The organism is Planomicrobium sp. CPCC 101110 (assembly GCF_007859395.1).
GTDB lineage: Bacteria > Bacillota > Bacilli > Bacillales_A > Planococcaceae > Planococcus.
On the sequence record NZ_VOHD01000003.1, the window covers coordinates 707788 to 823130 of the forward strand.

At 47.2% G+C, this 115343-nt stretch carries 99 protein-coding genes and 1 riboswitch (2 of these 100 only partly in view); of the genes, 93 read left to right on the forward strand and 6 right to left on the reverse strand.

The window, feature by feature from the left end:
* The 23 genes from argS to FQV30_RS03725 form a co-directional block, all read left to right on the forward strand.
* Nucleotides 1-893, forward strand: the 3' portion of a protein-coding gene (argS, locus tag FQV30_RS03615; RefSeq protein WP_146498768.1) for an arginine--tRNA ligase. 769 nt of this gene lie to the left of the window's left edge; the window shows 893 of its 1662 coding nt (coding positions 770-1662); its start codon lies beyond the left edge, outside the window; the stop codon is at nt 891-893.
* A gap of 44 nt (nt 894-937) precedes the next feature.
* Nucleotides 938-1123: riboswitch (cobalamin riboswitch) on the forward strand.
* 197 nt (nt 1124-1320) lie between these two features.
* Complete coding sequence (locus tag FQV30_RS03620; protein WP_146498769.1) at nt 1321-2289, forward strand: ABC transporter substrate-binding protein; 969 nt, start codon at nt 1321-1323, stop codon at nt 2287-2289.
* A complete protein-coding gene (locus FQV30_RS03625; protein ID WP_146498770.1) occupies nt 2282-3274 on the forward strand; it encodes a FecCD family ABC transporter permease in 993 nt (330 codons plus the stop codon). Before FQV30_RS03620 ends, FQV30_RS03625 begins: the two co-directional genes overlap by 8 nt.
* Nucleotide 3275: 1 nt before the next feature.
* Complete coding sequence (locus FQV30_RS03630; protein ID WP_146498771.1) at nt 3276-4736, forward strand: adenosylcobinamide amidohydrolase; 1461 nt, start codon at nt 3276-3278, stop codon at nt 4734-4736.
* A complete protein-coding gene (cbiB, locus tag FQV30_RS03635; protein WP_146498772.1) occupies nt 4733-5686 on the forward strand; it encodes an adenosylcobinamide-phosphate synthase CbiB in 954 nt (317 codons plus the stop codon). Before FQV30_RS03630 ends, cbiB begins: the two co-directional genes overlap by 4 nt.
* Nucleotides 5673-6752 (forward strand): pyridoxal phosphate-dependent aminotransferase, encoded by a 1080-nt coding sequence (locus FQV30_RS03640; protein WP_146498773.1) that lies wholly within the window; start codon nt 5673-5675, stop codon nt 6750-6752. The genes cbiB and FQV30_RS03640 overlap by 14 nt, the downstream gene beginning before the upstream one ends.
* Nucleotides 6734-7282 (forward strand): bifunctional adenosylcobinamide kinase/adenosylcobinamide-phosphate guanylyltransferase, encoded by a 549-nt coding sequence (locus FQV30_RS03645; protein ID WP_146498774.1) that lies wholly within the window; start codon nt 6734-6736, stop codon nt 7280-7282. Before FQV30_RS03640 ends, FQV30_RS03645 begins: the two co-directional genes overlap by 19 nt.
* Before the next feature lie 4 nt (nt 7283-7286).
* A complete protein-coding gene (locus FQV30_RS03650; protein ID WP_146499558.1) occupies nt 7287-8741 on the forward strand; it encodes a cobyric acid synthase in 1455 nt (484 codons plus the stop codon).
* The gene (gene cobS, locus FQV30_RS03655) at nt 8738-9505 is read left to right on the forward strand and encodes an adenosylcobinamide-GDP ribazoletransferase (protein WP_146498775.1); all 768 of its coding nucleotides are present in this window, start codon (nt 8738-8740) and stop codon (nt 9503-9505) included. The genes FQV30_RS03650 and cobS overlap by 4 nt, the downstream gene beginning before the upstream one ends.
* Complete coding sequence (locus FQV30_RS03660; protein ID WP_146498776.1) at nt 9478-10062, forward strand: histidine phosphatase family protein; 585 nt, start codon at nt 9478-9480, stop codon at nt 10060-10062. The genes cobS and FQV30_RS03660 overlap by 28 nt, the downstream gene beginning before the upstream one ends.
* Nucleotides 10014-10442, forward strand: a complete 429-nt coding sequence (locus FQV30_RS03665) for a bifunctional adenosylcobinamide kinase/adenosylcobinamide-phosphate guanylyltransferase (protein ID WP_146498777.1) — start codon at nt 10014-10016, stop codon at nt 10440-10442. The genes FQV30_RS03660 and FQV30_RS03665 overlap by 49 nt, the downstream gene beginning before the upstream one ends.
* Nucleotides 10414-11001, forward strand: a complete 588-nt coding sequence (locus FQV30_RS03670; RefSeq protein WP_146498778.1) for a cob(I)yrinic acid a,c-diamide adenosyltransferase — start codon at nt 10414-10416, stop codon at nt 10999-11001. Before FQV30_RS03665 ends, FQV30_RS03670 begins: the two co-directional genes overlap by 29 nt.
* On the forward strand, nt 11001-11477 hold the full coding sequence (locus FQV30_RS03675) for an ECF transporter S component (protein ID WP_146498779.1): 477 nt from the start codon (nt 11001-11003) through the stop codon (nt 11475-11477). The genes FQV30_RS03670 and FQV30_RS03675 overlap by 1 nt, the downstream gene beginning before the upstream one ends.
* Nucleotides 11477-12148: an alpha-ribazole-5-phosphate synthase gene (locus tag FQV30_RS17860; RefSeq protein WP_186725509.1), complete on the forward strand. Its 672-nt coding sequence runs from the start codon at nt 11477-11479 to the stop codon at nt 12146-12148. The genes FQV30_RS03675 and FQV30_RS17860 overlap by 1 nt, the downstream gene beginning before the upstream one ends.
* A 209-nt stretch (nt 12149-12357) precedes the next feature.
* Nucleotides 12358-14496, forward strand: a complete 2139-nt coding sequence (locus FQV30_RS03685) for a (Fe-S)-binding protein (protein WP_146498780.1) — start codon at nt 12358-12360, stop codon at nt 14494-14496.
* 484 nt (nt 14497-14980) lie between these two features.
* Nucleotides 14981-16177, forward strand: a complete 1197-nt coding sequence (locus tag FQV30_RS03690) for an acetyl-CoA C-acetyltransferase (RefSeq protein WP_146498781.1) — start codon at nt 14981-14983, stop codon at nt 16175-16177.
* A gap of 2 nt (nt 16178-16179) precedes the next feature.
* On the forward strand, nt 16180-17031 hold the full coding sequence (locus FQV30_RS03695; protein ID WP_146498782.1) for a 3-hydroxybutyryl-CoA dehydrogenase: 852 nt from the start codon (nt 16180-16182) through the stop codon (nt 17029-17031).
* An 18-nt stretch (nt 17032-17049) separates the two neighbouring features.
* A complete protein-coding gene (locus tag FQV30_RS03700) occupies nt 17050-18186 on the forward strand; it encodes an acyl-CoA dehydrogenase (protein WP_146498783.1) in 1137 nt (378 codons plus the stop codon).
* Nucleotides 18187-18612: 426 nt separating this feature from the next.
* Nucleotides 18613-19752: an acyl-CoA dehydrogenase gene (locus FQV30_RS03705; RefSeq protein WP_146498784.1), complete on the forward strand. Its 1140-nt coding sequence runs from the start codon at nt 18613-18615 to the stop codon at nt 19750-19752.
* Nucleotides 19753-19767: 15 nt separating this feature from the next.
* On the forward strand, nt 19768-20412 hold the full coding sequence (locus FQV30_RS03710; protein WP_146498785.1) for a TetR/AcrR family transcriptional regulator: 645 nt from the start codon (nt 19768-19770) through the stop codon (nt 20410-20412).
* A 3-nt stretch (nt 20413-20415) separates the two neighbouring features.
* The gene (gene icmF / locus FQV30_RS03715) at nt 20416-23667 is read left to right on the forward strand and encodes a fused isobutyryl-CoA mutase/GTPase IcmF (protein ID WP_146498786.1); all 3252 of its coding nucleotides are present in this window, start codon (nt 20416-20418) and stop codon (nt 23665-23667) included.
* Between the two features lie 626 nt (nt 23668-24293).
* Nucleotides 24294-24920, forward strand: coding sequence for a DNA-directed RNA polymerase subunit delta (gene rpoE / locus FQV30_RS03720; protein WP_146498787.1), 627 nt, complete (start codon nt 24294-24296; stop codon nt 24918-24920).
* A gap of 155 nt (nt 24921-25075) precedes the next feature.
* On the forward strand, nt 25076-26674 hold the full coding sequence (locus FQV30_RS03725) for a CTP synthase (protein WP_146498788.1): 1599 nt from the start codon (nt 25076-25078) through the stop codon (nt 26672-26674).
* Between the two features lie 55 nt (nt 26675-26729).
* On the opposite strand, the gene FQV30_RS03730 is transcribed toward FQV30_RS03725, so the two are convergent.
* Complete coding sequence (locus FQV30_RS03730; RefSeq protein ID WP_146498789.1) at nt 26730-27215, reverse strand: DUF2529 family protein; 486 nt, start codon at nt 27213-27215, stop codon at nt 26730-26732.
* A gap of 117 nt (nt 27216-27332) precedes the next feature.
* On the opposite strand from FQV30_RS03730, the gene FQV30_RS03735 reads away from it, so the two are divergent.
* The 32 genes from FQV30_RS03735 (at nt 27333) to fabZ (ending at nt 55400) form a co-directional block, all read left to right on the forward strand.
* Nucleotides 27333-27692 carry a response regulator gene (locus FQV30_RS03735; protein ID WP_146498790.1) on the forward strand — a complete coding sequence of 120 codons (360 nt, stop codon included), beginning with the start codon at nt 27333-27335 and terminating at the stop codon, nt 27690-27692.
* Nucleotides 27693-27777: 85 nt separating this feature from the next.
* Nucleotides 27778-28635 carry a class II fructose-bisphosphate aldolase gene (locus FQV30_RS03740; protein WP_146498791.1) on the forward strand — a complete coding sequence of 286 codons (858 nt, stop codon included), beginning with the start codon at nt 27778-27780 and terminating at the stop codon, nt 28633-28635.
* Between the two features lie 84 nt (nt 28636-28719).
* Nucleotides 28720-29370: a fructose-6-phosphate aldolase gene (fsa, locus tag FQV30_RS03745; RefSeq protein ID WP_146498792.1), complete on the forward strand. Its 651-nt coding sequence runs from the start codon at nt 28720-28722 to the stop codon at nt 29368-29370.
* Nucleotides 29371-29487: 117 nt separating this feature from the next.
* On the forward strand, nt 29488-30786 hold the full coding sequence (locus FQV30_RS03750) for a UDP-N-acetylglucosamine 1-carboxyvinyltransferase (protein ID WP_146498793.1): 1299 nt from the start codon (nt 29488-29490) through the stop codon (nt 30784-30786).
* A gap of 253 nt (nt 30787-31039) precedes the next feature.
* The gene (gene rho / locus FQV30_RS03755; protein ID WP_146498794.1) at nt 31040-32323 is read left to right on the forward strand and encodes a transcription termination factor Rho; all 1284 of its coding nucleotides are present in this window, start codon (nt 31040-31042) and stop codon (nt 32321-32323) included.
* 154 nt (nt 32324-32477) lie between these two features.
* Entirely contained in the window at nt 32478-32693 is a 216-nt protein-coding gene (gene rpmE, locus FQV30_RS03760) for a 50S ribosomal protein L31 (protein ID WP_106532840.1), read from the forward strand.
* Between the two features lie 268 nt (nt 32694-32961).
* Nucleotides 32962-33555 (forward strand): thymidine kinase, encoded by a 594-nt coding sequence (locus tag FQV30_RS03765; protein WP_146498795.1) that lies wholly within the window; start codon nt 32962-32964, stop codon nt 33553-33555.
* Between the two features lie 45 nt (nt 33556-33600).
* Entirely contained in the window at nt 33601-34674 is a 1074-nt protein-coding gene (prfA, locus tag FQV30_RS03770; RefSeq protein ID WP_146498796.1) for a peptide chain release factor 1, read from the forward strand.
* A complete protein-coding gene (gene prmC, locus FQV30_RS03775; protein WP_146498797.1) occupies nt 34667-35524 on the forward strand; it encodes a peptide chain release factor N(5)-glutamine methyltransferase in 858 nt (285 codons plus the stop codon). The genes prfA and prmC overlap by 8 nt, the downstream gene beginning before the upstream one ends.
* Nucleotides 35525-35610: 86 nt before the next feature.
* Complete coding sequence (locus tag FQV30_RS03780) at nt 35611-36603, forward strand: L-threonylcarbamoyladenylate synthase (RefSeq protein WP_146498798.1); 993 nt, start codon at nt 35611-35613, stop codon at nt 36601-36603.
* 21 nt (nt 36604-36624) lie between these two features.
* Nucleotides 36625-37059: a low molecular weight protein arginine phosphatase gene (locus FQV30_RS03785; protein WP_146498799.1), complete on the forward strand. Its 435-nt coding sequence runs from the start codon at nt 36625-36627 to the stop codon at nt 37057-37059.
* A 180-nt stretch (nt 37060-37239) separates the two neighbouring features.
* On the forward strand, nt 37240-37677 hold the full coding sequence (gene rpiB, locus FQV30_RS03790) for a ribose 5-phosphate isomerase B (RefSeq protein WP_146498800.1): 438 nt from the start codon (nt 37240-37242) through the stop codon (nt 37675-37677).
* Between the two features lie 14 nt (nt 37678-37691).
* Nucleotides 37692-38276, forward strand: a complete 585-nt coding sequence (locus tag FQV30_RS03795; protein ID WP_146498801.1) for a TIGR01440 family protein — start codon at nt 37692-37694, stop codon at nt 38274-38276.
* Nucleotides 38263-39498: a serine hydroxymethyltransferase gene (gene glyA / locus FQV30_RS03800; RefSeq protein WP_146498802.1), complete on the forward strand. Its 1236-nt coding sequence runs from the start codon at nt 38263-38265 to the stop codon at nt 39496-39498. Before FQV30_RS03795 ends, glyA begins: the two co-directional genes overlap by 14 nt.
* Nucleotides 39499-39583: 85 nt before the next feature.
* Nucleotides 39584-41758, forward strand: coding sequence for a bifunctional diguanylate cyclase/phosphodiesterase (locus tag FQV30_RS03805; RefSeq protein WP_146498803.1), 2175 nt, complete (start codon nt 39584-39586; stop codon nt 41756-41758).
* A 153-nt stretch (nt 41759-41911) separates the two neighbouring features.
* Nucleotides 41912-42541 carry a uracil phosphoribosyltransferase gene (gene upp / locus FQV30_RS03810; RefSeq protein WP_146498804.1) on the forward strand — a complete coding sequence of 210 codons (630 nt, stop codon included), beginning with the start codon at nt 41912-41914 and terminating at the stop codon, nt 42539-42541.
* Nucleotides 42542-42671: 130 nt separating this feature from the next.
* Nucleotides 42672-43802 carry a non-hydrolyzing UDP-N-acetylglucosamine 2-epimerase gene (gene wecB / locus FQV30_RS03815; RefSeq protein WP_146498805.1) on the forward strand — a complete coding sequence of 377 codons (1131 nt, stop codon included), beginning with the start codon at nt 42672-42674 and terminating at the stop codon, nt 43800-43802.
* Nucleotides 43803-44031: 229 nt separating this feature from the next.
* Nucleotides 44032-44253 carry an AtpZ/AtpI family protein gene (locus FQV30_RS03820; RefSeq protein ID WP_146498806.1) on the forward strand — a complete coding sequence of 74 codons (222 nt, stop codon included), beginning with the start codon at nt 44032-44034 and terminating at the stop codon, nt 44251-44253.
* A 2-nt stretch (nt 44254-44255) separates the two neighbouring features.
* Nucleotides 44256-44627, forward strand: coding sequence for an ATP synthase subunit I (locus tag FQV30_RS03825; RefSeq protein WP_146498807.1), 372 nt, complete (start codon nt 44256-44258; stop codon nt 44625-44627).
* 27 nt (nt 44628-44654) lie between these two features.
* Nucleotides 44655-45365, forward strand: coding sequence for a F0F1 ATP synthase subunit A (atpB, locus tag FQV30_RS03830; RefSeq protein WP_146498808.1), 711 nt, complete (start codon nt 44655-44657; stop codon nt 45363-45365).
* 56 nt (nt 45366-45421) lie between these two features.
* The gene (gene atpE / locus FQV30_RS03835; RefSeq protein WP_006829234.1) at nt 45422-45646 is read left to right on the forward strand and encodes a F0F1 ATP synthase subunit C; all 225 of its coding nucleotides are present in this window, start codon (nt 45422-45424) and stop codon (nt 45644-45646) included.
* A 159-nt stretch (nt 45647-45805) separates the two neighbouring features.
* Nucleotides 45806-46339 carry a F0F1 ATP synthase subunit B gene (gene atpF / locus FQV30_RS03840; protein ID WP_146498809.1) on the forward strand — a complete coding sequence of 178 codons (534 nt, stop codon included), beginning with the start codon at nt 45806-45808 and terminating at the stop codon, nt 46337-46339.
* Nucleotides 46336-46866: a F0F1 ATP synthase subunit delta gene (locus tag FQV30_RS03845; RefSeq protein WP_146498810.1), complete on the forward strand. Its 531-nt coding sequence runs from the start codon at nt 46336-46338 to the stop codon at nt 46864-46866. Before atpF ends, FQV30_RS03845 begins: the two co-directional genes overlap by 4 nt.
* Nucleotides 46867-46894: 28 nt before the next feature.
* Nucleotides 46895-48394, forward strand: coding sequence for a F0F1 ATP synthase subunit alpha (gene atpA, locus FQV30_RS03850; protein ID WP_146498811.1), 1500 nt, complete (start codon nt 46895-46897; stop codon nt 48392-48394).
* A gap of 57 nt (nt 48395-48451) precedes the next feature.
* Nucleotides 48452-49309: an ATP synthase F1 subunit gamma gene (gene atpG, locus FQV30_RS03855; RefSeq protein ID WP_146498812.1), complete on the forward strand. Its 858-nt coding sequence runs from the start codon at nt 48452-48454 to the stop codon at nt 49307-49309.
* A 106-nt stretch (nt 49310-49415) separates the two neighbouring features.
* The gene (gene atpD, locus FQV30_RS03860; RefSeq protein ID WP_146498813.1) at nt 49416-50831 is read left to right on the forward strand and encodes a F0F1 ATP synthase subunit beta; all 1416 of its coding nucleotides are present in this window, start codon (nt 49416-49418) and stop codon (nt 50829-50831) included.
* Between the two features lie 24 nt (nt 50832-50855).
* Nucleotides 50856-51260 (forward strand): F0F1 ATP synthase subunit epsilon, encoded by a 405-nt coding sequence (locus FQV30_RS03865; protein WP_146498814.1) that lies wholly within the window; start codon nt 50856-50858, stop codon nt 51258-51260.
* Between the two features lie 100 nt (nt 51261-51360).
* Nucleotides 51361-51594 carry a DUF1146 family protein gene (locus tag FQV30_RS03870; protein WP_146498815.1) on the forward strand — a complete coding sequence of 78 codons (234 nt, stop codon included), beginning with the start codon at nt 51361-51363 and terminating at the stop codon, nt 51592-51594.
* Between the two features lie 367 nt (nt 51595-51961).
* Nucleotides 51962-53254, forward strand: coding sequence for a UDP-N-acetylglucosamine 1-carboxyvinyltransferase (gene murA, locus FQV30_RS03875; RefSeq protein ID WP_146498816.1), 1293 nt, complete (start codon nt 51962-51964; stop codon nt 53252-53254).
* 225 nt (nt 53255-53479) lie between these two features.
* Entirely contained in the window at nt 53480-54484 is a 1005-nt protein-coding gene (gene mreB, locus FQV30_RS03880) for a rod shape-determining protein (RefSeq protein ID WP_146498817.1), read from the forward strand.
* A 207-nt stretch (nt 54485-54691) separates the two neighbouring features.
* Nucleotides 54692-54919, forward strand: a complete 228-nt coding sequence (locus FQV30_RS03885; RefSeq protein ID WP_255473297.1) for a DNA-directed RNA polymerase subunit beta — start codon at nt 54692-54694, stop codon at nt 54917-54919.
* Between the two features lie 43 nt (nt 54920-54962).
* Complete coding sequence (fabZ, locus tag FQV30_RS03890; RefSeq protein WP_146498819.1) at nt 54963-55400, forward strand: 3-hydroxyacyl-ACP dehydratase FabZ; 438 nt, start codon at nt 54963-54965, stop codon at nt 55398-55400.
* A gap of 70 nt (nt 55401-55470) precedes the next feature.
* On the opposite strand, the gene FQV30_RS03895 is transcribed toward fabZ, so the two are convergent.
* Nucleotides 55471-55914 carry a YwpF family protein gene (locus FQV30_RS03895; RefSeq protein WP_146498820.1) on the reverse strand — a complete coding sequence of 148 codons (444 nt, stop codon included), beginning with the start codon at nt 55912-55914 and terminating at the stop codon, nt 55471-55473.
* Between the two features lie 286 nt (nt 55915-56200).
* Between FQV30_RS03895 and FQV30_RS03900 the strand changes: the two genes are divergently transcribed.
* On the forward strand, nt 56201-56614 hold the full coding sequence (locus tag FQV30_RS03900; protein ID WP_146498821.1) for a single-stranded DNA-binding protein: 414 nt from the start codon (nt 56201-56203) through the stop codon (nt 56612-56614).
* Nucleotides 56615-56638: 24 nt separating this feature from the next.
* A complete protein-coding gene (locus tag FQV30_RS17865; RefSeq protein WP_186725510.1) occupies nt 56639-56785 on the forward strand; it encodes a hypothetical protein in 147 nt (48 codons plus the stop codon).
* 54 nt (nt 56786-56839) lie between these two features.
* On the opposite strand, the gene FQV30_RS03905 is transcribed toward FQV30_RS17865, so the two are convergent.
* A complete protein-coding gene (locus FQV30_RS03905; RefSeq protein ID WP_146498822.1) occupies nt 56840-59563 on the reverse strand; it encodes a DEAD/DEAH box helicase in 2724 nt (907 codons plus the stop codon).
* On the reverse strand, nt 59560-61092 hold the full coding sequence (locus tag FQV30_RS03910) for a hypothetical protein (RefSeq protein ID WP_146498823.1): 1533 nt from the start codon (nt 61090-61092) through the stop codon (nt 59560-59562). The genes FQV30_RS03905 and FQV30_RS03910 overlap by 4 nt, the downstream gene beginning before the upstream one ends.
* Before the next feature lie 494 nt (nt 61093-61586).
* Between FQV30_RS03910 and FQV30_RS03915 the strand changes: the two genes are divergently transcribed.
* The 34 genes from FQV30_RS03915 (at nt 61587) to FQV30_RS04085 (ending at nt 106997) form a co-directional block, all read left to right on the forward strand.
* Complete coding sequence (locus FQV30_RS03915) at nt 61587-61958, forward strand: hypothetical protein (RefSeq protein ID WP_146498824.1); 372 nt, start codon at nt 61587-61589, stop codon at nt 61956-61958.
* Nucleotides 61959-62049: 91 nt separating this feature from the next.
* Nucleotides 62050-62505: a transcriptional regulator gene (locus FQV30_RS03920; protein ID WP_146498825.1), complete on the forward strand. Its 456-nt coding sequence runs from the start codon at nt 62050-62052 to the stop codon at nt 62503-62505.
* Nucleotides 62506-63045: 540 nt separating this feature from the next.
* Nucleotides 63046-63870, forward strand: a complete 825-nt coding sequence (locus tag FQV30_RS03925; RefSeq protein WP_146498826.1) for a M55 family metallopeptidase — start codon at nt 63046-63048, stop codon at nt 63868-63870.
* A gap of 15 nt (nt 63871-63885) precedes the next feature.
* Nucleotides 63886-64821 carry an ABC transporter permease gene (locus tag FQV30_RS03930; protein WP_146498827.1) on the forward strand — a complete coding sequence of 312 codons (936 nt, stop codon included), beginning with the start codon at nt 63886-63888 and terminating at the stop codon, nt 64819-64821.
* Entirely contained in the window at nt 64821-65741 is a 921-nt protein-coding gene (locus FQV30_RS03935; RefSeq protein WP_146498828.1) for an ABC transporter permease, read from the forward strand. Before FQV30_RS03930 ends, FQV30_RS03935 begins: the two co-directional genes overlap by 1 nt.
* A gap of 4 nt (nt 65742-65745) precedes the next feature.
* Nucleotides 65746-66879 carry an ABC transporter ATP-binding protein gene (locus tag FQV30_RS03940; protein WP_146498829.1) on the forward strand — a complete coding sequence of 378 codons (1134 nt, stop codon included), beginning with the start codon at nt 65746-65748 and terminating at the stop codon, nt 66877-66879.
* A gap of 62 nt (nt 66880-66941) precedes the next feature.
* Complete coding sequence (locus FQV30_RS03945; protein ID WP_146498830.1) at nt 66942-68576, forward strand: peptide ABC transporter substrate-binding protein; 1635 nt, start codon at nt 66942-66944, stop codon at nt 68574-68576.
* A 174-nt stretch (nt 68577-68750) separates the two neighbouring features.
* On the forward strand, nt 68751-69674 hold the full coding sequence (locus FQV30_RS03950) for a S66 peptidase family protein (RefSeq protein WP_146499560.1): 924 nt from the start codon (nt 68751-68753) through the stop codon (nt 69672-69674).
* Between the two features lies 1 nt (nt 69675).
* Nucleotides 69676-70782: a dipeptide epimerase gene (locus FQV30_RS03955; protein WP_146498831.1), complete on the forward strand. Its 1107-nt coding sequence runs from the start codon at nt 69676-69678 to the stop codon at nt 70780-70782.
* Entirely contained in the window at nt 70783-71712 is a 930-nt protein-coding gene (locus FQV30_RS03960) for a C40 family peptidase (protein WP_146498832.1), read from the forward strand. It abuts the gene before it with no gap.
* Nucleotides 71713-71714: 2 nt separating this feature from the next.
* Nucleotides 71715-72677, forward strand: coding sequence for an ABC transporter ATP-binding protein (locus tag FQV30_RS03965; RefSeq protein ID WP_146498833.1), 963 nt, complete (start codon nt 71715-71717; stop codon nt 72675-72677).
* A 104-nt stretch (nt 72678-72781) separates the two neighbouring features.
* Nucleotides 72782-73009, forward strand: coding sequence for a DUF2187 family protein (locus FQV30_RS03970; RefSeq protein WP_106532869.1), 228 nt, complete (start codon nt 72782-72784; stop codon nt 73007-73009).
* Between the two features lie 364 nt (nt 73010-73373).
* Nucleotides 73374-74081, forward strand: coding sequence for a hypothetical protein (locus FQV30_RS03975; protein WP_255473298.1), 708 nt, complete (start codon nt 73374-73376; stop codon nt 74079-74081).
* Nucleotides 74078-75358, forward strand: coding sequence for an efflux RND transporter periplasmic adaptor subunit (locus tag FQV30_RS03980; protein ID WP_146498834.1), 1281 nt, complete (start codon nt 74078-74080; stop codon nt 75356-75358). The genes FQV30_RS03975 and FQV30_RS03980 overlap by 4 nt, the downstream gene beginning before the upstream one ends.
* 357 nt (nt 75359-75715) lie before the next feature.
* Nucleotides 75716-76630: a DMT family transporter gene (locus tag FQV30_RS03985; RefSeq protein ID WP_146498835.1), complete on the forward strand. Its 915-nt coding sequence runs from the start codon at nt 75716-75718 to the stop codon at nt 76628-76630.
* A 92-nt stretch (nt 76631-76722) separates the two neighbouring features.
* Nucleotides 76723-77883 (forward strand): aminotransferase class I/II-fold pyridoxal phosphate-dependent enzyme, encoded by a 1161-nt coding sequence (locus FQV30_RS03990; protein WP_146498836.1) that lies wholly within the window; start codon nt 76723-76725, stop codon nt 77881-77883.
* A gap of 14 nt (nt 77884-77897) precedes the next feature.
* Nucleotides 77898-79511, forward strand: a complete 1614-nt coding sequence (locus tag FQV30_RS03995; protein ID WP_146498837.1) for a M20/M25/M40 family metallo-hydrolase — start codon at nt 77898-77900, stop codon at nt 79509-79511.
* 140 nt (nt 79512-79651) lie between these two features.
* On the forward strand, nt 79652-79948 hold the full coding sequence (locus FQV30_RS04000; protein ID WP_146498838.1) for a hypothetical protein: 297 nt from the start codon (nt 79652-79654) through the stop codon (nt 79946-79948).
* Entirely contained in the window at nt 79945-80892 is a 948-nt protein-coding gene (locus FQV30_RS04005; protein WP_146498839.1) for a nuclease-related domain-containing protein, read from the forward strand. The genes FQV30_RS04000 and FQV30_RS04005 overlap by 4 nt, the downstream gene beginning before the upstream one ends.
* 524 nt (nt 80893-81416) lie before the next feature.
* Nucleotides 81417-82553: a mandelate racemase/muconate lactonizing enzyme family protein gene (locus FQV30_RS04015; protein WP_146498841.1), complete on the forward strand. Its 1137-nt coding sequence runs from the start codon at nt 81417-81419 to the stop codon at nt 82551-82553.
* Complete coding sequence (locus tag FQV30_RS04020) at nt 82543-83634, forward strand: amidohydrolase (RefSeq protein WP_146498842.1); 1092 nt, start codon at nt 82543-82545, stop codon at nt 83632-83634. Before FQV30_RS04015 ends, FQV30_RS04020 begins: the two co-directional genes overlap by 11 nt.
* 117 nt (nt 83635-83751) lie before the next feature.
* Nucleotides 83752-85164: an alanine/glycine:cation symporter family protein gene (locus FQV30_RS04025; protein ID WP_146498843.1), complete on the forward strand. Its 1413-nt coding sequence runs from the start codon at nt 83752-83754 to the stop codon at nt 85162-85164.
* Nucleotides 85165-85254: 90 nt separating this feature from the next.
* Nucleotides 85255-85740, forward strand: coding sequence for a VanZ family protein (locus FQV30_RS04030; protein WP_146498844.1), 486 nt, complete (start codon nt 85255-85257; stop codon nt 85738-85740).
* A gap of 488 nt (nt 85741-86228) precedes the next feature.
* Entirely contained in the window at nt 86229-89909 is a 3681-nt protein-coding gene (locus FQV30_RS18280; protein WP_304608824.1) for a S8 family serine peptidase, read from the forward strand.
* A gap of 211 nt (nt 89910-90120) precedes the next feature.
* Nucleotides 90121-90834, forward strand: a complete 714-nt coding sequence (locus tag FQV30_RS04040; RefSeq protein ID WP_146499563.1) for an IspD/TarI family cytidylyltransferase — start codon at nt 90121-90123, stop codon at nt 90832-90834.
* Nucleotides 90831-91856, forward strand: a complete 1026-nt coding sequence (locus FQV30_RS04045; RefSeq protein WP_146498845.1) for a ribitol-5-phosphate dehydrogenase — start codon at nt 90831-90833, stop codon at nt 91854-91856. The genes FQV30_RS04040 and FQV30_RS04045 overlap by 4 nt, the downstream gene beginning before the upstream one ends.
* A 1-nt stretch (nt 91857) precedes the next feature.
* Complete coding sequence (locus FQV30_RS04050; RefSeq protein ID WP_146498846.1) at nt 91858-93006, forward strand: CDP-glycerol glycerophosphotransferase family protein; 1149 nt, start codon at nt 91858-91860, stop codon at nt 93004-93006.
* Between the two features lie 18 nt (nt 93007-93024).
* Nucleotides 93025-94929, forward strand: a complete 1905-nt coding sequence (locus tag FQV30_RS04055) for a CDP-glycerol glycerophosphotransferase family protein (protein ID WP_146498847.1) — start codon at nt 93025-93027, stop codon at nt 94927-94929.
* Between the two features lie 255 nt (nt 94930-95184).
* On the forward strand, nt 95185-95991 hold the full coding sequence (locus tag FQV30_RS04060) for an ABC transporter permease (protein ID WP_146498848.1): 807 nt from the start codon (nt 95185-95187) through the stop codon (nt 95989-95991).
* Between the two features lie 48 nt (nt 95992-96039).
* Nucleotides 96040-96828: a teichoic acids export ABC transporter ATP-binding subunit TagH gene (gene tagH, locus FQV30_RS04065; protein WP_146498849.1), complete on the forward strand. Its 789-nt coding sequence runs from the start codon at nt 96040-96042 to the stop codon at nt 96826-96828.
* A gap of 368 nt (nt 96829-97196) precedes the next feature.
* Nucleotides 97197-101078 carry an N-acetylglucosaminidase gene (locus tag FQV30_RS04070; RefSeq protein WP_146498850.1) on the forward strand — a complete coding sequence of 1294 codons (3882 nt, stop codon included), beginning with the start codon at nt 97197-97199 and terminating at the stop codon, nt 101076-101078.
* A 195-nt stretch (nt 101079-101273) separates the two neighbouring features.
* The gene (locus tag FQV30_RS04075; RefSeq protein WP_146498851.1) at nt 101274-104576 is read left to right on the forward strand and encodes a peptidoglycan recognition protein family protein; all 3303 of its coding nucleotides are present in this window, start codon (nt 101274-101276) and stop codon (nt 104574-104576) included.
* A 212-nt stretch (nt 104577-104788) separates the two neighbouring features.
* On the forward strand, nt 104789-105430 hold the full coding sequence (locus tag FQV30_RS04080) for a hypothetical protein (protein WP_146498852.1): 642 nt from the start codon (nt 104789-104791) through the stop codon (nt 105428-105430).
* A gap of 235 nt (nt 105431-105665) precedes the next feature.
* Nucleotides 105666-106997 carry a S1C family serine protease gene (locus tag FQV30_RS04085; protein ID WP_186725512.1) on the forward strand — a complete coding sequence of 444 codons (1332 nt, stop codon included), beginning with the start codon at nt 105666-105668 and terminating at the stop codon, nt 106995-106997.
* Between the two features lie 699 nt (nt 106998-107696).
* Here the strand turns inward: FQV30_RS04085 and FQV30_RS04090 are convergent.
* Together FQV30_RS04090 and FQV30_RS04095 are read right to left on the reverse strand one after the other, a co-directional pair.
* Nucleotides 107697-108725, reverse strand: coding sequence for a C40 family peptidase (locus FQV30_RS04090; RefSeq protein WP_255473299.1), 1029 nt, complete (start codon nt 108723-108725; stop codon nt 107697-107699).
* Between the two features lie 825 nt (nt 108726-109550).
* A complete protein-coding gene (locus FQV30_RS04095; protein ID WP_146498854.1) occupies nt 109551-110309 on the reverse strand; it encodes a C40 family peptidase in 759 nt (252 codons plus the stop codon).
* Between the two features lie 1095 nt (nt 110310-111404).
* On the opposite strand from FQV30_RS04095, the gene FQV30_RS04100 reads away from it, so the two are divergent.
* Both FQV30_RS04100 and FQV30_RS04105 read left to right on the forward strand, forming a co-directional pair.
* The gene (locus FQV30_RS04100; protein WP_146498855.1) at nt 111405-112424 is read left to right on the forward strand and encodes an acyltransferase; all 1020 of its coding nucleotides are present in this window, start codon (nt 111405-111407) and stop codon (nt 112422-112424) included.
* A 136-nt stretch (nt 112425-112560) separates the two neighbouring features.
* Nucleotides 112561-115343, forward strand: the 5' portion of a protein-coding gene (locus tag FQV30_RS04105; protein ID WP_146498856.1) for a S8 family serine peptidase. The gene runs 256 nt beyond the window's last position; the window shows 2783 of its 3039 coding nt (coding positions 1-2783); the start codon lies at nt 112561-112563; the stop codon falls past the right edge of the window.

Genomic DNA, 115343 nt, shown 5'->3' on the forward strand with positions numbered 1-115343 from the left:
TCTGGTTCTCGGAAACATCGTTGTATGAGAAAGGCGAAATTGACATTGCTTTGAACAAACTGCGTGAGAACGGCCATATTTTCGAAGAAGAAGGAGCAACTTGGTTCCGTTCGACAACATTCGGGGATGACAAAGACCGCGTATTGATCAAAAATGACGGCTCTTTCACGTATCTATTGCCCGATATCGCTTACCACGAAGACAAATTGTCGCGTGGATTTGATAAGCTGATCAATATTTGGGGAGCGGATCACCACGGCTATATCCCACGCATGAAAGCGGCGATCGAAGCGCTTGGCTATGACCGCGATACCCTTGAAGTAAGCATTATTCAGATGGTGCAGCTGTACAAAGACGGCGAAAAGATGAAGATGAGCAAACGTACCGGCAAGGCCGTGACAATGCGCGAACTTGTTGAACTTGTCGGACTTGATGCAGTCCGTTATTTCTTCGCAATGCGTTCAGGTGATTCGCACATGGACTTCGATCTGGATTTGGCAGTTTCGCAATCCAATGAAAACCCGGTTTACTATTCGCAATATGCGCATGCGCGGATCTGCTCCATTTTGCGCCAAGCGGAAAGCCAAGGCTTCACCGCTTCAACCGGCAGCCTGGACTTGCTGACATCTGAAAAAGAAATCGATGTCCTGAAGAAAATCGGCGATTTCCCGCTGGTGATTGCAGATGCGGCAAAACTGCGGGCGCCGCACCGTGTGACAACATATATCCAGGAATTAGCGTCCAACTTCCATAGCTTCTATAACGCCAATAAAGTATTGGACACATCAAACGAAGAATTGACCCGTGCCCGCCTCGCTCTGATCACGGCTGTTAAAATAACGATTGCCAATGCATTGAAAACCGTAGGTGTCGCTGCACCGGAAAAAATGTAAGAGACAACGGAAAAATTTGGTGTATAATAAATCCGAATGATAATTTGATAACGCATCATAAAGGTGCTTATGTCTAAGAACATGAGTTAAAAGGGAAGCCGGTTCGACTCCGGCGCGGTCCCGCCACTGTATGTGGGAGCAAGCTGCGGAATGCCACTGAAGGAAGCTTCGGGAAGGCGCAGCAAGCGATGATTACAAGCCAGGAGACCTGCCTTTATGGAAATACCCATATGCTTGCGAGGACAAGAGGGGATGTACATGCCTTTTTATGTCGTCCTTTCGATCCCTCGCAAACACTGCGGGGGATTTTTTATATAAGAAAAGCGCCGGTGGTCGAGCGGGAACTGAGTGTCCGCTCACTGGAGTCCAGGCACCCGGAAAAATGGTGCATCTGCAGTTTTCCAATTAGAAACGGAGGATTTTATTGATGAAAAAGGTTTGGAAGTTTGGGGTAAGCGCAGGATTGGCAGCGGCTTTGCTTGCGGGATGCGGACAGGAAGCGGCGCCAGCAGAACAGGAAACCGCGACAGAAACGCCGGCGGCACCAGCGGAAACGGAATTTCCGGTAACGCTGACGGATGCCGTAGGGGATGAAATCACTATCGAAGAAGAGCCGGAAGCGATTGTTTCGATGATTCCATCAAACACTGAGATCGCCTATGAGCTTGGATTGGATGATAAGATTGTCGGAGTTTCCGATTTTGACAACTACCCGGAAGAAGCGGCTGAAGTCGAGAAAATCGGCGGCCAGGAATTTAATGTGGAAAAAATCATCTCTTTGCAGCCGGATGTCGTGCTTGCGCATGAATCAGGTTTAGGCGTCGGCGATGCAGGGCTCCAACAATTGCGGGATGCAGGAATTAAAGTTTTCGTTGTGAACAATGCCGAGAATTTCGAGCAGGTCTACGAAACGATTGATACAATCGGCAAAGCAACTGGAACGCAAGAAGAAGCGGAAGCGGAAATTGCCGAAATGAAAGAAGAAGTGGCGGAAATTGAAGAAAAAGCAGCATCGATTGAAGATCCGAAAAAAGTATTCATCGAAGTAAGCAGTGTTCCTGAAATTTACACAACAGGAAGCGGCACATTCATGGACGAAATGCTTTCCCTTATCAATGCTGAAAATGCAGCTGGGGATCTCAAGGGCTGGGCAACTATCGATCCGGAAGCGATCGTAGACAGAAATCCTGATGTAATCGTGACTACAGAAGGGACATACAATCCGGAAGCCGTCAACCAGATCATGGAGCGCGGAGGTTTTGCCGATGTAACGGCAGTAAAAGAAAAAGCGGTTCATGAAGTGGATTCCGATATGGTCAGCCGTTCAGGCCCGCGCTTGACTGATGGCTTGGAGGAATTGGCAAAAGCTGTATATCCAGAGGTTTTCAGTGAATAAAAGCACGGCAGCCTATATTGTTTCTCTTGTTTTTTTGGGAGGAGCTGTATTGCTGGGTGTATTGGTCGGAACGGTTTCAATTTCTCCGGAAGTGCTGTGGAACCGGGGCTCTGACCAGTCGGCAGCCAATATTTTATGGAATATCCGGATGCCGCGCGTTGTGCTGGCGGGCCTTGTTGGAGCGTCTCTTGCCATTGCAGGGGCAGCGTTCCAAGGGCTGCTCAAAAATCCGCTAGCCGACCCTTACACTTTAGGAGTGTCGTCCGGTGCCTCAGTTGGCGCCGTGATGACGCTCTTTTTCAGTATTTCAGCGCCTTTTTTAGGGATATTCACCTTGCCGGTCATGAGCATGGTCGGCGCGCTTGCCACAATGCTTGCGGTCATGGGATTTGCGAAGCTGGTGGACCGGTCCATGAAGATGGAAACAGTGATTTTGACCGGAATCATTTTCAGTTCGTTTCTTGGTTCGGTTATTTCGCTGATGATTGCGTTGACCGGAGAAGAATTGCGCCAAATCATCGGGTGGCTGCTGGGCAGCGTTTCAATGCGGGGATGGCCATATGTTCAAATGGCCTTGCCATTTTTTCTTGTCGGTTCGTTTGTTCTGTGGCTGAACCGCAGGGAATTGAATGCTATGCTTTTCGGGGAAGAGCGTGCGCGCCATCTCGGTGTTGACGTCAAAAAGCGGAAAATGATGATTTTGATCGGCGGTTCCGTTTTAACAGGGGCAGCAGTTTCCGTTTCCGGTACAATCGGTTTTGTAGGACTGGTTGTTCCGCATATGGTCCGGCTTCTCTGGGGAGCGGACCACCGGCATGTTTTGCCGCTGTCCTTCATCAATGGAGCGGCTTTGCTGATTCTTTGCGATTTGGTTGCACGGACAATCATTTCACCGACCGAGTTGCCGATTGGGGTTATCACTTCATTTATCGGCGCCCCGGTTTTTGCGTTTATCTTTTTCCGGCAGCGGAAAGGAGGAGTTTAATATGCTTCGGATCACCGGATTGACTGGCGGCTATGGCGAAAAAAAAATTGTCAGCGATATCTCATTCCATGTGGAAAAAGGCAGCATGCTCGGAATATTAGGACCGAATGGCAGCGGAAAGTCGACCTTGATGAAGTTGATCAGCGGCGTCTTGCCCGCTAAAAGCGGAAAGGTGGAAATTGATGGGCAGCCCATTTCAGGGTTTTCCGCTAAAGAGCTCGCGCGGAAAATGGCTGTACTCCCGCAGCTTCATGCGCATGCTTTTGAACATACAGTAAGGGAAACGGTTTCACTCGGCCGATATCCGCATCAAAGCGGATGGTTTGCTTCTTGGTCGGAAGCGGACGAGGCGGCTGTCGTGGAAGCGATGGGCTTGATGAACATTCAGCAATATGAAAATACGCTGATTGACCGGATGTCCGGCGGAGAACAGCAGCGGGTGTTTGTTGCCCAAGCGCTCGCGCAGGATGCTTCGATTCTCCTGCTGGATGAACCGACAAACCATTTGGATATCAACCACCAAAAAGAACTGCTAGATACCATCAAAAAACAGGCAATTGAAAAAGAATTGACGGTGGTTTCGATTTTTCATGATATCAACTTGGCGTCGATGTATTGCGATGGGCTGCTGCTGCTTGACGGCGGACAGATCAAGCGGATGGGCGAACCGCATGAAGTGGTCCGCGAACAGGACATTGAAGCCGTTTATAAAACGCGCGTCAGCAACCATCCGCATCCCGAGCTGCCGAAACCGCAAATCACTTTGCTTCCGGGAATCACCCGGCCTGCCGCACAAGCCCTTATAACAGCAGCGGATTTTGCTGTTTCAGCCGATCATGTTCTTTACCAGAGCCCGATTCCGTTGAAGACGGTATCATCGGCTGTCATCAATGCAGGGGCCGGCTGGTACAGGACATTCATGAACCGCCATGTCGACAATACCTATGAATGTGATGACAGCACGCAGGAAATGGCAAAATTCATTGAACAGGAAGGATTCAAGCCGACTGATACGGTAGGGATGATGACAGCTGTCCGGACGGAAGATGCAATTGTCAAAGAATACCAGGGGCCGTTCGGTTCGGTGGTCATTGCAGTGACCGCAGGGGTCGGCAATGCGGTTGACGTATCAAAAGCGCTTGACCGGGAAGTGAAAGTCGGCACCATCAACACATGGATCTTCATCAACGGCGATTTATCGGATGAAGCGTTCATACAGGCCATGATTACGGCGACCGAAGCGAAATCGAAAGCGCTCCATCATGAAGCGGTCATGGATCCTCTGACGAATACGATAGCGACTGGGACTTCGACTGACAGCTGCCTGGTGGCCGCAACCCAGCAAGGCGAGCATTTGCCATACGCCGGCCCGGTGACGGAACTTGGCAAATTGATAGGTGCCGGCGTTTTTGAATGTACGGTTGAAGCGATCCGACTGTACCGTGAGGCGAAAAAACTATGATGGTCCACCTGTTGGCAATAGCTGCCGGTTTGCTGCTCGACCGCCTCATAGGCGATCCCCCTTCATGGCCGCATCCAGTCCGGTGGATCGGAGCCTTGATTTCCAAGTTGACTGCAAAATGGAATCATGGGCCTAATGCCTTCCTAAACGGTTTTTGGATGGCCGGTATTGTGGCGGCAAGCGCTTTTTCCGGTGCCTACTTCCTGGTTTTTATCGGCTATTCGATTCACTGGCTGGCGGGCGCGGCAATCGAGGCGCTGCTGATAGCTGCCGGGCTGGCGCAGAAAAGCTTGCGTGATGCCGCGGAAGAAGTGTACCGGCCGCTTATCGAAAAAGACCTGCCTGCGGCCCGTGAAAAACTCGGTTGGATTGTCGGCCGTGATACCGATAAGCTGGATGAAAGCGAAATTACCCGGGGCGTAGTGGAAACGGTATCTGAAAACACCAGTGATGGAGTCACTGCACCGTTGTTTTGGGCATTTTTATTCGGGGCTCCAGGATTGTGGCTGTATAAGGCGGTTAATACGTGCGATTCGATGGTTGGCTATAAAAATGACGAATTTCACCAGTTCGGCTATGCATCCGCCCGCCTCGATGATGTGATGAACTGGATTCCAAGCCGCATTACCGGGCTCTTGATCTTACTGGCAACAAAAAATGAACGGTCAATGACCATACGTCAGCGTTTTGTGGAATGGAAACGCGACGCGAAAAAACACCCAAGCCCGAACAGCGGCTGGTTGGAGGCTGCAACGGCCGTTCAGCTGGGAATCGAGCTGGGCGGTGTCAATACGTATAAAGGGATCGTATCGAACAGGGCGCGCATGGGCACTCCGATTTTCCCATTGGAAGCCCACCACATCCATGCGGCAGTATGGCATATGAATGTCGCGACTTTCTGGTTTTTCATCTTGTTTTCATTAGGGAGGGTATGGCTTGAACTTGCCTGATCATGGAGCAAATCCGCTTCTTTTATACAAACAAATGGGGATGGAGCCGCCAGCACGCATTATCGATTTCAGTGAAAACGTCCATCCGTTTGGGCCACCTGTGTTTCTGAAAGAGATATGGCCTGATTTGCAGGAGCTTGTCAGCCGCTATCCGGATCCCGAAGCCGAACCGTTTCGCAGCGCAGCTGCCAAATACCACGGAGTTTCCCTGCATCAGATTGGAGTGGGGAACGGGGCGGCGGAAATTTTCACTTGGCTTGCCCGGCGTTACCGGAAAAAGCGGGTGGCGCTGATTGAGCCGGCATTTTCGGAATACCGAAAAACTTTGGAAGCTGAAAATGTTGAAATCGCCGCGGTTGAACTGAAGGAAGAAACGGCTTGGAAATTGGATATAGCCAAAACGAAGCGGGTTATCAAAGGCTGTGCAGCGCTTTATGTCTGCAATCCGCATAACCCGACAGGACGGCTGGTGCCCAAAAGCGACTTGCTTGATTTGGCGGAAGCCTGCCGGCAAGCTGGATGTGAACTGGTCGCCGATGAAGCGTTCGTTGATTTTACCGGTGAGCAAAATTCGCTAGTGCCGGAGTTGAATGCGCACCCGAACCTGATAATCGTCCGATCGATGACCAAAATGTATGCGATTCCCGGGCTTCGGCTTGGGTATGCGATGGGCGCCCCATCGATTATAGAAGCTTTGAAAAGCGGTGCTGCCCATTGGAATGTCAATGCGCTTTCCGCTTTGATCGGAGCCCGCTGTTTTGAGGAAACGGGATACCGTGAAAAAATCATCCAGGCAGCCAGGGAAGAACGGCAGCTGATGAAGGGGTTTTTCCATGAAAAAGGCTGTATGGCCACCGATTCCGAAGTGAACTTCTTGTCGTTCCAGTTGCCCGATCCGCAGCGGTCCGGACAATTTTTTTCGGATATGCTGAAAGCCGGAATCGTGCTCCGCCACACAAATTCATTCCACGGGATGGATGGGCGGTGGTTCCGCATCGGCATGAAATCCACCGGTCATATGAAGGAACTCCGGGAGGCGATAGCGAAATGGCTAGAGGACAATTGATTTTTATCAGCGGCGGTGTCAGGAGCGGGAAAAGCGCATATGCCGAACAGCTGGTACTGGCTTCCGGAGCTTTGAGGCATGTCTATCTGGCAAGCGGGCTAGCCTATGACGAGGAGATGGAAGTGCGAATCGGGCAGCACCAAGATGACCGCGCCGGCCAAGGCTGGACAACGATTGAGCAGCCTGGCGATATGGCAAAGGTGCTCGCCCATATTCGGGGAGGCGACGCTGTTCTTTGGGATTGTGTGACAACCTGGCTGGCAAATGAACTTTATGAAGGCTGGGAGCAAGGCTCTCCTTGCGCAGAGCAGTCCGGATGCATGGAACGGAAATGGCGGGAATTGCAGGGGACATTAACTGGAATGCAAAGCCAAGTCCGGCTTTTGGTTGTCGTTTCAAACGAAGTGTTGGACGATTTTATACGCGACGAAACTTACCAAATGTGGCTTGGGAAAATCCATCGGTGGCTTGCAGCGGAAGCGGACCAAGCTTTTGAAATGGAAAATGGAGCCGCTTACAGAAGGAAGTGATGGAATGCGCGGCGTGATGATTCAAGGAACGGCGTCTGATGTCGGAAAAAGCATGATCTGTACAGCGTTTTGCCGGATTTTGTCCGATCAAGGAATCCGGGTGGCACCGTTCAAATCCCAAAATATGTCGAACAATTCCTATGTTACCGTGCTGGGGGAAGAAATCGGCAGGGCTCAGGGCGTTCAGGCGGAAGCTGCGAGAACGGTCGCAACGGTGGATATGAATCCGATCCTGCTGAAACCGGAAAGCGATATGAAGTCCCAAATTGTTTTGTTTGGCAAAAAAATCGAAACAATGGACGGCATGGATTATCGTGCGAACTTTTATGAAAAGGGCTTGGCAGCGATTGGCCAGGCCTTGGAAAATCTATCGAAAACCTATACGCACCTGGTCATCGAAGGGGCAGGAAGCCCTGCAGAAGTGAATTTGAACGACCGGGAAATTGTCAACATGACGGTAGCAGAACGTGCGGACGTTCCGGTGATTTTGGTTGCTGATATCGAACGGGGAGGCGTCTTCGCTTCAATAGTGGGAACGCTGGCGCTTATGCCTCATCCGGAACGGGTAAAAGGGCTTTTGATCAATAAATTCCGCGGGGATATCAGGCTGTTTGAAGATGGCATCGCTTTTTTGGAATCATACACCAAATTGCCGGTTCTGGGGGTGATTCCGTATATGGGCAGCCATGGAATTGAACAGGAAGATTCCTTGGGCGTCCGCGAATTAGCTAGGGATGCCCAAAATCGGCCAATCGACATGGCTGTATTGAAGCATCCTTACTTGTCGAATTTCACGGATCTGGAACCGTTTTTGGATGAGCCGGACGTGGCGGTCCGCTGGGTGGAATCTGTGAAAGACATTGGCCAACCGGATATTTTAGTTTTTCCAGGCACGAAAAGCACTATCGCGGATTTGCGGTATTGGAAACAACAAAAACTGGAAGAGGCGCTCCGATCCCTGCAGAATGGGACGCGGATTATCGGACTATGCGGCGGCTTTCAAATGCTCGGCGACAGTTTAGCCGATCCGGCCGGCTTTGACGGCATGAAAATTGCCTTCGAAAAAGGGCTGGGCCTGGTTTCCGGGATGGCTACACACTTTACTGCGGAAAAGTTTGTCGAAAGGCGGAGCGGAACCGTCAAGATGAATGGCCAAGACTTCAAGATTGATGGCTATGAAATTCATACCGGCAGGTCAGAGTATGGCGGTAAAGCGCTGATTTCATATGAAGACGGAACCGAAGGGGTTCAAACAGGGCGGCTGATTGGCACACACCTGCATGGTTTTTTTGGATCGGCCGTTTGCCGCCAGGCATTTTTAGCGCCCATCCGGCAGGAAAAAAATATATCAGAACCTATAGTGAAAGAGCGGCCGGACCGTTACAGCCGTTTTGCTGAACATGTAAAAGCCCATATCGATTGGAAACAGGTTGAACGGATCATGGAGGAAAAGGGATGAAGCGTTTAGGGATCGGATTGTTGCTCGCTTTGCAGTTTTTCTCCATCATACCAGTGAAAAAAGAGTTGCCATTGGAAAAGGGGTACATAACATCAATGTACAGGGCGTTGCCGTTTCTTGGTCTGATTTTCGGCGCAATCACCGCAGCAGCTGCATGGACGCTGTTGAACTTTACGGAACTTAGTTCGCTATTCGCCGCTTTTATTGTTGTTGTCATTGGCATTTTCCTGACGGGCGGTTTGCATATGGATGGCGTGGCTGATGTAGGGGATGCTTATTTTTCTTATCAGGAACGGGAAAAGCGGCTGGAGATCATGGGAGATCCGCGTATCGGTGCGTTTGGCGCGATGGCGCTGACGCTGCTCATTTTCGGGAAAATCATAGTTGTGTCGGAAGTGCTTGAAGGAATTCCGATAATAGCGGTAGCATTCGTCCCTGTTTTTTCACGGATCGGCTTGATGCTGTTGTTCAGCAAAACCGCCAGCGCAAAAGAGGGCGGGCTTGCGGCTTTTTTTCAGCGGCGGGCGGACGGCGGACAGGTTGCTTTAGGGGCGGCCGTCTGGTTGGCGGCAGCTTGGGGTGTTTTGGGGTATATGGAAAGCTTGCGGCTGGCTTTTGGACTGGCTGCAGTTCTTCTGGTGTCGATTTACCTTTACAGAAAGTGGTGCCTGAAGAATTTTGGCGGAGTGACTGGTGATTTGTTCGGAGCTTATATAGAAGGGACGGAGCTGTTGCTATGGGCGGTCTTTTTGTTCTTCATCTGATCCGGCACGCCCCGGCTGCCGGGAACCAGGCAAAACAGTATATCGGCTGGACTGATGAACCGGTATTGCCGTTCAAAGCGCCGGCGTATCCGGAAGTGCAGCGTGTCTGGGGAAGCGATTTGCAGCGCTGCCGGCAAACAGCGGAAGTTTTGTTTCCGAACGCTATCTACCATTCCGATTCAGATTGGCGCGAATGCCATTTCGGCGATTGGGAGCAAAAAACGTATCCTGAACTTGAAGGCCTGGAAGCATACCGCAATTGGATCGATGATCCTTTTCACTGTCAACCGCCGGGAGGTGAAAGTTTGGACCAAGTAGCCGTCCGTGTGGAACGGGCCGTCCGCTCATTGCCCAGCGGGGAGGAGTTTTGGGTTGTGGCACACGGGGGTCCCATCCGCCATTTACTGGCGCGTGCAAAAAAGGAAGCATTTTGGAATCAGACCGTGCTTCATGGCCACTGCTATACGCTCATATGGCAAAACCGGCAAGCATTTGAGGAGGAGGCACAATGCACATCGTTTTCGGCGGCGCCTTTAATGGCAAACGCGAGTATGTGAGAGAACAGCTGGGAAATCAGGAAGTCTCTTGGTTCGAAGGGGTTATGCCTGAAAGGAGCCCGCTTTTCACGGTGATAGCGGGAGTGGAGAAATGGGTAAAGCTTCAGCTGGAAACTGGAAAGAGCGAAAAAGAAATCCTGGAGAGCGCCAGTGATGCGCTTTTGTTGAACGAAAGCAGCCGGCAAATCTGGATTTTAACAGACATCAACCGGGGAATTGTGCCGCTTGATCCCATTGAAAGGCAGCAGCGGGATGTTGTGGGCCGGCTCTATCAGTTTTTGTTCAAAGAAGCGGCAAGTGTGACACGGATTTGGTACGGCATACCAGAAACTTTAAAAGGGGCGGATGACGATGAGAATTTATACAAGAACGGGCGATAAAGGACAGACAAGCTTGATCGGCGCGCGCGCTGACAAAGATGCGCCGCGTATCGAAGCATACGGCACAATCGACGAAGTGAATTCATTTATCGGCAAAGCGATGACAGAATTGGATTCAGAGAAGTATTCGGATTTGCTTGCGGATTTAGAAGCAATTCAAAATGAATTGTTTGATTGCGGCGGAGATTTGGCCGACGTCCGAAAAGAGCCGCAATTCAAAATGACGGAAGGGCCGGTCACCGTGCTGGAAAAGCGGATCGATGAACTGATGGAGGAGCCGCCGCTGTTGGAGCGCTTTATCCTTCCGGGGGGATCTCCTGCTGCAGCTACGCTTCATATCGCCCGCACCATCACGCGCCGTGCAGAACGCCAAACAGTCACTTTGATGAAATCTGGAGAAGAATTCCCGCTTGTGGTTCAGCGTTATTTGAACCGCCTGTCCGATTATTTGTTTGCCGCTGCACGCGTCGTCAACTCGCGTGCGGGTGTGCCTGACAACGAGTATGTCCGGAGCGCGAAAGTTTTCAGAAATGGCGGCCGCGCCAAGAAAAAAGAGTGATGAAACCGAGAAATATGGCTTTGGCCGCACTCTTTATCAGCTTATCGGCGATCGGCGGCATGCTGAAAATCCCGCTCGGTGTCGCGTCCATTGCGCTCGATGCGATGCCGGCGCTTGTTGCGGCCCTTTTTTTATCGGCGCCGCTTGCGGGAGTGGTAGCCGCGCTCGGCCATTTGGCCTCCGCCTTATACGGCGGCTTTCCGCTTGGCCCATTCCACGCAATGATCGCCTTTGAAATGGGATTGGCTGTCTGGCTGTTTACAAAAATGCACAAGGATGGCCGCCGCAATGTGAAATGGATCGCTTTCGTTTTAGGCAACGGAGTTGTTGCAGCTATTCCTTTCTATTTTCTGTTATCTCCCGCATTTTTCTATGCAGCTGTACCAGGATTGCTCGCGGCTTCAGGGATTAATGCCCTCGGGGCGGGAGCCATTATGCCATTTATGGAAAAACGGCTGCGGGAGGGGGTGAAGTGATGCGCCATGAATTGATGCTGGGTGAGTGGGTCATCACCTCGGACAACTCCGGAGGGATCGGCGAGAAGCCGATGGACTTTGTGCAAGCGCCGGATCGGCTGACAGCAAAGTTCGCGGCTCGAGTCGCACTTCTTGAACAATGGGCAGCCGGCAGCGAGCCGGAAGCTGTCCTGCTTCATAATTTTAGCGGGGAAGAGCAGTGGTTACGCTATATTGCCGGTGTCGAAGATGTGTTTGCCGAAGCCCGCATTGAAAACGTCCAGATCAGCGGCAGTTCAGAAACGAATATCGCAACGCTGCAATCTGCGATCGCCGTAACGATGTTAGGGAGGCGAAAACAAGAAGGGCGAACAGGACCGCTGGAGTGGTACGTTTATGGTGTTCCGCTTGTCGGTGAAGCTGTCCTGCTCAAAGCGGAACAGCTGGCAGACCTGAAAAAACTGAGCGAAGCCCGGGCGAGCGGATTGATTGAAAGCTTGTGGCCGATCGGATCAAAGGGAATCGGCCATGAAGCACGGCGGTTGTTCGGAGAAGACATAAATTCTGTTCCCGGCCTCGACATCAAAAAATCGGCTGGTCCGTCAACATGTGTGCTGATTGGCTTCCGGAAGGAAATGGCCGGCCAGTTGTCTGGGCATTTTGGAAAACACCTCTACCCAATCCATAGATAAAACGAGAAACACTGTACGGAGCGGTGTTTCTCGTTTTTGACTTGATGAACGAAAGAACTTGCTTTTGAATGCAAACCCTTTCAATTTCCCTATTGACTGAATGCTCATTCATATTTATTATTAAAGGTATCATCTGCCAATGGGTGGAGTTTAAAAGGATGCATGGCTTGAATTTTTTGAATATACACACATAGGAAGGGGATCTCTTCATGGAGCCATTGCTCATAGCAAACTGGGTCTTGTTTCTGGGCGTAACCGCATACGCCGTGTACTTGTTTCTGTACCTGCTGAAGACCAGATACGATTTTATCAAACTCGGCAAAAAAGTGGAATTTGAAGAAAATTTCAAAGAGCGTTTCCGCAAAGTGATGGTCAACGTGTTTGGCCAGAAGAAATTGCTGAAGGACAAGAAGAGCGGAACGATTCATGTTATGTTCTTTTACGGTTTCCTATTGGTGCAAGCGAGCGCCATAGACTTCATTATCAAGGGATTGGTTCCTGGAGCGCATTTGCCGCTGGGTCCGCTGTATCCGGCTTTTACATTTTTCCAAGAACTTGTAACGTTAATGATTTTGGCAGCAGTCGTCTGGGCGTTCTACAGACGGTATATTGAAAAGCTTGTCCGCTTGAAGCGCGGCTGGAAATCGGGGCTTGTCTTGATTTTCATCGGCGGGTTGATGGTTTCTGTTCTTGTCGGGAACGGAATGGCGATGATCTGGCACAATCATGCAGCAGCATGGACAGAACCGGTGGCTTCATCTATCGCTGCTGGCTTTTCGTGGATGCCGGCAGCCGCCGCGGCTGCAGTCTTCTACATCATGTGGTGGGTGCATCTGTTGTTCTTATTGACGTTCCTGGTTTACGTGCCGCAATCAAAACACGCGCATTTGATTTTTGGGCCAGTCAACACGTGGTTCCACCGCGTCGACCATGTTGGCCGCTTGAAACCGATCAACTTTGAAGAAATGGAAGACGAGGAAGATGAGGATGCCATGCCATCATTTGGCGTCGGAAAAATCACCGACTTCAATCAGGCGCAGATGATCGACTTCTACGCTTGCGTAGAATGCGGACGCTGCACAAATATGTGTCCGGCAACCAACACCGGCAAGATGCTTTCGCCGATGGACTTGATCACCAAACTGCGGGACAACTTAACAAATACCGGAGCGGTGATGACAAAGCAAAAACCATGGGTGCCGGCACTGGCATTCAATAATACAAAAGGCAATCAGCTGGCGATGGCTGCTGGAGCTGAAGGCGTTTCAATCGACGAACTTTACAGCCCTAGCCTGATCGGCGACGTCATTACAGAAGAAGAAATCTGGGCGTGTACGACTTGCCGCAACTGTGAAGACCAATGCCCGGTAATGAACGAGCACGTCGACAAAATCATCGACCTTCGCCGTTATCTCGTTATGACCGAAGGGAAAATGGATAAAGATGCGCAGCGTGCGATGACAAACATTGAAAAGCAGGGTAACCCGTGGGGCCTTAACCGGAAAGAGAAGGAAAACTGGCGGGAGGCACGTGAAGACGTCCACATTCCGACAGTAAAAGAAATGAACAAAGCGGGAGAGGAATTTGAATTCTTGTTCTGGGTGGGGTCTATGGGGTCATTCGACAGCCGCTCCCAAAAAATCGCATTGTCCTTCGCCCGTTTGATGAATGAGGCCGGTGTGAAGTTCGCGATTCTCGGAAACAAAGAAAAGAACTCCGGCGACACGCCGCGCCGTTTAGGGAACGAGTTCCTGTTCCAGGAACTGGCGGCAGCGAATATCCAAGAGTTCGAAAAAGCGGGCATCAAGAAAATCGTCACAATCGATCCGCATGCTTATAACATTTTCAAAAACGAGTATCCTGACTTCGGATTCCATGCGGAAGTCTACCACCACACGGAAATGCTGTTTGAGCTGGTGCAGGAAGGCAGATTGAAGCCGCAATTCCCGGTCAATGAAAAAATCACTTTCCACGATTCGTGCTACCTTGGACGTTATAACGACGTCTATGACGCGCCGCGGGAAATCTTGAAAGCGATCGAAGGGGTTGAACTCGTTGAAATGGTCCGCAGCCGCCAGGACGCCATGTGCTGTGGAGCCGGAGGCGGATTGATGTGGATGGAGGAAGACACAGGCAACCGCATCAACGTGGCGAGAACCGAACAAGCGCTGGTCGTCAATCCGACCATCATTTCGTCCGGATGTCCATACTGCCTGACAATGCTGTCGGACGGAACAAAAGCGAAAGAAGTCGAAGAAACAGTAGGAACCTACGACGTAGCAGAACTTTTGGAAATGGCAGTTATCGGAAAATCATCGCCGGCACTTGAAGCCCCGATCGTCCACTAAAACGCAAAATAAAAATTGCAAAAAGACAGAATATTGGTTAAGATTCACTTATAAGCTAAATGAAAAGAAAGGGAGTTTAACGCTCCCTTTTCCTTTGCACCAAAACCGAGCGAGCGTTCAGTCAATAAATTGGCCGAACATCATTCGGCCGATTTATTTGCGACGAAGTGCGAAGCACTGCAGGAGCAAAAGGTTAAAATGAAGCTAGCAAAGCGATGCAGAGGCAATTATTTGCGGCGAAGCGCGAAGCACTGCAACGCCCTTTCATGCTTCGAAGCTAGCTGAGCGATGCAGGAGCAAAGGGATAGAATAAAGATAGCGGAGCGATATAAAAGTAAAAGTATTAAGTGAAGCTAGCTGGAGAAAGAGTGAAAGGCGGCGACTCCAGCGGGAAAGCGTCCGCCTGAAGCGGTTTCTCTGCCGCTTCTTCATATTTTTTTCATTATAAATGTAACCGTTTACAAAAAGGGGAGGAAGAAATATCATGGCAAAAACAGTGATTTTAGGTGGGGCACGTACAGCATTCGGGAAATTCGGCGGAAACTTAAGCACGTTATCGGCAAGCGAATTAGGGGCAGTGGCGATCAAAGAAGCAATGAGCCGCGCAGGCATCGAACCGGAAGATGTACAGGAAGTTATTATGGGGAATGTCCTGCAGGCCGGACAAGGGCAGATTCCTTCCCGGCAAGCTGCAAAAAAAGCGGGAATTCCGTATAACGTCAAATCGGAAACAATCAATAAAGTCTGCGCTTCGGGGATGCGAAGCATTACGCTTGCACATCAGATCATTCGTTTAGGCGATGAGGAAGTAATCGTAGCAGGCGGCATGGAATCGATGTCTAATGCGCCTTATTATTTGCCGAAAGCGCGTTGGGGCATGCGGATGGGCGACGCCCAAGTCATTGATGGCATGGTACATGACGGCTTGTCCTGCTCATTCCACCCGGACAAAGTCCATATGGGGACTTACGGAAACTCCACAGCCAAAACATTCGGTTTAACGCGTGAGGCGCAAGATGAATGGTCTGCCCGCTCACATGAACGCGCAGTCAAAGCGAAAGATTTGTTTGCGGAAGAAATTGCTCCAATTGAAATCCCGCAGCGAAAAGGCGATCCGATTGTGGTGGATTTTGATGAAGCGCCGCGCGCCAACTCGACAATTGAAGCATTGGCGAAATTGAAACCGGCATTTGGGGCAGATGGCACCATAACTGCCGGAAACGCTCCTGGCATCAATGACGGGGCGGTGGCGCTCGTCTTGATGAACGAAGAGCGTGCGGAAAAAGAAGGGAAACAGCCGCTGGCCCATATCCTGACTCATACCGAAATTGCTATTGAACCGCACCGTTTCCCTGAAACACCGGGAATCGTCATCAACGAACTGTTGAAAAAAACAGGCAAAACGCTTGATGAAATCGATCTTTTTGAGATCAATGAAGCGTTCGCTGCAGTGGCGCTTGCCAGTTCGAAAATCGCGGAGCTGGATGCCGAAAAAGTCAATGTCAACGGCGGATCGGTAGCACTTGGCCACCCGATCGGCGCAAGCGGAGCGCGCATCATTTTGACGCTTGCTTATGAACTGAAGCGCCGCGGAGGGGGAGTCGGCATTGCGGCAATCTGTTCAGGCGGCGGCCAAGGCGATGCCATCATGATTGAAGTTCCCAAACAGGAGGCAAACTGACAATGGCAATCCAAAATGTAATGGTCATCGGAGCCGGCCAAATGGGTTCCGGAATTGCGCAAGTATGCGCACAAGCAGGATTCAACGTGAAATTGAACGATATGAAACAAGAAGCGTATGACCGCGGAATCGGCATAATCACAAAAAACTTATCACGCAATGTTGAAAAAGGACGCATGACAGAAGAAGAAAAAACTGCGGTTTTAAACCGTATTTCTTCTTCTCTCGATTTGAAAGACGCCTTCGATGCAGATATTGTCATCGAGGCGGCTGTTGAAAATATGGAAGTAAAACACAGTATTTTCAAAACGCTCGATGAAGTGGCGCCAAAACATGCCATTCTGGCATCAAATACCTCTTCTCTTCCAATAACGGAGATTGCGGCCGCAACAAACCGTCCGGAACAAGTGATCGGCATGCATTTCATGAATCCGGTACCGGTCATGAAACTGGTGGAAATTATCCGTGGCCTTGCTACGACGGATGAAGTTTATAAATCTGTCGAAGAAATGACCGTTCAACTATCAAAAACACCGGTAGAGTGCAATGACTTCCCAGGATTTGTTTCCAATCGCATTCTAATGCCGATGATCAACGAAGCGATTTTCACGCTTCAAGAAGGCGTCGCGACCAAAGAAGCGATTGATGACATTATGCGCCTTGGCATGAACCACCCGATGGGGCCATTGCAGCTTGCTGATTTTATCGGCTTGGATACATGCCTCTACATTATGGAAGTGCTGCATGATGGTTTTGGGGACAGCAAATACCGCCCAAGCCCTCTTTTGCGCCAATATGTAAAAGCGGGATGGCTCGGCAAGAAAACCGGACGCGGATTCTACGAATACACATAATCTTAGGAGGAACCCGCAATGGATTTGCGATTCACAGAAGAACAGACCATGATGCGCAATATGGTGCGCGATTTTGCAAGAGAAGAAATCACGCCGTTTATCGGCCGGATGGAAGAAGGGGAGTTCCCTCATGAAATCCTGAAGAAAATGGGCAGCCTGGGATTGATGGGCATCACGGCTCCGGAAAAGTACGGCGGATCGGAAATGGATTTCACTTCTTATATCAGCGCCATCCATGAACTGTCAAAAGCGAGTGCGGTGATCGGGGTCATTTTATCGGTCCATACATCGGTCGGAACCAACCCGATATTGAATTTCGGAACCGAACAGCAGATTGAAAAATACATTCCGAAACTGGCTTCTGGGGAATACCTTGGCGCATTTGCGCTTACAGAACCGGCGGCAGGATCGGATGCTGCGAGCTTGAAAACAAAAGCTGTTAGAAATGGCGACCGTTATATCGTCAACGGTTCTAAAGTCTTTATCACGAACGGCGGCGAAGCCGATACATATATCGTTTTCGCATCCACTAAACCGGAAGCGGGTTCACGGGGCATTTCAGCATTTATTGTCGAGAAAGATTTCCCGGGCTTGATCGTCGGGAAAGACGAAAAGAAAATGGGGCTCCATGGTTCGAGGACTGTTCAGCTGACATTTGACAATATGGAGATTCCGGCTGAGAATCTGCTCGGCGAAGAAAACAGGGGTTTCAGTATTGCCATGGCTAACTTGAACGTCGGGCGCATCGGTATTGCAGCGCAAGCGCTCGGCATTGCGGAGGCGGCGTATGAATATGCGGTGGCTTACGCGAAAGAGCGGGAACAATTCGGCAAGCCGATAGCCGCTCAGCAAGGCATCGGCTTCAAGATCGCTGATATGGCGACGCAGGTGGAAGCGGCAAAACTCCTCGTCTACAATGCGGCGGATTTATATGCGAAAGGCAAAAATTGCAATAAAGAAGCATCTATCGCGAAATTGTTCGCTTCAAAAGCGGCAATGGACGTTGCGATAGAAGCGGTGCAAGTGTTTGGCGGATATGGCTATACGCAGGACTATCCGGTGGAGCGCCTGTTCCGGGATGCAAAAATCACCGAAATCTACGAAGGCACGAGCGAGATACAGCGCATTGTGATTAGTAAACAGTTGTTGAAATAGTCATACTGTCATAGTTCGATGACAATTTAATTCTACTTGAACAATATGAGTATAGCCTGAAATTTGTTCGGCTTATAGTGGAGGGCTAGAAGAAATCGCTTCAGGCGGACGCCTTCCGCTCTTTCTGTTATGGAGCTTCTAGTCTTATGAAAATGAATTTTTACAGCTAGCTTAATTATTCAGCTTTTAATCAAATATGTTTGGGAGCTGCCTTTATTATCCTATATAAATGGAGCAAATCAGCGGAGAAAAACGTACTGCTCCTGTAGCGCTATGCGCTCGCCCGCTGGGCTTAAAACATATGCTCCTGCGCAAGCTCGCCGCAAAGTTATTGGCCTTGCAGGCTACGGCCAATAGCTTCGCAGCTGTTTTGTGGAATATTAGTAATTACATTTAGCAAAATCAAACAATTGGGGGAATTGGACAATGAACTTTCAACTAAGCGAAGAACATGAAATGATCCGCAAGATGGTCCGCGATTTTGCGGAAAACGAAGTAGGTCCTACCGCTGAAGAACGGGACGAGGAAGAGCGGTTTGACCGTGAAATTTTTGATCAGATGGCAGAACTCGGGCTTACCGGGATTCCATGGCCCGAAGAATACGGCGGCATCGGATCGGATTATCTGGCTTACTGCATCGCGGTGGAAGAATTGTCGCGCGTCTGCGCATCGACAGGCGTAACCCTTTCAGCGCATACGTCGCTTGCCGGCTGGCCGGTATACACATTTGGGACGGAAGAACAGAAACAAAAATACTTGCGCCCGATGGCTGAAGGAACAAAAATCGGCGCATACGGCTTGACTGAACCGCAATCGGGTTCTGACGCGGGCGGGATGCGAACAAATGCAAAAGAAGATGGCGACCACTATATCCTGAACGGTTCGAAAATCTTCATCACAAACGGCGGCATCGCCGATATCTATATTGTTTTTGCCGTAACCGATCCTGAATCAAAACATAAAGGCACGACCGCTTTTATCGTTGAAAAAGATTTTGAAGGCTTCTCGGTGGGCAAAAAAGAGAAAAAGCTTGGCATCCGTTCAAGCCCGACAACTGAAATCATTTTTGACAACTGCCGGGTGCCAAAGGAAAACGTTCTTGGGGAACTTGGGCAAGGCTTTAAAATTGCCATGCAGACGCTTGACGGCGGACGCAACGGAATTGCTGCCCAAGCTGTCGGGATTGCACAAGGCGCATTGGATGCGTCCGTCAACTATGCGAAAGAACGCGAGCAATTCGGCAAGCCGATAGCGGCGAACCAGGGCGTTTCGTTCAAACTGGCGGACATGGCAACTTCGATCGAAGCTTCCCGTTTGTTGACCTATCAGGCAGCTTGGCTCGAATCAAACAAATTGCCATACAGCAAAGAATCGGCGATGGCGAAACTGATGGCCGGCGACACGGCAATGAAAGTGACAGTCGAAGCGGTCCAAGTTTTCGGCGGCTATGGCTATACGAAAGATTACCCGGTGGAGCGTTTCATGCGGGATGCGAAAATCACCCAAATTTACGAAGGCACACAGGAAATCCAGCGTCTTGTTATTTCCCGTATGGTCACAAAATAACCGGAGGTAATGTCTATGAGCGAAAAGCGTGAAATACAGTCCTCGGTAAAAGACGAAAGCCTGATCGAAAAGCGCCGTGCGCAAATGATCCGCGGTGCTGTCACGCTTTTTAAACAAAAAGGCTTTCACCGGACGACGACCAGGGAAATTGCGAAAGCAGCGGGGTTTAGCATTGGCACGCTCTACGAATATATCCGTACGAAAGAAGACGTGCTCTATCTCGTTTGTGATTCGATCTACGATGAGGTGCATGCACGCCTCGATACATTGGATGTCAAAAAAGGTTCGGTGGAAGTGCTCGTTAAAGCGCTGGAACATTATTACGGCTTGATCGATGACATGCAGGATGAATTCGTTGTCATGTATCAGGAGTCGAAAGCGCTTCCGAAAGACGCCTTGCAGTATGTATTGAAGAAAGAATTGGAAATGGTCGCGTTGTTTGAGCGTTTGCTGATGGAATGCAAGGAGAGCGGCGAACTGAACATGACGCAGAAAGAAATCAAGCTTGCGTCCCATCATTTGTTTGTCCAAGGGCAAATGTGGGCGTTCCGGCGCTGGGCGCTTCGGGAATTCACCATTCAGGAATTTATCCAGACACAGACGCAGTTTCTTCTGCAGGGGATGGCAGGGGAGAAAATCTCGATACAGGGGGCTCAATAATTCATGGCTATAATACAGGAACCAAAAACTTATAAACCGAAAAACCATATTCGGTTTTTGACGGCATCCAGCCTTTTTGATGGCCACGACGCCTCCATTAATATCATGAGGCGCATCTTGCAAAGCACGGGCGTGGAAGTGATCCACTTGGGCCATAACCGCTCGGTGGAAGAAGTGGTAAATGCGGCGATTCAGGAAGATGTCCAAGGCATCGCCATTTCATCTTATCAAGGCGGCCATATGGAATACTTCAAATACATGCACGATTTGCTGCAGGAAAAAGGGGCGAACCACATCCGCATATATGGCGGAGGGGGAGGCGTTATTTTGCCGCGTGAAATAGAAGAACTGGAAGGTTACGGCATTGCAGGCATCTTCTCTCCGGAAGACGGCCGCAAAAAAGGGCTGCAGGGAATGATCCAGGAAATCGTGGAAGAGTGTGATTTCTCGACGGTAAAACCTGATCTGGTCCCGGAAAACTTGTCGACTGAAAATCCGGTGGCCCTTGCGAACGCCATTACAGCGGTTGAAGAATCGCATACGCGGGATACGGATGTTGAAGGTTTGCTTGAGGCCGTACGTGCCCAAAGCAAAAACACGCCGATCCTTGGGATCACCGGAACAGGCGGTGCAGGAAAAAGTTCGCTGACAGACGAATTGATCCGCCGCTTCTTATCTGAATTGCCGGATAAGAAAATAGCGGTTCTATCAATTGACCCGACAAAACAAAAAACAGGCGGTGCGCTTCTTGGCGACCGTATCCGCATGAATGCCATTTTCAACAAACGCGTATTCATGAGAAGCTTGGCGACACGCGGTTCCCGCACTGAAATTTCAGGGGCGCTTGGCGATGTGCTGGATGTTGTCAAAGCGGCTGACTTTGATCTGATTGTTGTTGAAACGAGCGGCATCGGGCAAGGAGATGCGGAAATCGCCAACTTCTCAGACATTTCGATGTACGTTATGACAAGCGAATTCGGCGCCCCTTCCCAGCTTGAAAAAATCGATATGATCGATTATGCGGATCTTATTGTCATCAACAAATTCGAGCGCAAAGGCTCTGAAGATGCGCTTCGCCAAGTGCAGAAGCAATATCAGCGCAGCCGGGAGCTATGGGACAAAAATTTGGATGATATGCCGGTATTCGGCACGATTGCCAGCCAATTCAACGATAAAGGGACAAATGCATTGTTTGCGGCCCTGGTCGCCGTTGTTAATGCTAAATGCGGCACAGATTGGCAGACCGATTATGAGATGTTCGCAAAAACTCAAAAAGAAAACATGATCATTCCGAATGAGCGCCGCTACTATCTCCGGGAAATTACGGATGCAGTTCGCGGATACCATGCAAAAACACAAGGACAGGCCCGATTCGCACGCCGTTTGTTCCAATTGGAAGGCGCTATCGAAGCGGTGAGGGAAAAAGCGCCGGACGATGCGCTGATTCAGTCGCTGCAATCGCTCGCGGATGGAATACGAGACGAATTGACCGCCGAATCGAAACGCATTCTTGCCAACTGGCAAGCTTTGAAAGAAGCATATACGGGTGATGAGTTTGTGACGAAGATCCGCGATAAAGAAATCCGCACAATTCTGCGTACTGAAAGCTTATCCGGCATCAAAGTGCCGAAAGTGGTCTTGCCGAAATTCGAAGATTACGGAGAAATTTTAAAATGGGTCTATTTAGAGAATGTGCCAGGTTCATTTCCTTACACTGCAGGAGTATTCCCGTTCAAACGTGAAGGCGAAGATCCGAAGCGCCAGTTCGCGGGGGAAGGGACGCCGGAACGGACGAACAGGCGCTTCCATTACTTGTCGAAAGATGATGATGCCAAGCGCTTATCGACGGCATTCGATTCGGTGACGCTTTACGGCGAAGACCCGGACCACCGCCCCGATATTTATGGGAAAGTCGGCGAGTCCGGCGTTTCTATCTGCACACTGGATGATATGAAGAAACTGTATGCGGGATTTGATCTTTGTGCACCGTCCACGTCGGTATCCATGACCATCAATGGACCAGCGCCGATCATCCTCGCGATGTTCATGAACACAGCGATCGACCAGCAAGTCAAAAAGCGGGAAGAAGAGCTTGGCCGCACATTGTCTGTCGAAGAGTTCACGGAAGTCAGGGAAGGCACTCTGCAAGTCGTGCGCGGAACAGTCCAAGCCGATATCTTGAAAGAAGATCAAGGCCAGAACACCTGCATTTTTTCAACAGAATTCGCGCTGCGTCTGATGGGCGATATCCAACAATATTTCATCGACCATAAAGTGCGCAATTACTATTCAGTATCCATCTCGGGCTATCATATTGCCGAAGCGGGAGCTAACCCGATTTCCCAGCTTGCATTCACGCTGTCGAACGGGTTTACGTATGTGGAGTATTACTTGAGCCGGGGCATGCACATCGATGACTCTGCGCCAAATCTCTCGTTCTTCTTCTCAAACGGCCTGGATCCGGAATACACTGTGATCGGACGAGTGGCCCGCCGCATTTGGGCAATCGTCATGCGCGACAAATACGGCGCGAACGAACGCAGCCAAAAACTGAAATACCATGTCCAAACTTCGGGGCGCAGCTTGCATGCGCAGGAAATCGACTTCAACGATATCCGGACGACGCTGCAGGCTTTGATGGCGCTGCAGGACAACTGCAACTCGCTTCACACGAATGCCTATGATGAAGCGATCACAACACCGACGGAAGAATCTGTCCGCCGCGCTATGGCAATCCAGATGATCATTACAAAAGAACATGGCTTGTCAAAAAACGAAAACCCGCTGCAAGGCGCGTTCATCGTGGAGGAAATGACCCAGCTGGTCGAAGAAGCCGTGCTTGCCGAATTCGACCGCATCAACGACCGCGGCGGGGTTCTTGGCGCGATGGAGACGCAATATCAGCGCGGAAAGATCCAGGAAGAATCGATGTTCTATGAAATGAAAAAACATACCGGAGAACTGCCGATCATCGGCGTCAACACGTATTTGAATCCGAACCCGCAAAGCGATGATGACATCAACTCGATGGAAATCGCCCGTGCGACCACGGAGGAGAAAGAAACCCAAATCAGCAACTTGCGGGCGTTCCAGGCACGCAACGATTCTACACAAGCACTCGAACGCTTGAAGCAAGTAGCGAAGACTGGCGGCAACATCTTCGAAGAACTGATGGAAACCGTAAAAGTCGCCAGCCTCGGACAAATCACACAAGCACTGTATGAAGTCGGCGGCCAATACCGGCGGAATATGTAACTAGAAAAGTAGAGGCGATCGCGAAAGACCCGACAGGCATAAGACTGACTGCGAGGAGGCTGTTGCCGCCGCTGGACAAAGGAAAAGCGCAAATGCCGGTCACAGTGCCGGGACGGAAAGAAACACGCAACTTTCGTTGGAAGACGAATTTGCGTGTTTTTGTATGGAAAAACTGCATATATGTCTGAATTTTGTTTATGGAGGAATTCTGCAAAACGATCAGGAATCATGCACCTTCAGTATGAAAAATGAAAGGAAGTGGATTTTGAAGGGAGAGTGTCTGGTTAATTTTCAAGTTATAAACAAAAATTCAATTCTCCAAACCGGGCTGGTCGTCATAGCCGGCTGTTTTCTGTATAATATAAAGAAAGCAAATTGTAGAAAATGCGGAGGATGATACTCCATGCCTAATATGAAGCATTACATAATTTTTGTCCTCTGTACTATTCTTATTTTTTTTCTATATGGCAAAGCGCTTGGATCGATCCCTTTTTTGATCCTCTCTTTCTACTTGTTTTATTTTGCATGGGCTCAGCTGTATAGCAGAAAAAAGAAACCACGGTAGCCGAAGGACACCACTTTGTATATAATGGATTAAGTTAAGACAGAAGAAGGGACGTGCACGAATGAAAATCCGTGAATTAACAAGAGAAGAACTGGTTGAAGAGTCATTTGTTGACTTAACATATGCAATCTTAGCAGAAACACATGAAACGAAAACTTACCCGGAAATTGTTGAAGAAATCGAAAACTTGCTGGGCTTGTCAAAAGAGGACATGAAAGCCCGCCTGGTGCAGTTCTATACAGACATGAACATCGATGGCCGCTTTTTGATTCTCGGGGAAAACCGCTGGGGGCTTCGCGAGTGGTACCCGGTTGAACAAATCGAAGAAGAATCGGCTCCAACTGTAAAAGCGCGCAAGAAGAAAGCGAAAGTTGCCGATGATGAAGATTTCGATGATTTGGATCTTGAGCTGGAAGATGAATTGGAATTCGACGATTTCGATGAAGATGACGATGAAGACGATGATGACGACAACAGCATTGATTTAGGCCTGGGAATCGTTGAAGATGAAGACGAGGATGAGGACGACGAAATCAAATTGCCGGTTGAAGTCGATGAAGTTTTGGATTTTGACGAGGAAGAGGAAGAAGAAGTCGACTTGGATCCTGAAATTCTCGGTGAAGATGATGAAGATCTGGATGACGACCTTGATATCGAAGAAGATGAAGACGACGAGGACCTAAAATAAACTGACTATTTTTTTACCTTGACTTCTTAAGCGAGACTAGATAAGATTTTACTGGGCTCCTTAAAAAGGAGATTGGAATCGTACAGTTTACGCGCTCCCTCTGCATGCTGCAGGCGGGGCGCTTTTTATTTTTTTATTTTGAGGAGGAAACAAGCATGACAAAGTATATTTTTGTGACGGGTGGCGTAGTATCGTCGCTTGGCAAAGGAATTACAGCTGCGTCTTTAGGGCGTTTATTGAAAAATAGAGGATTAAGCGTAACTATCCAGAAGTTTGACCCATATATCAACATTGACCCAGGAACGATGAGCCCTTATCAGCACGGCGAAGTGTTTGTAACGGAAGACGGCGCGGAAACAGATTTGGACCTTGGGCACTATGAACGTTTTATTGATATCAACTTGAACAAATATTCGAATGTGACGACAGGGAAAGTCTATTCGACAGTTATCCAAAAAGAACGCCGCGGCGATTATTTGGGCGGAACTGTCCAAGTGATTCCGCACATCACAAACGAAATCAAAGACCGCTTGGTGCGTGCTGCGAAAACCGCTAAAGCGGATGTAGTCATCACGGAAATCGGCGGTACGGTCGGCGATATCGAATCGTTGCCATTCCTGGAAGCAATCCGCCAGATGAAATCGGACCTTGGGCGCGAGCAAGTGATGTACATTCACTGTACGCTGATTCCATATTTGGGCGCTGCAAAAGAAATGAAAACAAAACCGACCCAGCACAGCGTAAAAGAATTGCGCAGCTTGGGAATTCAGCCGAACTTGATCGTTGTGCGCACTGAGCACGAAGTGCCGCAGGACATGAAAGATAAAATCGCGTTATTCTGCGATATCAAGCCGGAAGAAGTAATCGAATCACGCGACGTTGACGTGATCTACGAAATGCCGCTTCGCCTGAAAGCTCAGCATATGGACCAAATCGTCCTTGACCATTTTGGCATCGAAGCTCCTGAAGCTGACGTAACCGAGCTGGCCGCGTTAGTCGATAAAGTGAAATCATTGTCAAAAACAGTGAAAATCGGACTTGTCGGAAAGTATGTCGAATTGCAGGACGCTTATATTTCAGTTGTTGAAGCGTTGAAACACGCTGGATTTGCCCATGACGCTGAAATTGAAGTGAACTGGATCAACGCGGAACACATCAATGCAGAAAACGTTGCAGAAACATTGCAGGGCGTCGACGGCATCTTAGTTCCAGGCGGATTTGGGGACCGTGGTGTTGAAGGGAAGATTGCGGCATCGCAATTTGCTCGTGAAAACAACGTGCCGTTCTTCGGGATTTGCCTTGGCATGCAATTGGCTTCAGTTGAATTCGCCCGCAACATCATGGGAATGGAAGGTGCGCATTCATCTGAATTGAACGCGAAAACGCCTTATGCAATCATCGATTTATTGCCGGAGCAAAAAGATATTGAAGACCTGGGCGGCACACTGCGTCTTGGCCTCTATCCTGCGAAATTGGAAAAAGGTTCAAAAGCTTATGAAGCATATGGGGAAGAAATTGTTTACGAACGCCACCGCCACCGCTATGAATTCAACAACGAATTCCGCGAGCAATTCGAGGCGGCTGGATTCAAATTCTCAGGCACGAGCCCGGATGGCCGTTTAGTGGAAATCATCGAGCTGGCTGACCATCCATGGTATGTCGCTTGCCAATTCCACCCGGAATTCATTTCACGCCCGAACCGCCCACAACCGCTTTTCCGTGAATTTGTGCGCGCGTCTTTGGAAAACAAATAATAAAAAAGCCTTTCCGAAAAAATTCGGGAAGGCTTTTTCTTTTTATAGAAGGTTTTCAGTCGGCAAGCATTTCGTCAATCGTCAATTTCACTGCATGGTATACGTAAAGGGCGCCCATCGCGTGCGGGATGAGCGTCCGTCCGCCGTCATCTGCCGGCAGCAGCCCTTTATCCATTTTCAACGAGATGAAAGCATCAGCCAAGTCAGTCTCTTTTGTTTCGGCAGCCAGCATTGCTACGGGCATATGGGCATCGGCCAGCCTGCCGGCAAGTTCGTCGCCTTCATCTTTCTTCGCTAGGATCCATATCCGGTCAGCGCTTGTAATGATGCTGTCCGGACGCCATTCCTCAATGCGCGGCAGCGGTTCCGGTCCGTCGATGGCAGCGGCCGCAACAGCCCTCATTTCGCCGAAAGCCGCCAGAAAAATTGTCCCTTCCCCGACAGCGGCTTGTGCCAGTAGGCGGGCGGTATCCTCAATGGCCTCTTCTTGTTGGGCAATGCGCTGAAACAACCCTGTAAGTTGCGTCGTCAACATTTTCATCTTTCTTCACCTCATTACAAAAGTATATCAGAAGAAAGGAAAGAGTGATAAAGTTGGGAAAAATTTGATAGAATGGAAGAAAAGAAGTTCCAGAAGGAAATGAAAGGGTGACTCTTCGTGAAAACAATCTTGATAGTAGACGATCAGCCGGGCATCCGGCTCTTATTGGATGAAGTTTTTTCGCTGGAAGGGTTTCATACCATTACGGCGGGGAACGGAAGAGAGGCGCTCCAAAAAGCGGAGGAATCCCGTCCTGATATGGTTCTTCTGGATATGAAGATGCCTGGAATGGATGGCATAGAAATCTTGAAAAGGCTGAAAAAAGAGCAGCAGGATTTAAGGGTCATGATGATGACGGCTTACGGAGAGCTGGATTTGATCGAAGAATCGATCACGTGTGGCGCTGTCCGGTATTTCACAAAACCGTTCGATGTTTTCGAAGTTCGGGACGCCGTAAAGAGTTTATTGGAAGACTGATAGCTTCGGCAGTGGCGCAGGCAGAGGGATTTTGTTATGATAGTATGGATATTTACAATATATCTAGCCTTAGGAGGAATTTAGCGTGGCATTAGTTTCAATGAAAGACATGATGATCAAAGGAAAACAGGAAGGCTATGCAATTGGCCAATTCAACTTAAATAACCTTGAGTTTACTCAAGCGATTCTCCAAGCGGCACAAGAAGAAAATTCTCCAGTCATTCTAGGAGTATCTGAAGGCGCTGCCCGTTATATGGGCGGATTCACCACTGTAGTACATATGGTGAAGGGCTTGATGCATGATTACAAGATTACTGTGCCAGTGGCAATCCACTTGGACCACGGATCCAGCTTTGAAAAATGTAAGGAAGCGATTGACGCTGGATTTACCTCTGTCATGATTGATGCATCCCATCACCCATTCGAAGAAAATGTGGAAATCACTAAGCAAGTAGTGGAATATGCACACCAAAACGGTGTGTCTGTAGAAGCGGAACTAGGAACAGTCGGCGGCCAGGAAGACGATATCATCGCTGACGGCGTTATCTACGCTGACCCGCAGGAATGCAAACAGCTGGTTGAACAAACAGGCATCGACTGCTTAGCGCCAGCGCTTGGTTCAGTCCACGGGCCTTACAAAGGCGAGCCAAACTTAGGATTCAAAGAAATGGAAGAAATTTCTCAGCTATGCGACGTGCCGCTTGTATTGCACGGAGGCACTGGAATCCCTACAAAAGATATTCAGCGCTCAGTTGCACTTGGTACAGCAAAAATCAACGTTAACACCGAAAACCAAATCGCTTCTGCAAAAGCAGTCCGCGAAGCTTTGGCTAAAGATGCCGAGATGTACGATCCACGCAAATACTTGACGCCTGCCCGCGACGCGATCAAAGCGACAGTCATCGGCAAAATGCGCGAATTCGGCAGTTCAAACAAAGCATAAACTACATTACCATGATGAATGGATGGAGAAGAGAAGCGTCCGATAGGTCTCTTCTCTTTTTCAACATAACTAGGAGGAAAATCGATGAAATTTTTTATTGATACGGCCAATTTCGATGAAATCAAAGAAGCCCACTCTTGGGGCATTCTTTCCGGAGTTACGACTAACCCTTCTCTAGTTGCAAAAGAAAAGAACGTATCATTCCACGACCGCTTGAAAGAAATCGCTGCACTTGTTGACGGCTCAATCAGCGGGGAAGTAATTTCCCTGGACGCTGAAGGCATGATTCAGGAAGGCCGGGAATTGGCGGCTTTAGCTCCAAATATCACGGTTAAACTGCCAATGACGCCGGACGGCTTGAAAGCGTGTGCGGTTCTTGCAGGTGAAGGCAAAAAGGTCAATGTTACGCTGATTTTCAGTGCCAACCAAGCCCTTTTGGCGGCGCGTGCAGGCGCAGCTTACGTCTCTCCTTTCCTTGGCCGCTTGGATGATATCGGCCATAATGGCATGGATCTGATTTCCACCATTTCGACGATTTTCGCTATCCATGACATCAAAGCAGAAATTATCGCTGCTTCGATCCGCCATCCTCAACACGTTACTGAAGCGGCGTTGAATGGGGCGCATATCGGCACAATGCCATATAAAGTGATCAAGCAATTATTCCACCACCCGTTGACTGACAAAGGAATTGAAGCATTCTTGGCTGACTGGGAAAAACGCTCTGCCGAGTAATGGATTCAGTAAAACTTCGTCAAGCATGCTTTCTTGCTTGGTGTTCGTTTAACTAATCGAACTTTTACAGGCATAGGTTTGCCCGAAAAAGTGGGACCAAAGGAGAAATTCAATCTGATGGATGTATATAAAATAAAAGGCGGCAATCGCCTATCAGGCACTATAAAAGTGAATGGAGCCAAGAACAGCGCAGTGGCATTGATTCCTGCGTCTATCCTGGCCAATTCGCCGGTGGACATTGAAGGCTTGCCGGAAATTTCCGACGTCTGGACACTGAAAAATATTTTGGAAGAAATAGGCGGAGAAGTGACGTTCGAAGACGGAAACATGAGCATCGACCCGACAAACATGGTCGACATGCCGTTGCCGAATGGGAATGTTAAAAAACTCCGTGCTTCTTATTACATGATGGGAGCCATGCTCGGCCGCTTTAAACATGCGGCTATCGGGCTGCCTGGCGGCTGTTTTCTTGGTCCGCGCCCAATCGACCAGCATATCAAAGGTTTTGAGGCGCTTGGCGCCAAAGTCACCAATGAACATGGAGCCATCTATTTGCGCGCCGATGAATTGCGCGGCGCAAAAATCTACCTTGATGTTGTCAGCGTTGGCGCAACCATCAACATCATGCTTGCCGCTGTTCTGGCAAAAGGGCAGACTGTTATCGAAAACGCAGCAAAAGAACCTGAAATCATTGATGTCGCTACACTTCTTACGAACATGGGCGCTAAAATCAAAGGGGCCGGAACGAATATCATCCGGATTGACGGTGTCGAAGAACTTCATGGCACGAAACATACGATTATTCCTGACCGTATTGAAGCCGGCACTTTTATGATTTTGGCAGCAGCAGCAGGCGACGGGATTACCATTGATAACGTCATTCCTTTCCATATGGAAGCATTAACCGCAAAATTGCGTGAAATGGGCGTCGATGTTCAAGAAGGGGAAGAATCCATTTTCATTCCGAAGTCAAAAGGCTTGAAGGCGATTGATGTGAAAACTCTGGTTTATCCTGGATTTGCTACAGATTTACAGCAGCCGTTTTCTGTATTGATGACGCAGGCGGAAGGATCTTCAATGATTACGGACACCATCTACTCAGCGCGCTTCAAGCATATCGATGAACTGCGCCGCATGAACGCAAGCGGCCGGGTTGAAGGAAGAGCGGCTATCATCACAGGTCCGACTCCCCTTACGGCTGCTACTGTAGTAGCTTCAGATTTGCGGGCCGGCGCTGCGCTAATCATTGCAGGATTGCTTGCAGAAGGCGAAACGGAGATTCGTGAAATCTATCACATTGAACGGGGCTACTCCTCGATCATCGAAAAACTTCGCGGACTTGGTGCAGACATCCGGAGAGAGACGATCGATCCGGTGGCAAGCCTGAATTCAAAATCAGCGCAAGACGCTAACTAATCTCTTTTCAAGCTGAAATGGAAGAACGACGCTCAATCTTTGCAAAATAAATGATGCCACGAGCATGATATCGGTATTGTACGGTTTGCGAATTGACGCCACAGATTAAAGAAAAATCGAGTTTTGTTATAAAAGGTTCATAATAATACTTCTTGGGTCCGGCGTTTTGCCGGACTCCTTCTTTAAAGAACTTCCCAAAATATCGATCCTCATCTATACAAATCCTATAAAAAATAAGAGTGGTGTCTGACTTATGGCAACAATAACAATTTCCTCTTTGGAAAATATGACGCTGAAAGAACTTTACACTTTGGCGAAAGAATACAAGTTGACCAACTACAGTAAATTGACGAAAAAAGAATTGATTTTTGCAATCCTGAAAACACGCGCAGAACAGGAAGGCTTTTTCTTTATGGAAGGCGTCCTTGAAATCATCCCTTCTGAAGGTTTCGGTTTTTTGCGTCCCATCAATTACTCTCCAAGTTCGCAGGACATTTACATTTCCGCTTCACAGATCCGCCGTTTCGATTTGCGGAACGGGGACAAAGTGTCAGGGAAAGTGCGTCCTCCCAAAGAGAACGAACGGTATTTCGGATTGCTGCAAGTTGAAGCGGTAAACGGGGAAGATCCGGAAGTTGCGAAAGAACGCGTCCATTTTCCTGGACTTACTCCGCTTTATCCTGACCGCCACATCCGCTTGGAAACAACAACCAAACATTTATCGACCCGTATCATGGATTTGGTGGCGCCGGTTGGTTTTGGCCAGCGCGGTTTGATTGTAGCCCCGCCAAAAGCAGGGAAGACCATGTTATTGAAAGAGATTGCCAATTCAATCACCACCAATCATCCTGAAGCTGAACTGATCGTGCTGCTGATCGACGAGCGTCCGGAAGAAGTGACCGACATTGAGCGCTCTGTCAATGCGGATGTAGTTTCGTCTACATTCGATGAGGTCCCTGAAAATCACGTGAAGGTGGCTGAACTTGTCCTGGAGCGCGCCATGCGCCTTGTTGAACATAAGCGCGATGTCATTATTTTGATGGATTCCATCACCCGTCTTGCCCGGGCATATAATTTGGTTATTCCTCCGAGTGGGCGTACACTATCAGGAGGGATAGACCCAGCGGCATTCCACCGTCCCAAACGCTTTTTTGGAGCGGCCAGGAATATTGAAGAAGGCGGAAGCTTGACAATACTTGCAACTGCTTTGGTAGACACCGGTTCACGTATGGATGAAGTCATTTACGAAGAATTCAAAGGAACAGGCAATATGGAGCTGCATCTGGACCGCAGCCTTGCGGAACGCCGCATATTCCCGGCCCTTGATATTCGCCGCTCAGGCACACGAAAAGAAGAGCTGCTCATTGAACGCCAGCAGCTTGATAAATTATGGTCGATCCGCAATACGTTTTCCGATTCACCAGATTTCGGCGAGCGCTTCCTAAAAAAGCTTGGCCAGACCAAAACAAACGAAGAATTTTTTGAGCAATTGAACACCGAGATGAAAGCTCACCGAAACACCAAAAAGATGATTTAAATAGTTGCAAACGGCTTCTGTTTTTGTTAAGATAATATAAGTGAATTAAAACAGTGCTATTGCATATACGGCCTAAAGAGCCGTGTAAGGCAATAGTAAAATAGATTACAATAAACTCTGTTCCAGATGGTTCAGGGCAGGAGGAGAAAACATTATGAAAACAGGTATTCACCCAGATTACAAATTAGCAACAGTAACTTGCTCTTGCGGCAACTCGTTCCAAACAGGCTCTGTAAAAGAAAACATCAACGTTGAACTTTGCTCAGAATGCCACCCATTCTATACTGGACGCCAAAAATTTGCTTCTGCAGACGGCCGCGTAGACCGTTTCAACAAAAAGTACGGCTTAAAAGAAGAAATCAACCAGTAGTCAAAAAAATATACCTGCCTGGCGCGAAAACGCAAGGCAGGTATTTTTTTTCGTCCTATTATACAAAAAAGTCTTTTACATAGAGAGAAAAAGCGGTTTTTTCACATGATTTTAGGTATGATAAAGTAAAAGTGCAGCCATCGGATTCCTGTTTTTTGGCGGATTGCTCATTGCAATATTCGTGCTTTTACGGACAGCGGTGTTCCGCGGGAATAGCGGAATTCGTTCTTGCAAAAAAAATGAAAAGTGTTTGAAAGGGGCTCTACTTATGTACGTCATGAAACAATCCGGGTGGGTGGAATTGATCTGCGGCAGCATGTTTTCCGGAAAATCGGAAGAGCTGATCCGCCGGGTTCGCCGCTCGCAATTTGCCAAACAAAAAATAGCGGTATTTAAGCCGAAAATTGATAACCGATATAGCGAAGAAGCGGTCGTTTCCCATAACGGCACTTCTGTCATCGCCTTGCCTATTGAACATTCCAGTGAAATTTGGAACTACGTGAACGATGAATATGACGTTATTGCTATCGATGAAGCCCAATTTTTCGATGATGAAGTGGTGGGAAATGTCCAGAAATTGGCGGATCATGGTTTTCGGGTCATTGTAGCCGGACTGGATCAAGATTTCCGTGGGCGTCCATTTGGGCCAATGCCGATCCTATTGTCAATTGCTGAGCAAGTCACAAAATTGCAGGCGGTTTGCACCGTTTGCGGATCACCGGCAAGCCGCACTCAGCGCCTGATCGATGGCCGGCCGGCAGGGGCTGATGATCCAACCATCCTAGTCGGAGCTTCAGAAGCATATGAGCCGCGCTGCCGCCATCACCACGAAGTGCCAGCGGGCATTACAGTATCGAAATAAGGGATATATTTATATAGAAGAAACTTGAAAATTAGAGGTGAAATCATGTTTGATCGATTACAGGCAGTTGAAGACCGCTATGACCGTTTGAATGAGTTGTTAAGCGATCCGGCAATTGTCAGCGATACTAATAAACTGCGGGAATATTCCAAGGAACAATCCGATTTGCAGGAAACCGTGGAAGTTTACCGGGAATACAAAGAATTGACTTCCCAATTGAATGACGCAAAAGCGATGTTTGATGAAAAGCTGGATGCGGATATGCGTGAAATGGTGAAAGAAGAAGTGAACGAGCTGGAGACGGAATTGGCGCAAGTTGAAGCGCGCCTCCACATTCTATTGATACCAAAAGATCCGAACGATGATAAAAACGTCATTATGGAAATCCGCGGGGCAGCGGGTGGGGATGAAGCGGCATTGTTCGCAGGAGACCTTTACCGCATGTATAGCCGGTATGCTGAATCGAACGGCTGGAAAGTTACAGTTATGGATTCCAATCCGACAGGCCTTGGCGGCTTTAAAGAATTGGTCTTCATGGTTGCCGGCAAAGGCGCTTATTCGAAACTTAAATATGAAAACGGCGCACACCGCGTCCAACGGGTTCCTGAAACCGAATCGGGCGGACGTATCCATACTTCCACAGCGACTGTGGCATGTCTGCCGGAAGTTGAAGAAGTTGAAGTGGAAATCCATGACAATGATATTCGCGTTGACACATATGCATCATCCGGAGCCGGCGGGCAATCGGTCAACACGACAATGTCGGCAGTGCGTTTGACGCACATTCCGACAAATACGGTTGTAACATGCCAAGATGAAAAGTCCCAGATCAAAAACAAAGCAAGTGCCATGAAGGTGCTGCGGGCACGGGTCTACGACAAGTTTCAGCAAGAAGCGCAAGCTGAGTACGATGCGGTAAGAAAATCAGCAGTAGGCACAGGCGACCGTTCCGAGCGGATACGGACATATAATTTTCCGCAAAACCGTGTGACTGATCATCGCATCGGCCTGACCATCCAAAAGCTAGACCAGATCCTTCAAGGCAAAATGGATGAAATCATCGAAGCTCTTATTGTAGAAGAACAGTCTTCGAAAATGGAAAGTTTGAACAATGACTGATAAACTATTAATTTTCGAGGCCCTTAACGGGGCTTCTTCTTTTTTAAAGGACAATGGCAGAGAAGAGGCGGCGGCCCGCATTCTTCTCCAGCACGAACTTGGCTTATCGCATGCCGGGCTCCTTGCTTCCATGCGGGATGAAATGGAAAATGAAGTCTACAAACGTTTTTGGACAAATATCGAACGCCATGCTGCCGGGACGCCTATCCAGCATCTCACCGGCAGCGAAGAATTTTACGGCAGAAATTTTCTGGTCAATAGGGACGTATTGATTCCGCGCCCGGAAACAGAAGAGTTGATCGAAGAGGCCTTAGAGCTGATTTCCCGCAACTTGCCGGCGAAAAAGATAAAAATCGCTGATATTGGCACAGGGAGCGGCATCATTGCAGTAACGATGAAATGTGAAATTCCTGATGCGTCAGTGACAGCTACAGACATATCGGAGAAAGCATTGCGAATGGCCCGGAAAAATGCCGGACGGCTGAAGGCTGATGTTGAATTTTTGCAGGGTGATTTAGCGGAGCCGTTGGGCGGCAGTGAATGGGATGTGATTTTGTCCAATCCTCCTTACATTGCTTACGGGGAAGCCCCGGAATTATCGGATAGCGTCCGCGATTTTGAACCGCATTTAGCTTTGTTTGCGGATAACAATGGTTTGGCTTTATACGAGAAGTTAGCGCGGCAGCTTCCGAAACTGCTGAAAAAACCAGGTATTATCGGATTGGAAATCGGTTATACACAAGGAGCGGCGGTAAGCGGGATGTTAAAAGCTGCATTTCCGGAAGCAAAAGTGTATGTTAAAAAAGATATCAACAGAAAAGACCGGATGGTTTTTTGCATTAATATATAACCGAGGAAGAATTGTGCATAAATTATGAAAGTTATCCCCGGAAATAGGATAACTTTGTGAAACCATAAACAATAGGAGATGTTCACATGGAAACGAAAACCATTCTTGTGGATAAAAACGAAAATGTTGAAAAAAGTTATTCACAAGCTGTGGAGATGTTGAGAAGCGGGGAAGTTGTTGCTTTTCCTACCGAGACAGTTTATGGATTGGGGGCAGTTGCAACCGATTTGGAAGCCGTCGACAAAATTTTCAAAGCGAAAGGCCGCCCTTCGGACAATCCGTTGATTGTTCATGTCGACTCAAAAGAAACTGCAATGGAGTATGTGGTGAATATTACGCAAAAAGCGGAGAAGTGCATGGACGCTTTTTGGCCGGGAGCATTGACGTTGATTTTAACAGCAAAACCTGACACATTTGCTGCTAACGTGACAGCTGGTCTTGATACTGTAGGAATCAGGGTGCCGGATCACCCTGTGGCATTGGAATTATTGAAACAACTGAAAAAACCAGTGGCGGCGCCGAGTGCGAATACTAGCGGCAAGCCGAGCCCGACGCTCGCTGAACATGTTTTTCACGACATGAACAGCAAAATCCCTTTGGTTTTGGATGGAGGAGCTACAGCAATCGGCATTGAATCGACTGTGCTGGACATGACTTGCGAACCGCCCTGCATTTTGCGTCCGGGCCAAGTTACAAAAGAACAGATCGAGGAAGTTATCGGGATGGTTCGATTATCGTCCGACATCAAAGGAAATGCGCCAAAGTCACCTGGCATGAAGTACACGCATTACGCACCGGAAGCTCCGGTGTATTTGATAGAAGAAGATGCACGGTTGATTGAAATGGCAATCGATCATGTCCATAACGAAGGGAAAAAAGTGGCGGTGCTGAGCCATCATGATTTTCCGAATGCGGATTTTGATTTTCCGTTATCTGCGGAAACGCTATACAGCAGCCTGCGGAAATGCGATATGATCGATGTGAATATTATTTTGGCGGCCGTTTCTTCCGATAAACAAAAAGATATAGCTGTGTTGAACCGATTGGAAAAAGCCGCTGACCATAAATGGTTCAGCTGAAATTTGGGGAGGTCGGGCAAGATGAATATTTTCTTTGTTTGCACTGGAAATACATGCCGGAGCCCAATGGCTGAAGCCATTTTGTCGGCAAAAGGATCGCCGGGGATTGAAGTGCGTTCGGCTGGGATTTTTGCAGCTTCCGCTCCTTTATCGAGAAATGCGCGGGCTGTATTGGACGAGCAAAAAATACCATTCTCCCATACGGCAAAACCGGTCAACCCTGACGACGTCGAATGGGCAGATCTTATATTGGCGATGACAGCCGCTCACCGGAATGCTTTGATGCAGAGTTATCCTGAAGCATCCAGCAAAATTTTTACACTGAAAGAATTTGTTGATGGCTCGAGAGAAGATGTCTCCGATCCATACGGTGGATCTTTATCGACATATCAACAAACTTTCAATGAGTTAGATCAACTGATCGATAAACTTGTCCATAAATTAAAAGAAGAGTAGGAAGCAGCAGGTGCTGGCGGAAACGCGGCCCGCTGCTTTTTTCTTTTGAATTCGGGAAAGGCGGAAAGCGCGCGGAACAGTGCATTCTAGGTTTTTAAGCATAAAAATGATAGAATTAAGAAAAGTGGATGCGCGCCTGACGCGCTGACAACTAAACCGTTAAAGAAAAGAGGGCATTTTATGAGAATCGCTATTTCATCTGACCACGGCGGGAATATCCTCCGCAAAGAAATTGTTAATCTATTGAACGAACTTGGGATGGAATATCAAGATTTCGGCCCGCATACGGACGACTCCGTTGATTATCCTGACTATGCAAAACCAGTAGCCGACCGCGTAGCTAACGGGGAATTTGACCGCGGCATACTCATTTGCGGAACCGGCATCGGCATGTCGATTGCGGCCAATAAAGTCAAAGGCATCCGTTGTGCCCTTGTTCATGACGTGTTTAGCGCGAAAGCGACAAGAGGGCATAACAATTCCAATATTCTGGCGATGGGTGAACGGGTCATCGGCCCGGGACTTGCCCGTGAAATTGCTAAAACTTGGCTGACAGTAGAATTCGAAGGCGGCAGACACGAAACACGCATCCAAAAAGTTTCAGATTTAGAAAACTGAGGAGAGTGGCCGAAATGCAAACGTTATGGCAATTGCAATTGGAAGAAATTTTGAACGAACTGGAGCAGCAGATTCAATTCAGAAAAGGCCAAGTGTTTGTGATCGGCTGCTCAACATCCGAAATAGCAGGGAAGCGAATTGGCACTGGCGGCGCATTGGATATTGCGGAAAGTTTGTTTGAGCCGTTTGAGAAGTTTGCGGCCCGCCATAAAATCCATTTGGCTTTCCAAGGCTGTGAACATATCAACCGGGCATTGACAGTTGAGCGGCAAGCTGCTGAAAAATATGGCTGGGAGCCGGTAACCGTCATCCCTGACGTGAAAGCTGGAGGCTCGATGAGCGCATATGCATTCATGAATATGAAAGATCCGGTAGTAGTGGAAGAGATTCAGGCGCACGCGGGAATCGACATTGGACAAACAATGATCGGAATGCATTTAAAAAGAGTAGCCGTTCCAGTGCGAACTTCTGTTAAACTAGTAGGAGATGCGATTGTATCTGCTGCTACTACACGGCCAAAATTGATTGGCGGGGAGCGCGCACGGTATACTCGTGAGCTTGTTCAATCACAGGAGGGATATACGGATGGAATTGATTAAGGTGCAGGACCAAGCAGTATTTGAAGCGATGGAAGCGGAAAAAGCGCGGCAGGAAGCGAATATTGAACTGATTGCCTCTGAAAACTTTGTATCACAAGCAGTTATGGATGCCCAAGGATCAGTATTGACCAATAAATATGCAGAGGGATATCCCGGGAAACGCTATTATGGTGGCTGTGAATATGTAGACGTAGTGGAAAACATTGCAAGAGACCGCCTGAAAGAAATTTTTGGAGCGGATCATGCAAACGTTCAACCGCATTCAGGCTCTCAAGCCAATATGGCCGTATACACTGCGATATTAAAGCAAGGCGATACAGTGCTTGGAATGAATTTGAATCATGGCGGGCATTTGACGCATGGCAGCCGGGTAAACTTCAGCGGCATGACTTATAATTTCGTTGAATACGGCGTCAGTGAAGAAACGCAAATGATTGACTATGACGTTGTTCGGGAAGTCGCAGTTGAACATCAGCCAAAACTGATTGTTGTAGGGGCAAGTGCTTATTCACGGACTATCGATTTTGCTAAATTCCGTGAAATCGCGGATGAAGTTGGAGCCTTGTTGATGGTCGATATGGCACATATCGCCGGCCTTGTAGCAACAGGAGCGCATCCAAGCCCAGTGCCGCATGCACACTTCGTCACTTCTACAACCCATAAGACATTGCGCGGACCCCGTGGCGGATTGATCCTATGCACAGAAGAATTCGCGAAAAAAATCGACAAAACGATTTTCCCTGGTATCCAAGGCGGCCCATTGATGCACGTGATTGCAGCAAAAGCGGTAGCGTTTGGAGAAGCTCTAGAGCCGGAATTCAAAACATATATCGACCAAGTCGTGAAAAATGCCAAAGCATTAGCTGAAGCTCTTGTAGTTGAAGGCGTGCAAATCGTATCAGGCGGCACAGACAACCACCTGCTGTTGGTTGACCTGCGCTCATTGAACCTGACGGGCAAAGTGGCGGAGCACCTTCTTGATGAAGTCGGAATCACGACAAACAAAAACACCATTCCATTCGACCCGGAAAGCCCATTTGTCACTTCGGGCATCCGTCTTGGGACTCCTGCAGTTACATCACGCGGCTTCAAAGAACCGCAAATGAGAGAAATTGCCGCCATTATGGCAATGCTCTTGAAAAACCCGGAGGATGACAGCGTGAAACAAGAGGCGGCTGCACGTACAGCGAAGCTGACAGCAAGTTTCCCTTTATACAAATAAGATAATTTAAAAATGCAGCTGCCGATGTACGGATTGCCGGCAGCTGTATTTTTGTACGAATACATAGGCGAAAGAGGTGCAGCGCATGCACACACATGAATTGAAGAAAGAAAAGAAATTAATCATGGATTGGCTGCGCCGAATTGGTGTCGAGTTCCATACAGGTTTTCTGGTCATAAATTCAGGGGCAGACGATCACCCGATTATTTTTGCCAATCAAGCTTTTTGCGATATGGTCGATTATAAGGAAGAAGAGATACTCGGGAAAAACGGGCGCTTTTTGCATGGCAAAAAAACGGATACGGCGGTCAGCCGCCAAATCAGGGAATGCGCGGAATCTCAGGAACCGGGTATTTTCGAAATTATCAACTATAAAAAGAATGGTACTCCGTTCTGGAATGAGATCACGATTCAGCCTTTGATGTTTCCGGAGAAAAATTTGCAGTTGACACTTATGCTGCAGCGTGACATTACAGATCGGAAACGGTCAGATGCCCTTATTAAATTGCAGCAGGAAACCTATACTGGCATTGAACAGGGCTATATGTTGAGCATGCTGCTGCAATTAGCGTGCGATACGGCAGAATCTTTTTTCCAGGACGATACCAGATGCACCATCATGCTGATCAATGAAAATGACCACTTGCAAGTAGGTGCCGGAAACTCATTTCCAAAAGAATTTCATGAAGCAGTGAACGGTTTTCCAATAGAAAAGACTGCAGGAACTTGCGGTCCGGCCATTCTTTCCAAAGAATCGGTTTTCGTTACCGATATGAAAACCGATTTTCTATGGCGGGATTATCAAGGGGTGGTAGAGCAGTACAACTTGGTGGCAAGCTGGTCTACGCCTATTTTGGATGCATCAAGAGAGCCTATCGGGACATTTGTCGTCTACTTCCCATTGCCTGTAACACCAAGTGAAAATGACAAGGATTTCCTCAGGCAAATTGCGTCTATCGTGTCACTTACAGTTAAATATTCCCGGCAGCAGGTGGAGATTTTAAAGCTGGCTTATACAGACAAAGAAACCGAGCTGCCGAATCGCCATTTTTTCAAAAACGAATTGATGGATTTTCTTAAAGAAAAAGAAGAAGGCTTTATCGCTTTTATTTCTGCCGGCGAGTATATAAGAGTGGTAGACCAGTATGGCCATAAGGCAGGGGATATGATGATTGCTGAACTGGGCAGGCGCTTTGGGCGTATACGCATGCCTCGTGAACCGCTAATCGCCCGGTTCTCGGGTTCAACTATCGCCTTGTACAGCAAGACTCCGCTTGATAGAATTCCGGATTACTTGGAGCTTATAAATCAAACAACGGCAGAGCCGGTGGTCGTAAGGGATCTGGAATTGTTTATCACCTTGAAAATCGGCGTCGCGATCATCACGCCGAAACAGCAGGATGCTGATGAATTGATACGCTATGCAGACAGCGCATTGTCCAAAGCAAAGCTTCAGGCAGGAGAATCATTCTGCTATTTTGAAAATGAGCATGATGAATTCATGATGAAGGACTTGCGGATTGCCAATGAACTGACAGCAGCCTTGCGCCGGGAAGAAATCGGTGTCCACCTCCAGCCGAAAGTGGACTTGGAAACCGGTGAAATTTTAAGCTTTGAAGCATTGGCGCGCTGGAATTCTCCGGAACTCGGCACGATCGCCCCGGATGTCTTTATACCGGCGGCGGAAAAGAACGGGAAAATTCGAATCTTGGAGCAAGCTGTCCTGAAACGGGTGCTGGCGTGGCTGAAAAGCCGGAAAGACCAAGGCGCTCAAATGTATCAAGTGGCGATCAATGTGTCGTCCGATCATTTTTTCCATCATTCTTTTATTCCCCATCTGGTGGATACGATGGCTGAATGCGGCATCGAACACCGTTGGATCCAATTGGAAATAACGGAGCGCATTGGGTTCGTGGACATTGAAACAGCCTATAAAGTGTTCAAGCAACTGAAAACTTTTGGTTTTACAAGCTCTGTTGATGACTTTGGGACTGGTTATTCTTCGCTCAGCTATTTGCAGAAACTGCCAGTCAGTGAAATTAAAATCGACCGTTCGTTCATTTCCAACATGCATGAACCAACGACACTCGCCATTGTCCGCACAATTGTCCAACTGGCGGAGAATCTGAATTTGCAGGCTGTGGCAGAGGGCATTGAAACAGAGAGCCAGCGGGAAATCCTGCTTACGCTTGGCTGTAAAATCGGCCAAGGCTATTTGTTTTACCGGCCGATGCCTCTGGAAGAAGCCCGCCTTTTATAAACCGGAGCCAAGTGGCTCCGGTTTTTGTTTTTCTGCTTAAGGCGAGGGCCGGCATTAAAAAAACTGAATAATTTCAATGCTTCCTGGAATCCCTCGGGATGCTGATTTTCTGATATACTAGTGAAGATAATGTTTGAAAAGGAGAGATGTGCCGTGGGGAAAGTATATGTTTTTGATCATCCGTTAATCCAGCATAAATTAACTTACATCCGTGACAAGTCGACAGGGACGAAAGAATTTCGGGAATTGGTAGATGAAATTGCGACGTTGATGGCTTTTGAAATCACCCGTGATTTGCCTTTGAAAGAAATCGAAGTGGAAACGCCGGTCCAAATGGCGACGTCCCGGGTACTGGCAGGGAAAAAATTGGGCATCGTGCCTATTCTCCGTGCCGGCATTGGTATGGTCGATGGAATATTGAAACTGATTCCGGCAGCCAAAGTAGGGCATATCGGTTTGTACCGTGATCCGGAAACTTTGCAGCCGGTCGAATATTACCTGAAATTGCCTTCCGATGTCCAAGAACGTGAATTCATCGTCGTGGATCCGATGCTTGCGACCGGTGGTTCTGCCATCGAAGCTGTCCATTCATTGAAAAAACGGGGAGCCACAAAAATCCGTTTTATGTGCATTATTGCGGCACCTGAAGGCGTAGAAGCTTTTCAAGCTGCACACCCGGATGTCGATGTTTACATTGCGGCTTTAGATGAGAAATTGAATGATCACGGCTATATTGTCCCAGGTCTAGGCGATGCCGGCGACCGTTTGTTCGGAACAAAGTAAGCAGGAAAACTAATGGCACCGGCTGGCTTTGCCCCAAGCAGCGGCGGCCCGTTCGCCGGCGATGGCGAACGGGCTTCCAGGGGCTGGCTGCAGGATATAAGATATCGAAAATAAAAGGAGACTGGTCCTTTTGACGAAAAAGTGGAAAGTGATGACGATTTTCGGCACACGGCCGGAAGCAGTCAAGATGGCGCCGCTTGTGTTGGAGCTTCAAAAGCATCCCGAAGCAATCGAACCGATTATAACCGTAACGGCGCAGCACCGGCAAATGCTCGATCAAGTTCTTAATGCATTCCAGATCCAGCCGGATTATGATTTGAATATTATGAAGGACCGCCAGACACTGAGCGATGTGACCGTCCGCGGGCTTCATGGGCTGGATGAAATCATGAAGCAGGCGCAGCCGGATATCGTCCTGGTCCATGGCGATACGACGACCACATTTGTAGCAAGCCTGGCCGCTTTTTACAATCAGATCGCCGTCGGCCATGTGGAGGCGGGGCTTCGCACGCATAACAAGTATTCGCCTTATCCGGAAGAAATGAACCGCCAGCTGACGGGGACCATAGCAGATATCCACTTTGCGCCGACCGAAAAGTCAGCGCAGAACCTGCTGGCGGAAAACAAGCGGGAAGAAACGATTTACATCACGGGCAATACAGCGATTGACGCGCTGAAAACAACCATACGGCAATCGTATAGCCACCCTGTCCTCGAAAAAATCGGCTCGGACCGCATGATTCTATTAACAGCGCACCGCCGGGAGAACTGGGGCCAGCCGATGCGCAATATGTTCCGCGCCATAAAGAGGCTGACCGAAGAACATGAAGATGTTCAAGTAGTGTATCCTGTCCATATGAATCCAGTAGTAAGGGAAATTGCGGAGGAAGTGCTTGGCCGAGATCCGCGCATCCATTTGATCGAACCGCTTGAAGTGATGGATTTCCATAACTTCGCGGCACGTTCCTTCATTATATTGACGGATTCCGGCGGTGTTCAGGAAGAAGCTCCGTCGCTGGGCAAACCGGTTTTGGTGCTCCGGGATACGACTGAACGTCCGGAAGGCATTGATGCCGGGACGCTGAAGCTGGCTGGAACTTCAGAAGCCGTTATCTACCGGCTTGCAAAAGAATTGCTGACAGATCAGGAAGTGTATGAAAAGATGGCGCACGCCTCCAATCCTTATGGAGACGGGGAAGCGTCCCGCCGGATTGTTGAAGCGCTTGTCGGGTACCTGAATGAGAAAAAAAGCAAGAAATAAACGAAGGATTTTACAGGCAATGCTAAATTTGTCGACAATATGTCGACACAAAATCGCTTGTGAAGTTTTTCACTTCTACTAATTGACATGGTTTTACCCCTATTGTATGCTTACAAAGGGTATGCATGAGAAGGTTTTCATACATAAAGATGTGGTTCTGAAAGCCGGATGCGACGGCTCTTTTTAAGAGATAAAATGTCAAATCAAAACGAATTTCGAGGGGTTTATCATGCGCCCAACAAAAAGTCCCTTACAAGCGATGGCGCTTTACAGTGCCATTCTCTCACAACTTGTCGGGTCCGTGCTCATCGGTCTGTTCACAGGTATGTGGCTCGATGAACAATTCGGAACCGCCCCGTTTTTCTTAATCATCTGCTTACTCACGGGCTTAGCCATCGGCGTGTGGGCGATGCTTAAAACCGTCCAAAAATTCGAATCAGGAGACAACTAAAAATGGATGGACTTAGGGAGATTTATACAAGACTAAAAAGAATGATTTACTTCATCCTTGCGGCGCTTGTCATGGGCTGGGGATTTACTCCATACCAGACGATTTTCGCTGGTCTTTTGATCGGAACTTTGTTCGGCATTTATAATATGTGGATTCTGGTTCGCCGGATGGAGAGTTTTGACAGGGCGGTGGCAGAAGGCTCGAAAGTTCGTTCGCTTGGAACGGCATTACGGTTCGGTTCAGGGATTGCGGCTGTAGCGATTGCTCTTTTGTTCGCTGAGCACATCCACCTGGCCAGTACGGTCATCGGGTTAATGATTCCGTATGTTCTGCTGTTGGCAGAACGAATTATGTATCACATGAAACACTATTAAGATTGTGGAAAGAGAGGTGAAACTATCGTGGGTCATGGCGCTCCTATGTATCAACTGTTCGGCATATGGTTCAACTTATCGAACGTTATGATGCTTCTTGTAGCCGCTCTAATCGTATTCCTAATTGCTTTTTTCGCTACACGGAAACTGCAGCTTAAACCAACAGGCATGCAGAATTTCATGGAGTGGATAATGGACTTTGTAAAAGGCCTTATCAAAAGCAACATGGACTGGAGAACCGGCGGCCGATTCCATGTTCTTGGAATTACGCTGATCATGTTCATATTTGTATCAAATATGTTGGGATTGCCTTTCTCTATCATTGTCCACGGGGACGTTTGGTGGAAATCACCAACTGCTGATCCAACGGTAACAATGACGCTTGCGGCAACTGTCATCATCTTGAGCCATTATTATGGCATTAAGATGAAGGGATTGAAAAGTTACGCAGGAGGGTATCTCAAACCGATGCCTTTCTTATTGCCACTTAACATTATTGAAGATTTCGCAAATACGCTGACACTTGGTCTGCGGCTTTACGGAAACATTTTCGCTGGGGAAATCCTGCTTGGGTTATTGGCAGGCCTTGGCAGTGCAGGTGCAGTAGGGTTTGCCGCATCAATCATTCCGATGATGGCGTGGCAAGGATTCTCGATTTTTATCGGGGCGATTCAAGCTTTCATTTTCGTTATGTTAACGATGGTTTATATATCGCATAAAGTCAGCGACGACCATTAAGTATAAAATGCTCAATTGAGCAAAAAAAACAACTATCCTGAGGAGGACACATTACAATGACAGGTTCATTAGGTTTATTAGCAGCAGCAATCGCAGTAGGTTTAGCAGCACTAGGCGCAGGTATTGGTAACGGTCTTATCGTTTCAAAAACAGTTGAAGGTATCGCTCGCCAGCCAGAAGCACGCGGCGTTCTACAAACAACAATGTTCATCGGGGTTGCTTTGGTTGAGGCACTTCCAATCATCGCCGTAGTTATCGCATTCATCGTAATGAACCAATAGTATTTCCATTATACAACAGGCTAAATGGCGGGATTGCTTAGGCATATTTTTCGCCATTTATGCTTATCTGTTCCTTTTTGATATTCGAAAAAACATCTGAAACATTAGATCTTACTATAGAAGACTGGAATTTAGGCTCTTGAAGGGAGTGAAACAATCGTGTTTTTTGATCATCTTGCACTTGGTGCTGCGGAGTCGCATGCAGCTGAGTTTTTGAACACTGGAGACATCCTTGCAACACTCGTCGTCTTCATCGTCCTGATGTTATTGCTGAAGAAATTCGCTTGGGGCCCGTTAATGGGAGTAATGCAACAACGTGAAGACTTGATTGCTGGGGAAATTGAAACGGCTGAAAAAAGCCGTCAAGAATCACAGAAATTGCTGGTAGAGCAGCAGAACTTGTTGAAAGAAGCGCGCACACAAGCTCAACAAATCGTTGAAAACGCTAAGAAACAAGGCGAAGTTTCTCGTGAGGATATCATTGCAAACGCTCGTGCAGAAGCTGGCCGCATCAAAGAATCTGCAGTTCAGGAAATTGCGAACGAAAGAGAACAAGCTCTTTCCGCAGTTCGTGAAGAAGTTGTTGCATTGTCTATGCTTGCAGCATCCCGAGTTCTTGGAAAAGAAATTTCTGAAGAAGACAACCGTCAGTTGATAAACGAAACGATTGCGAAGGCAGGCGACGTACGATGAGCCAAGTCTCAGAACGTTATGCTCTAGCATTGTTCCAAACAGCAAAACAACACGAAGTAATGGCTTTAGTGGAAGAAGATTTGCGCGAAATCAAAAAAGCTTTCGCTGAAAATCCTGAACTCCAGGAATTGATCGATTCCCCGAATCTGACGTCTGAAAACAAGAGAGACATCATCACTCAACTGTTCGGACAGGCAAATGTGTTTGTAGTAAACACATTGCTTTTGATGGCGGAACGCAAACGTTTAGATGAAATCGTTGGACTAGTGGATGGTTATATCCGTTTAGCCAACGAAGAGCAAGGAATTGCAGATGCAAAAGTTTATTCCGTCCGCCCTTTGTCAGAAGAAGAAAGCATTTCTGTTTCTTCCGTTTTCGCAAAAAAAGTCGGAAAACAAGCATTGCGAATTGAAAATATCATTGACCCGTCTCTTATTGGTGGAATGCGCATTCAAATCGGAAACCAGATTTATGACAGCAGCATCAGCTCGAAATTGGAGCGACTACAACGTCAATTGATCGGTTAATATCAGAAATTTTGAGAGGGTGACATACATGAGTATCAGAGCTGAAGAAATCAGCGGTTTAATTAAACAGCAGATTGAAAATTATCAATCTGAGATTAAAGTCGACGAAGTCGGTACAGTAATCACAGTCGGTGATGGTATCGCTCGCGTTTATGGCATTGATAACGTTATGTCTGGAGAACTTGTAGAGTTCCCGAATGGCGTAGTCGGTATTGCACAAAACTTAGAAGCCAACAATGTTGGTATTATCATCCTTGGGCCATACACTGATATCAAAGAAGGCGACGAAGTGCGCCGTACTGGACGTATCATGGAAGTGCCTGTAGGACCAGAACTTATCGGACGCGTTGTAAACCCGATTGGACAGCCGGTTGACGGCCTTGGACCGATCCATACAACAAAAACTCGTCCAATCGAAAGTCCGGCACAAGGCGTTATGGCCCGTAAATCGGTTCACGAACCGCTTCAAACTGGCATCAAAGCGATTGACGCATTGGTTCCGATCGGCCGCGGACAGCGCGAATTGATCATCGGTGACCGCCAGACAGGTAAAACTTCTGTAGCAATCGACACGATCTTGAACCAAGCTGACCAAAACATGATTTGTATCTATGTAGCAATCGGACAAAAAGAATCAACTGTCCGTAACGTAGTTGAAACTTTGCGCAAAAATGGCGCTCTTGACTATACAATCGTTGTTACTGCATCAGCATCACAGCCAGCCCCATTATTGTACCTTGCTCCTTACGCAGGTATTACAATGGCGGAAGAGTTCATGTTTGATGGCAAACACGTATTGATCGTATATGATGACTTGACTAAACAAGCTTCCGCTTACCGCGAATTGTCTTTATTGCTTCGTCGTCCTCCAGGCCGTGAAGCATATCCAGGGGATGTATTCTACTTGCACTCCCGGTTGCTAGAACGTGCTGCGAAGTTGAACGAAACTCTTGGAGCAGGTTCAATCACAGCATTGCCGTTCGTTGAAACACAAGCAGGGGACATCTCGGCTTATATCCCGACAAACGTAATTTCAATCACTGATGGACAAATCTTCCTTCAGTCTGATTTGTTCTTCTCGGGTGTACGCCCAGCGATCAACGCGGGTCTTTCTGTATCGCGCGTTGGTGGTTCAGCTCAAATCAACGCAATGAAAAAAGTTGCGGGTACGCTGCGCCTTGACTTGGCTGCTTACCGTGAACTTGAAGCGTTCTCCCAGTTCGGTTCTGACTTGGATCCGGCTACTGCAGCGAAACTTGAGCGCGGGAAACGCACTGTTGAAGTATTGAAACAAGATTTGAACAATCCGATCAAAGTTGAAAAACAAGTTGTTATTTTCTACGCATTGACTCGAGGTTTCCTTGACGATATTCCAGTAGGTGACATTCGCCGTTTTGAAGCTGGATTGACTAGCTGGCTGGATTTGAACCACACGGAAATTTTAGATCATATCCGCACAACGCAAAAATTGCCATCTGATGAAGCATTTGCTGCTGCTATCAACGAATTCAAACGCACATTCGCTTAATCAGACCAGCGGTTTCTTACGGATAAGAACAAAAAATAAAAAGGTGGTGAAATACCAGTGGCATCTTTACGCGATATAAAAAACCGAATTACGTCTACAAAGAAAACAAGCCAGATTACGAAAGCCATGCAAATGGTTTCTGCATCGAAATTGAACCGTGCGGAAGTAAATGCGAAAGCATTCGTTCCTTACATGGGTAAAATTCAAGACGTAGTATCTGCAATTGCTGCAGGATCGAATGATACGAGTCATCCAATGATGACTACCCGTCCGGTGAAGAAAACGGCATACTTAGTAATCACGTCGGATCGTGGATTAGTGGGCGGATACAACAGCAACATTCTGCGTACAGTAACGGCTAAAATCCGCCAGCGCCATACATCCAATGACGAGTTTGTAATCCTTAGTATCGGCCGTAAAGGTCGGGATTTCTTTGCCAAGCAGGGAATGACGATTCTTGAAAGCAAAATTGCTCTTCCGGATCATCCTACATTTGCGGATATCAAAGAAATTACGCACAAAGCTGTTGGTATGTTCTCTGATGGTACGTATGACGAAGTCTATATGTACTATAATCACTATGTTTCTGCTATTCAACAGGACGTTACTGAAAAGAAAGTTCTGCCTTTGACGGATATTCAACCGTCAACGTCTACTGCTTCGTATGAATTCGATCCATCAGCAGAAGCGATTTTGGAAGTTCTTCTTCCTCAATATGCAGAAAGCTTGATCTTCGGTGCGGTCCTTGACGGCAAAGCAAGCGAACATGCTGCATCTATGACAGCAATGAAGAGCGCAACCGACAATGCGAACGAATTGATCAATGGTTTAACACTTGTATACAACCGTGCCCGCCAAGCAGCGATCACTCAGGAAATCACAGAGATCGTCGGCGGAGCAGCGGCTTTAGAATAATACTGAAAAGCGCAGCAGACTGTCGACCTCCCGCTTCTTGAAGCGGGAGTCCTACTGCTGTCAAAACGAATTATTGAAAGACAAATGTAAGACAGGAGGGAACAGCATGAACACAGGACACGTTCTTCAAGTTATGGGCCCGGTTGTAGACGTTCAGTTTTCCGTAGGTCAACTTCCAGCAATCTACAACGCCCTAACTGTAAATATCAATCGTCCCGGACAAGCGCCAACTACTTTAACTCTTGAAGTGGCGTTGCACCTTGGTGATGATGCAGTACGTACAATTGCGATGGATTCCACGGATGGATTACAACGCGGATCAGTAGTAACCGATTTGGGCAGTGCGATCACTGTTCCAGTTGGAGATGTAACATTAGGCCGTGTATTCAACGTACTTGGCGAAGTAATCGATTTAGGGGAAGAAATTCCTGCTTCAGAACGCCGCAATCCGATTCACCGTGCAGCGCCTACTTTCGAAAACCTTTCTACACAAGTGGAAATTCTTGAAACAGGCATTAAAGTTGTCGATTTGCTTGCTCCTTACATCAAAGGCGGTAAAATCGGTCTCTTCGGTGGTGCCGGAGTTGGTAAAACCGTTCTTATCCAGGAATTGATCAATAATATTGCCCAAGAGCACGGCGGTTTGTCTGTATTCGCTGGTGTTGGTGAGCGTACACGCGAAGGAAACGACTTGTTCCACGAGATGAGCGATTCTGGCGTTATCAAGAAAACTTCAATGGTCTTTGGCCAGATGAACGAGCCGCCTGGCGCACGTATGCGTGTTGCTTTGACAGGTTTGACTATGGCTGAATATTTCCGTGACGAACAAGGCGCAGACGTTCTTTTGTTCATCGACAACATCTTCCGTTTCACTCAAGCAGGTTCTGAAGTATCAGCGCTTTTAGGCCGTATGCCATCTGCCGTTGGTTACCAGCCGACACTTGCTACGGAAATGGGTCAGCTGCAAGAACGCATCACAACTACAAGCACAGGTTCTGTTACATCTATCCAAGCGATTTACGTACCTGCCGATGACTATACGGATCCGGCTCCAGCTACAACTTTCGCCCACTTGGATGCAACAACCAACCTTGAGCGTAAACTTTCTGAAATGGGTATCTACCCTGCGGTGGATCCTCTTGCTTCGACTTCACGCGCATTGTCGCCTGAAATTGTTGGAGAAGAGCATTACGCAATTTCCCGTCAAGTTCAGTCAACGCTTCAGCGTTACAGAGAACTTCAAGACATTATCGCAATCCTTGGTATGGATGAGTTGAGTGATGAGGACAAGCTGACGGTTAACCGTGCACGCCGCGTCCAGAACTTCCTTTCTCAAAACTTCCACGTTGCTGAGCAGTTCACAGGCCAAAAAGGTTCTTATGTGCCAGTTCAGGAAACGATCAAAGGATTCAAAGAAATCCTTGAAGGCAAATACGACCACTTGCCTGAAGATGCATTCCGTTTAGTCGGGCGCATTGAAGAAGTAATCGCAAAAGCGAAAAGCATGGGCGTAGAAGTTTAAAATAAGGGACCAGGAGGGAAAAAAATGAAGACCATTGCAGTCAATATTGTCACTCCCGACGGCCCGGTATACGATTCAGAAGTCTCTATGGTTATTGGAGTCACAGCAACCGGTGAAATGGGCGTTCTGCCTGGACACATCCCGACAGTTGCTCCTCTTGGAATCGGTGCAGTCCGATTGAAGAAAGACAACTCAACGGAATTGGTTGCGGTTAATGGCGGATTTCTTGAAATTCGTCCTGAAAAAGTGACGATTTTGGCACAGTCCGCAGAACGTGCGACAGACATTGATCTGGCTCGCGCTCAAGAAGCTGCGAAACGTGCTGAAGCGAGACTTCAGGCGAATAAAGATGAAGTTGACTTTAAACGTGCAGAATTGGCTTTAAAACGTGCGATGAATCGTATCAACGTTTATGAGGGTAACATTTAAAAGAAGCAGGCGGACAGAAGGGCAGTCGACTTCTGTCCGCTTTTTCTTTTGTTCTAAAATTTTCATTAAGTTGTAAATATATGAAAAGGAGAGGATTCTTTTGGAAACAGTAATTGGACAGCAGGCATTAGTTTCTATATTCAGCCACATATTTTTTACTGGTGTAGCCTTTTATGCATTACGCGCCGTTATGTTTGAAAAATGGATCCGTAAGCAGCATGTTCTGCAAGCACAGATTCTTTATATTTTCCTGAGCATTGCCATCGGATTGGCTGTATCAACCTTTTTTTTGAATATTTCCTTATGGTCGCGGCAATTGCCTTATCTTTTCTAAAGCTTGTTGTTTTGCCATGGCTGCGAACTTCGTGCCCATGGCAAAACGCCAAAATGACTAACTAGTACACATTTCCTGGGAAATAAATCTCGGAAAATAGGTTTATATCCTAGTTTCACGGGAATTGTTGTATGTAATGAGAATGTAATATTCCTCAAAAAGTTTTACAAACAACCGACACATAAGGGATTGCGTGTACGAATCTTATAGCAATCACAAAAAAGTACTACAAATAGGTGTTAAGTTGCTTGTGAATTTATTAGAAAACAGGTACTATAAGTAAGGTTTTGTTTCTAATAAATGACATTGGACTTTAAACGTACGTAAAGTACATATAGATATTAATTTATAGATGGAGGGCATATCAGTGGATCAGATTATTGTAAAAGGCGGCCAAAAATTAAAAGGGAAAGTTCGGGTGGAAGGTGCTAAGAATGCAGTGCTACCAATTCTTGCCGGCGCATTACTGGCTTCTAATGGAAAAAGTATCCTTAAAGAAGTACCAAATTTAGCGGATGTTTATACCATCCAGGAAGTGCTGAAAAGTTTGAACGTGTCAATCGAGTATTTTCCAGAAAAAAATGAAATGATGATTGACGCATCCCAGACATTATCAAGTGAAGCGCAATTTGAATATGTCAGAAAGATGCGTGCTTCAATTCTGGTAATGGGGCCTGTCCTTGCTCGCAATGGATTCGCTCGTGTTGCCCTTCCAGGCGGTTGTGCAATCGGCTCACGTCCGATCGATCAGCATTTGAAAGGTTTCGAGGCGATGGGTGCCAAGATTTCTTTCGGCAACGGTTTTGTTGAAGCGAAAACAAACGGCCGTCTTCGCGGTGCTAAGATTTATCTGGACTTCCCAAGTGTGGGGGCTACGGAAAATATTATGGCGGCAGCTGCTTTGGCTGAAGGCGTTACGGTTATCGAAAACGCTGCAAAAGAACCTGAAATTGTCGACTTGGCAAATTACATCAATGAAATGGGCGGCCGCGTAGTCGGCGCTGGAACAGACACAATGCGCATTGAAGGCGTTGAAGAACTTCACGGAGCAGAACATTATATCATTCCTGACCGTGTAGAAGCTGGTACATTTATGGTGGCTGCAGCTATTACTGAAGGCGATGTCATCATCGAGAATGCAGTGCCTGAACATATGGCTGCTTTAATTTCAAAACTCGAAGAAATGGGCGTTGACATTCAAGAAGTGGAAGAAGGGCTCCGCATCCGCGCTTCACGTCCGCTTCGTTCAATTGATATCAAGACAATGCCGCATCCTGGCTTCCCGACAGACATGCAATCACAAATGATGTCGTTGATGCTGACAGCTCAAGGAAATGGCATTTTGACTGAAACAGTTTTTGAAAATCGTTTTATGCACGTAGAAGAGTTCCGCCGCATGAATGCATCGGTTAAAATCGAAGGCCGTTCAGTTATCATGGAAGGCCCATCGAAGCTGCAGGGGGCGGAAGTTGCTGCAACTGACTTGCGTGCAGCAGCAGCGCTTATCCTGGCAGGACTAGCAGCTGAAGGCATCACTCGAGTAAACAACCTTTATCACTTGGATCGCGGTTATGTGAACTTCCATAAAAAGTTGGCTGCCTTAGGTGCTGACATCGAACGAGTTTCAACTGAAGAAGCGAAAGTGGAGCAATTGGTCTAATACTTCTTAATTATTCAAGCCTGCGAGCTGTTTAGCCCGCAGGCTTTTTAATTTGGTGATGGAAGGGCAGAAAGCGGCCTATATCAATCTGGACGTACTGGCAAGAGCATGTTGGCTTGCGAAAAAATAATGCATTTCTCATCTTGTCTATGCTAAAATGTTCACTTAGGAGAGTCTTTTTATTTACATAAAAGGTGCGGCAAAGATGGAAGGGGAAGCGCTTAAATGTTTTCGAAAGATATTGGGATTGATTTGGGGACAGCGAATGTTCTGATCCATGTCAAAGGCAAAGGAATTATTCTGAACGAGCCCTCTGTAGTCGCTATAGATCGCACAACGAACCGCGTGGTGGCAGTTGGAAAAAAAGCTAAAGAAATGATTGGCAGAACACCGGAAAATATTGTTGCGATCCGTCCCTTAAAAGATGGGGTCATCGCAGACTTTGATGTTACGGAAATTATGCTTAAATATTTTTTAGATCAGTTGAAAGTGAAAGGCTTCATGACAAAGCCGCGTATTTTAATATGCTGTCCGACGAATATCACCAGTGTAGAACAAAAAGCGATTCGCGAAGCGGCTGAAAAATCAGGAGGGAAAAAAGTGTTTCTGGAAGAAGAGCCGAAAGTGGCTGCTATTGGCGCAGGCATGGACATTTTTCAACCTAGCGGAAATATGGTAATCGATATCGGTGGAGGAACTTCGGATGTGGCAGTGCTGTCCATGGGTGATATTGTGACAAGCGAATCAATCAGAGTGGCTGGCGATGTATTCAATAATGATATTCTTCAATATATAAAGCGGCATTATAAATTATTGATCGGGGAGCGGACTGCGGAAGCGCTCAAAATAGAAATCGGCACTGTTTCCCCCAACGGCAGAAAAGACGAGATGGAAGTTCGAGGACGTGATTTGGTGACGGGACTGCCAAGGGTCATTACAGTTCAATCAGCGGAAGTCCAACAAGCGATGGCAGAGTCAGTCAGCCATATTGTTTCTGCCGCCAGAAACGTACTGGAAAAAACACCGCCTGAGCTGTCAGCTGATATAATTGACAGGGGCATCATCTTAACCGGTGGGGGGGCACTCCTTCATGGCATAGACCAATTGCTTGCGGACGAGTTGAAGGTGCCGGTTACGGTTACGGATAATCCGATGGATTGTGTAGCTTTAGGGACTGGCATTATTCTAGACAGCATGGGCAAGAGATCCGGAAGAAAAGCTACCGTTTGAAGCGGGGCTGTTAAGCGTTAAAGAAAGAAACTTTTATTTCAATATAATGGTAATTATTGAACCTCGTTATGCCACTGCCTGCATAAAGAATCTGGACGATGAAGTTCTGGATGTGAAAACAGAAATGGACGCCCATCAATAGAAAGGTTGACTAAGCGAATGGCTGAATGGAAGAACAAAAGGCCTTTTAGAAGAGAGGCCAAAGAAGTGAATGAAAATGAAAAAGCGGCACCTGATACTGATTCAAGTTCTTGGGTCCGGATCCGATTGTTTCCAATTTGGCTGCGAATCCTCATCATCCTTGCCATCCTCATTGTAGCAATGGTTTTAGGTGTCATGGTCGGCTATGGGGTGATTGGGGACGGAGAGCCAGCGGATGCCTTAAAATGGCGCACATGGCAGCATATCATCGATATTATGAGCGGCCGGAGTTGAAATCCGCCTGCACATTACTTTATTTCTAGAAGGAGCTGTGTTTATGTTAACAGTAGAACAAATTCAAGCGATATTGCCACACCGTCAGCCGTTTTTAATGGTAGATCGGATTTTGGAAATTGAAGCGGGTAAAAAAGCGGTCGGTTTGAAAAACGTCTCGGTGAATGAGGAGTTTTTTAACGGCCATTTTCCGGGTTATCCTGTAATGCCAGGCGTGCTGATCGTGGAAGCGTTGGCTCAAGTGGGAGCAGCTGCAGTTTTGCAGATGGAAGTGAACAAAGGGCGTCTTGCTTTCTTCACAGGCATCGATAATTGCCGGTTCAAGCGCCAAGTTGTTCCAGGAGATCAATTGCGCTTGGAAGTGGAATTGACAAAGTTGCGGGGATCGATGGGCAAAGGCCACGCTATTGCGACGGTAGACGGCGAAATCGCCTGCGAGTGTGATATCCTGTTCGCCTTGGGGCCGGTAGTGGAAAGATAAGGACAAGCGGCGATATAAAATGCAAAAACCAGCGTGCACACCGTTTTATAACGGCAGCCACGCTGGTTTTTTATTGGCGGGAATTTGCTTCATCGCTTCTCAGTACTGGGCGTGAACGCATATCGTGTTCAAATCGCTGAAGCAGCTCTTCACCTTCCAAGCCATCTTCAAGCAGTTCCGACAATAGCGTCTCGGCGTATTTGCGGCGGGCAAGCTTCAAAGAGCCCTTCATCAGTACAGAAATATGTTCGCCGATAACTTTGACGCTGTAAATGCTCACCTGGAATGGGGCCGGCTCGTTGCCTGGATAGGAAATAACCACTTTAACATCAAAAATTCTACCGGATTCCTTCATCTTTTCAAACGTTTCCCGGTAGTCTAAATCCACGAGCATTTCCAGGAGCCATGAGCGGTCATTGTTTTCTTGATTGATGATAATTCCGTCATGAAGAGGAAAATCAACGATATTCTCATCTTCGACAACTTCCAATGACAGCAATTTAAATGTCTTCATGTATATCCCTCCAAACGTTGCTTTTTTCTAGTATAGCATAGCCGAAAATTTTGGGGCCGCGAGTTTCGCAGCGCAAATAAACTGGAAAGGCTGCAAAATATCATTTTTAAATTTAACGTGGTTGTTCTCTTTTTCCTTGGCATATCAATAGACAGGCACAATATTTTCTTTAAGGGTTCTTTAAATTCGAATTATCGAAAGCGAAATTGCCCCATAAATGATTTTTCCGCTTTTGCGCAACATTCGATCTTCTTAGTATGATGTAAAAAAGAAAGGAGGTGAGTTGATGAACCAAGTCGGAATTGTGGGCCGCTTGACGAAAGATCCGGTAACTCGGGTGATGAATGAAGGACGCGTACATACTTCTTTCATAGTTGCGATTTCCCGGAATTATAAAAACCAGAAAGGGGATGTAGAGACGGATTTTGTTCTTTGTTCAACCTGGGGCAGACCGGCGCACAACGTTTCGAAGTACTGCCGCAAAGGATCGCTTGTAGCGGTGACGGGCCGTCTGCAATCGAGGCATTATGACAAAGATGATGGAACGCGGATCTATGTCACTGAAGTGCAGGGCGACCAAATCCGTTTCTTGGACAAAAAGAAAGCAGCAGAAGAAGAAACCGCCCGCAAGCAGCAGGAGCCACAGTCTGAAGAAGACTTTGACTTCCAGCCGCCAGGGACGGAACAAGTGAATGTATAAACCAAAAAAGGGGGCCGCTTAGCCATGCCGAAAGACGTGCAATTGCAATTGGAAGTTCATATGGAGCAGTTGATCCGTTTAACTGCATTGCTTCACAGACGATTGGCAGAGGCGGAACGGGAGCTAAGTGAGTTGAAAGCTGTATTCCGTTCCGCTGCCGAAAAGAATTGACCGGTTTCATGTCTGAATGAGGGAAGTCGGCCAGGTGGGGGCCTGGCCGACTTATTATAGCGTATATGTGAAAAGGTCCTTCAATTCATCATCGGACAATTCCGTCATCCACTGGCTGGATTGGATAAACTGATCCGACATCGTCTGCTTCTGAGTCAGCAAAGCATCAATTTTCTCTTCGATCGTCCCGATAGTGACAAATTTATGCACATGGACAAATTGTGTTTGGCCGATGCGGTACGCACGGTCGGTCGCCTGGTTTTCGACAGCAGGGTTCCACCATCTGTCAGCATGGAGCACGTGCGTGGCAGCCGTCAAGTTAAGGCCTGTTCCGCCCGCTTTCAGCGACAAGATGAAAATCGGGAAATCGCCAGCCTGGAATTTTGCAACCAGGGAATCCCGTTGCTGTTTTGGCATACTTCCTGTCAAGAAAGGCACTTCATGGCCATACAGTTCATTGATCGCTTGCTGCAATAAATGCCCCATCCCAATGTATTGGGTGAATATCAAACATTGTTCCCCGCGTTCTGCTATTTCCCCGGCGAGAGTCACTATGCGCTCCAGCTTTTGAGATCTAGGCAGTATTTCTTCAGCAGAAGAATAAGGTTCTTTCAAATAAAGTGCCGGGTGATTACATAATTGTTTCAACTTGCTGAGCATTTTCAAGACAAGGCCTTTTTTCTCAAATCCTGTGAGCGTCTCCATTTTCTGCACCGTATCCTGGACAAGGCTTTCATATAAAGCGGCCTGCTCCGGAGTCAATGGGCAGTATTCCAACTGCTCTTGTTTTTCAGGCAAGTTCAGCTGCAAGTCCGGATCCTTCTTCGTGCGGCGAAGAAGGAAAGGCTGGATGCGCTGGCGCAGCTTTTCCTTCACTTCTTCCGAATCGTCGCGTTCTATAGGAATCATGAAGTTTTCTTGGAACTGCTTGATTCGATATAAATAGCCTTTATTGATAAAGTCAAAAATGGACCAAAGTTCGGACAAGCGGTTCTCAATCGGCGTACCCGTCAGCGCGATATGGTGGTCGCCTTTGAATTTCCGGATGGTGCGTGATTGCTTCGTATACATGTTTTTGATGTTTTGCGCTTCATCAAGCGTAATGCTTGCCCAGTAATGGTCCTGGATTTCCTCAGCATCCGAAGAGGCTATGCCGTATGTCGACAATACCACATCCGGGTTTTCAGTCTGCAGGAAATTGATAAAGTCGCCGCCTTTTGGGCGTGTGCTGCCGTAATGAGTGACAACTTTCAAATCGGGGGCAAAGCGGCTCAACTCTTTTTGCCAGTTTCCAAGGACGGAAGTCGGACATACGATCAAAGATGGCTTGCCTGGATTTTGTCCGTGGACGTGAAGCAAATAAGCAATCAGCTGCACCGTTTTTCCAAGGCCCATATCATCTGCAAGGCAGAGGCCGAACCCTTCTTCACGCATGAACACCAAATAATCAAAACCGATTTTTTGGTAAGGGCGCAATTCGGTCTGCAAGGCTTCAGGAATCGGCGTTTCAGGCAAATCACGCTTGTCCAGTAACTTATCAAGCAAAGTTTTTAACGAACGGTTCAACTGGAATTCAATAAGCGGATCTTCGTTGTCGCCTGCATCTTCCAGCATGATTTCAGGAACGTTGTGGAACAGCATATCTTTGATTGTCCAATCTGCGTCTTCCGCTTCTTCTATAAGCTTACGGAGGTGCAACAGCAGATTGGAATCAATCCGCACCCATTCATTGCCGACACGGATGAATTCCTTGTTTTCTGAAACCAGCTGCTGGAAATCCTGCATGCTGAGTTCATGGCCGTTCAATGAAAATTGCCAATCAAAACGAATGATCTGGTCAAGGCCAACCACCGATGCTTTTTTGCTCGGGGAATGGACATTCGCTTTAACGCGCACTTTCGCTTCTTGGACAGCTTTCAGCCAGGATGGTATTGAAACTTCTATGCCGAAAGCCTGCAAAATCTCTGCATCGCTGCGCAAAAACTCAAGAACCTCGGCATCGGTCCATTCCGTATAAAATAACCGTTCTTCATCAAAACGGTCGACAGAAGGGCAAAGGCTAAGGATCAAAGCCTGCTTCTCGGCGATTTCTTTGGTATGGGCGCGCCATTTTTCCGGCAGCACTTTATCGATCGGTTCATCGGCGCGGCGTTTTGGCGGTGTCCAGTACACAGAACCGCGTTTTGACCGAAGAGCAATTTTCAATGACCATAAATCTGTGCTGTCCGGTTCGCTTAACTGGACAGCAATGGCGTAATCTTCGGCAGCCGGCAACCCATCCCAGCCGACATTCTGCACAAAATGCTGAAGATACGGCAATTGGGCCGGGGCCAAGTTTTTCTGGCGAAGCTGATGGCGGATAGTGTCGCTGAGAAAACTTCGGATATCTTCATCTCCGTAATCGCTGGCGATTGTGATGTCGTCTCCGGCAACCGAGACGTGGTCCCAAAGCGAAGGGTCATTCAAGGAATCCGATACTTTTCCGGCTAGGCTGAGCCATGCTTCATCTTCTGGCCGCTGCCCTGAAAAAGCCACATAATGGTGCGGCTCCCGTTGGAACAGACGGACGAAATCCGCTGGCGTTAGTACTAGATCAAGCCCATCGGTGACAGAGGTCAAACCGAAAAAGCTATCCTTATCCAGAAAATACAAATACGGGATCCAAACTTCCGGAGGGATCCGGTTTCCGGCTTCGTTGATTGCTTGGATGCGAAACTCTTCGGCACGTCTGATTTTCAAATAATAAGTGCGGCTTCCTTCTGTTTGGAATTGATTCATAAAAGGTTTCCTTTCTCGATTTCTTCCTGAAGCGCACGAAGGCGTTTGTTTTGAGTTTGAATTTCATTCATATAGGAATTCCAGAAATCCATTTGGCCGCTTTTTTTACAAGCGGCTTTCATCTTTTTCCAGATTCGCACTGCCTGTTTATAACTGGAACGGTTGCGTTCTTCAAGATGGGCCAGCGCATAGCGGTGGTAAAGCGGCAGTACATAATCAGGTGCGGCGTTTTGCACTTCCTTCAACCCGCACTCTTCAACGAAATAGAGCGGGGAATTATGAAGGTGATGAAGCTCCGCCCACTGTTTATACAATTGTTTTTCAATCAAATAAATAGAATAAGCAGGCAAGCCGTAATGGCCGAACTGTTTGAACAGATCTTCCCAATCCTCTTCGCTCAACTGAATGAGCGAAAAAAGCCGGCTTAGTGTCCGCACATATTGCTGGCGGTACTGCGAGTATAGCCCTTCAAACAAAAATGTTTTTACGTGCGGCTTGACCGCCATCAGAATGGCAGTCAGCGCCTGCTCATGCTCTTCGCTTTCGGCGAGAACTGCAAGTCCGATCCAGTCATGTGCTTCATGAGGCGATATTTTCAATTCCGCCATTGTATCTTTCAATAAAATTGCAAAAAACGCACTGATCCGTTGATCCGTTTTTGAGAAAGCCGAGGCTTCTTCAATCCGCATTTTGGCATTAGTGAATAAACTTGTCCAAAAAAGCTGATATACTGCAAATCGCTGGGAAAATGATCCATCTTTCACCTTGGCGAATGCGCGGACCATCGATCTTAGATGATCAAAAAAAGCATCTGATTCAAATGTACGGTGCTGGGTCCGTAATTGCTCAAGCAAATCATGCAATTCATGCAATTCGTCTTCGAACCATGTTTTAAAAAATGAGTGGTGTACTTCTTTCGTGCCGCTGATATAAGAATCCCAAACTTCCGTCAAGGAAATAAAATGGGCATATGTCCGATAAAGCACTTTCCATTCCCGTTCAAGTGGAACGAACGACAATGCGTTTTTCAAGCGCCCTTCATACATTTGCTCGAAATAGAAATAGTTGCGTGTCGTATAATCCGGAATGGAATCCCGCCAAGCGTTCCGGATAATAGCAGTCCATTGGGCGGGAGAGCGCTTGTTTGAGAGCATTGCCAATTGGTCATTCGGCCGGGAGCGCCAGTCCGCTACCCATTGGGTAAGAGAACCGATTTTTTGGTAAAGCGCAAAAATAACCGCTAATCTGTGCCGGCACATTTCTTCTTGCGGACATGCGCAAATCGCGGTGAGCTTATCGAAATTGAGAAAAACTTTGACTGTATGGGCGTCTTTGACGATAGCTTCCAAAAGCAGCTTTTCTTCATTGAATGACTGGATCTGTACGCCATCATGGCGCACTAAAAAGACTGCTTTTCGAACCATTTCTTCATCCAGCTCACGCGTCGGATAAAGCGACTTATCGATAGCAGCCATATAGTTGTGAATAGTATCATCGAATCGTTGTGCCAAGGATTGAACCGTAGCCATATGCATCGCCCCAAAATAAAACTTTCCTTCTATTATACGGCTTTGAGGTGGCTCCGTAAACGTTGAAGAAAAGTTAATCATCGTCTTTCTTTTGATTTTCGGTTATCAGCTGCTCCGGTTCACGTGCAGCATTAAGAAGGATGGCACTTGAAGAAGTGCGCCTGCAAGCGGGAATCAGTAAATCCAAGCTCCAATCTTTTCCCCGGACTGGCCGCCCTGCAAATTGCAGGCTTCTTGGATTTCAGGCAACCGGTCGGCGATAGTATGGCGTTTGCCGCTTTCAGTCCATGATGCAGAGAGAAAATGGAAGTTTGCATGGGAGCGATAAGCCTTTAAAGCATCAAGTGGAACTCTTCCTGCAGCATAGAGCTATTTATCAGGATTTTTTAGATGGAAATAAATCATTTAGTGGTTGAATTGTTTTATTATTTGTAATATAAATGGATATAATGAAGTTAAAAATACCTATATCATGACGGAACAGGAGAATGTCTTTGAGAAGTTCATATGTTTTGGAAATTCCCGATTTGGATTATGTATTGGATTATGAAGATGTGCGGCGCTGGGAAGTTTTTTTGCTTCAAGCATCAAAGCGGTATGAGAAAATTGCCTGGCAAGCTTCTTCTTCGGAGAAGAGCGGAACATTGCAGCAATTGCTTGTTTTTTATGGCCGGTTGAAAGCGGCTGAGATAGATTTCCAAAACAAGCGGATTGTCTTTTTCCAAGGGGTAGTCGACCAGGGCGAGTTTGGGGAATTCCTATTGGAAATGCTGGATAATATGTTTATCCGTATCCGTAAAGACCAAATGCATTTTGTGGTTTCCCCTAAATATTTAGGCTGTCAAAAGAGAAGCATAATGAGATAATCATTGTGCTTTTTTTATGTTAAAACTAAGGGAAATGTGGTATAGTTATCATAGTAAGAATATTCAAATAACTGGGAAAGGGGGAAAAGACATGCTGCAGATAAAGTTGCTGAAACCGTTCTACACAAAAAGAGAAGGCCATCTGGTGAAATTCGTTTTTGCCTATCAATACTTCTCGATATTGAAAGATGATGAGCTGTTTCATTTTATCCCAGTTGAAGGAAAAGAGATTGTTGTGAACTTGAACACATTCCAAGTGGAAAACCTGTCGGAAGTGTTTGTGTTCCAAAAAGGCAATCGCTTTATCCGTTTGCCGCTTTATCAATTGTTGTTGGTATCCGATATCCACACGCATCTTCAAGCAATCTTGCAGGAAGAAAAGTCGGGCGTAACGGAAGTGAACGACCAAATAAAAACAGAAGCAATGGATGCCATCGAGTTTTTGGAGCATGAGAATTTTGAGAGAATGATTGACTATGCTTTGTCGATCCGGGATGAAGCAATGTTTCATGACTTGTTGGAACGCCAAAACACTGGAGGTTTGTAAAGTGAATGGAGCCTATGGATAAACGTCTGCCCGATTACAAAGGGAGCAGGCGTTTTTATATGCTCAAAAACAGTCAAAAGCCCTTTTCCATGATTTTGGAAAAGGGCTTTTATGAAGTTGAGTTAAACATAAGTCACCTCTACATTAGTATGAAAAAATTAAGGACCAGCATCAAAGCTGTTGAACCGGCCACTCCCAAAACAAGATCTTCCCATTCCATTTCAAGCACTTTATCAAAATTCATCGTCATCCATCCCTTCATGATGTGTATTCCCGACATAGAAGATCTTATAGGGCAAGCTACAATCAGGCCGCTTTTTGTAACTTGTTTTTTATTATAAAAGAAAGTGAGAAAATAACATGAATCAAAATGACTAATAATTCTAAATATAATAAAATTAATAGCCAATTTTAGGGTATGTGAAATTTTAAACTGCAAGAAAATAGAATTATATTGAAATATTCTTACAATATTGTTACATTATCAATAAGCTCTTTACAAATTTTTGGGAAATTATATTGGTTTAAGGGGAAAAGCAAATGAAATTTTATTTATCGATGGATATGGAAGGGGTAACGGCATTACCGGATTATACATATGTGGAATCGAAAGAAGCGAATTACGAGCGGGGCAGGCGGTTAATGACTGGAGACGCCAATGCTATTATTTCAGGCGCATTCGATGAAGGAGCAGAGGAGTTTCTTGTAAACGACAGCCATTCGAAGATGAACAACTTGATAGCGGAAGAGTTGCATGAAGAAGCGCTCCTTATAACCGGCGGCGTTAAAAATTATTCGATGGTGGAAGGCTTGGACGGGACATATGATGGTGCTTTCTTTGGCGGCTATCATGCTCGTGCCGGACAAAAAGGGGTCATGGCGCATTCGATGATTTTTGCAGTGCGGACGATGTGGATCAACGGGATGGAAATCGGCGAACTGGGATTCAACGCTTATGTAGCAGGGTTCCATGGTGTGCCGGTTTTATTGGTGGCAGGAGACGATGCCGCCTGCAAGGAAGCGGAAGCGCTCATACCTGATATTGTAACGGCAGCTGTCAAGGAATCCTTGACGCGCTCCGCCGTTAAAACCCTGCATCCGAAAAAAGCCCAAGCGCTGCTTCGGGAAAAAACCCAGGAGGCAATCGGCAATCGTGAGCGCGTCAAGCCGCTGGTGCCTCCAGATGCCCCGCTGCTCCGAATCGAATTTACAAACTACGGAGAAGCGGAACTTGCTGCGATGATGCCGGGATGCGAAATCGAAACTGGAACGACCGTTGTCCGCTATCAGGCAAAAGACATATTGGAGGCTTACCGGGCAATGCTGGTCATGACGGAACTTGCGATGCAAGCGAAGTTTTGCTGAAAGGGGAATGAGAAGATGGGCAGATATATTATAAAACGTTTCTTGATGATGCTGATGACCATATTCATCATTGCCACGTTGACGTTCTTTTTGATGCATGCAGTTCCGGGGTCCCCTTTGGAAACGGAACGGACGACAAATGAGGCGATCCAAGCAAACCTGGAAAAGTTCTATAAACTGGACCAGCCGCTTTACGTGCAGTATTTCGACTATATGAAGTCGCTTGCCACTTTCGATTTCGGGCCATCGATCAAAGACCCGAACCGCACGGTCAATGAATTGCTTGAACGCGGATTTCCGATTTCGTTCGAGCTTGGGATCATTACCATAATCATTGCGGTCCTTTCCGGGGTGCTGCTCGGGATTTTGGCGGCGCTGCGCCATAACAAACTGCTCGATTACGGTGCAATGGCGTTTGCGGTTATCGGAATTTCCATTCCAAACTTTGTTATGGCGACACTGTTGATCCAGCAGCTTGCCGTTACATGGAATATTTTCCCTCCAGCCACTTGGAAAAGCCCGATGCACATGGTGCTTCCGGTGCTTGCACTTGCGACCGGCCCCATGGCGATCATAGCGCGTCTAACCCGTTCAAGCATGCTGGAAGTGCTGACCCAGGACTACATAAAGATGGCGCGCGCCAAAGGGATCAAACCGGTCCGGATCGTTTTTCGCCACGCGCTCCGCAATGCGATGATGCCTGTTGTGACAATCATGGGCACACTGCTCGCCGGGATCCTGACCGGAACATTTGTTATTGAAAAAATCTTTGCAATTCCAGGGATGGGCAAGTATTTTGTCGATTCGATCAACAACCGTGATTATCCAGTGATCATGGGAACGACCGTATTTTACAGTGCTTTCCTCATCTTCATGCTGTTTCTTGTCGACATCGTCTATGGAATTTTAGATCCGCGCATAAAGCTTCATAAGAAAGAAGGTGACGTGTGATGACCCAAATCCGGGATGATTGGTTCCATCCACTCGCGAAAGATGGGGATGAGAAAGAAACCGTCGTCAGGCCATCCTTGTCCTACTGGAAAGATGCCTGGCGCCGCCTGAAGCAAAACAAATTGGCGATGGGCGGATTGATTTTCTTGGGGTTCTTGGCGCTCATGGCGATATTCGGACCGATCTTTTCGCCTCATTCGGTGACCATCCAGGATTTGCCGAATCAAAATCAGCCGCCGAGCAGCACGCATTGGTTCGGTACCGATGAATCCGGGCGCGACGTCTTCACCCGTACGTGGTACGGAGCCCGCATCAGTTTGTTTGTTGGCTTGATGGCGGCCCTGATCGACTTTTTTATCGGCATTTTATACGGCGGCATCGCGGGCTATAAAGGCGGCCGGACAGATGCGGTCATGATGCGCATCGTGGAAGTGCTTTACGGATTGCCGTATTTGCTTGTCGTGATTCTGCTGCTCGTGGTGATGGGGCCAAGTTTGATGACGATCATTATCGCATTGACAATTACGGGCTGGGTCGGCATGGCTCGTATAGTCCGGGGCCAAGTGCTGCAAGTGAAAAATTACGAATTTGTCACTGCCTCCAAATCATTTGGGGCGAAAACAGGACGGATTATCCGGAAAAATCTGATCCCCAATGCCATGGGCCCGATTATCGTTCAAATGACGTTGACCGTGCCAAGTGCGATTTTCGCGGAAGCATTCTTAAGCTTTTTGGGGCTGGGAATCCAAGCCCCTTTTGCAAGCTGGGGCGTAATGGCGAATGACGCATTGCCGGTCATTATATCGGGCGACTGGTGGAGGTTGTTTTTCCCTGCACTGTTCATTTCGCTGACGATGTTCGCATTTAACGTGTTGGGCGACGGGCTGCAAGATGCGCTCGATCCGAAAATGAGGGGGTGATGATATGACCAGACCATTAGCAGATGAACTTACGCGCACCCGTTTGGAGGACGGAGCGGAATCCGATCCGTTCGCGCACGATGCGAAGCGGGGCAAAATCGCGAAGCCAAAGCGGAAACGGACGGTGACGGACGAGAAGATTTTGGAAGTCCAGGACCTTCATGTGACTTTCCGTACATATGGCGGAACGGTCCAGGCAGTGCGCGGTGTGACATTCGATTTGTTCAAAGGGGAGACGCTGGCGATTGTCGGCGAATCAGGCTGCGGAAAATCGGTGACGTCCAATGCCATCATGGGACTGATCCAGCAGCCGCCGGGCAAAATCACGTCAAAAGGCGTGCGTTTCAAATCGAAAGATTTAACAAAACTATCGAAAAAGGAAATGCGGAAAATCCAAGGGGTCGACATTTCGATGATTTTCCAGGATCCGATGACCGCATTGAACCCGACGTTGACAATCGGGGAGCAATTGACCGAAGGGGTGAAGCAGCATAAAAATTTGAGCGGCGCGGAAGCCAAAAAGCGCGCCGTCGAGATGCTCGATCTGGTCGGCATCCCTAACCCGGAAGAGCGCTTGAAGCAATATCCACACCAATTCTCAGGCGGCATGCGGCAGCGCATCGTCATTGCGATTGCGTTGATCTGCGAACCGGAACTGCTGATAGCCGACGAACCGACGACGGCACTCGATGTGACGATTCAAGCGCAGATTTTGGATTTGTTTGAAGAAATACAGGCGAAGACAGGCGTTTCGATTATTTTGATCACGCACGACCTCGGGGTGGTGGCGAAAATCGCGGACCGCATCGCCGTCATGTATGCCGGAAAGGTTGTTGAAACCGGCACGAAGCGCGAAATCTTCTATACGGCCAATCATCCGTACACAAGAGGCTTGTTGAACTCAGTGCCGCGGTTGGACTTGAAGGAAGAGGAATTGGTGCCGATCGATGGCACGCCGCCGGATTTGTTCTCGCCGCCGGCAGGCTGTCCGTTTGCACCGCGCTGCCCATTTGCGATGGAAGTGTGCGCACGCGTTTATCCGGAGCCGACCCATTTATCGGCGACACAGAAAGTCGATTGCTGGCTGCAGGATGAGCGGGCGAAAAAATTGATCCAGGATGGGGCGTTCGCACATTGATTTTGGCTGGAGGCGCACTTGCGCATTCACATAAACACATACGAAACAAAGGGGGAAAATGAATGAAGAAGTGGCTGGTTTTATTTTTGATGGCAATGGCGGCTTTCGTTCTTGCGGCTTGTACTGCAAGCGAAAACGCGGGGGAAGAGCCTGCAGAAGGGGAAGAAGGGACAACTGCAGAAACAGGCGGAGAAAAAATTCTCCAATTGAACAATGCGCAGGAACCGACATCATTTGATCCGTCGATCGGTTTTGACGCCGTTTCCTGGAACGCCTTGAACAATTTGATGGAAGGTTTGACACGCTTGGATGAAAGTTCACAGCCTGTAGAAGCGACTGCTGAGTCCATTGATATCTCGGAAGATGGAAAAACCTACACATTTAAAATTCGTGAAGACGCCAACTGGTCAAATGGCGAGACGGTAAAAGCGAGTGATTTCGTTTTCGCGTGGCGCCATATGCTAAATCCTGAAACAGCTTCGCCCGCAGCTTTCCTCGGCTACTTTATTGAAGGCGCGGAGGCTTACAACACAGGGGAAGGCTCTGCGGAAGATGTGAAAGTGGTGGCGGAAGATGATAAGACATTGGTCGTTACGCTGACAGCTCCGACAGAAGCTTTCCTGAATATCATCACCAATCCGAACTTCTTCCCGATCCATGAAGCGACGGCAGCCGAAAATCCGGAATGGCATACGGAAGCGGAATCGTTTGTTGGAAACGGGCCGTTCAAATTGGCTTCTTGGAGCCATGATGAAGAATTCGTTTTTGAAAAGAACGAAGAATATTGGGATACTGAAAATGTGAAACTGGATGGCGTCCATTGGGCGATGGTGAATGATACAAATACTGAATACCAGATGTACCAAGCGGGCGATCTGGATGTTTCCAGCGTGCCGGCTGAATTGTCGGAAGACTTGATGGAGTCGCCGGAAATTTCCGTATTAGACCAAGCGGGAACATATTTCTACCGTTATAATGTAAAAGAAGAACCGTTCACCAACAAAAAAGTCCGCCAAGCATTCGCTTTTGCGGTCAACCAGGAAGACATCGTGCAATATGTAACGAAAAATGGCGAGAAACCGGCATACGGATTCACTTCATACGGATTTGAAGGGCCGGATGGCAAGGATTTCCGTGATGCGGCTGGCGATTTGGTGAAGTTTGACGCAGAAAAAGCGAAGCAATTGCTTGAGGAAGGGATGCAGGAAGAAGGCTGGGACACACTTCCGGAAGTCACACTTACGTACTCGACAAGCGATACGCACCAGATCATTGCTGAAACGCTTCAAGACCAGTTCAAACAGACATTGGGCGTTGATGTGAAATTGCAGAACGTGGAAAGTGCTGTTTTTGCTGAAGAGCAATCGGCGTTCAAATACCAATTGTCGCGCAGCTCGTTCCTGCATGATTACGCAGATCCGGTCAACGCACTGGAAAGCTTTATCACAGGTTCATCAATGAACCGTACGCAATGGTCAAATCCGGAATTCGACAAGCTGATTGCGGATGCGAAAACAGAAACAGATTCCCAAGCACGCTGGGAAAAGCTGATCGAAGCTGAAAAACTCCTGATGGACGAAATGCCGATCTTCCCGATTCATTTCTATAACCAGGTCCAGCTTCAAAAAGAAGGCGTGAGCGGAGTATTGCGCCATCCGGTTGGTTATTTGGATTTGAAGAACGCGGATAAAGAGTAAGCAAGGGTATGATTTTGCGGAACTAAAGCACTAAACCGATGCGCGGCCAAGCGCCGCGCATTTTTTAACTGTAGCGCCTCCAAAGGCGCTGCCGTTTTTATAGTTCCTTTTTTGATTGAATCCGCCAAACTGGTTGATTGAATGAAGAATGGAAAAGATGAGGAGTGGATTTTTTTGAGAACTTTGCCGAAACGATTGGAAAAAGGGGATACAGTGGGTGTGATTGCGCCTTCAAGCCCGCCGAATTTAGAGAATTTAAAGAAAGCGTTGCCGTTTCTGGAAGAGCTTGGATTGAAAGTGAAGATGGGCAAGTCGGTGGAAGCAAAGCGCGGCTATTTGGCGGGGGATGACGACGCACGGCTGTCGGACCTTCATGCTATGTTCGAAGATCCGGAAATTGCGGGCATCATCTGCGCGGGCGGCGGCTACGGGGCGGCCCGGTATACCGACCGCATCGATTTCGGAATGATCAAAGAAAACCCGAAAGTTTTCTGGGGCTACTCAGATATCACATTTTTGCATACCGCCATCGGCCAATATTCGGATCTTGTAACATTCCATGGCCCGATGCTGGCATCGGATGTCGGAAAAGATGAATTCCATGAACGGAGCGCCCGTATGTTCGGCCAGTTGTTCGGTCCGTTCGAACTCCATTACAGCGAAGAAATCTCCCCTTTGACAGCGATTTGCGGAGGCATTGCGGAAGGTGAATTGGTCGGGGGAAATCTGTCGCTTTTGCGGTCTGGCATCGGCACAAAATTTGAAATCGATGTTAAAGGAAAGATTCTGCTGATTGAAGATATTGACGAAGAGCCATATCGCGTCGATGAAATGCTCAACCATTTGCGCATGGCGCGGAAGCTGGATGAAGTGGCCGGCATTGTCATCGGCGATTTCAAGAATCCTGAACCGAAAAAACCGGAAAAATCGTTGACGCTCGATCAAGTATTCGATGATTATTTCAGCAGTTTGAAAGTGCCTGTCGTGAAAGGATTCCGTATTGGCCATTGCGAACCGCATTTCTCGGTGCCGCTTGGCGTCAAAGCGCGGCTGGATGGAGATGCGAAAACCTTGACGATTTTGCCGGGGGTGGAGTAAGGTGCCGAAAATCCAGGCGATTACGGCGTACCGGACAGCGGTGCCGTTGACAAAGCCGTTCAAGACGGCGCTTCGCACCGTTACACAAGCTGAATCGGTCATCGTCCACATCTTAACGGAAGATGGGCATAGCGGATTCGGCGAAGCGCCGCCTACCCATGTTATTACAGGCGATTCGCTCGAAAGCATCGAGTCCGCAATAGGTTTGATTGCGGCTCAATTGATTGGACATGATATCCGCCGCCGTGAAATTTTGTTTGAAAAACTGGACAAAGCGATCATCGGCAATTCAAGTGCCAAAGCGGCGGTCGATATGGCGCTTTATGATTTGGCAGCCCAGCAGGCGGGCTTGCCGCTCGTCGATTTTTTAGGCGGCTACCGCCATGAAATCGAAACCGACTTTACCGTATCGGTCAATTCGCCGGAAGAAATGGCTGAAGACGCTGCCGCATACGTACAGGACGGTTTTGATGTCCTGAAGATCAAAGTCGGCATCGACACGATTGAACAGGACGTCAATCGGATTCGCGCTATCCGTCAAATAGTCGGTCCGGATGTTTTGCTCCGGCTCGATGCCAACCAAGGCTGGGAGCCGAAAGCGGCGGTCCGCGCCATCAGGCGGATGGAAGACGCCGGCCTTGGGGTTGAATTGGTCGAACAGCCGGTTCCGGCGAAAGACATTGATGGCTTGAAATACGTCACAGACCATACAATGACGCCAATCATGGCGGACGAAAGCATTTTTTCTCCACAGGATGCGATCCGGGTGCTGCAGTTGCGCGCGGCTGATTTGATCAATATCAAATTGATGAAGGCGGGCGGCATCCACCAGGCGCTGAAAATCAACGCGCTTGCGGAAGCCTATGGCGTCAAGTGCATGACCGGCAGCATGATTGAAACAAAGCTTGGCGTTTCGGCCGCAGCCCATTTTGCTGCCAGCCAGCCGAATATCACGCGCTTTGATTTCGATCCGCCGCTGATGTTGAAAAAGGACATCCTGCCAGGAGGCATCCAGTATTCCGGCAATAAAATCCGTTTTTCCGAAAAGCCGGGCCTTGGCATAGACAGCAAACAATTTTTGCAGCGGCTAATGGGAGGGGATCAATAAATGATGCAAAGAGAATCGGCAATTTGGGTTTGCCGGGTACCAGTGGGCACAGTTTGGACTTCACCTGAAAAAGCCCGCGGAATTGATGCGCATGGCACTGGGGAAACCGTCAAGATCAACAACTGGCTCGAGTCGATGAATGAAGAGGAGAACCATGACTTGACGAAAAGCAAACGCATCCAGACGCAGCTGCTTTACGGCGAACCGGTGATAGTTGACGGAGTTGAGGGCGATTGGGCCAGAATCGTAGCAATTTGGCAGCCGTCGGACAAAGACGAACGCGGTTATCCCGGATGGATACCGATAGCGCAGCTTGCGGAAATTGAAGCGATAAACGAACTGGGCTATGCGCGGGTTACCGCAAACAAAGCGCAATTATGGACGCTCGACCGAAAACCGCTGTTGGCCGTGCCATTCAATGCGATGCTGCCGGCCAAGGAAGCAGGTGGCTATATCCGAGTGCACACGCCGGACGGCGACGCGCTGATATTGCAAGATGATGTGGAACTTGCGGCGGATTACGATCAAGTGGCTACGGGCAGCGGAAGGGATATTGCCCGGCTTGGGATGGAATTTTTAGGCCTGCAATATTTCTGGGGCGGCATGTCGAGCTATGGCTATGACTGTTCCGGGTTCAGCTATAACATGTTGAAAGCGAACGGCGTCATCATTTCCCGCGACGCAGGCGACCAGTCGCGCGACGGCCAGGAAGTTGAAAAAGACGCGCAGGATTCATGGCGCATCGGCGACCTTTTGTTCTTTTCCAATGAAGAAGGCGGATGGGAGCCCCATCATGTCGGCATTTATTTTGGCAATGGCATGATGATTCATTCGCCGACCCCTGGCAAAGCCATTGAAATCATCGAACTGGCAGGCACGAAACACGAGCGGGAGCTGTGTGCAGTCCGCCGGTTTGCACAGGAGGAATGAGGATGACGAACGAAACTCTATTATCCGTAAAAGGCTTGAAGCGGCATTTTGATCTGGGGAAAGACGCGACGCTAAAAGCGGTCGACGGCATTTCGTTCGACATCAGGCGTGGCGAAACGTTCGGCTTGGTCGGTGAATCGGGCTGCGGTAAATCGACCGCCGGACGGACAATCATGGGTTTATACGGGAGCACGGATGGCACGGTCGAATACGAAGGCGTCGATATCCACCAAATGTCCGAAAAAGAACGGTTTTCATATCTTCGCAACATGCAGATGATTTTCCAGGATCCGTACGCCTCGCTCAATCCCCGTTCGACGGTTTTTGAAATCATCGCCGAACCGATGCAGGTGCACGGCCTTTATAAAAACAAAAAGGACTTGCAGGCGCGTGTCCATCAATTGCTTGAAGATGTGGGCTTGAACCGCGACCATGCGAACCGATATCCGCATGAGTTTTCCGGCGGCCAGCGCCAGCGCATCGGCATCGCACGCGCCTTGTCGCTCGATCCGGATTTCATCATCGCGGACGAACCGATTTCCGCGCTTGACGTGTCGGTGCAAGCGCAGGTCGTGAAACTTTTGCAAAAGCTGCAAAAGGAAAAAGGGCTGACCTATTTGTTCATCGCCCACGACCTCAGCATGGTGAAATACATATCCGACCGCATTGCGGTGATGTATCTCGGCCATATGGTCGAACTGACAACATCCGGCCGGCTGTATGAAAACCCGCTTCATCCATACACGGCTGCGTTGTTGTCTGCCATCCCGATTCCGGATCCGGATATTGAAGAAGCGCGTGAACGGATCATCTTGCAAGGCGAGCTGCCGAGCCCGATCAATCCGCCGAGCGGCTGCGTATTCCGCACCCGCTGCCCGAACGCCATGGCGGTCTGCGCCGAAAAAGTGCCGGTCTGGCAAGAGCAGGAGCCCGGCCATTTTGTGGCGTGCCATCTATATCAATAAAAGAAGAGGATAGGGTGGAGTTGCGAAAGTTTTATAGTGAAATTCAGTCAAAATCGTGTTATAATAAACTGATATGGTTCATAAAAGAGAGGCGTTGATTAACAATGGCATTTCAACCACATGAAAAAGAAGTATCAGAATTTGTTGCAGCACGAAGAATTGGTGAATGGATCTCTTTCACTCGAAATGGCGTCGAAGTTAACGGCACCATCTTCAAAATCATGGATAACTCGGTAATCGTCGAGATATCTCCGGAAGACGCAAAAGAAATTGGCGCGGCATCCAATATGACCGTGATTTCCCATAAGAAATACAAAATAGTCGAAGCATAATTCAAACATCCGCTAGCTATCTAGCGGGTGTTTTTTTTATGCTGAAAGCCGGCGTGGAAGAGTGGGAGGATCTGCTTCATGAAGTGTTGACTTTTTTTTGCATGCAGTCTGGGCTTTTCTGCATGATTTACTGAACGCTTATCAAAGAAAAAGAAGTTTTTGACGGGAACTTCCATAAAGGGGCTTATCCTTAAATTGTCCCGTTGCTCGCTTGAATTGGGAAGCTGTTCGGCTTTGGATGTGCCTTTTGGCTCAAAAGCGAAAATAATGGCGAATGGGCCTGCCCCTGCGTTTCATTGGTTCCTCTTTTTTGGTAAAGTAAAGGAAAGCAGGACATCCGATAGCACTGAAAGGACTACATAGTATGATATTTGACTTTAAATTCTGGCGTTACTTTGGCCGACAGGAAGAATTGATACATCATCTGCAGAATACACAGATGCGGAACTTTAATCGCCGGCTTGCCTGGATTTTGCTTCTGGGAGTGCTGGTTTTTGCACTGCGCGAAATCTGGGGAATGAATACGGCTTCGCTGACGCCGCTTTTTGCAGCCGGCTTATGGGATGAATACACACTTGCACGCTGGACATCTCTTGCGGGCACATTGCTTTGGGCGGGCATCTACTTGGCGTTTCATCTGTATGTGACGGCTTTTTTGTTCAGCAGATTGACCAAAATGCCGTGGCGTGCGGCAATCGTCATGCAGAGCTATGTGGCAGCCGTTTTGATCGTCGAGAAGGCACTGGTTTTCCTGGTATTCGTGGTTTTAGGCTATACAACCACATTGTCGATGTTTTCTTTCGGGCCGATGGCCGCTACGTTCGTCGAATTCCCGAATGAGTACGTCAATCACTTTCTAACCTATTTCTTCAACCAGCTGACCATTTTCACGGCGCTCATCATCGCGTTCCAATACCGCTATGTCCGGAGCTTTACCGGCTTTTCGCCGAAAGGGATTTTATCCATCCTGATTGCGCTCCATATTTTGGCGGCCCTTCTAGTGGCATCGTTTAGCTTGCTGCCGCTTGCGGATATGCTGAGAGGATTTACGGAAGGAGGCAATATCCTTTGAACAGATTCTTTTTTATCGGTTTATCCATTGCCGTAACAGCCTTTATCACAGCAAACTTCCTTCTGCTGTTCGGCGAGAAAAGCGTCCTTCCGAAAACCGTCTATATCGGCGAAACCGAGCGGACATACGCCGCTGCATACACGGAAAATCTTCCGAAAGAAGCGGTGACAGCACCAAGCAGATCCACACAAATCTATGTGCAGGAAAGCGAAGCGATCGATCAATGGCTGGTCAAGGAAGGGGACGCAGTCCAAGGGGGAACTGAACTTGCTTCTTTGAACGAATCGCGGACCGAAGAACAGCGCGCAATCTGGGAAGCTGAACGGGATGCGCTCCAAGCCGAATTGGCGGAAGTTGAGCTTTCGCTGAGCAATCTGGTGCTCGAACGGCCGATAGGAGGAACGGATTCGGGGACATTCAACGATTCCATTACAGACGCCAACGGCAACACCACCGATGTGAACGTGAACGTTGATGTACCGCAAGACGGTCCATACGCGGCGGCCATCGCGGAAGCCGAACGGCGGATTGCCGCAATCGGATCCCAATTGGCTGTTGTGGAAGCGCAGCTCAACCAAAGCCTGGCAAATCCGGCATTGATCAGTCCGGAGGAAGGTGTCGTTGCTTCCATCAATCGCGATTCCGAACCGATGAGCATTGAAATCTACTCGAACGATAAGGTGTTTATAACTTATGTTTTGGAAGATGAATGGCAGGATGTCGAAGCCCAGGACCGCGCCATGGTTCATGTAAAAGGAATGGACCAAGCGGTATCGGGAACCGTGCTGAGCGTTTCGGCATTGCCTGCGACAGATTCCAGATGGCTCGAGGCTTATAATGCCCTCGATCCGGTCGACCAGAAAAATCCGATAGCCATTTATGAAGTCCAGCTCGCGGCCGATTCACCGGTTGAAGGCCCTATTCCTTACGGTGCAACGGCCAACGCTGAGATTGTTGTGAATGAAGCGGCGGATGCGGTGGCGCTTCCTGAGCCTTGGCTTTTTGACCGGGCAGAAGATGCAGGTTCGGTCCTGCAGCTGCAAACCGATGGCCGCGCGGCAACCATTCCCGTCACTGTCAGCTTTGACGTCAACGGAAAAGCTGTTTTGGCAGAAGGGATCGCTCCCGGCACAATCGTCGCCAATGAAAAAACCTTGCGGAACTTCCAAAACGCTCCAAAAGTTTTTGTGCCGTTCCTGAGCGAACAGCCAAATTACGAATTGGCCAAATCCACGAATTGGCGCAAATACGTCGAATACTTGCTCGCAAGACAATAAAAAAGCAACTCCCGGAAAGCTGCGGCTTTTCGGGTTTTTTGTTTGGGGAGCCGCTGGGGAAATTTGCTTCATGAAGTTTCGGGGCTTTTACATGCATTCGTTGGGCTGCAACATGAACTTTTGGGCTCCAATCATGACGGAACCGGCTTTCAACATGAACCATCCACTTTTCTATATGGATTCCCCTAGAAGCAACCTCCCGGCCTGCTATATTCACGAACCCGTTCTATCCCAGCTGAACTAACCAGACTTTCTTCTTTTATCCACACAGTTTCCACCCAAAGCCTCCGTTTACTTTTCCGCTTTATAAGAGTAAAATAAGAAGCTAATTCGAAACCCGAAAGAAGGAAAGCTGCTTTGAATCAGTGGAAAGTATACGGGATTTTAACATTTGTTATGCTCATGTGGGGGTTTAATTTGCCCTCGGTAAAATATATGGTCCGGTTTGTGGACCCGGTGACTTTGACGTCTTTCCGCATCTTGACGGCGGGCATTTCGGTGTTCACTTTGCTTGCGGTTTTCAAGCTTCTGCGCTGGCCGGAAAAGAACGAATGGAAGTACATTTTTCTTGCCTCACTGCTTAATGTGGTGGGGCACCATTATTTCTTGTCAAGCGGCTTGGCACTGACCAGCGGGACAAATGCTGGGCTTGTGCTTGGAACGGGGCCAATGCTGACAGCGGTATTGGTGTCGCTCATCATGCGCAACTACCCATCGAAACTGCAATGGTTTGGCGTGGTGGTCGGCATGATCGGGGTGTCCGCGACAGTGCTCGTCGGCAACGGGGGAGCAAACGGCATGAATATAGGGGATGTTTTTGTTTTCCTGTCAATCTTGTCGCAAGTGTTCAGTTATTTGATCATTGCCAAGATGGCGCACACGCTCGATCCGCGCTTGTTGACTGGATATATGTTCGTCATCGGCTCGGTGGTTTTGTTCATCATTTCCCTTATTCAGGAACCTGGCGAAATACGGGCATTCGCTGAGGTTCCGCCGAATTTCTGGCTGGCGTTCTGTTTTTCGGCGATGCTTGGGACGGCAGTCGGCCACATGCTTTACAATTATTCGATCGGCCAGGCCGGCCCTACAAAAGCTGCGATCTTCATGAACTTCAATACCTTTTTCTCACTTGTCGGCGCCAGCGTCATCCTCGGCGAAGAAATCACAACGCGCCATCTTTTTGGCCTTATCCTGATCGTCATTGGTGTTATCTTCGGTTCGGGGGCGGCGGATGACATCATAAGAAAACGCAAAAAACGGCTCAGCACATGAGCCGTTTTTTATTAAAATAACCCGCAATTGTTCCTTTTGAAAAAAATATGAATATAATAGAAGAAAGTCACAATATGAAACGGGGACCATTTATGCCATTGACACTAAATCCACGGGCCGAGGGGCTCGCTGTTTCGGGGATCCGCCAATTTTTCAACCAGCTGGCCGATTACCCCGATGCTATCAATTTGACGATCGGACAGCCGGATTTTCCGACGCCCGAGAAAGTGAAAAAAGCGGGTATGGACGCCATCGCGGCGAATTTGACAGGGTATTCCCATAACGCGGGATTGATTGAATTGCGCCAGGAAGTTGCGGCGTTCTTCAGCGACCGCTACGGGCTTACATACGAACCGCAAACGGAAATCATCGTAACAAACGGCGCCAGTGAAGCGCTCGATTCGGTGTTCCGCACAATTCTGGAGCCGGGCGACGAAGTGATCATTCCCGCGCCTTGCTATACCGGCTACGTTCCGCTCGTCGGCTTGAACGGCGGGAAAGCTGTTCTTCTCAATACATCCGATACCGGCCTTGTGCCGACAGCTGAGCGGCTAAGAACTTTGATCACGAATAAAACAAAAGCGATCCTGTTGAACTTTCCATCCAATCCGACCGGTGTCACGATCACGAAAGAACAAATGGCGCCGCTTGTGGAGGAATTGAAGCAGCACGATATTTTCATCGTGTCCGATGAAATCTACAGCGAGAATTCATTTGAAAGCAAACACGAATCGTTTGCGGGTTACAATGAAATCAAAGACCGGACCTTTCTTGTGCAGGGCTTGTCGAAGTCCCATTCAATGACGGGATGGCGCATGGGCTTCTTGCTCGGGCCGGAGCAATACATGTCGCAAATCTTAAAAGTCCATATGTACAATTCTGTCTGCGCTTCGCTGCCGAGCCAGCACGCAGCGATCGAAGCGCTGAAAAACAACCGCGATGCACCGGAGGAAATGAACCGGGCATATAAGGAGCGGCGCGATTTTGTCTACGGCAAGCTGGCTGAAATGGGGCTGGATGTCGTCAAGCCAAGAGGGGCATTCTACATTTTTCCGTCGGTCGCGAAATACGGCATGACCTCATTTGAGTTTGCGACGCGTTTGCTGAAAGAAGGCGGCGTCGCAGCTGTACCGGGTTCAGCATTCACTGAATTCGGCGAAGGGTTCCTCCGCATTTCCTACGCATATTCAATGCCTACGCTTGAAAAGGCGATGGAGCGAATGAGCGAATGGATCAAAACATTAGAGGAATAAAGGAGGGCAAGCAAGTGGCAACATTATGGGGCACCCCTGAAAAATTAGAAGAACTTCTCTGCGAACTTGTCAGCTGGAACAGCATCACGCTGTCTGAAGGCGAAGTCAATTTCGCTTATAAATTGCAGGATAAACTGAATTTATTGCCGTATTTCCAAGAACATCCGGAATACGTATCTCTCGGCGAGGTCAACTGGGGGCGGCAATATGTGACGGCGCTTTACAAGCATCCGGAAGCGACGGATACCATTGTTTTGATGAGCCATTTCGACACGGTGCAAACCGAAGAATATGGGGACTTGGAGCCATTGAGCTGTTTGCCGCGCGAACTGACGGAAGCGTTCAAAGCGGTCAGCGATGAACTGGATACCGATGCACAGGCAGACCTTCACTCTGGCGACTATTTGTTCGGGCGCGGAACAATGGACATGAAAGCGGGGCTTGCCCTGCATATGGCGCTCCTGGAAAAAGCGTCTACAGAAGAATGGCCGATCAATCTTCTGCTCATGACCGTGCCGGACGAGGAAACCAATTCCGCCGGCATGCGCTATGGAGTTTCCAAACTGCTCGATCTCGAACGCGAGCACGGCTTGGACTTTATCTTATTTTTGAACGGAGAGCCGGTCTTTGCATTTAAACCGGGCGATCAAACGCATTATCTGTATACCGGCAGCATCGGCAAGATCATGCCGGCCGCATTTTTCTATGGCAAGGAAACCCATGTCGGCGAACCGCTGTCGGGCATTACGTCGAGCTATATTTCGACCTATTTGACGCATCGCATGGAGTGGAACACGGAATTCACCGAGACGGTCTACGGCGAAAAGACGCCGCTTCCGGTGACACTTACGCAGCGTGATATCAAGCTGGAGTACTCGGCCCAGACGCCGTACCGGACGTCGGCGATGTACAACGTCTTCCTGATGGAACGCAGCGCTGCGGAGGTATTCGAGATTTTCGAGCAAGTGGCGATTGATGCGGCCGCGCATTGCACACGCGATTATCATGCAATGTGCGAACGCGAAAACGTGGAACCGGTCGGCGATATCCGTGTGCTCCGTTACGAGGAACTGATGCGCTATGCCATCGAAAAGTTCGGAGTCGAATATGTCAACGAATCACTTCACGAAACGATGATGCACCCGGAGTGGGACGTGCGCGAAAAATCGATGCACATCACGGACATCCTGCTCATCAACTGCCAGGAACTGACACCGGCTATCGTTCTCATGTATGCGCCGCCGTATTATCCGGCCGTCAATTCATCGGAAGACGAGCTTGTCAAAAAGTGCGTCGATGTAGTGGTCGGAAACGCTAGGGAGAAATTCGGCCTGGAAATCAAACAAGTCCATTACTTTAATGGCATTTCCGATTTAAGCTATGTGAACTACAACGATAAAAGCGACAGCTTCCATGTTTATGAAAACAACACGCCGATCTATGGGGATTCCTACAGCATCCCATTTGAAGCGATGAAACTCCTGAAAGCGCCCGTACTGAATGTCGGCCCGTTCGGAAAAGACGCGCATAAGCGCACCGAGCGCCTGCATATCAAAAACACATTTGAAGAAATGCCGGTATTGCTGGAAGACATGATCCTCTCAATATCCGTGAAAAGCCGCAGCTGATGCGGCTTTTTTTGTTGGGGATGAAGGGGTCTTGCCGGGTTGGGAGTGTACTCCATCATAAAAAACTTTCGAACGGCGTGTATGAGAGGAAAAGGTTCATGTAAGAACGGGAAAAATTCATGTAAGAGAGGAAAAACTTTATGAAGAAAATGATGGAAGCCGTGCTTCTGGCGCTATTTTTGATTAGGAAACGCAGCTTTATGTATGGAGTTTGTTTCGTCATGATAGGAGCGCAAAAAATGAAAAGTGTCCATTCAAAAAGTGAAAACCTCCCAAAGAAAACTTGGAGACCGGTCGATACTTCGAAGCTTCCCTTAATATACAAGGGGGCTCAAATCTCACTTTTGCCCCCTATGGAAGCCTCAAAAATAGGATTTGGATATTTATGGAATTTCTTGCCCACATTTGCTACTATAGGAAAAGGGGTGTTGATTTGATCATCAAATATCGGGACAAGCCGGCAAAAATTGCCGGGTATGAAGCGCTGTTGAAAAGGTTGCCGGCCCACCACGCGAAACGGGGGCTGATACAGGAAAAATTGAACGGGGCGAGAGCGGGGCTTGGGGGAGAAGAACGCCTGGATCAATTGCTGGAATCATTCGATCCGCCGTATCCGTATTTGGTGCTCCAAGGGGTAGAGCTGCCCGGCAAATGCCAAATCGATCTGATGGTGATCACGCCGAGCTGGCTTGTGCTGCTGGAAGTGAAAAATATTGCCGGGCGGCTCCGGTTCACCGAAAACCCGAGCGCATTGCATCAGCTGACACCGGCTGGCGAAATGAAAGGGTATAAAAGCCCGATTATTCAAATGGAAACGGCTGAAATGAAAATCACGAAGCTGCTGAAACAGCTGAATTGCCCGCTTCGTGTCCAGAGCGCAATTGTCATCGCGTATCCTTCTCAAATTGTTGAAAGTGTTCCGGCTGGCGCGAAAGTATGGAGTGCTGATGAAGTCCTTATCCAGCTGGAACGCCTGCAAATGACAAACTCCTCGATTTCCGCCAGCCAAATGACAGCGCTGGGCGACCATCTTCTCTCCATTCAAGACCACTACAATCCATTCCCGCTCGCGCCGAAATTCGATATTTTGCCAAGTGAAATTGAAAATGGCGTCTTTTGCCCGCGCTGCCGGCTAAAAAAGATGGACCGCCTTTTGCGGATCTGGGAATGCAAAAGCTGTTTTATTTTGAGCGGCGAAGCGCATTTTGAAGCGCTTGAAGAATGGTTTATGATCCATAAATCCACTATAACCACGACGGAATGCAAAGAATTTCTGGGTCTCCCTGACCGGGACGCCGCCAAGCGCCTGCTGAAGCGGATGGGGCTTGAGGAAAGAGGCGGAAGGCGCCACCGGCAATACGTAAAAAGAATGGAAAAATAAATGAGACTCGGAGATAAGTTCGAGAAGGAAGGCTTTTTGCGGAAGCGGAAAGCTTTTTTCTTATGCGAAAAATTGGAAGTGCATGTTGAAATCTACAAATTTCATGTATGGAACGGGTTCGCCCTCTATAAAACCCCGAAAGTTCATATAGAAAGCACAAGTTTTCATGAAGGAGCAGAAAAATTTACTGAAGCGACTTATGGCAACAGATGTGTCATCAGACTCCCCGCTAACAAAAAAGGAATGGTTTTTTATTAACAGCGTTGAATTTTTAAAAGTGTCTGTTAGAAAGCAAAATCTTCATGTAGGAGTTCCGATGCATTATGATAAAAAATACAGAATATATATAAAAACCGCGATACTACAAGGAAAAATCGTTAAATTCCTCGGAGTGCAGCTTGGCAAATGATGTTTCACCACTTTTCATTCGAATGAAAAACGTAGTAAATTGAGCCCCTTCACCTCTCCGGCTATCTAAGGTACAATGTAATTTATACATAAACAAAGGGGAAGGGAGCAGCTGGATGAGAATTGTGAAAGCCTGCCTTTACATAGTGGAATTCCCGTTAAAAGAACCTTTTATCATTTCCTATGCTTCTTACCCTGCGATGCCGGCTGTCATTTTGAAATTGGAAACCGACACCGGGCTTATCGGCTACGGGGAAGCGGTGCCGGATGAACACGTGACTGGCGAGCATGTGTCCGGAACGTTTGAAATCTTGAAGCAGGTGCTCCTGCCCCGGGTTTTGGGCCAGAACCCCTTTGATATCGAAACGATCCATTTCCTTATGGATGCTTCGATCGCCCGGAATCCGGCTGCAAAAGCGGCGGTCGACATTGCATGCCATGACTTGATGGGGAAGGCGGCGAATCAGCCCGTCTATAATCTGATTGGCGGACGGGCGCACGAAAGCCTCCAGTATGCTAAAGTGCTGAGCATTGAAGCGCCGGCTGTCATGGCGGAAAAAGCGGCAGCTGCCAAAAATTCGGGCTTCAGCAGCTTGAAGCTGAAACTCGGTCTTGATGAGCCGGCTATGGATATTGCACGCGTTTATGCGGTGAGGAAAGCGGTCGGTGAAGCGATGCCCATCCGCATTGATGTCAATCAGGGCTGGAAAACAGCGGGTGTGGCAATCCAGGCGATCAACCAATTGCAAGCTGCGAACCTGGCCTGGGTGGAGCAGCCGATCCGCATGGGCGACTTGCGGGGATTGGCGGAAATCCGCCAAAAAACCTCCGTCCCCGTCATGGCGGACGAAAGCGTCCACTCGATGGAAGATGTACTTGAAATCATCCGGCTTGGGGCTGCGGATCTCATCAATATCAAACTGATGAAAGCAGGCGGAATCTTCCCCGCGGTAGGGATGGCAAAAGCGGCGGAAAAGGCAGGTATTGCGGCGCAGATCGGCTCGATGGTGGAATCGTCCATCGGATCCGCTGCCGGCTACCATGCTGTCATGTCGCGGCGCAACATCCGGTCGGCGGAACTGACCGGGCCGCTTTTGTTCAAGGAAGAAATCGGCGACCTGGAATTCAAGCCACCGCATGTCCACTTGTCCGGCAAACCGGGGCTCGGCGTTATGGTGGATAAAGCCCAATTGAACAAACTAACGATAAAATCAGCAGTGCTTGACAGGAGCGAACAGCAAGATGGACCATAAAGAGAAAATCCAGGAGTTTTTCAACCACTTCCATGCGCATCCGGAAGTGAGCTGGCAAGAAGTTGAAACGACAAAAAAACTGGCGGGCATCATGGACGGACTCCAAGTTCCATACCGCATGTTTGATGATGTTACCGGATTGATTGCCGAAATTGGGGAAGGGCAGGAAGTGGTTGCGGTCCGTGCCGATATGGATGCGCTTTGGCAAGAAGTGGGCGGCAAGTTCCAAGCGAACCACTCGTGCGGGCATGATGCCAATATGGCGATGGTGCTCGGGGCGCTTCTTTACTTGAAAGATGAAGCGCTGTCGAAACGCATCCGCTTCATCTTTCAGCCGGCAGAAGAAAAAGGCAACGGCGCGCTTGCGATGATTGAACGGGGCGCGGCGGAAGAGGTGACGCATTTATACGGCGTCCATCTGCGGCCGATCGAGGAAATGCCGTTCGGCAAAGTGGCACCGGCGATCTACCACGGCTCCGCCATTTTCTTGAAAGGGAAAATCAGCGGAGTTGACGCGCACGGCGCGCGGCCGCAGCAAGGAAAAAACGCCATCGACGTGATTGCGGCGATCCACCAGTTTCTCAAGTCGATCTACTTTTCCCCGTTCGACTCGTATTCGGTCAAGCTGACGAACATTCAGGCAGGCGGCGACAGCTTGAACATCATTCCGGGGAACGCGGCATTCGCGCTTGATCTCCGGTCGCAGTCGAACGCTTTGATGAAGGAACTGCAGCAGCGCGTAGAAGAAGGATTGGCATCGATCCGGACCCTTTACGGCGTGGGGATTGAGTGGGAATGGCAGGACTACACGCCCGCCGCGGAAGTTTCAATCGACGCGCTCGCAATTGCGGACGCGGCAATCCGCTCGGTCATCGGGGACGCTAATGCCGCGCCGGCTGTTGAGACGACGGGTGCGGACGATTTTCATTTTTATACTATCGAAAAGCCGGAATTGAAAGCCGCGATGATCGGCGTCGGCGCTGATCTGTCTCCCGGGCTCCACCATTCCGACATGGCGTTCAACCATGCCGCACTCGATATCGGCGCGCGGGTGCTCGCTGAGACGCTCAAGACAACTTGAAAGAAGGAGGAAAAATAAAATGATTAATAGTTCATTAGAAGGATGGGCGAACGTTTCTTCTTTGCACACAATAGGGTATAGGAATTCAGATAAATCACAAGTAGAGGGGCAAAGGACATGAACGCATTTTTTGAAGGGTTGACAGCTCTTGTCAACGAAGGAAACAACTTATTATGGTCTTATATATTGATCGCACTGCTTCTTGGGCTGGGAGTCTATTTTACAGTCCGCACGAAATTTGTCCAGGTGCGTTTGTTTGGTGAAATGTTCCGCGTCATCACTGAAAAGAAAGACGGAACAAGCGGGGTTTCCGCATTCCAGGCCTTTACCATTTCAACCGCATCACGTGTCGGTACCGGGAATATCACCGGTGTGGCGCTGGCAATCGCAATCGGTGGTCCGGGTGCGGTTTTCTGGATGTGGATGGTGGCGTTGATCGGGATGGCGACGGCGTTTATCGAAAGCACACTGGCGCAAGTCTATAAAGTGCGCGACGGCGACCAGTTCCGTGGCGGCCCGGCGTATTATATGGAAAAAGCGCTCGGCAACCGGAAGCTCGGCATTCTTTTCGCAGTCCTTTTGACGATCGTTTTCGGATTTATCTTTAATGCAGTGCAATCGAATACGATCGCCCAATCTTTCGGGGAAACATTCAATATTCCGGATTGGTCAGTCGGCATTGCGCTCGTAATTTTGACTGCAATGATCATTTTCGGGGGCGTCCGCCGGATTGCCCATGTGACACAAGTTCTGGTGCCAGTCATGGCGCTTATGTATATTGCGGTCGCTCTTTATATTGTCATCATGAACATCAGCGAAGTTCCAGCGGTCTTTTCATTGATCTTCAAGAGCGCATTCGGCCTTGAAGAGGCAGTGGGCGGCGGTATCGGTGCCGCTATCATGCAAGGCGTGCGCCGCGGATTGTTCTCGAACGAAGCGGGAATGGGTTCTGTGCCTAACGCGGCTGCGACTGCGAACATTTCGCATCCGGCCAAGCAAGGCCTGGTGCAAAGCTTGGGCGTATTCTTCGATACGATCATCATCTGTTCGGCGACGGCTTTCATCATCATCTTAGCTGACATCTACAGCACATCGGAAGCGGAAGGCGTCTTGCTGACACAGGAATCCCTGAACGTCCACGTTGGCGACTGGGCTCCGTATTTCCTGGCGATCGCGATTTTGTTCTTCGCGTTCAGTTCGGTCATCGGGAACTACTATTACGGTGAAACGAATATCGAATTTATCAATACGCACCGCTCATGGCTGACAGCTTACCGTTTAGGCGTGCTCGCTATGGTCATGTTCGGATCCCTTGCCCAAGTGGCGCTTGTTTGGAGCTTGGCCGATCTGTTCATGGGCTTCATGGCGATCCTTAACTTGGTGGTCATTGCCATACTCGGAAAAACAGCGTTCCAGGTGCTTGCAAACTATACATCCCAACGCAAAGCAGGCAAAAACCCTGTATTCTTTGCGAAAGACATCCCCGGCCTGAAAAACGCCGAATGTTGGGAAGAAACCAATCGAGATTAATCTTTGACCCTTTTGCAAAACTGCAAAAGGGTTTTTTTGTGGTTTTATTCCGATGTGCAAGAGGGTTAAGGACTATGGTATAATTTTCAAATGAAAAATATACTGCTTCTTTTATTATTGCTCGGCATTTTATTTGTTTCCTCTGGCCAAACGTATGAACAACAAACACTCATTCCGGCAATGGAAAAATACTTGGCGGCCAAGCCGCTTGAAGGCTTGCTCAGTTATGTGCACATTCCATACTACGGAACATTGGTTTCGATTGAAGAAAGGGGTTATTTTGCGTTTATCGAATTTTTGCTGCGAAAAGGTGCCCATTTGTTCATGTTCGGGGCTGTGGCTATCGCGGTAGTGGTGTTACTGCCGAAACCAAGTTTTTGGCTGGCATTCGCCATTACGGTCGGGCTTGCGTTCCTTGACGAATTCCATCAATCCTTGACTGGCGGCCGCACGCCAACCGGCCAAGATGTATTATTGGACTCGATCGGCGCTTTTCTTGCGCTCAGTCTCTGGAAGCTGTTCATGAAAATCAAGCACCGGCCAAGGCATACGGAAAAAGCGGTTCAGCATCGTTAATTTGATGCTGAACCGCCTTTTTTGTTGTAAAGCGGCCTGGAAATATTTTCTTCATGAAGTTTTGGGATTCTTATATGAAGTTCCGCTCGTTATACCTGAACTTTTTATGTTCCATCATGACAAATCAAGCGCTCTACCTGCGCTTTTCGCACTCCTGCATGAAGACCCCTAATGTACGCTTTTCGCAAGGCGAAAAGCGATAAACTCAGTTGTCGAAATTGCTTCATGAAGTTTCGCGATTTTATCATGGACTCTTGTGCTTTTAACGGGACGAAACGAAGTTTCTTCATGGACTTTTCACCCACCATCATAAACTATTCAGCCTTTTACCCAAAATATATCCATCCTATTTCATAACCTCGCCCCACAACTCGTCAATATATTCGAAATTATCGAATAATTAGTAATAACTTCCCTTATTTTGTGTTATTATGCGGGTAATGATACTTTTCTGCTCGCTGCATTCATATTCTCAAGGGGGTCTCACAGTGAAAGATTGGCGAACGGTTCTATTGATGGCAATGGTTTTTTTACTCGCAACGGGTTCTGGACTGATGGGAGTTTCGATCAAATCCGCGGCAGCGCCTGCACCGCAAGAAGCAAAAGCGGAAGTTTCATCTGAATTGCTGAAGCCGGAGGACCCGGACGAGAAAGTCCGGATCATCGTCGAGCTTGAAGGAGCGCCCGCGATAAACAGTGCGACAAAAAGGGGCATGCTTTACAAGGCTATGCCGGAAGCCACAAAAGAAAGTCTGGAAGCTGCCATAGCCGCCGAACAGAAAACAGTTAAAGCGGCCATCAAGAAAACGGCGCCAGACGCCGCTTTCCTGGAAAGTTTCTCGGCGGTCTTCAACGGCTTTTCAGCGGAACTGGAAGCGAAGCAAGTAGAGGAAATTGCCCAGCAGGATGGCATCAAAGCGATTTTCAAGGCGACCGAATACGAACGGCCGGCTGCCGTTCCTGAGATGATCTATTCCAAGGAGCTTGTCCAAGCCCAGCAAGTGTGGAACGATTACGGCTTGCGCGGTGAAGGGACGGTCGTCGGCATCATCGACACCGGCCTTGACCCGTCCCACAAAGACATGGTTTTAAGCGATACAACGACAGCTGAGCTGACAAAAGCGGAAGTGGAAGCGCTTGTGGCTGGAAAAACCCTTTCGAACGGCAAGTTCTTTACGGAAAAAGTGCCGTTCGGCTATAACTATATGGACGGCAACGATGAAATCCGCGATATCGGAACGGGCGCAACGATGCACGGCATGCACGTCGCTGGGACAGTCGGTGCGAACGGCAACGAGGAAACAGGCGGAGTGAAGGGCGTGGCGCCGGAAACGCAGCTGTTGGCGCTGAAAGTGTTTTCCAACGATCCATTGAACAAGTCCACATACGGCGATATTTATGTGAAAGCGATTGATGACGCGATCAAGCTCGGCGCAGACGTCATCAATATGTCGATAGGGGCTACAGCCGGATTCGTAGATTCATCGGATCCGGAACAGCAAGCGGTTGAGCGCGCGACGGACAACGGAATCCTTGTTTCCGTTTCTGCAGGCAATTCAAATTTGCTTGGTTCGGGCTTTGCGCCGCCGCTCGCCATCAACCAGGATTACGGCTTGACCGGCTCGCCGAGCGTCTCCTATGATTCGTTCGGTGTGGCGTCGTTTGAAAACAGCCGCATCACCGCCAAAAGCTTTGCAAAAACCATAAACGGCACCGATGCAGGGCGCAGTATCTACTTCCAGTCGAATGATGTCGATCCCGTCGACTTGCCGCAAGACAGTTATCCGGTTTTGGATGCTGGCCTCGGCAAACCGGAAGAGTTTGAAGGAAAGGATTTCGTCAATAAGTTCGCACTTATCGCACGCGGCGAAATCACGTTCGCCCAAAAAGCGCTGAATGCGCAAGCGGCCGGTGCAGTCGGTGTCATCATCTACAACAATGTGCCCGGTGTCATCAACATGGCCGGCGACCCGGCCATCCGGATTCCATTCCTGTCGATCTTGCAGAGCGACGGTTTGCAAATGAAAGAGGCATTGGCAGGTGGAAGCGAAGTGGCGGTTGCCTTTGACGGCGAGTACTTAGATGTAGCAAGTCCGACTGCCGGCAAAATGAGCGATTTCACATCGTGGGGGCCGACACCGAATCTGGATTTCAAACCGGAAGTGACCGCACCGGGCGGCAATATCTTCTCGACATTGAACAATGACCAGTACGGGCTCATGAGTGGAACTTCTATGGCGGCGCCCCATGTTTCGGGCGGTGCGGCCCTGTTGTTCCAGCGCTTGGAGGACGAGCTGAAAACAGATCCGGCGGACCGTGTGCAGTTCACGAAAAACTTGATGATGAATACAGCTAATCCGGTTGAATTCGCCGAGGGGCAGTTCGTCTCGCCCCGCCGGCAAGGTGCAGGCCTTATGCAGCTGCATGATGCACTGTCGGCCAAAGCCATGGTGACCGACAAAGCGACCGGCGAAGCGAAAGTTGCGCTAAAAGAAATAACGGACGACCGGCTGTCATTCACGCTTGTCGCCAAGAATTTCTCGGCTGATGCAGCCACATACAACGTAGCGCTCAATGTCCAAGTGGATAAAACGATGAACGGTGGAGGCACCCGTTTCGTCACCGATCCAAATACGCTCGGTTCGGACAATATTACCGGAGCGGTTTCGATAGATGCGCCGCAAGCGGTGACCATTCCGGCAAACGGCGAAGTGGAAATTCCGGTATCGGTTGATTTGTCTGCCGTCAGCCCCCAGCTGCGAACCGTATTCTCAAACGGCTTTTTCGTGGACGGCTTTGTCACATTGACCGATGCGAGTGAAGAAGTGACTGGTAACCCGGCGCTGGTCGTCCCTTATTTCGGCTTTAACGGCGATTGGAACGATGCGGATATTTTTGATGAATTCGCCTGGGACCCGATGACGTATTACGGCACCACGGTACTGGTCAACAATCAAGGCGCCATCATGAAAGGCGGCACGCATGAAGCGAACTTTATGCCGGAGCAATTTGCCTTCTCGCCGAACGGGGACGGCATGTGGGATGTGATTTACCCGTACTTTTCACTTTTGCGCAACGCAAAAGAATTGGAAGTGAATGTTCTGGATGCCGAGGGCAAAAAACTGCGGACCATCCGGACCGATAAGAAACTGACAAAAAACTACAGTCCGCTGGCACCTTTTATCGCCAATCCGGCATATGGATGGAATGGGCAAGTGCTCGGCAAACTCGTGGAGGACGGAGATTACCAGATCCAGCTGAGGGCAGTCATCGATTATCCGGATGCGGAGTGGCAGTCGATCGAATTCCCAATTATCGTCGATACGACAGCACCGCAAGCGCAAGCGGCCTATAATGCGGACACCACGACGGTAGAAGTCGCAAGCTTCACTGATACCGAAGCGGGCGCTGGCCCGGACCGCTGGGAAGTGTTCCTGAACGGCACCGAACTGACGGAAGACGCGGCAACTCCGGCTGATGAATCACTGGCTCCGGCAACCCGAAACTTCAAGCTTCCGGCGGCGCTGAAAGCGGGGGATGAACTGGTCGCCATCTTCTACGATGTTGCAGGCAACAGCCAGCAGGTTGAACTCACCGCCGCTGCAAGTGCAGCAGCTTCAGAACCGACGATTTTCCTGAATTCGCCGACTGCACTATCCATCCACAATATGGAAAATATTGTGGTGGCAGGACACGTGGAGGACGAGTCGAAAGTGGCTTCGGTCACGGTGAACGGCGAACAGGCACTGCAGTTTGACGGACGGAACTTCAACCATACGCTGACGCTTGAAGACGGCGTCCAGGAAATCGATGTGGCGGCAACCGACGACAGCGGCAATGACCTGCAGATACGCCGGGAAATCTTCGTTGACACGACGGCCGCGGAACTGAAACTGATCAAAGTGCCAAAAAGCATAGCGAAAGATCAGAAGGAAGCGGAAATCACCTTCAACGTCAAAGACAACTTCGATGAGATCCGAGTCTATGTGTATGACAGCGAGATCTATGCCCATAAACTTTCCACTCCGTATGAAGTGAAAAATTTCGATGAAGAAGTGACGGCTAAAATTCCGGTGCTCGAAGAAGGCACAAACGACTACAAACTTATCGCGACCGATTTAGCAGGAAACGCGACGGAATTGGAGTTCTCGATTCTGAAAGAAGAGTGAATCTATTAAACAGCACCTAGATTAAGGTGAATAAAATGTACCAAAAAGGGTATCCTTACCAAGGATGCTCTTTTTTATAGATTAAAGGCATTACTTGATGGATTACAAAAAAATCTCATAAACATCAAGTATTTATGCTAGGTCTTTAGTCAACTTGAAAAGTGCAAACATTATGTTACAATTATCCATATATAATGACGAGGTGATTGGATTGATTTACGCTGGAATATTGGCTGGAGGAAAAGGCACTAGAATGGGGAACGTTCCGATGCCAAAGCAATTTTTACTGCTAAACGAAAAACCGATTATTGTACATACAATAGAAAAGTTTTTATTAAATAATAAATTAAATAAAATCATAATTGCAACACCAAAAGAGTGGATGAACCATACGAAAGATGTGCTCAAAAAGTACAAAATCGATTTGCCGAAAGTGGAAATCACAGAAGGTGGTTCCGATCGCAACGGTACCATCATGGCTATCGTAGAACATATCAAACAACACCATGGTTTGACACCGGAAGATATTCTGGTGACGCACGACGCAGTCCGCCCATTTTTAACGCATCGGATCATCGAGCAGAACATCGAGCTTGGGCTTCAACACACTGCTGTTGATACGGTCATAGAAGCGATCGACACAATTGTTGAATCGACAGGCGGCGATTATATTTCGTCAATTCCAGTCCGAGGGCATATGTACCAGGGACAGACGCCGCAGACGTTCAATATTGAAAAGCTGCAGGAACTTTACGGCAAATTGACTGATGATGAAAAAGAGATTTTAACAGATGCATGCAAAATTTTCGCCATAAAAGGTGAAAAAGTAAAATTACTTCGCGGGGAAATTTTTAACATCAAAGTGACGACACCGTATGACTTGAAAGTTGCCAATGCGATTCTACAAGGAAGTATCGACAAATGATCAACCAAATTTATCGACTCGTATCTCCTAGACAATTCGAAATCAGCTATAACGACAAATGGATCGCCTCAAGCGATGTTGTGGTGCGTCCAACGCACCTTTCTATTTGTGCTGCGGATCAGCGTTACTTTACGGGAACGCGCGGCGAAAAGGCGATGAAAGAAAAATTGCCGATGTCATTGATCCATGAAGGCGTTGGCGAAGTGGTGTATGATCCGGAGAACATATTGCCGGTCGGTACAAAAGTGGTCATGGTGCCGAACAATCCGACAGAGATAGATGAGTTTGTGGCGGAAAACTACTTGCGCACGAGCCAATTCCGCTCAAGCGGTTATGATGGTTTTATGCAGGACTATGTCTTTATGGACCGTGGCCGTTTGGTTGAGCTTCCACAGGATATCGATATGGATGTTGCTGCATTTACGGAATTGGTGACGATCACTGTCCACGCGTTGAGCCGCTTTGAACAAAAGGCCAACAAACGCAGAGGATCTTTCGGCGTATGGGGCGACGGCAATCTGGGTTATATCACATGCCTATTGCTTAAAAAGCTGTATCCGGAAAGTGAAGTCATCATTTTCGGTAAAACCGATTACAAGATGAACCATTTTTCTTTCGCTGACCGAGCCATCAAAGTCGGTGATATTCCGGATGGATTTGAAGTCGACCATGCCATTGAGTGCGCGGGCGGCATCGGCAGCCAGTATGCACTTGATGAAATTATTGAACATATCAAACCGGAAGGGACTGTTTGCCTGCTTGGCGTAAGCGAACACCCGATCGAAGTGAACACCCGTATGGTTCTCGAAAAAGGATTGACCTTGATTGGAAGCAGCCGAAGTGGCGCAGCTGATTTCCAGCGCACAGTCGATATCTATAAAGATTATCCGGAAGTGGTGGATTACTTGTCGACATTGATTGGCAATGTCTACGATGTCACATCCCTTGAAGAAGCCGCCAATGCGTTTGAAACTGATTTGTCCAATTCATGGGGGAAAACCATCATGCGGTGGAAAATTTAATATGAAAGCTATCCGTAAAATAAAATACTTTCTTTTTTGGGCTTTTAAAATTGTTTATCAAAGCTGTTATCGGGTGCTTTCGCTGATTGTACCGGTAAATGAAAATAAAATCCTAATGGTGGTTTCACGATCCGAAAAGTTAGAAGGAAACCTGAAATTCATCCATGATGAACTAATTACACAAAGACCCGACGCAAAGATTCATCTTATTTCTTCAGCAAATAAGATGAATCTTAAGTTGTTTAAAGAACTATTTGCGATTGCCGGAACCAAGTATTTGATACTTGATGATTTCTTTCTGCCGGTTTACCTGATAAAACCAGCAAAAACGCTGAAAGTCATTCAACTTTGGCATGCGGCGGGTGCTTTCAAAAAATTCGGCTACAGTACGGTCGATAAAACGTTCGGCCCGGATAAAGGCTATTTGAAGATTGTTCCGGTCCACTCCAACTATACGCATGTGTATGTTTCATCGCCTAATGTTGTGCCGCATTATGCGGAAGCATTCAACATGCCGGCTGAGAACATCTATCCTTTAGGCATTCCCCGTATGGACATGTTCACCAGCCAAAAACATAGATGGGAAACCATTGAAAAGATGAGACGTCAGTATAGTGATGTTGTTTTGGGTAAAGTGGTCATTTTGTTTGCGCCAACTTATCGGGCAGCCAACAAGCAAAAAGAATCCGAAGTGGATTTCATCAAAATATTAACCGACTTGGCGACAGATTTAGAGCCCGACAAGATCCTTGTTTATAAGCCGCATCCTTATTTGATGAACGAAAGCCTCGAGCAGCTGAAAAACTATGATAATATACTGGTCGCAAAAGATTACACGGTCAACGAATGGATGCTGATTGCTGATGCTTTTATCACCGATTATTCATCTGCGATTTTTGAATTTGCTCTTTTGAAAAAACCCCTTGCACATTTTGTTCCGGATTTAGTGGAATATGAAAAAGGGCGAGGCTTATACTACCCGATCGAAAAAATTTCAGACGGGGAAATTATCCATGAATACAGCCGGCTCGCCGTATGGATAAATAGCCGCACAAAAAATGAAAGCTGGGATACAAATCGTATGCTTTCCTTCAACTTCAGTAACGTATCTAGTGCTACAAAACAAATAACCAAACATTTTTTATCATAGCTCGAGGAGTTGTAAACAATGAATGTGTCGTCAGTCGACAATGAGAAAGTCGTATTAGCAACAAACGGTAAGCTTCTTAGTGAGGTTACGCATATTAACTTGAAAGGCCCTCGTTTAGAAATCGAAGGCTACGCCACCATAGAAGGCATTCATTCCTATCAGGAAAACAGAACGAGAAAGGTCCTATTGATTGTTCCGAGTATCGATATCGCCGCATATCGGGAACGGGACTTAGAGCTGGCGGATAAAACAGACGATGAAATCCTGGATGAAGTAACGATCAAAGCGCCGCTTGATAATTGTTTGGTTGCGGATGTGTATGAAGAAGCTGAAGATTTACCCGAAGAATTCGCTTCTTCATTAGGCGGATTCAAAGGCAGCATAGATTTTTCTACTATAGTAAGAGGAAAGCCGTTGGAAGCAGGGGAGTTTCATATTTTCATCAGTTTTGAACAGCTAGATGAAGAAAATGATTTTTTGAAACATCATAAGGTGATTCCGCTTTCCACTAGCCGCAATTTCCATAAGGACAATGTGCTAACGACACGGTTGGAGTATTTTTCAAACAATCTTGTTTTAAAGTATAGTTTGATGTTGTCATTTGATAATTACAGCAAAAACTTGAAGTTGAAAAATAATATTCTGCAATCGTATGATCCTCGCAAAATCCAAATGGATGAAGTGCCGGAAGAAAACCGTCATGTTCGCGCTGTAAAAAACCGCTTGTTCCGGTTGTTTTACTTTTTCTTTTGCCTATTGCCTATCCAGAAAACCAAAGTCATATTTGCATCAGATAGCCGGGAAGACTTGAGCGGGAATTTCTTTTTTGTATATGAAGAAATTTTGGAGAGGGATATGAACTTGGACATAAAGTTCTTGTTCAATGAGCGGATAGGCTCTAAGCGGACCATTAGTGACTTGGTTAAAACCGCATATCATTTCGCCACGGCAAAAATCATTTTGCTTGATGATTTCTATCCGATGATTTATCCGTTGAAAATCCGGAAAAAGGCAGATTTGATTCAGATTTGGCATGCGGCTGGAGCATTCAAGACATTCGGCTTTAGCCGATTAGGCCGTCCAGGAGGACCTTCCCCGTTATCCAAAAACCACCGGAACTATACAAAAGCAGCGGTCAGCAGTGAAGGGATCCGTGGCAATTATGCAGAAGGTTTCGGTATATCAGAAGATAAAGTATACGCAACCGGACTTCCGAGAGCCGACATATTCTTCGACGAAGAATATAAGAAATATGTTAAAACTTCGCTATATGAAAAATATCCATTCATGCGCGAGAAAAAAGTCATTTTGTTCGCGCCGACTTTCCGTGGCAATGGACAAGCTTCCGCCCATTATCCATATGAACATTTGGATATGGAAGAGCTTTACAAAGCATTGAGTGAAGACTATGTCTTCGTGATGAAAATCCACCCATTCGTCAAAAACAAAATTACCATTCCCTATGAATACAGCGAATTTTTTGTCGACTTGAGCGAGTATCGTGAAATCAACGACTTATTGCTTGTGACAGACATTTTGATCACAGATTATTCGTCAGTCTGCTTTGAGTTTGCATTATTGAACAAACCGATGTTATTTTTTGCTTTTGATGTTGAAGAGTATATCGCATCACGAGATTTCTATTACGATTACTTCAAATTCATTCCTGGTCCTTTGTTGAGAACGACCAAGGAAATTATTTCTGCCATCGAAAATGAGCAATTCCAATTAGAAAAAATTCCGCCTTTCGTAAAATACTTCTTTAACGATACGTTAGGGAAAGCGTCGAAGAATGTGGTAGACCAATTGATCATTCCAAGTTTGAATGACGAGCACTTAGCGGAAGATAAAGAAAAAGTGATATTGCCACCCGCTAAATCCAGAAAAGAATTGTTTGATCGCTCCATCCAAATGGTCGATTGAACGAAAGACTTTTGCATTTCAGAGAAGGTCCACTTGCGGTCTTCTCTTTTTTGTAAAAGTGGGATTTTCAAATGGAATTCCAACTCCAAATCAGAAAAAAATGTCTGTTTATAGACGTGGTATAAAACCTTTCTCATAATGTTATATGCTATACTGTTTGAGGAAAGTGAAGACTTCCTAAAACAAAACCGGTCAAAATATAATTGAAAACTAATCAGCTCCATGAAAGCTATTTGGAACTGAGGAAGGAACAATATGAAGTCACTAATTAATATTATTAAAGAACAAATAGGATCGCTTTATTTGATTCAGCGTTTGGCTATGTTCCATATAAAAATCGAAAATCGCAATAATATATTAGGATTTATCTGGGAAATTCTGAACCCGGCGATTCAAATGGCCATGTATTGGTTTGTATTCGGCCTTGGCCTAAAAGGCAATGCTGACATTGACGGAGTTCCATTCATCTTCTGGATGCTTGCAGGTATCTCGATGTGGTTCTTTATGAACCAAGGGATCCTGGACGGCACAAAATCCATCTATCAAAAATTCAATCTGGTGGCGAAGATGAATTTTCCTTTATCAACGCTCCCAAGTTATATTATAACCAGCAAGCTATATGGGCATCTGTTCCTGTTAGGGCTCCTGCTGATTGTGTTTTGGATCAACGGCTATTTGCCGTCGATCTATTATATCCAACTTGTGTATTTTATTGTGATCTCGTATCTGTTCACGTTCGCGGTGACTCTTTTGACGTCCACCCTTGCTGTGGTAGTCCGCGACATTCAAATGGTGATCCAGTCCACTTTGCGGGTCATGTTCTTCTTGTCTCCGATTCTTTGGCAGACAGAGCGTTTGCCGGATTTTATCGAACCGTACATGCAATTGAATCCGTTCTTTTATCTGGCAAACGGGTACCGCGCATCGCTCCTGTATAACGAGTGGTACATCATCGATCAATGGCAAATGACCGCTTACAACCTAGGGCTGATTTTCTTGCTGTTGTTAGTCGGTTCAGCAGCGCACTTTAAGTTTAGAAACCGTTTTTCTGATTTTATATAAACCGCCACAGTTCCGATTGAAAAGTTTGAAAGTGGGAAAGGTGTTCACATGAAAGAAGCCGTAATCATTAAAAATGTATCAAAAAAATACCGGATGTACCGTTCGAAAAAAGAGCAGATTACAGATTTGCTCCTGCCAGGCAGAGGCGGCAAGAATTTCAATGCAGTTGAAGATGTTTCTTTTACAGCGTATGAAGGAGATGTTATCGGCCTTGTCGGCATCAACGGTTCTGGAAAATCCACACTAAGCAATATGATCGGCGGCATTGTTCCGCCTACAAGTGGAGAAATTATAAAAAATGGCGACACGCATGTTATTGCGATCAACGCTGGATTGAACAACGAGTTGACGGGCATTGAGAATATTGAATTCAAATGTCTGTTGATGGGATTCAGCAAAGAAGAGATCAAACGGATAACACCAGAAATTGTTGCTTTTTCAGAACTTGGTGATTTTATCTATCAGCCTGTGAAGAAATATTCAAGCGGGATGAAATCGAAGTTGGGCTTTGCTATCAGTGTTTCCGCTGACCCTGATATTCTCGTGATCGACGAAGCTTTATCAGTAGGGGACCAGACGTTTACAAATAAGAGCCTTGACCGAATGAATGAGTTCAAGGAAAACGGAAAAACAATTTTCTTTGTCAGCCATAACTTGGGCCAAATCAAAAAGTTCTGCAAAAAAGTAGTGTGGCTTGAAGGCGGAAGGCTGAAAAAATACGGAACGACCGAAGAAGTCATGGCAGAATATGAAGAGTTTATCAATCATTACAAAAAACTATCCAAAAAAGAACAAGAAGCATTTCGTAAAGAAACAGCGAAGCGAAGAGAAGGATAAGTTTTTGCTTTTGTCTTTTACAGGAGTTTTGAACATGGTAGAGAATTTAATAGAAAATTTAAAGAGTTCAGATCTGTACAGGTCTGAACTCTTTTTTTATGTCAAATTTCTAAAAAAAGTAAAGGTGCTAGAATTTCAAACATTACAAAAAATAGGTATTTAGGTATATTCTTATTTATTTTTTTTGTAACATTGTAAAGAAAGTCAGGATATTTTACACAAACAAAAAAATGATATTATATGATAGAGTAGTAAAAGCTCAAACCTATATGAGTGACTTCATTACAAATTTTGTTAATAATTTGGGTAAATTAAAGGGATTTGTCCAGTTAAAATCGAATATAAAGAAAATAGGAGGGAAAAGCTAGATGAAAATAGTCAAATTGCTTACTGCATTAGTACTTGTATTTTCCTTGATACTGCCTTCAACAGTACTGGCAGCAGAAAGTACAGCAGCTTCATCGCAAGAAAGTTCAGTTAGCCTGTCAGGGGAACTGAACAGCAAAAACAACCGTGTCTACCAAGACTATAAGAAGCCTAAGGCCTATAGTTTGGCTGGTCCAGAAAAACTTAACAAGGTTTACTACATAAAAAAGCAAGCAACATATAAAGGTGTTGTTTACTACTTGCTTAGCACAAAGCCGAGTGCAACAACTGGCGTGATTGGCTGGACAAAAGCGGCGGCAATCACTTTGCAAAGCGATGCACAGGAAGTCCCGGTTGATCTGGTAGCCGAGTTCAACAGCAAAAACAACCGCATTTACTCGGATTACAAAAAACCGACTGTCTACACCTTGGCAGGAACTGCTAAGGTGAACCAGACATTCTATGTCAAAAAACAGGCTACTTACAATGATCAGATCTATTATTTGATCAGCACAAAGCCAAGCGCAACAACTGGCGTCATTGGCTGGACAAAAGCGGCGGCAGTCAGCATCCAGCAACCGGCAGCGAAAGCTGAAGCTGCAACTAAAGAAGGTTCTGTCGACCTATTAGGAAAATTCAACAGCAAAAACAATCGGATTTATCAAGATTATAAAAAACCTGCTGCGTACAGCCTGGCAGGAACGGCTAAGTTGAGCCAAACATTCTATATCAAGAAACAAGCAACCTATAACGGGGTGGTCTATTACTTGATCAGCACAAAGCCAAGTGCAACAACCGGCGTGATCGGTTGGACCAAAGCGGCGGCAGTGACCACTCAGGTTCCAGTATCGAACGAGTCGGTGGAAAGTTCTGTCAACCTTCTCGGGCATATGAGAAGTGTCAACAACCGGATTTACGCGGATTACAAAAAACCGAAGGCTTACAAACTTGCTGGGACAGCAAACACCAATGAAGTTTTCTATATTAAGAAACAAGCAATTTACAAAGATGTGGTCTATTACTTGATCAGCCGAAATCCGAGCAGCACAACCGGTGTTGTTGGCTGGACCAAAGCGGCCGCGCTTACCACGCAGAAGCTCGTAACAATTGATACTGCTTCAAAAACTTTTTATGTAAAAGGAACAGGGAGCGCCTATACAAAACCTTGGGGCGGAACGAAGAATTATTACTTCAAAAGCCTAGTCGTCAGTACGGACCGTGAATTCAAAGTCAGTTTGACAGAAAAAGTAGGAAGTACGGTATGGTACCAAGGGATATTGAATGACAAAACAGTGTGGATTGAAGCACAGCATGTGACTTCAACAAAACCTGAAGAACCGGAAGCGCCGCCGGTCGTAAAAGAAGAGAGCGCAACAAATTTAGTTGGGAAAATAGGGGTTTCAACTTCCCGCATTTATGCCGATTATACAAAACAGACAGCATATACAGAAGCTGGCTCAACAAATACAGATGATTTGTTCTACATCAAAAAACAAGCGAAATTCAACAATGCGGTCTATTATCTGCTTAGTAGAAATACAAGCGGAACAACTGAACTTGTTGGATGGGTGAAATCGACGGACATAGAAACGCAAACTCATGCTGAAGTGGATAAAAACGCTAAAGCGTTTTATGTATCAGGAGCAGGAAGCGCCTATGCGAAAATATGGGGCGGAAGCAAGAACATAGCCATCCAAGATCTTGCTGTCTTGAAAGGCCAATTGTTTTCAGTTCAAGCAACCGAAAAAGTAGGAACAGCTTTGTGGTATAAAGGCACAATCGACAGCAAAACGGTGTGGATCGAAGCTTCGCAATTGGCCGTATCTTATGAAACTGAAACAAGTCTAGTAGGGCGCATTGATAACACAAGCGTCCGTATCTATCAGGCTTACGAAAAGCAAACAAGCTTTACAGAAGCGGGAACTGCTAATACCGATAAGGTGTTTTACATCAAAAAGCAAGCTGCATTCAATAATGCACTTTATTACCAGATCAGCGAAAGCAATAGTGGAACAGAAGCGGCAGGCTGGGTCAAATCCAGCGATATTGCCACTGAAAAACACACGGTAATAGACCAAAATGCAAAAACGTACTATGTAAAAGGAACGGGAAGCGCCTATACGGACATTTGGGGCGGTACAAAAAACATTTCAATACAAGATATGACGTCATTAAAGGGTTCTGTGTTCCAAGTAAAAGCGACTGAAAAAGCCGGAACTTCAACATGGCATCAAGGAGTTGTCAGCGGAAAAACAGTGTGGGTAGAAGCTTCGCAATTGGCGCCTTCGTTGGAGAGCCCGATCAGTTTGGTTGGACATATCAACAGTACAAGTGTCCGCATCTATACAGACTATTTGAAACAAAGCTCTTATTCGGAAGCTGGAACAGCAAACACCAATGAAGTGTTTTACATCAAGAGAAAAGCAGCTTACAATAACGCCACTTATTATTTGATCAGCCGCAACCGAAGCAGCACAACCGGTCTCGTCGGATGGGTCAAATCAACAGATATTAAAACGGCTGCTCATGAAAGCGTGGATAGAGTTGCTAAAACATACAACATCAAAGGAACAGGAAGCGCCTACCTTAAAATTTGGGGCGGCACGAAAAACATTGTCTTCCAAGACTTGAGCTCGTTGAAAGGCGCAGCATTCGCAATCAACCTTACCGAAAAAGTAGGGAGTGAAGTGTGGCATCGAGGAGTCCTCAGCGGCAAAACTGTCTGGATCAAGGAATCGGATTTGATAAAAGTGGAAACACTATATACGCAATACAATTACACATTTGACGAAGCTTTAGCCAAGCAGATGAAAATCTTGCAGCAAACAGATAAATATTCAAAGAGCAAAGCGTATATTGCAAGCTCGTCAGTAAGTGCTATTGAAGAAACCGCAACAGTTTCAACAGACGGCTCTAAATTGCGCAAATCAGCAGATTTTACAAACAACATTTCCTATACGGTGAACAAAGGAACAAAAATTACGATCATCAGCACGTTTACTGGGGAAGCTTATGCCGGCAGCACCAAATGGTACAAAATCAGCTATGCCGGTGAAACTTTATATGCACATTCATCTATCGTCAATACATCAACCATTACAGGAACAATTGCTGCAAAAACTAACGTAGTGAGCGCTGCAAGTGCAACAAGTCATGTTTATGGCACCCTTGCTGCAGGAGCCAAAGTGACAATCCTCAGCAAAGGCACCGGCTGGCATGAAATCAGTTACGGTACGTGGAGAAACCCGACACAAAGTGATGTAGCAACTTACTTGGAACCAAGCAACAACGATAAATTCCAACACTTGTTGCTGACTTCTAGTGCTGGGGTATCAGCAGAAGAATTGAACAAAATATTGGTTGGCAAAGGCATTCTTGAAAATCTTGGCCAAGCGTTCATTAACGGCGGAAAACAATATAACGTAAATGAAGTTTACCTGATTTCCCATGCCTTGCTTGAAACTGGCCAAGGTACATCCCAATTGGCGAATGGCGTAGAAGTCGGAAAAAATGCAACAGGCACACCGGTGCTGGTTACGACAGCAAACCGCTCGAGCTTAACGTCAATCAAGAAAACCTACAATATGTTCGGCATCGGCGCAGTTGACGGCAATGCACTTGCGGCGGGTGCCATTAAAGCATACAACTCCGGCTGGTTTACGCCGGAAGCGGCTATCATCGGCGGGGCACAATTTGTTGGAACAAATTACCTGGACAAAGGCCAGAACACGCTCTACAAAATGCGCTGGAACCCGGCAAGTCCTGCTACTCATCAATACGCATCCGATATTGGTTGGGCTGCCAAGCAAACCGTACGGATGAACTCTTTGTATAACATGTTAGATTCTTACACTATTACTTTAGATGTTCCCAAATATAAGTAAGTTAAACCTAAATTGGGAAATTTTTTAGAAATTGATCCAAATAAAATATTTAAGGAAGAAAGAACGGAGAGCCGCTGCTTGAATCTCTTTCTTCCTATCCCATAACTGAGCACTAATGGTTGAAACCCAGAAAACAGCGTGAATATTAAATGATCCCGTAAAAAATCAATCCCTATTTGAAATTTGGAGGAAAAAATGAAGAAACTAATCATCTTGATGACATTGTTTTTACTTTGCAACTCTTTGTTCCCGGCACAGTTTTTAGCAGCAGACACAGAAAAGGACACCACCCAGGAAAGTGCGTCTAGTGACGACGAATACAACGAATTCGGCATCAAAAAAGGCACGATGGTCCACGGCGAAGATATCAGTGAATTGAGTGAAGAAGAACTTCAATACATTCCGGAAGGCTGGAGAGATGGTGTAGTTGAAGACGTCCATGGCCATGCTGAAGGAGAGCACGAAGAAGAAGCGCCGGAGGGTGCAATGTCGCGTGCGGCAACTTATCCAAATGTGAACGATTATATTGTTTCAAAGAAATTTACAACCGCTAAGATAGAATACGACTATAAATCAGTTTTCCCGAAAATGAACTACCGCTCTGGCTATGCCAAAGTTGAAGGCGTTGTCGCACATGAAACAGCGAACGACTCTTCCACGATAACTGGTGAAATCTCCTATATGACCAGAAACTACCAAAATGCGTTTGTCCATGCATTTGTGGACCATCAGCGCATTATTGAAATCCATCCGACAGGCTATAGTGTATGGGGCGCAGGCCGCTACGGCAACCAGCGTTTTGCGCAAGTGGAACTGGTGCGGGTCCATACGTTCGATAACTTTGCAAGATCAATCGACAACTATGCTTCTTATATTGCATCTGTATTGTATAAATACAAATTGGGCGTAAGCAGCGCAGAAACAAAAGGTTCGGGCACATTGTGGTCGCATGCGGCTATCAGTAAATTCTTAGGCGGCACGAACCACTCAGACCCGCATGGCTACTTTGCGAAATATGGATATAACTGGTCGGAATTCACAGAACTTGTAACAGCTAAATACAAAAAGTTGGCAGGAACTACAACACCGGTAACTCCAGTAGCAGCCCCTAAAGAAGTGGCAACAAGCAAATTGGGGCATTTGAAGAGCTCAAGCGCGAAAATCTATTCGAAACTCTCTTCAACTGCTTCTACAAGCGCAGGAACTACAAACCTGAACGAAGTTTTCTACATTAAGAAAGAAGCAACTGTCGGCAGCACTAAATATTATTTGATCAGCCAACAACCAAGCGCTACAACAGGTGTAGTGGGATGGGTCAAATCAACGGACATTACTGTCCAAACCCATTCAACAGTCGACAAGAATGCAAAAATTTACTATATCAAAGGAACAGGCAGCGCTTATACAAAACCATGGGGCGGCACAGGCGATTATTATTTCAAGAGCCTTGCGGCAAGCGCTGGGGTTGAATTTAAAGTCAACATGACTGAGAAAGTCGGCAGCACCACTTGGTACCGAGGCGTTGCAAACGGACGAACCATTTGGATTGAAGCGAAAAACGTTGTAAGCTCCGTAGAAAAAGCAGTAAGCAAATTGGGGCATATCAAAAGCAGCACAGTAAAAATCTACCCAGATTTGACGAAGTTGAGTTCTACTATTACGGCTGGAACAACTTATACAAATACAGTGTATTATATCAAAAAAGAAGTGTTGCTACACGGCACAACTTACTACCTTCTAAGCAAAAATCCAAGCAGCACGACAGGCGTAGTCGGCTGGGCTAAAGCGACAGACGTAACAGCCCAGACTCATGCGACAGTGGATAAAAAAGCGAAAACCTTCTATGCATTAGGAACAGGCAGTGCTTATACAAAAGTGTGGGGGGGATCGAAAGATTTTTACTTCCAAAAACTTGTTGTTAGCTCTGGCCGCGAATTCAAAGTGAATTTGACTGAAAAAGTTGGCAGCACTATTTGGTATCAAGGTGTATTGAATGGAAAAACGGTTTGGATTGAAGCGAAAAATGTTTCAGCTGCTAAAACGACAGCCACAAGCAAAATTGGTCAAATAGAAAGCAGTAAAGTGAAAATCTACAAAGACTTGAACAACTTGTCTTCGACGGCCGCTGCAGGGACAACCTACACAAACAAGGCATATTACATCAAGCAAAAAGCGGTGTTGAACGGTGTCTCGTACTACTTGTTGAGCAACAGTCCGAGCGCTACCACCGGAGTTGTCGGCTGGGTCAAAACGAGCGACATGAAAGCACATACCCACACAACCATCGATAAAAAGGCCAAAACGTTTTATATCAAAGGGACAGGAAGTTCTTATACAAAAGCGTGGGGAAGAACAAACGACATCAGCGTGAAAAGCTTGAAAACTTTTAAAAACAAGCCGTTTGAAGTGAAGAAAACTGAAAAAGTCGGGGCTTCGCTTTGGTATTACGGAGTTCTGGACGGCAAGTCAATGTGGATCCGTTATTCTTTGTTGTCAAGCGAAGGGGAAGCGCAAAAAGTTGCCGTTTCTTCTGTCAAAAAGACGGCAACAAGCAAAATTGGTCAAATAGAAAGCAGTAAAGTGAAAATCTACAAAGACCTGAACAACTTGTCTTCGACGGCCGCTGCAGGGACAACTTATACAAACAAGGCATATTACATCAAGCAAAAAGCGGTGTTGAACGGTGTCTCATACTACTTGTTGAGCACCAGTCCGAGCATCACGACCGGAGTTGTCGGCTGGGTCAAAACGAGCGACATGAAAGCACATACCCACAAAGCTATCGATAAGACGGCGAAAACCCTATACATCACGGGCAGAGGAAGCTCTTATACAAAAGCTTGGGGAAGAACAAACGACATCAGCGTGAAAAGCTTGAAAACTTTTAAAAACAAGCCGTTTGAAGTGAAGAAAACTGAAAAAGTCGGGGCTTCGCTTTGGTATTACGGAGTTCTGGACGGCAAGTCAATGTGGATCCGTTATTCTTTGTTGTCAAGCGAAGGGGAAGCGCAAAAAGTTGCCGTTTCTTCTGTCAAAAAGACGGCAACAAGCAAAATTGGTCAAATAGAAAGCAGTAAAGTGAAAATCTACAAAGACTTGAACAACTTGTCTTCAACGGTCACTGCAGGAAAGACTTACACAAACAAAGCTTATTACATCAAACAAAAAGCGGTGTTGAATGGCGTATCGTACTACTTGTTGAGCAGTAAACCAAGCATCACTACTGGTGTTGTCGGCTGGGTCAAAACGAGCGACATGAAAGCGCACACCCACAAAGCTATCGACAAAACGGCCAAAACCCTATACATTACGGGAAGAGGAAGCTCATATACGAAAGCTTGGGGAAGAACAAACGACATCAGCGTGAAAAGCTTGAAAACGTATAAAAACAAACCGTTTAAAGTGAAGAAAACTGAAAAAGTCGGGGCTTCGCTTTGGTATTACGGAGTTCTGGACGGCAAGTCAATGTGGATCCGTTATTCTTTGTTAAAAAAGTAAAGAAATAGTGTTAGAGAAAAGGCGCCCTTATGTAGGGTGCTTTTTCTATAGTTGAAACAATCCTAAAGCTTTATAAATGATTTTCATACAAATTTTTCATTATTAACGGTTCAAATTAACATATTTCTAAAAATTCTAATTATTGTATTTGTTTTTTTCCAGATTCTTGTATACTTGTTTATAATCCCGACTATAACAAAGAGGTGGAATCATTGGAAAAACGCGTGATAAGCAAGCTATTAATAAGTTTTGTGTTGTTTATATCTGTTGTTTTATCATTTAACTTATCCCCGCTTGCTGCAGGAAAAGATCCTGTTTTTGTAGTGGTTGGACCTGGTGGCCCGTCCACTCCAGGCAAGCAGTTTGCTGACCCGGACTTCTCGGGGGAAACTGCGATTGTTGTAGCAGGAGTGGCTGATGATAATGGCAATTTGGCCATCCATTTCAGCGAAGTGACAGTTGCAAAGCTCCTTATCAGCAAAAAACCGTTGAAAGTTGATATGCCTGGTGCTGACTTAACTTTCTCCGCCGGTAATATCAGGGAAATTGTGACGGCGGCTGGCGATATATTCACTTTGCAGCTTGGATACGATTACGCCAGAAAAGCAGGCAACCGTACCGCTGTAACCAATCAAATCTCGATCGGCATAAAAAACGTGGGAGGAAATAACAAGGCGGTCAGTTTCTCTCCTGCCGCAAAGCTTGCATTTGATGTAAGCAGCGGGGCGAAAAATTTGAAAGGCGCAAAAAAGGCGGCCAATGGCCAATGGAAGAACACCGCCGGTAAGAAAAGTGGCAGCACTTTCACTATATCTATGAACGATCTTGGAAACTACACTGTCGTTTCCGATTAACCTATACCGAGTGAAGAAGGCTGGATTCCTTTTCGAGGGAATCCAGCCTTTTTGAACGGTAAAAAGTTTAAATTGATTATCCTCCTTCTTTTTGTTATATTAGTTCGAGGAATTGTAAATTTCTCTAAACAATAACAACAATAACGCAAGTTTTAAATCTGCGATTTATATTTGAAACTATAAGATTTTTGAAACGTCTATTATATGACCATAAAAGATGAAAAGAGTTGAACATATGAACAAGCGATTGGAAAACAGAAAATCCGCTCAAGCAAGAAAACGCATATTCATGACCGTATGGTCGTTTCTTTTATTAGCGGCTATCGGGCTTGGTGGTTACTTTTTAGTTGCAACGCCTGATTCATCGGCGCAACTGGTCAGCAAACAAGATTCTTTTGCCGGAAAAACGTACGCCGGCTTTAAAATAGCGGAAGAAGATGTCGAAGAGCTCAAGCAACCGGAGACCCCGATAGAAGGTGCTGTGGAAGATGTGAGGGAAGAAACTGCTGAAGCGCCGGTGGAAGAACCTGCAGAAGAGCCAGTCCCTGAGGTGATAGAAAGCGCCGAACCGGTTGTGGCACCGAAAAAAGATCTATCAACGACAATCGCCAATGCAAAATCATACGTTTACACCATATATACGGATTTGGAACAAGGATCTGGATTCCTGTTTAATACTGAAGGCGATATTTTAACAAACGCCCATGTCGTCAAAGATGCTTCTTATGTGGTCTTGACCAACAGCGACGGGCAGGAATTCACGGGGCAAGTGATCGGGATTTCGGAAACAACCGATATTGCCCTGGTGCGAGTGGAAGCTTTAGCGGGGAAAGAACCGATGGCGATGGAAACTTCCCAAGTGGAAGTGGGCACAGAAGTGTTCGCCCTTGGAAGCCCTGAGAACATCAGCAACACCGCAACGGAAGGCCAAATCACCGGTACCAGCAAAAACTTCTCAGACGATTATGAATACAAGGATTTATACGAAATGAACGCAACGATCAAAAAAGGTTCAAGCGGCGGCCCGTTGATTGCTGCAGAAACTGAGCGCATCCTAGGCATCAATTCGATCATTCTCGAAGACGATCCGAACATCGGCTATGCCATTCCGATCTACACCGTCATCGATCAACTGAATGAGTGGGTTAAAAACCCGATCCAGTACGAAGACGACGAAGTGGTGCTGCCGGACGTCAAAGATGCACACTTTGACAAAGAGCTCTTAAAGAGCTTTATAGAGGCCTATTACGAGTTGCTTCCATATTCATTGAACGACCAGAAAATAGCTTACTACCAATCTTACTTGCTTCCAGGAAGCCAAGGAGAAATAGAAGGCAAGAAATTAGTTGAAGAACTGGCTATTGAAGACCGGACCTTCGACATCATCAAGCCAACTGTCAAGAACATCGAAATCGGCGAAGAAAAGGCCGTTATAGAAGTGGAAGCAGTTTTCACGTTCCATAGTCCGGAAAATGATGAAACTGCTACAATCACCCATAACAAGCTTTATACCGTAGTGATCGATGAATTCGGCGACTATATGATAGAAACAATTGAAGACAAATAAGAACGAGCAGGATCCCGGGGATGGTTCCCCGGGATTTTTTATGTGGAAGAGGGAGTGGAGAGGCTGGGAATATTTTCTTCATGAAGTTTTGGGGTTTTAACATGTAATACTTCAGCTTCTACAAGAACTCATACGGGGCTTGCATAACAAACCTGGTTTTTTACAGGGTTATTTGCATTTCTATATGAATTTCTTAAAAAGCCTCTCTAAAACAAACGTTTAAACTGAAGTTAGATTCTCGTGATTGAACAAGCTCTATCCAAACAATAGATTTTTCTTGGATCAGAAAGCGGCATGGGAATACTTTCTTCATGAAATTTCAAAGTTTCACATGAACAAACGAAGCATATACATAAATTCTTTAGTTCTATACATAATAAACCAAGCCTTCTAAAGGAGTTATTCGCAATTCTATCTGGATTTCCTAAAAGTTCCTTAGAAATCACAGGCTCAAAGCGACTAAAGATGCTGCTTGTCGAGCGAGTTGCGTTTTGTCAAAAAGCCTTGCTAGGATCAAAAAACGGGATGGGAAAACCTGCTTCATGATTCAACATGAACAAGTATAGCCATTAAATGATGTCTTCCGCTCCATACACAACAAACTACAAGTTTAATAGGTGTTATTCTAAAACGCACTGCTATATATTGGAATATAAAAAGCCGGCCATCGAAAATGATGGCCGGCTTTCTAAGAGCTCCTTAGTAGCTTCTGAAGCTATGGAATTTTTTGCCCCAATAAGAATCGTTCAAGCTTACAACCGCTGCCTTAGAGCCGCCAGCGTGCACGAACTGGTTGTTGCCGATGTAGATTCCGACATGCGAAATGCCTGCACGGTAAGTGTTCGCGAAAAACACAAGATCTCCAGGCTGCGGGTTTGAAACATGAGACGTTTCCGCATATTGCGAAAGTGTAGTGCGCGATATGGATTTCCCGGCTTGCTTGAATGCGTACTGGATAAATCCGCTGCAGTCAAAGCCGCTCGGAGTTGTGCCGCCGAACACGTAAGGAGTTCCTCGTAGAGCCAATGCTTCGGAGACGACTTTAGAATCGATAGATGAAGAACTAGATGCTTTTTTAACAGTAGTTGACGCTTTTTTAGCAGTCGACTTGGTTACCAACGTGCTTATAACCCAACCTTTTTTTGAGCCGATTTTCACTTTATACCAAGTTTGGCTGCCGACTTTCTTTTTGTGGGTAGCAGTAGCCTTGGCACCTTTTTTAGCGACGGTTACCACTTTATATTTAGTGCTCGCCCCTGAACGGACGTTAGAAGAGTATTTGAATTTATATGTCCCGGATAACTTTGATGCCTTGCTTGAAGATGTTGATGCCTTTTTGGCAGATGCTTTCTTAGTTAGAAGTGTGCTTAAAACCCAACCTGATTTTGAACCGACTTTCACTTTGTACCAAGTTTTGCTGCCAACTTTCTTTTTGTAAGTGGCAGTGGCAGTAGCGCCTTTTTTAGCAAGCGTTACTTTTTTATATTTTGTGCCCGCATTTTGGCGGACATTCGTGTTGTATTTGAATTTGTATGTGCCAGACATTTTTGTAGCTTTGCTTGAAGCAACTTGCTCGACATCCAAGTTGTATCCGCTGGTTGTTGACTGGTCTGCGACTGCTGTAGTGACAGCATTAGTTTTAGAGTGGATCGCCGCTTCTGCATCTGTGGCCGAGTTAGATAAGATCAATGAACCTGCTGCTAAGATTGTAACGAATAATTTTCTCATTGTTTTCCCCTAACGTTTTTTGTTATCCCAGAATAAGGATTAAGTGTTCGTTCTCTGTTAACAACTATAGGGACTATAGATCCAAAATACAATGTCAGTAACATTTCTAAAGTATTACAATTATATTACATAATGGAAAAACGCTTACAAATACTGCTGCAATAGGGTTTCTTAAAATATGAAAAATGTTTAAAAACTAAAAGAAAAGGATATATTAAAAGGATTTTGGAAAAATATAATGTAATTTAATTCTATTTAGAAGAGTAAATAAACCTAAAAAGGAGATGGATTTACATCTATGCACACTAAAAGGATGAAATTATCTAGTTGAAAATTAAAATTCGAGCTGGAGAATAAAACGTATAAGAGGGCTTCGAAAAAGGGGTAAAAATTACTAGTCATAACCTTAAAGAAATTATTAGATAGATGAAAAATGATTTTATCTTTTATAGAAATAACTGCCTATAATTATTTCAAAGTAACTATCTATAATATTTAATAAAAGGAATGAAAGTTAACAGGTTTATGATGAAGGGAACCAAAGAGACAGGGCTGGAGAGAAGAGCGAATGAGTTTCTTCTATATAAATAGTGTTTGCTTGCAAGTGGTATTCTCGCCGAAAAACTGCAGAGCGCCGTTTGAGCGAATTTCATATAGAAGCTCAAATTTGTTGTGAAGGGATGCTGCCGATTCATGAAGAAACGCGGATTGATGTTATAAGAATGCAGATACTTCATGTAAGAGGCCTTGAACTGCATAAAGAAATAGCGTTCAATAAAAAAAAAGCCAACGCCGATGATCGGTGTTGGCTTTTCAATCTGTTTCTTAGAAGCTTCTGAAGCTATGGAATTTAGGTCCCCAGTAAGAGTTGTCCAAGCTAATTACTTCAGCTTTTGAACCGCCAGAATGAACGAACTGGTTGTTGCCGATGTAGATGCCGACGTGAGAGATCCCAGGACGGTACGTGTTAGCGAAGAATACTAGATCTCCTGGTTGTGGAGAAGAAACAGCTTTTGTTTCTGCGTATTGAGTAAGTGTTGTGCGTGAAACTGATTTGCCAGCTTGCTTGAATACGTACTGGATGAAACCGCTGCAGTCGAATCCTGCAGGTGTAGTGCCGCCAAACTTATAAGGTATGCCTTTAAGTGACAAGCCTACAGAAACAACTTTAGAATCTAATGAAGACGAACTTGACACTGTTTTGACTGTGCTTGATTTTGAAACTAGTGAGCTTAGGACCCAACCAGTTTTAGTTCCAGTTTTCACTTTGAACCATGTTTTTCCGCCGACTGTCTTTTTGTAAGTTGCTTTAGCAGTAGCGCCTTTTTTGCCGACTGTTACCACTTTATATTTAGTGCCCGCATCTTGGCGGACGTTTGTGTTGTATTTGAATTTATATGTTCCAGAGATGGCAACTGCTTTGCTTGAAGCAACTTGCTCAACATCCTGGGAGTTTACTGTGTTTGTATATGCAATCGCTGTGTTAGCGTTTGAAGTAGAGTTGATTGCCGCTTCGGCATCCGTGGCTGAGTTAGATAAGATCAATGAACCTGCTGCTAAGATTGAGAAGACTAATTTTTTCATTGTTTTTCCCCTAACGTTTTTTGTTATCCAAGAATAGGATTGGGTGTTTCGTTCTCTGCTACTTACTATAGGGGGTGAAACTATGAAAAACAATGTTAATTCGATTGCAGTTATATTACAGTTGTATGACAATAATATTTTTTGCTCTAAAACGTTGATATATCAACGTTTTGAAGCGTTGAAAAAAATAAGAAAAAATGTTTAAAAAGAAAAAAAGATGGGAATGAAAAGAAAATGTGCAAAAAATCATTTACCTTTTAACAAAAATATTGGTAATTATTTCTTCTATTTTCATCTTTATTTCTAATTACTTGTTAATTTTAATGAAAAAATTACTAAAAATAAACTCCATATCTAATCTATTAGCCTATACAGAATTAGTGAAAATAACTTACATATATTTACTTAAAAATGCAAGAAAATCATTCTGCCTATTGTAACAGGATCTGGACGCGACTGGAGAAATGATGTGTATTAGAACAGTTTCTATTATTGAAATAACATTTGGATTTCATCCAGTGATTTCTGATATCATCTTTTTACATATGAAAAATTTACTTATTAAAAATACACTAAAACTAGTCAAAAAAATGTTATTTCAATATTTAAAAAAGGCATTTTTAATATAATGCAATTTTCTTATTATACCGATAATTCTTTTTGGCGTTTTAATAAATCCATCGACTGCGCCCAATTGAACGGCTTATATAGAAGTATTTTCTTTTTTCCTAGACCATCTACATGGCCTGTCATCTCTCAATACTGATCCTCCTCATGTAAGAGGTTTTCTGGGTCCCTATAAGCCAGAAAAAAAAAGCATCCGCAGCAGCGAATGCACATCACTAAGCGAAAGCTTTTTATATAGTTCATGCGCCGAACCGGCCAGGAATGGATCGCTTTGTGTATTATAAGAAAGTCGGAACTCGTCTCCAATAAGTGGGAACTGGCTTCGTAAAAGTTGGAACTCATCTCCAATAAGTCGGGACTCATCAAAAAGCGGAACGCCGCATCCTAAAAGTTTCATCTTCCCAAAGGTAGGGGAAAGGAAAACTGACACCGATACATACTGAACATCTAGAGAAAGGTGGTGCACTAATGGCCAAAAGGTACGACTACATGGATTGGCTCCGTGTGCTGTCGATTTTTGCTGTGGTGGGCATCCATGTTATATCAAGAGTCGTCAATCATACTCCCCCGACCGAGTGGCAATGGCAGTATGCCCATGCGCTTGGGTCAACTCTCCGCTGGTGTGTGCCGGTCTTTTTTATGTTGAGCGGAGCATTGCTCTTGACGCGAAAGCCGGATGAGCCGGTGTGGAGCTTCTTGAAAAAGCGGCTGGCGAAAGCGTTCGTCCCGCTCATTTTTTGGAGTGCGGTCTACATCGCCTACCGGATTTTCCAGCAGGACCGCTCATACACCGTTTGGGAAGCGGTGCAGCTGTTTTTCGGGGAAGATATCTACTTCCATTTGTGGTTCCTCTATACGATCATCGGCCTTTACTTGATGGCGCCGTTTCTTCGGATCCTCGTCCACAATATGAACCAAAAAACATTCCTCTATTTTCTCGGGTTCTGGTTTCTGTTCACCGGCATCTTCCCGGTGCTGAAGAAATTCTTGCAGCTGGAAATGGCTTTTCCGGCAGGCATGTTTGAACCGTATATCGGCTATTTCATGCTCGGTGCGTACCTGTTCCTGTATCCCATTTCGAAAAAATGGCTGCCTTTGCTCGGCGTGCTTGCTGCGGCGGGAATTTTCGTCACGCTTTTCGGCAATCTGTATTTGACGGACAAGGCCGGTGAATTTGATGGATTCTTCTATGAGCATTTCCGTCCGAATTCGATGGCCATCACGTTGTTCGTATTCGTCCTGTTCCAGCACCTGGCCCCCCGAATAAAACCGAATCCGCTGATTACGAAGCTCAGTCTCGCGACACTCGGCATCTATGTGATCCATCCGCTCGTGCAGGTGTACCTGAACTTATGGTTCGGATTGAACGAAAGCACGATCAATCCCATTATCGGCATCCCATTTCTCTGGCTGCTGATATACTCCATTTCATTCGGAATCATTTTGATCTTGCAGAAACTGCCCGTCATCAAATATATCGTTCCTTAAAAAGCACACATTGCGTGTGCTTTTTATTTCTCTATTTATATAGAAGAAACTTACTCTAAAATCAAATATTTATGATAAACTATATTTGTTTAAATTTTCTGATTTCAATACATATCATTTAGAGGAGGAGTGGGAAGTGGGCGGAACCAAAACGAAAAACCTGTTTAGCCGCATGTTGCCGCTGGTATTGGTCTTATCGATCTTATCTCCGTTTTCTATAACGGCAGCGGAAGGAACCGAAAGAAATCACGAGCTTGAAGCAGCAATCGAAGAACAGATGAGGCTGTCAGCAAGAGGTCCGAGGCTCCATCAGGATTTGAGGAATATTGATGGAGACAAGCAAGTGGCGGTCATCGTCCATCTTGCGGAAAAACCGGTCGCGCTTGAAGAAGGCATAAGGGCATCAAAGGGACAGATGTTTTCAAAAGAGCAGGCAACCGATACTAAAGCGAAAGTCGAGTTGCAGCAAACACAAGTCCGGTCAGAACTTCAAGCAAAGAACATCTCTTATGAAGAAACCCATTCCTACTCGACGGTCTTGAACGGCTTTTCAGCCACCGTAAAAGCAGGAGATCTGGAAAAAATGCTTGAAGTGCCGGGTGTCCGCTTTATCGAACCGGACCATGCGGTGAAAGCGATGGCGGACGGAGCGCCGCAAACGGCCGAGCCGCAAGCGAAAGGCGCGGATCCCACACCGGCGCTCCTAGGAGTGGATAAACTTTGGGCGGAAGGAATCGAAGGGGAAGGCATCAAAGTGGCGGTGCTCGACACAGGCATCGACCCGGACCATCCGGAATTCAAAGGCGTCTTCAAAGGCGGCAAGAACTTCGTCCAGTTTTCTTCCCGGTACACCAAGCCGCGCCCGTCAGATGACCCTTCCGAAACCAAGCCGTCGGAGCGTCCGGCCAATATGCCGGAGTTCAATGAATGGGGAATTCCATACGCGACCTACCACGGCACACACGTAGCAGGGACAATCGCTGCCATCGGGGCAAACTCTTTCGGCTTCAAAGGCATCGCACCGAAAGTGGAGCTGTATGCTTACCGGGTGATGGGCGCGTATGGAAACGGCCAAGTGTCATGGGTTCTTGCCGGCATTGAAGAAGCGGCAGAGCAGGACATGGATGTCCTTAACTTGTCGCTAGGGGAATTCGATACGTCCGAATCGAACAGCATGGCGTATGCCGTCAACAACGCGACGCTCGCCGGCACCACTTCCGTTTTGGCGGGAGGAAATGACGGCCCGTACCGTTCGTCGATAGGCGCTCCGGCAACATCGCGCCTCGGCATCGCAGTCGGCAACACGACGCTTCCTGAAGAGCGGCATTCAGCAGAGGTAAGCGCAGTGATCGGCGATTACACCTTCAAGAAAACCGTGAACTTGATGGCGACGATGTTCAATGAAAATCCCGCTGAGCAGCTGACCGGCGAATATGAGCTCGCTGCAATACCGGACGCCGGCCGGCAAAAGGACTATGAAGGCATTGATGTGACCGGCAAAGTGGCGGTAGTCGCGCTCGGCCGCATCACGCCGGAAGAAAAAATAAGGGTCGCCAAAGCGAACGGAGCAGTTGCCGTTTTCCTCCATAATATACGCAACGGGGAAAAGGCGCCGGAAGCGACCGGCCACTTTATCGGCGATGCGTTCGATTTTATCCCGGCGTTCGATCTGTCCCAGACGGACGGCGAAGCAATCCGTTCCGGGCTGAAAAACAGCAAAGGAACAGCGGCGTTCGGCGGCTTCAAGTCGGAAACCACCAAAGGCGATGAAGTGCATGACACGAGCAGCCGCGGCCCGAGCACACCGAATTTTGACATCAAGCCGGATGTCCTGGCACCCGGCATGCACATCCTGTCGACAAAGCCGATGTACAAAGCGGACTTCCCGGATGCTGATTACTCAAAAGCCTATACCCGGGATTCCGGCACATCCATGTCGGCGCCGCATGTGACCGGAGTTGCCGCCTTGTTGAAACAGGCCCATCCGGACTGGACGCCGTTTGACATCAAGGCCGCGCTGTCAAATACGGCCAAACATCTGGACAAAGAGCGGTTTGATGTGTTCGCACAAGGGGCAGGGCGCGTCCAGGCATACGCTGCAGCCCATTCTGAAGCACTCGCTTATGCCCAGGACCAAGCGGTGCAAAATGAAACCGGCGTCTTGGTCGAAAATCCAAAAGGCTCCGTCACGTTCGGCATCCACTCATTGAAAGAAAAAAACTTGTCGGTTTCGAAAAAGATCAAAGTGAAAGACATCAAAGGAACCGGCGGGGAATACAAGGCGACAGTAGAAGTGACAAAGACGTTCGGCAACGCCAAAGTGACCATCGATAAACCGGCGTTCACCTTGTCAGGCGAGCAGGAGCTGACCGCCACATTGACCGCTTCCCGGAATCAGGAAGCGGGGCCTGAGGCGGAAGTTCTCGGCTATATCCACATCAAAAAAGGCAAGACCGCCATTTCCTTGCCGTTTGCAGCAAACCTGAGCGGAGTCGGCGTCACTGAAATCCAGGGATTCACCCTATCGGAACCCGACCTTTCGCCAAACGGGGACGGCGTGAAGGACGAAGCGGAACTGAGCTTCACTGCTACAGCCGGCCTGAAAAGCTATGAAGCGACCCTTTACGACTTGGGCTCGGAATCCACGCCGGGCTATGAATACGGGGGGGAAATCGGCTATGTGTTCGAAGGGCAGGAGCTGAAAAAAGGCAAACATACCTTCAAGATCGATGGCACCTACAGACCATGGAACGGCGATCCGAGAACGACCATTCCGGACGGCCTGTACTCGCTTCAATTCCAAGGCACCACACAAGATGAACTGTTCTTCCCGTTTGTCTTCAAAGCCATCACGCCTTTTATCGTCAAGACCACAAAGCCGGTGATCACAGGCACCGTGTCCTCATCGACGGCGACCGG

Bases quoted from the DNA above. Each gene is read 5' to 3' on its own strand.
- icmF (WP_146498786.1), top strand. From the start codon at position 20,416: ATGGCTATAATACAGGAACCAAAAACTTATAAACCGAAAAACCATATT.
- prmC (WP_146498797.1), top strand. From the start codon at position 34,667: ATGACTGATAAACTATTAATTTTCGAGGCCCTTAACGGGGCTTCTTCT.
- FQV30_RS03780 (WP_146498798.1), top strand. From the start codon at position 35,611: ATGGAAACGAAAACCATTCTTGTGGATAAAAACGAAAATGTTGAAAAA.
- FQV30_RS03650 (WP_146499558.1), top strand. From the start codon at position 7,287: ATGCGCGGCGTGATGATTCAAGGAACGGCGTCTGATGTCGGAAAAAGC.
- FQV30_RS17860 (WP_186725509.1), top strand. From the start codon at position 11,477: ATGCGCCATGAATTGATGCTGGGTGAGTGGGTCATCACCTCGGACAAC.
- FQV30_RS04090 (WP_255473299.1), bottom strand. From the start codon at position 108,725: ATGAGAAAATTATTCGTTACAATCTTAGCAGCAGGTTCATTGATCTTA.
- FQV30_RS03660 (WP_146498776.1), top strand. From the start codon at position 9,478: ATGGGCGGTCTTTTTGTTCTTCATCTGATCCGGCACGCCCCGGCTGCC.
- FQV30_RS03910 (WP_146498823.1), bottom strand. From the start codon at position 61,092: ATGGCTACGGTTCAATCCTTGGCACAACGATTCGATGATACTATTCAC.
- FQV30_RS04095 (WP_146498854.1), bottom strand. From the start codon at position 110,309: ATGAAAAAATTAGTCTTCTCAATCTTAGCAGCAGGTTCATTGATCTTA.
- FQV30_RS03990 (WP_146498836.1), top strand. From the start codon at position 76,723: ATGCCATTGACACTAAATCCACGGGCCGAGGGGCTCGCTGTTTCGGGG.
- FQV30_RS03965 (WP_146498833.1), top strand. From the start codon at position 71,715: ATGACGAACGAAACTCTATTATCCGTAAAAGGCTTGAAGCGGCATTTT.
- FQV30_RS03935 (WP_146498828.1), top strand. From the start codon at position 64,821: ATGACCCAAATCCGGGATGATTGGTTCCATCCACTCGCGAAAGATGGG.
- fabZ (WP_146498819.1), top strand. From the start codon at position 54,963: ATGTTAACAGTAGAACAAATTCAAGCGATATTGCCACACCGTCAGCCG.
- FQV30_RS03975 (WP_255473298.1), top strand. From the start codon at position 73,374: ATGATATTTGACTTTAAATTCTGGCGTTACTTTGGCCGACAGGAAGAA.
- FQV30_RS04050 (WP_146498846.1), top strand. From the start codon at position 91,858: ATGAAAGCTATCCGTAAAATAAAATACTTTCTTTTTTGGGCTTTTAAA.
- FQV30_RS03960 (WP_146498832.1), top strand. From the start codon at position 70,783: ATGATGCAAAGAGAATCGGCAATTTGGGTTTGCCGGGTACCAGTGGGC.
- FQV30_RS04020 (WP_146498842.1), top strand. From the start codon at position 82,543: ATGGACCATAAAGAGAAAATCCAGGAGTTTTTCAACCACTTCCATGCG.
- rpiB (WP_146498800.1), top strand. From the start codon at position 37,240: ATGAGAATCGCTATTTCATCTGACCACGGCGGGAATATCCTCCGCAAA.
- FQV30_RS03670 (WP_146498778.1), top strand. From the start codon at position 10,414: ATGAGAATTTATACAAGAACGGGCGATAAAGGACAGACAAGCTTGATC.
- fsa (WP_146498792.1), top strand. From the start codon at position 28,720: ATGAAATTTTTTATTGATACGGCCAATTTCGATGAAATCAAAGAAGCC.
- FQV30_RS03970 (WP_106532869.1), top strand. From the start codon at position 72,782: ATGGCATTTCAACCACATGAAAAAGAAGTATCAGAATTTGTTGCAGCA.
- FQV30_RS03750 (WP_146498793.1), top strand. From the start codon at position 29,488: ATGGATGTATATAAAATAAAAGGCGGCAATCGCCTATCAGGCACTATA.
- FQV30_RS03705 (WP_146498784.1), top strand. From the start codon at position 18,613: ATGAACTTTCAACTAAGCGAAGAACATGAAATGATCCGCAAGATGGTC.
- FQV30_RS03900 (WP_146498821.1), top strand. From the start codon at position 56,201: ATGAACCAAGTCGGAATTGTGGGCCGCTTGACGAAAGATCCGGTAACT.
- prfA (WP_146498796.1), top strand. From the start codon at position 33,601: ATGTTTGATCGATTACAGGCAGTTGAAGACCGCTATGACCGTTTGAAT.
- FQV30_RS04045 (WP_146498845.1), top strand. From the start codon at position 90,831: ATGATCAACCAAATTTATCGACTCGTATCTCCTAGACAATTCGAAATC.
- FQV30_RS04060 (WP_146498848.1), top strand. From the start codon at position 95,185: ATGAAGTCACTAATTAATATTATTAAAGAACAAATAGGATCGCTTTAT.
- FQV30_RS03700 (WP_146498783.1), top strand. From the start codon at position 17,050: ATGGATTTGCGATTCACAGAAGAACAGACCATGATGCGCAATATGGTG.
- FQV30_RS04075 (WP_146498851.1), top strand. From the start codon at position 101,274: ATGAAGAAACTAATCATCTTGATGACATTGTTTTTACTTTGCAACTCT.
- FQV30_RS03730 (WP_146498789.1), bottom strand. From the start codon at position 27,215: ATGAAAATGTTGACGACGCAACTTACAGGGTTGTTTCAGCGCATTGCC.
- FQV30_RS03725 (WP_146498788.1), top strand. From the start codon at position 25,076: ATGACAAAGTATATTTTTGTGACGGGTGGCGTAGTATCGTCGCTTGGC.
- atpD (WP_146498813.1), top strand. From the start codon at position 49,416: ATGAACACAGGACACGTTCTTCAAGTTATGGGCCCGGTTGTAGACGTT.
- FQV30_RS03940 (WP_146498829.1), top strand. From the start codon at position 65,746: ATGACCAGACCATTAGCAGATGAACTTACGCGCACCCGTTTGGAGGAC.
- mreB (WP_146498817.1), top strand. From the start codon at position 53,480: ATGTTTTCGAAAGATATTGGGATTGATTTGGGGACAGCGAATGTTCTG.
- FQV30_RS03765 (WP_146498795.1), top strand. From the start codon at position 32,962: ATGTACGTCATGAAACAATCCGGGTGGGTGGAATTGATCTGCGGCAGC.
- FQV30_RS03630 (WP_146498771.1), top strand. From the start codon at position 3,276: ATGCTTCGGATCACCGGATTGACTGGCGGCTATGGCGAAAAAAAAATT.
- atpA (WP_146498811.1), top strand. From the start codon at position 46,895: ATGAGTATCAGAGCTGAAGAAATCAGCGGTTTAATTAAACAGCAGATT.
- FQV30_RS03945 (WP_146498830.1), top strand. From the start codon at position 66,942: ATGAAGAAGTGGCTGGTTTTATTTTTGATGGCAATGGCGGCTTTCGTT.
- FQV30_RS04030 (WP_146498844.1), top strand. From the start codon at position 85,255: ATGAAAAATATACTGCTTCTTTTATTATTGCTCGGCATTTTATTTGTT.
- FQV30_RS03620 (WP_146498769.1), top strand. From the start codon at position 1,321: ATGAAAAAGGTTTGGAAGTTTGGGGTAAGCGCAGGATTGGCAGCGGCT.
- FQV30_RS04025 (WP_146498843.1), top strand. From the start codon at position 83,752: ATGAACGCATTTTTTGAAGGGTTGACAGCTCTTGTCAACGAAGGAAAC.
- FQV30_RS03845 (WP_146498810.1), top strand. From the start codon at position 46,336: ATGAGCCAAGTCTCAGAACGTTATGCTCTAGCATTGTTCCAAACAGCA.
- FQV30_RS03805 (WP_146498803.1), top strand. From the start codon at position 39,584: ATGCACACACATGAATTGAAGAAAGAAAAGAAATTAATCATGGATTGG.
- FQV30_RS03795 (WP_146498801.1), top strand. From the start codon at position 37,692: ATGCAAACGTTATGGCAATTGCAATTGGAAGAAATTTTGAACGAACTG.
- FQV30_RS03865 (WP_146498814.1), top strand. From the start codon at position 50,856: ATGAAGACCATTGCAGTCAATATTGTCACTCCCGACGGCCCGGTATAC.
- rho (WP_146498794.1), top strand. From the start codon at position 31,040: ATGGCAACAATAACAATTTCCTCTTTGGAAAATATGACGCTGAAAGAA.
- FQV30_RS04015 (WP_146498841.1), top strand. From the start codon at position 81,417: ATGAGAATTGTGAAAGCCTGCCTTTACATAGTGGAATTCCCGTTAAAA.
- FQV30_RS03905 (WP_146498822.1), bottom strand. From the start codon at position 59,563: ATGAATCAATTCCAAACAGAAGGAAGCCGCACTTATTATTTGAAAATC.
- rpmE (WP_106532840.1), top strand. From the start codon at position 32,478: ATGAAAACAGGTATTCACCCAGATTACAAATTAGCAACAGTAACTTGC.
- FQV30_RS03930 (WP_146498827.1), top strand. From the start codon at position 63,886: ATGGGCAGATATATTATAAAACGTTTCTTGATGATGCTGATGACCATA.
- FQV30_RS04100 (WP_146498855.1), top strand. From the start codon at position 111,405: ATGGCCAAAAGGTACGACTACATGGATTGGCTCCGTGTGCTGTCGATT.
- FQV30_RS03710 (WP_146498785.1), top strand. From the start codon at position 19,768: ATGAGCGAAAAGCGTGAAATACAGTCCTCGGTAAAAGACGAAAGCCTG.
- rpoE (WP_146498787.1), top strand. From the start codon at position 24,294: ATGAAAATCCGTGAATTAACAAGAGAAGAACTGGTTGAAGAGTCATTT.
- FQV30_RS03665 (WP_146498777.1), top strand. From the start codon at position 10,014: ATGCACATCGTTTTCGGCGGCGCCTTTAATGGCAAACGCGAGTATGTG.
- FQV30_RS03695 (WP_146498782.1), top strand. From the start codon at position 16,180: ATGGCAATCCAAAATGTAATGGTCATCGGAGCCGGCCAAATGGGTTCC.
- FQV30_RS04085 (WP_186725512.1), top strand. From the start codon at position 105,666: ATGAACAAGCGATTGGAAAACAGAAAATCCGCTCAAGCAAGAAAACGC.
- FQV30_RS03895 (WP_146498820.1), bottom strand. From the start codon at position 55,914: ATGAAGACATTTAAATTGCTGTCATTGGAAGTTGTCGAAGATGAGAAT.
- FQV30_RS04055 (WP_146498847.1), top strand. From the start codon at position 93,025: ATGAATGTGTCGTCAGTCGACAATGAGAAAGTCGTATTAGCAACAAAC.
- FQV30_RS03785 (WP_146498799.1), top strand. From the start codon at position 36,625: ATGAATATTTTCTTTGTTTGCACTGGAAATACATGCCGGAGCCCAATG.
- FQV30_RS03925 (WP_146498826.1), top strand. From the start codon at position 63,046: ATGAAATTTTATTTATCGATGGATATGGAAGGGGTAACGGCATTACCG.
- FQV30_RS03675 (WP_146498779.1), top strand. From the start codon at position 11,001: ATGAAACCGAGAAATATGGCTTTGGCCGCACTCTTTATCAGCTTATCG.
- FQV30_RS03685 (WP_146498780.1), top strand. From the start codon at position 12,358: ATGGAGCCATTGCTCATAGCAAACTGGGTCTTGTTTCTGGGCGTAACC.
- cobS (WP_146498775.1), top strand. From the start codon at position 8,738: ATGAAGCGTTTAGGGATCGGATTGTTGCTCGCTTTGCAGTTTTTCTCC.
- FQV30_RS17865 (WP_186725510.1), top strand. From the start codon at position 56,639: ATGCCGAAAGACGTGCAATTGCAATTGGAAGTTCATATGGAGCAGTTG.
- glyA (WP_146498802.1), top strand. From the start codon at position 38,263: ATGGAATTGATTAAGGTGCAGGACCAAGCAGTATTTGAAGCGATGGAA.
- FQV30_RS04070 (WP_146498850.1), top strand. From the start codon at position 97,197: ATGAAAATAGTCAAATTGCTTACTGCATTAGTACTTGTATTTTCCTTG.
- FQV30_RS03690 (WP_146498781.1), top strand. From the start codon at position 14,981: ATGGCAAAAACAGTGATTTTAGGTGGGGCACGTACAGCATTCGGGAAA.
- FQV30_RS04000 (WP_146498838.1), top strand. From the start codon at position 79,652: ATGAAGAAAATGATGGAAGCCGTGCTTCTGGCGCTATTTTTGATTAGG.
- FQV30_RS03920 (WP_146498825.1), top strand. From the start codon at position 62,050: ATGCTGCAGATAAAGTTGCTGAAACCGTTCTACACAAAAAGAGAAGGC.
- FQV30_RS03825 (WP_146498807.1), top strand. From the start codon at position 44,256: ATGGATGGACTTAGGGAGATTTATACAAGACTAAAAAGAATGATTTAC.
- FQV30_RS03645 (WP_146498774.1), top strand. From the start codon at position 6,734: ATGGCTAGAGGACAATTGATTTTTATCAGCGGCGGTGTCAGGAGCGGG.
- atpE (WP_006829234.1), top strand. From the start codon at position 45,422: ATGACAGGTTCATTAGGTTTATTAGCAGCAGCAATCGCAGTAGGTTTA.
- FQV30_RS03820 (WP_146498806.1), top strand. From the start codon at position 44,032: ATGCGCCCAACAAAAAGTCCCTTACAAGCGATGGCGCTTTACAGTGCC.
- cbiB (WP_146498772.1), top strand. From the start codon at position 4,733: ATGATGGTCCACCTGTTGGCAATAGCTGCCGGTTTGCTGCTCGACCGC.
- tagH (WP_146498849.1), top strand. From the start codon at position 96,040: ATGAAAGAAGCCGTAATCATTAAAAATGTATCAAAAAAATACCGGATG.